Origin of the sequence: Pseudomonas paraeruginosa PA7 (genome assembly GCF_000017205.1) — a bacterium.
In the GTDB taxonomy this organism is placed as follows: domain Bacteria; phylum Pseudomonadota; class Gammaproteobacteria; order Pseudomonadales; family Pseudomonadaceae; genus Pseudomonas; species Pseudomonas paraeruginosa.
Genome location: NC_009656.1, coordinates 447925 through 559049 on the forward strand (window position 1 = coordinate 447925; position 111125 = coordinate 559049).

Genomic DNA, 111125 nt, shown 5'->3' on the forward strand with positions numbered 1-111125 from the left:
AGTGCCTGACGAACCGCCTCGCTGTCTTCCAGCGGGCCGGCCTGCTCCTCGCGCAGGCGAACGGCCTCGGTCAGCCAGAGGGCGTCGAGGCCGGGATGCGTGGTGTGACTCAAGTCACCTCCTGTGTCGATTTCCCTGCCGGGTGTGAATCCCGGTCGGACAAAGGCGTCTGATCAGCGCAAACATAGCAAAAAGCACCCATGCGGCTCATGCCGGCCTTCGCGACGGCGGGCGATGGGCGTGGTATTTCGACTGGCGCCGTGGCGAAAGCGTTCGGCGCCGGGGCAAGAGGAGCGCGAGATGAAGGTGGTACGCCGATGGCCTCTGGCGCTGTGGCTGGCAATGACCGGCACGCTGGCCGACGAGTTGCCCGACGGTTCGTTGCTGCAACGCTACGGCGTGGCGGCCGACCAGTTGCCGGCGCTGACGGCGGAGCCGCAGCCGCGCAAGGAGAAGGTGGAAGCGCCGGCGCGCTTCCGCCTGGCGCCGGAACAACCGTTGGTGACCTTTGGCGTCAAGGAGCCACAGGACGCGGAGCCCACCGGCAATCCGTCCATCGACGCCATGCATGAGCGTGATCGGCGGCTTTGCCGGAGGATCAGGCAGGAAGCGTTGGAAAAGGGCAAGGCGTCGCCGTTCGACAGCTATATCGGCTGCCCGTGAGGACGGCGCCGTGCCCGGGCGCCGTCCGCGACACCGTCAGCGCTGTTCGCGCAGGCGCACGGCGACGTCCGGCTGGTCGCTGAACAGGCCGTCGATGCCGGCGTCGAGGTAGGCCCTGATCTCGCCGGCCAGGTCGCCACGCGACTGCGGGTTGCCGTCGGCGCTGCGGAATTCCGCCGGAAGGAAGCTGTTTTCCGCGCGGAAGGTGTAGGGATGCACCTTCAGCCCGGCGGCGTGGGCGTCGCCGACGAAGCGGGTCGGCTGGCCGAGGTTGTCGTTGGCATCGCGGGGAATCACGTAGCTCTTGTCCGGACCGACCCCGTAGGCGTAGCGCGCCACTTGGCGCAGGCCCTTGGCGGTGGCCATCTCGGCGTAGGTCAAGCTGCCGCCGGTGGCCTGCTGGTCATAGGGCTGGCCGCTGCCGTAGAGCTGGATCAGGCGGATGCCGGTGAGGCGCTTGAGTTCCTTCAGGTTGTTCACCTCGAAGGACTGGATGAATACCGGCGCGCTCGGACCGAGGTAGCCGTTGCGGTGCAGGGTCTTCACCAGCGGACGCTCCATGGCCAGGCCGAGGCGCTGGAAGTGGGTGCCGTGCTTGATCTCCGGGTACAGGCCGATGCTGCGCTGCTGGCTGATTTGCAGGCTTTTCACCAGGTCGATGATCTCCTGCAGGGTGGGAATCTCGAAGGTGCCGTCCAGGCGCGCATTGCCCGGGCGGATCGTGGGGATGCGCTCGATGGCGCGCAGGGTCTTCAGTTCGGCGAGGGTGAAGTCTTCGCTGAACCAGCCGGTGAGTTCCACTCCGTCGACTTTCTGCGTGCGCTTGCGGTCGGCGAATTCGGGGTGCCGGGCGACATCGGTGGTCAGGCCCAGCTCGTTGTCGTGGCGCGCGACCATCTTGCCGTCGCGGGTCATCACCAGGTCCGGCTCGATGTAGTCGGCGCCCATCATCACCGCCAGGGCGTAGGCGCCCAGGGTGTGTTCCGGTACGTAACCACTGGCGCCCCGGTGGGCGATGACCAGCGGCGAGCGCTCCTGGCCGGCCGGGTGGCGGGCGGAGGCCTGGCCCTGGGCCCAGTCGATGGCGCGTTGCACATTGCCGGTGTCGGCGGAGGCGGAGGCGGCGCTGGCCAGGCCAGCGGCGAGCAGCAGGCAGGCGGCGCCGAGCTGGCGGCGCAGGAAGGCTGATTGCATGACGGGTCCTCGTCGGCGGTTCGGGAGTGTTCCAGTCCAGCAGAGTGACGCAGCCAGGTGATACTTCTTTGCCCGTTTCGCGACATTCCCGTGACAATCGCTGCCAGCGTGTCGACGTCGGCGTTTTCCCGGCCAATCCAACGAAAGGGGCGGCCGGCCGGGGCAGGGTATAGGGTGACGGGCGCTCGCATAACAATGAGAGGACCGGCCATGGCCTCCCCGCAACCTGCCTCCGCGTTTCCCTGCCTGTCGCTGCAACTGGCCTGCCTGTTGCTGGGCGCCTGGCTGGCCTTCGATGCCCATGGTGGCGGCCAGGCCGTGGCGCCGCCGGCCCGCGCCGAAGCGCGTGTGCCGACGGCCGCTACCGATGACTGGGGGCGCCAGCCGGACAGCCTGATGAGCGGCGTGCCGCCGCGCACGCTGGAGGCGAGCGTCGGAGCTCGCGGCTCGGGGTCGGCGAGTTCGCGGCTGTGGATCGCCGATACCGACTTCCGCCTGCACGACGACATCGGTTTCTTCATCCGGCGCATGCTGATCCGCATGGAACCGTCTCGTCCCGGCACGCCCTTGTTGCTCGACGATCCGACGGCGATGGTGGCGCGGATCCAGGCCGGCGAGATCTTCGTCAGCGACGCCACCCTGGCGACCCTGCTCAATCAGGACCTCGCCGCGTCCCGCGCCGCCGTGCGCAACCTCAGGATGAGCACCCGCAAGGACGGTCAGGAAGTGCGTGGCGAGTTGTTGCGCAAGGGCCGCTGGCGGCCGTTGCGGATGCTCACCGAGATCGAGCCGAGCGGTCCGCTGGAGGTGACCCTGATACCGCGGCGGATCTTCGTCGACGGGGTCGAGGTCACTTCGTCGCTGGCGGCCGCCTCGATCGAGATGTCCGAGGTGCTGAAGCTGAAGACCCGGCACATGGAACTGGTCGGCAACCGCATCCGCGTCGACCTCGACGGTTTGTTCCCGCCGCCGCGCCTGGACTTCCGCGTCAGCCGCCTGGCCCTGGCCGACGGCGGCCTGCAACTGGCCCTCGGCGATCCCCTGGACAGCCTGCAATGGCCGGCGCTGCGGGCGCCGGACAGCTACATGTTCATCGAGGGCGGCGACATCAAGATGGCGCGCACCGTGCTGGTCAAGGCCTACGCCCTGTTCACCAGCCTCAGCCCCGAGCGGCCGCTGCTGTTCAACCTCTACGACTACCGGCGGCAACTGCAGAATGGCGTGATCCGCCTGCGCGAGGACGGCATGGTGCAGATCGCCGTGTCGCCGGTGAAGGCGCCGGCGCCGCTGGAGGCACGGCTGTGAGCCGGCGTCCGTGGGGCGTGCCGCTGCTCGGCTGCTGCCTGTTGGCGGCCGGCGCGGCCCAGGCCGAAAGCGCCATCGACAGGCAGCAGCGCGAACTGGCCCTGCTGCGCGAGGGCTGGTACCGGCAGGTCCCGCCGGCGCCGCTGCCGCTGCCCATGCGTGCGGCCGGGCCGGCGGATTCCGGCCAGGATGGCGTCGGCATACTGCTGCGCAACGTGGACATGTACCTGCGCGGCAACATCGGTTTCCACGTGCCCGAGGTGAAGGGCTGGCTGGTGCCGAACCGGGCCGGCCAGCCGGTGGACTTCGACCGCCCGCAGGACATGCATTTCCAGGTGATGGAAGGCGAGGTGCTGCTCAGCCCGCGGCAACTGGCCAACCTGTTCAACGAGCACATCCTCGCCTATGACGGGACCATGCTGAAGGACTTTCGCATGAGCAGCGCGGCGGGACGCCTGGAGGTGGAGGGGCGGGTGCGTCCGTTCGGGGTAGGGCCGTGGCTGCCGTTGCGGCTGGGCGGCGGCGTGGAGGTGGACGCGGGCAGCGGCGCGCTGGTCTATCGTCCCGACCAGTTGAAGGTGATCGGCCTGCCGCTGTACGGGGCGATGAGCCTGGTCGGCCTGCCGATGTCGGCGCTGGTCAGCCTCGATCGGCCGGGGGCGAGCCTGGTCGGCAGCGCCATGCGCCTGGACTACCGCAAGGTCTTCCCGCTGCTCGGCATCGACGGCCAGGTGCAGGAGGCATGGCTCGACGACCAGGGCCTGCACCTGCGTTTCTCCCAGGCGCCCGGCCGGCCGTCGCCGGTGTTCAGCCCGCCGGCCGTGGCGGGCCCGTCCTTCCTCTGGCTACAGTCCGGCGACCTGAAGATCTTCGAAATCCTCATCACCTACGCCCAGGTGCTGCTGAAGACCGAAAAGCCGGAGCAGGTGCTGACCTTCAACCTGCGGGACTACCGCAAGGTCCTGGCGACCGGCACCACCCAGGTCAACGAGGATGGCACCTTCTTCATGCAGGTGCCGCCCTATGCCAATCCCTTGTAGGCCGGCCCGCACAGTTGGCCTGGAGTCCGCCGGCGCGAGTGTTTATCCTCGCGCCTTTGTCCTTCCACGATGAGGTAACCCCATGGCACGACCGCTGGCGATGATCGCCGCCCTTGGCGAGAACCGCGCGATCGGCATCGACAACCGCCTGCCCTGGCGCCTGCCGGCCGACCTCAAGCATTTCAAGGCGATGACCCTCGGCAAGCCGGTGATCATGGGGCGCAAGACCTGGGACTCGCTGGGTCGGCCGCTGCCGGGCCGGCTCAACCTGGTGGTCAGCCGCCAGGCCGGCCTGGCGCTGGAGGGCGCGGAAGTGTTCGCCAGCCTGGACGCCGCGCTGGTGCGCGCCGAAGAGTGGGCGCAGGCGGAGGACGCCGACGAGCTGATGCTGATCGGCGGTGCCCAGCTCTATGCCGAGGCCTTGCCGCGCGCCGAGCGTCTGTACCTGACCCGGGTGGGCCTGGCGCCGGAAGGCGACGCCTTTTTCCCCGAGATCGATGACGCGGGCTGGCGCCTGGCGTCGAGCATCGAGCACGCCGCGGCTGACGATGCGCCGGCCTACGCCTTCGAGGTGTGGGAGCGCCGCTGACGGTGCCAGGCGGGGTCAGAGGGTGATCAGCTGCGCCTCGACCTTCTTCCCCGCCACTTCCAGCACGCCGATCCCGATCGGCAAGCTGAAGCGCCGCGGCCCGGCGCTGCCCGGGTTGAGGTAGAGCACGCCGTCGCGCTCCTCCTTCAACGGTTTGTGCGAGTGGCCGGCGACCACCACGTCGATGCCTTCGGCGGCCGGGTCGAGGTCGAGTCGCTTGAGATCGTGCAGCACGTACAGGGTCAACCGGCCGATCTTCAGCAGCAGGCGCTCGGGAATGTCCGCCGCCCAGTCCTGGGTGTCGTTGTTGCCACGGACCACCGAGAGCGGCGCCAGGCGCTCCAGCTCGGCGAGGATTTCCGGCTTGCCGATGTCGCCGGCGTGGATCAGCTGGTCGCAGCCGCGCAACCGTTCCAGCGCCTCGGGCCGGAGCAGGCCATGGGTGTCGGCGATCAGGCCGATGCGCAACGGGCGGCGGGACTGGGGCATGGGCGCGGGTCCGGGTTGCGGGACGGAAGAGGGGCCGATGGACATGGCCCTGCCGTCGATCATACCCAACCATTGGCCGGGTAAGAAAACCCTGTCGGCGAAAACCGCGACGCCACCCGGAGGTGGCGCCGCGCGTATCACTGTTCGGCTCTCTGGGCCGGGCTTTCCGGCAGGAACCAGTTCAGCAGCAGGGCGCAGATGCCGCCGGTGGCGACCCCTGATTCCAGCACGTTGCGCAGCGCCGCCGGCATGTGCGCGAGGAACTCAGGCACCTGCGACACACCAAGGCCCAGGGCCAGGGACACGGCGATGATCAGCAGGGCGCGACGGTCCAGCTGGATACCGGCGAGGATGTTGATGCCCGAGGCGGCCACCGCGCCGAACATCACCATCGCCGCGCCGCCCAGCACCGGCTCCGGCACCGCCTGGATGACCCCGGCGACGCTCGGGAACAGGCCGAGCAGGACCAGCATGGCGGCGATCCACAGGCCGATGTAGCGGCTGGCCACGCCGGTGAGCTGGATCACTCCGTTGTTCTGGGCGAACACCGAGCTGGGGAAGGTATTGAAGATACCGGCAAGGAACGAGTTGGCGCCGTTCACCAGCACGCCGCCCTTGATCCGCTGCATCCACAGCGGGCCTTCCACCGGCTGCTTCGACACCTTGCTGGTGGCGGTGACGTCGCCGATGGCTTCCAGGGAGGTGACCAGGTAGATCACCAGCATCGGGATGAACAGCGGCCAGGAGAAGTCCAGGCCGAAGTGCAGCGGGGTCGGTACCTGGAACAGCTCGGCCTGGTGCATGCCGGTGAAGTCCAGGCGACCGAGGTAGCCGGCCAGCGCGTAGCCGACGGCCAGGGCGATAACGATGGCGCAGCTGCGCATCCATACCACCGGGATGCGGTTGAGCACCACGATGATGCCCAGCACCACGCCGGACAGCAGCAGGTTCTCGCCGTTGGCGAAGGTACCGTCGGACATCGCCGAGAAGCCGCCGCCCATGCTGATCAGACCGACCTTGATCAGGGTCAGGCCGATCATCAGCACGACGATGCCGGTCACCAGCGGCGTGATCAACCGCTTGACGAACGGCAGTATGCGCGAGATGCCCATCTCGACGAAGGAGCCGGCGATGACCACGCCGAAGATCGCCGCCATCACGCTTTCCACCGGCGTGCCCTGCTTGACCATCAGCGCCCCGCCGGCGATCAGCGGGCCGACGAAGTTGAAGCTGGTGCCCTGGACGATCAGCAGTCCGGCGCCGAACGGGCCGAAGCGCTTGCACTGGACGAAGGTGGCGATGCCGGAGATCACCAGCGACATCGACACGATCAGGTTGGTGTCGCGCGGCGATACGCCCAGCGCCTGGCAGATCAGCAGGCCGGGGGTGACGATCGGCACGATGATCGCCAGCAGATGCTGGAGGGCGGCGAGCAGGGCGATGGGAGCGCTGGGACGGTCGTCCAGGCCGTAGACCAGGTCGTTGCGGGGGCTGGCGTCCGACGGGCTTTGCAGGGAACTCATGGTGGCGGTCCGGGGAAAAAGAGCGCGATTTTACTGGGCGAACGCGGTCTCGCCCAGGCCTGGCTGGGCCGCATGTCGGTGGATAACGCGTCATGCGCCCTACGGCTGGAACGTGGGTGAGCGGTAGGGCGGATAACCGCTTGCGGTTATCCGCCATTCGGCGTGCGCACGGGCGGATGAAAAAGCCCGGCGCGGGACCGGGCTTTTTTCGTCGCGGGACGATTCAGCCGTCCAGCAGCGCCTTGTTGCGTACCGCGCCCTTGTCGGCGCTGGTGGCGAGCAGGGCGTAGGCCTTGAGCGCGGTGCTGACGCGACGGGCGCGCGGCGCGGCCGGCTTCCACCCCTTCCTGTCCTGTTCGGCGCGGCGGGCGGCGAGTTCTTCGTCGCTGACCAGCAGGTTGATCGAGCGATTGGGAATGTCGATCAGCACCTTGTCGCCGTCCTGCACCAGGCCGATGGCGCCGCCAGCGGCGGCTTCCGGGGAGGCATGGCCGATGGACAGGCCCGAAGTACCGCCGGAGAAGCGTCCGTCGGTGAGCAGGGCGCACTGCTTGCCCAGGCCCTTGGACTTCAGGTAGCTGGTCGGATAGAGCATTTCCTGCATGCCCGGCCCGCCCTTCGGCCCTTCGTAGCGGATGATCACGATGTCGCCGGCCTTCACCTCGTCGCCGAGGATGCCTTTCACCGCGGCGTCCTGGCTTTCGAAGATCTTCGCGCGGCCTTCGAACACGTGGATCGACTCGTCGACCCCGGCGGTCTTCACCACGCAGCCGTCGAGGGCGATGTTGCCGTAGAGCACGGCCAGCCCGCCTTCCTTGGAATAGGCATGCTCGACGCTGCGGATGCAGCCCTCGGCGCGGTCGTCGTCCAGGCTCGGCCAGCGGGTGTTCTGGCTGAACGCGGTCTGGGTCGGGATGCCCGCCGGACCGGCCTTGAAGAAGGTGTGCACGGCTTCGTCGCGGGTCTGGGTGATGTCCCACCGGGCGATGGCGTCGGCCATGCTCGGGCTGTGCACGGTGGCGACGTCGGTATGCAGCAGTCCGCCACGGGCCAGTTCGCCGAGGATGGAGAAGATGCCGCCGGCGCGATGCACGTCTTCCATGTGGTACTTCTGGATGTTCGGCGCCACCTTGCACAGTTGCGGCACCTTGCGCGACAGGCGGTCGATGTCGCGCAGGTCGAACGGCACCTCGGCCTCCTGGGCGGCGGCCAGCAGGTGCAGGATGGTGTTGGTCGAGCCGCCCATGGCGATGTCCAGGGTCATGGCGTTCTCGAAGGCCTTGAAGTTGGCGATATTGCGCGGCAGCACGCTGTCGTCGCCTTCGCCGTAGTAGCGCTGGCAGAGTTCCACGGCCAGGCGCCCGGCGCGCAGGAACAACTGCTCGCGGTCTGCGTGGGTGGCCAGGGTCGAGCCGTTGCCCGGGAGCGACAGGCCGAGGGCCTCGGTCAGGCAGTTCATCGAGTTGGCGGTGAACATGCCGGAGCAGGAGCCGCAGGTCGGGCAGGCGCTGCGCTCGTACTCGGCGACCTTTTCGTCGGAGCAGGAGTCGTCGGCGGCCACCACCATGGCGTCGACCAGGTCCAGGCCGTGGCTGGCCAGCTTGGTCTTGCCGGCCTCCATCGGCCCGCCGGAGACGAACACTACCGGGATGTTCAGGCGCAGCGCGGCCATCAGCATGCCGGGGGTGATCTTGTCGCAGTTGGAGATGCAGACGATGGCGTCGGCGCAGTGGGCGTTGACCATGTACTCCACGGAGTCGGCAATGATCTCCCGGCTCGGCAGCGAATAGAGCATGCCGTCGTGGCCCATGGCGATGCCGTCGTCGACGGCGATGGTGTTGAATTCCTTGGCCACGCCGCCGGCCTTCTCGATCTCGCGGGCGACCAGCTGGCCGAGGTCCTTCAGGTGCACGTGGCCGGGCACGAACTGGGTGAAGGAGTTGGCGATGGCGATGATCGGCTTCTTGAAGTCTTCGTCCTTCATCCCGGTGGCGCGCCAGAGGGCGCGGGCGCCGGCCATGTTGCGGCCGTGGGTGGAGGTTTTCGAACGGTAATCGGGCATGACGATTTCCTGCGGCTAATCAGGTTCGGGTTATGACTGTATCGTGAGCGTCGAGGGAACCGGATGCAAACGGGGAATAGCCGAGTGTACGGAGTTGGCCGGGGTCTGAATGGGGTCACCATTGGCGACGGCCTGGGCTCACTGCCCGCCGGGGGATGATTGGCGAGGAATGCCCGGATTCTAAGCCCAGAGCGGGCGAATGGGGAAGGCTGGCGGTCGGCGGAACGGCGCGTCGCGACCGGGCTGGCGTCTTGCGCCGCCCGTCGCGCCATGAGCTGCGCTGGCTGTAGGGCGGATGAGCGCAGGCGCACATCCGCCGGGACGGGCTCAGCCGTTGGGCAGCAAGCGGCAGGTCAGGCTCTTGATGTAGCGGGTTTCCGGGATCGCCAGGTGCACCGGGTGATCGGGGCCCTGGCCGCCGCGCTCGAGCAGCTGGATGTTGCGGTCGAGATGGCGGGCGCTGCCGATCAGGATGTCCTGCAGGTCGTTCTCGGGCAGGTGCATCGAGCAGGAGGCGCTGACCAGGATGCCGTCCTTGCTCAGCAGGCGCATGGCCTGTTCGTTGAGACGGCGGTAGGCGGCCTCGCCGTTCTTCAGGTCCTTCTTGCGCTTGATGAAGGCCGGCGGGTCGGCGATCACCACGTCGAAGCGCTCGTCGGCGGCCTTCAGCTCACGCAGCGCCTCGAACACGTCGCCCTCGACGCAGGCGACCTTCTCCGCCACGCCGTTCAGCGCCGCGTTGCGCTCGACGCCGTCGAGGGCGAAGGCGGACGCGTCCACGCACATCACTTCGCTGGCGCCGAAGGCGGCGGCCTGGATGCCCCAGCCTCCGATATAGCTGAACAGGTCGAGGACCCGCTTGCCCTGTACGTAGGGCGCCAGGCGCGCGCGGTTCATGCGGTGGTCGTAGAACCAGCCGGTCTTCTGCCCGGCCAGCACCGGCGCCTCGAACCTCACGCCGTTCTCTTCCAGGGCGACCCACTCCGGCACCTCGCCGTAGGCGTTGGCCACGTAGCGCTCCAGGCCCTCGGCGTCGCGCGCGCTGGAGTCGTTCTTCCAGAGCACGGCGGCAGGCTTGAGCACCTGCAGCAGGGCGGCGAGCACCTCGTCCTTGCGCAGTTCCATGGCGGCGGAAGCCAGTTGCACCACCAGCACGTCGCCGAAGCGGTCGACCACCAGGCCGGGCAGCAGGTCGGAATCACCGTAGACCAGCCGGTAGAACGGCTTGTCGAAAAGCCGCTCGCGCAGGCTGAGGGCGATGTTGATGCGATGAACCAGCAGCGACTTGTCCAGAACGTGCTTGGTATCGCGGGAAATGAGGCGGCCGCAGATGAGATTGTTCGGGCTCAGCGCGACGACTCCCAGCGGCTTGCCGTTGGCCATTTCCAGCACGGCCTGGTCGCCGGCGGCGAAGGCGTTCAGTGGCGTCGCGGCGACATCCACCTCGTTGCTGTAGACCCACAGGTGGCCGGCGCGCAGGCGGCGCTCGGCGTTGGCTTTGAGACGCAAGCTGGGCAGGGTCATGGGAAAGGCTCCGGCAAAAGAGCGCGATTATAGCGCAGCGACGGGGTTCGCCGCTGCGCGAACGCGAGCCGTTCAGCCGGCGAGGATGTCGATGAAGCGACGGCTGAAGGCGGGGATGTCGTCGGGTTTGCGGCTGCTGACCAGCTTGCCGTCCACCGCGACTTCCTGGTCCACCCAGTGGCCGCCGGCATTGTTGATGTCGTCCTTGAGCGACGGCCAACTGGTCAGGGTACGGCCCTGCACCAGGCCGGCGGAGATCAGCAGCCAGGCGCCGTGGCAGAACACCGCCACCGGCTTGCTCGCCTGCTCGGCGCGGATCACCAGTTCCTGGGCCTTGGCCAGGCTGCGGATCTGGTCGGAATTGACCACCCCTCCGGGCAGCAGCAGGGCGTCGTAGTCGTCCAGGCTGGCGTCTTCGAAGGTGCCGTCGACGCGGAAGGCGTCGGCTGGCTGGTGATGGTTCCAGCCGCGCACCTCGCCGCTCTTGTCGGAAAGAATCCTTACCGTGGCGCCGGCGTCTTCCAGGGCCTTTTTCGGACCGGTCAGTTCGACCTGTTCGAAACCGTCGGTCACCAGGGCGGCGACGACCTTGCCGTGCAGGGATTGGGTCATGGCGTGTCTCCCGATATCAGAAGGGGTATTCATTCCGACCCTGGCGGCTGCGGGAAAAGTTCCATGTCCGTTGCCTGGCGCCGCTTTTCCGGCAGAAGCCCGCCCCATGGCGGGGTTCTCCGGGTAAACTGCGCGCACCGTCAACTTTCGCCTTCGCCCCTCATGGTCCAAGAACTCACCGCCGAGCAGATCCGCCAGGCCCTGCAAGGCATCAGCGTGCCGCCGCAACCCCAGATCATGGTCGACCTGCAGATGGAGCAGGTCATGCCCAATCCGGACCTGAAGAACATCGCCAGGCTGATCAGCCAGGACCCGGGCCTTTCCGGCGCCCTGCTGAAGCTGGTGAACTCGCCGTTCTTCGGCCTGGCCAACCGCATCACTTCGATCCAGCGCGCGGTGAACCTGCTGGGCAGCCGCTCGGTGATCAACCTGATCAACGCCCAGTCGATCAAGGGCGAGATGAGCGACGACACCATCGTCACCCTCAACCGTTTCTGGGACACCGCCCAGGACGTGGCCATGAGCTGCCTGAGCCTGGCCAAGCGGATCGGCTACGAATCGGTGGACGAGGCCTACGCCCTCGGCCTGTTCCACAACTGCGGCATTCCGCTGATGCTCAAGCGCTTCCCGCACTACATGGCGGTGCTGGAAGAGGCCTACGCCGCGGCCAGCGACGAACGCCGGGTGGTGGACACCGAGAACCGCGTGCTGAACACCAACCACGCGGTGGTCGGCTACTACACGGCGCGCTCCTGGCGCCTGCCGGAGCACGTCTGCGAAGCGATTGCCAACCACCACAACGCGTTGTCGATCTTCGGCGACGAGTCGGCACGCGACACCCAGCTGAAGAACCTGCTGGCGATCCTGAAGATGGCCGAGCACATCTGCGGCTCGCACCGGATTCTCGGCAACCAGCCGGAAGACCACGAGTGGAACAGCATCGGCGCGCTGGTGCTGGACTACGTCGGTCTCACCGACTATGACTTCGAGAACCTCAAAAGCTCGATCCTCGAGCTGGGCGTCGGCCAGGGCAGCTACTGACTGGTCGCGCCGCGGCGCTTCCTGCTAAGGTGCGGCGGTCAACCGGATTGCTGCCGCCATGCCTGAACTACCCGAAGTCGAAACCACCCGCCGGGGCATCGCCCCCTACCTCGAAGGCCAGCGCGTCGAGCGCGTCATCGTGCGCGAGCGGCGCCTGCGCTGGCCGATCCCCGAAGACCTGGACGTGCGCCTGTCCGGACAACGCATCGTCAGCGTCGAGCGGCGCGCCAAGTACCTGCTGCTGGGCGCCGAGGCCGGCACCCTGATCAGCCACCTCGGCATGTCCGGCAGCCTGCGGCTGGTCGAGAGCGGCACCCCGGCCAGCCGCCACGAGCACGTCGACATCGAGCTGGCCTCCGGGATGTCCCTGCGCTACACCGACCCGCGGCGCTTCGGCGCGATGCTCTGGAGCCTGGCTCCGCTGGAGCACGAACTGCTGCGCAACCTCGGTCCGGAACCCTTGACCGATGCCTTCGCCGGCCAGCGCCTGTTCGAGCTGTCGCGTGGACGGAGCATGGCGGTCAAACCGTTCATCATGGACAACGCGGTGGTGGTCGGGGTCGGCAACATCTACGCCAGCGAAGCGCTGTTCGCCGCCGGCATCGACCCGCGCAAGCCCGCCGGGAGCATCTCCAAGGCGCGCTACCTGCGCCTGGCCGAGGAGATCAAGCGGATCCTGGCGATCGCCATCGAGCGCGGCGGCACCACCCTGCGCGATTTCGTCGGCGGCGACGGCCAGCCCGGTTACTTCCAGCAGGAATTGTTCGTCTACGGTCGTGGCGGGGAGTTCTGCAAGGTCTGCGGCAGCACCCTGCGCGAGATCCGGCTAGGCCAGCGCGCCAGCGTGTACTGCCCGCGCTGCCAACGCTGAAACGCCGCGCAGCGCGTACTCTACCGCCAGAAGAAGGGCCGCCATGGTGAGCGGCCTGCCATAAGAAAGGTGCACGATGTCCGGCAACTACCTGCCTCGCAATACCCTGGTCGAGTCGCTCGGCCATGCCATGCTGAAACTCTCCGGCTGGAAGATCGAGGGCCAATTGCCCGCGCTCGACAAGTTCGTGGTGATCGGCGCCCACCACACCTCGAACTGGGACTTCGTGGCCTTCCTCGCCGCCAAGTTCGTCCTGCGCCTGAACGCCCGCTGGTTCGGCAAGCACACCCTGTTCAACGGCCCGCTGGGCGGACTGATGCGGCGCTGGGGCGGCATCCCGATCCAGCGCCATCTGAAGCTGAATACCGTGGACCAGGCGATCCAGGCCTTCGGCGAGCACCGCGAGTTCATGCTGATCATCGCCCCGGAAGGCACGCGCAAGAAGGTCGACCGCTGGCGCATGGGCTTCTACCACATCGCCCGCGGCGCCGGCGTGCCGGTGGTGCCGGCGGCTCTGGACTACGAGAACCGGCGGATCGTCATCGGCGAACCCTTCTGGCCGACCGGCAACGAGGACGCCGACCTGCGCGGCCTGATCGGCTTCTACCGGCCGTTCATCCCGAAAAAGCCGCACTACGCATTCCTCGGCGATTGAAGGCGGTCACGCTGGCACTACCCGCAGCGCTGTTATAGTTAGGCGATATCTGCCCAACCAAAAAACCAGAAAGGACCGCCTCCATGAACCTGTTTCGCACCACCGCGCTCGTGCTGGCGCTGACCACCGGGCTGTCGTCGATGCCCGCGCTGGCGGATGCCGTACAGGAAAACGCCAGCGGCGACCCGATGTACACCGCCGACGCGCCACCCGCGTACGCCATGATCGGCGACCTGCTCATCGCCCGTCCGTTCCTGATCGCCGCCACGGCCATCGGCGCCGTGGCCTTCGTGGTCAGCCTGCCGTTCACCGCGGCCAGCGGCAGCGTTGGCAAGGCCGGGCAGGCGCTGGTGGTCGATCCGGGCAAGGAAGCCTTCGTCCGCTGCCTGGGCTGCACCACCAGCGGCTACAACCACGACGAAAGCTGAGTTTCCAGCGGGATGAAAAAAAGCCGGTCATCGACCGGCTTTTTGTTTTCTCGATGTATTGCAGGGGGCACGGAGATTGGGCTAAGTCTTTTCTTCCGCCACGGCAGGCGGCAGCTATAGCGCCGCATCGGCCGATGACAGATGTTCCGCACGGACCGTTCGCGGCACTTGATCGGACTCTCCGATGGTGACAGTGTCCTGCTGACCAGCAAGGTCACAAGGTCGACCAGGGGTGGCCGACCGGCTCAACCAAGATAAGGATTTCGCGTATGTTCAGTCAGTGGGTGTTCCTGTCCGTCCTTGCTCTTGCCGTACCCTCGTTCGCCTGGGCGGAGGATGCGGTGTCCGACCTCGCCAAGGAGCAGTCCAAGGCCGAGCAGGGCGACAAGCGCGGCGATGAACTGTTCGCCGAATTCACCCGCCTCCGCCAGGCCGCCGAGACGGGCGAGCCGCAGGCCCTGTTCGATTTCGGCGCCTACTTCTACCAGCAGCAGAACTACGTCAGCGCGCGCGAATGGTGGGGCAAGGCTGCCGGCGCGGGGATGGCCCGCGCGCAGATCCAGCTGGCCATGCTCTATCGCGATGGTGACGGCGGTCGCGAGGACAAGACCGAGGCGGCACGCTGGTTCCGGAAGGCCGCGGAGCAGGGGGATGCCGGCGCCCAGAATGAAATGGGCGTTCTCTACTGGAGAGGCGAGGGGGTCGACCAGGACCGGGTCAAGGCCGGGAGCTGGTTCGAACGCGCGGCGGCCAGCGGTAGCGAAGACGCCGAAACCAATCTGGGATGGTTCTACCTGGACGACTTGCAGAGCGATTCTGCCGTCCCTTCCTCCGACGAGGAAGCCGCCCTGCTGGACCGCTATGCCGCCAGCCGGGAAAAGGCCTTCCAGTGGTTCTGCAAGGCAGCGAGCCAAGGGGATGCCCGCGCCCAGTTCAAGGTGGGCGAGGCCTACTGGAACGGTTCCGGTGCCGGGATGAACAAGCTGCAAGCGCGGCTCTGGCTGGAAAAGGCCGCGCAGCAGCAGGATGCGGATGCCATCGCCTGGCTGGAGAGCGCCGACCAGGCTGCCTGGTATACCCGCCTGGAAAACTGGGTTCACGCTGCGCTGGATGGAGAGCTGTCCGGCATCGCCGACTGCTCCGGTGTCGCCGATCGCCGGCACTCCGGCCGTGGGGTGGAGAGTGCACCGTCCGAGCCGGAGGCGGTGGAAATCGGTGCGGAGGATGCGATACAGGCGGCCGAAGCGGCGAGCCAGTGAGGCCCGCCGCCTGGATTGCCCGCCGGACTCGTCGACGAGACTTCTACGCGAGGGCCGGGGCTCCATGTCGGTCGAGGAGGACCCGGCCGGTCAGCGACCGGCTTTTTCTTGTTCAGGGGGCGTAGCGGTATTTCGTTTCCACGTCCTGGCGCTTTCGCGCCAACGTGGCGCCGTCCAATGCGCCGTTGTCGGCCAGCCGTTGCAGTTCGTCGAAGTCGCGCTGGCGCAGCTTCTCCAGATGTACCCGGGTCGCGGTGTAGTTGATGCGCTGGGATGCGTCGTAGCCGCTCACCGGATCCCAGAGGATCGACAGCGGCCAGAACAGCAGGTTGACCACCCCGAGTCCGTAGGAACGGCCGTAGAAGGAGCCGCCGCCGGGGAGCAGGCCGAGGGCCGCGCCGGTGCCGGGGGATTTCTCGATGACCGCCAGGTTGCGGGCTTCGTAATACTCCAGCTCGGCTGTCTGCTGCGAGTTGAGGCCGCTGGCGCAACCGCTGGCGAGGGCGAGGGTGGAGGCGATCAGGAGGGGACGAAACAGCGACATCGGGTTTCCTTGCTTTTGATTATCCAGTATCCGTGTGAGCCGTCTGCGCGGCGGCGCGCAAGCTAGCATGGATGGATGTCAAAGGGCCATCATCGATCGCTGGTATCCGCGTTTTTGAGCGCTGTCTCTCGTTTCGCCGCTCTCCTGGGGTTCAGTGCGTCTGGGGCTGTGCCTGCATCTCGGGGGAAAACGCCGAATAACCAATCCCGCGTGGGTCGCTGGCGGCGTCGACGCGGCCGCTACGCTTGTCCCAATAAAGCACCTGCTGGTTGCCGTAGCTGCGCTCCAGACGCTTGAGCTGATAGCCGCGCCGACGCAGCTCGGCGGCCTCGGCATCGCTGAAGGCGCGCGGTTCGTACTCGACGACGTCCGGCTTGTACTGGTGGTGATAGCGCGGCGCGGCGACCCACTGCCCGACCGGGCGGCCGTCGAAGTACTGCAGCATCGAGATCAGCACCATGCTCGGGATGCGGCTGCCGCCCGGCGTGCCGAAGGCGGCGAAGTCCGTGGGGCTTTCCAGGAAGCTCGGGCTCATGCTCGACAGCGGCCGCTTGCCGGCCGCCACCGCGTTCGCCTGGCTGCCGGCCAGGCCGTAGCTGTTGGCACCCTGGGTGTCGGCGGCGAAGTCATCCATCTCGTTGTTCAGCACCACGCCGGTGCCGGGGACGGTGAAGGCGGCGCCGAACGGCAGGTTCACCGAGAGAGTGGCGGCCACCGCGTTGCCCTGGGCGTCGATCACCGCGAAGTGGGTGGTGTGGTCGCCTTCGCGCCAGGCCGGCGCCTCCGGCAGCGCCGCGCTGGGCGTGGCGCGGCGCGGGTCGATGCCGGCGGCGAGGCGCTTCAGGTAGTCCGGCGCCAGCAGCCGGGGCAGCGGATTGGCGACGAAATCCGGGTCGCCGAGCAGGCCGCGGTCGCGGTAGGCGCGCCGCAGCACTTCCAGCACGTAATGGGCGCGCTGCACCGGCTCGGCCTTCTGCCACGGCAGCTGTTCAAGCATCTGCAGGCTCTGCGCCAGGGCGACGCCGCCGGCCGAGGGCGGCGGTGCGCTGATCAGTTCGCGGCCGTTGGCCAGCTTCACCTCCAGCGGGCGGCGTTCGATCACCCGGTAGTCGCGCAGGTCGGCGGCGCTCCAGACGCCGCCGCCGGCGCGCACCCCGGCGAGCAGCTTGTCCGCTGTCTCGCCTTCGTAGAAGCCGATCCGCCCGTAGCGCCCGAGGCGTTCCAGGGTGCGTGCCAGCTGCGGTTGGCGCAGCAGGTTCCATTCGTCGGGAATCCCGCCCTTGTCGAGGAAGATCCGCGCGGTCTCCGGGTCCTTGCGCATCGCTTCCAGGCGCATGCTGGCGCGGTCGCGGTAGATCCGGTCGACGGACACGCCGTCCACCGCCAGGCGGATCGCCGGCACCAGGTTGTCGGCCAGTGGCTGGCGTCCGTAGCGGCCGTTCAGCTCGACCAGTGCCGCCGGCAGGCCGGGAATCGCCGCCGCCAGCGGGCCGTTGACGGACAGCCTGGGGTCGACCTTGCCGTTGCGCCGGTACATGTCGGCGTAGGCGGCCTTCGGCGCGCGCTCGCGGGCGTCGAGGAAACGGTAGGTCGGCTGCGCGCCGGCCTGGCGCAGGAGGAAGAATCCACCGCCGCCGAGGCCCGATCCATAGGGCTCGGCCACCGCCAGAGCGGCGGCGATGGCCACCGCCGCGTCGAAGGCGTTGCCGCCATTGGCCAGGGTTTCCAGGCCGGCGACGGTAGCGGCCGGGTGCGGCGTGGCGACCGCCGCCTGCTGTGGCGGCCGGGCGTCGCCACGAAGGCTGTCGGCTTGCGCCGCGAGGCTGAGCAGGGTCAGGCTGCAGGCGGCGACCAGGGTACGGACGGGCAGGTTCAGGAAGGACATGGCGGCTCACTGTTCAGCGGCGTTCGCGGGACGGGACCGCGAACGCCTCAGACTGGATTGCCAAGGATAGCCAAAAGCGCGTCGGACCGGGCGCGAACCGTCCCTGGAGGACAGGCGCCGGCGGGGATCAGGCCTTGCCGGTGATCTTGCGGTACTTCTCCATCAACTGGTCCTTGCTCTCGACATTGGCCTCGTCGAGGGGAATGCAGTCCACCGGACAGACCTGCTGGCACTGCGGCTCGTCGTAGTGGCCGACGCACTCGGTGCAGAGATTGGGATCGATCACATAGATTTCTTCGCCCTGCGAGATCGCGCCGTTCGGGCATTCGGGTTCGCAGACGTCGCAGTTGATGCAATCGTCAGTGATTTTCAGGGACATCTAACAACTCCAACCGCGACGGACAGCCACGGCATCGGTAACGGGAATGGCGGAATTGTGCCGCATCGGCGCCCGCAGTGCACGCGGGGCGCCGACGGGAGGCCGGCGAGAGGGACGGATCAGCGCTTGAAACGTTCCGCCAAGGCGTCTGCCACGGCCGGATGCACGAACTTGCTGATATCCCCGCCGAGGGCGGCGATTTCCCGGACCAGGGTCGAGGAAATGAAGGAATACTTCTCCGACGGGGTGAGGAACATGCTTTCCACGTCGGGGGCCAACTGGCGGTTCATGTTGGCCAGCTGGAACTCGTACTCGAAGTCGGAAACCGCGCGCAGGCCGCGGAGGAAGACATTCGCCTTCTGTTCCTTGACGAAGTGCGCCAGCAGGGTGGAGAAGCCCACCACCTCGACGTTCGGCAGGTGCTTGGTGACCTCCTGGGCCAGCGCCACCCGCTGTTCCAGGCTGAACAGGGGATTCTTCTTCGGGCTGGCGGCGACCGCGATGATCACATGGTCGAAAAGCCGTGAAGCACGTTCGATCAGATCGCCGTGACCCTTGGTGATGGGATCGAAGGTGCCTGGGTACAGCACTCGGTTCATCGCTACGTCCTGGCAGGGTTTCGTAAGGGAATCGGATGGTAGCGCAGGGATGCCCGTGCGGCCAAGACGCACGGGCCATCAGCCTTTAGCCCATAGGTCTGATGGCGCCGCGCCGGTAGCGCCGCCGGCTCAGGCCTTCAGGCGTTCGGCCAGCGCGCTGGCCAGTTGCGCGGTGAGGCCGTAGACCGAGAGCTGCGGGTTGGCGCCGATGCTGGTGGGGAACAGCGAGCCGTCGTGGATCGACAGGTTCTGCAGGTGGTGGTGGCGGCCGAGGCTGTCGGCCACCGCCACGGCCGGGTCTTCGCCCATGGCGCAGCCGCCCATGACGTGGGCGCTGCCCAGGCGCGTGCGGTAGATCTCCAGGCGCAGGCCGTCGATGATCTCCCGCGCTTCCTGCAGGTTCTTCGCGTTGTGCGCGTCGCTGTGCACCGGCCGCACTTCCCGGGCGCCGGCGGCGAACTGGATCTCCGCCATGGTATGGAAGGCACGGCGGATACCGTCCCAGGTGTAGTCGGTCATCCGGTAGTCGAGCACCGGGGTGTCGTCGCCGCGCAGGCCGACCGAGCCCTCCGCGCTGTCGGGGTGGAAGCCGTCGCGGAGCAGGGCGAGCATCATGTTGGTATGCGGTAGCTGTTCCATGCGCAGGGCGTTGTCGCTGCCGAAGCCGCCGAGCAGCACCGAGGCCAGCGACGGTTGCAGCGGCGGCACCTCCAGTTTGTAGGACATGCGTCCGGTGACGCCGTCGTCCCATTGGAAATGGTCGGAGTAGATCGACTGCGGTGCGCCGTAGAAGGGATTGATCACCCGGTCGAACAGCGCCGCGCTGAAATTCACCGTGTGCAGGAAGGTACGCTTGCCGACCCGTTGGCTCGGGTCAGGCGCCTTCGAGCGGAGGAGAATCGCCGGGGTGTTGATGCCGCCGCCGGAGAGCACGTAGTGCCTGGCCCGGACCTTGACCTTGCGGCCGTTGGGCGCCACGCAGCGCTCGTCCATGCCCAGGCATTCGAGGCCCGTCACCTTGTCGCCCTCCAGCAGCAGGCGGTTGGCGCGCGCCAGGTAGAGCAGCTCGCCGCCCTTGTCGAGAGTCGCCGGGATGGTGGTGACCAGCATCGACTGCTTGGCGTTGACCGGGCAGCCCATGCCGCAGTAGCCGAGGTTCCAGCAGCCGAGGACGTTGCGCGGGATGACCTTCCAGTGATAGCCGAGCTTCTCGCAGCCCAGGCGGATCACGTCGTTGTTGGCATTCGGCGGCAGCGCCCAGGGTGCCACGTGCAGGCGCTGCTCCATTTTCTCGAACCAGGGCGCCATGTCCTCCGCGCTGTGGCCCTTGACCCCGTAGACCTGGGCCCAGTGCTGCAGGGTCGGTTCCGGGGTGCGGAAGCTGCTGGTCCAGTTGATCAGGGTGGTGCCGCCCACGGCGCGGCCCTGGAGGATGGTGATGGCGCCGTCCTTGCTCATCCGGCCGATGCCTTCCTGGTACAGCTCGGGGTAGGCGTCGGCCTCCTGCATCCTGAAATCGCTGCTGGTCTTCAGCGGGCCTTCTTCCACCAGCAGCACCTTCAGGCCGGCGGCGCTGAGGATTTCCGCGGTGGTGCCGCCGCCGGCGCCGGTGCCGACCACGACCACGTCGGCCTCCAGCTCCAGGTCGTGGTCCAGGCGCGAACCGTTGTAGGTTTTCCAGCCGCGGGCGAGGCCCTCGGCGAACAGATCGGGTACAGGCATGAATGCACTCTCAGGCTAGGCGGCTTCGGGCTCTTCGTATTGTTCCGGGGCGGCTCAAGCGATCTTCGGCGGTCCGGGATAGCCGCAGTGGGCCCACGCCTCGGGGCGGGCGTACCAGGCCATCATCGCCAGTTGCATCAGCGAACTGTGGCCCATCCGCAACAGGCCGATGAAGCTGTTTTCCCAGCGCGAAAGGAATGCCCGCACGTCGTCGCCGCTGGCGTTCTCCCAACTGCCCCAGATACCGGTCAGCGGGCCGCGGGTGAGCGGCAGGGCCAGCACGTCGAAGAGTTGCCGGGTGAGCTTGAACATCTCCGGAGAGAGTCGCGCCAGGTTGTGGTCGAGGCTCTGGATCGCGCCCTCCACGGCTTTCGGCATCTGCTCGGCGGAAACCGCGCCGAGCAGCATCACCGGCAGCAGCGCACGGAGGAACGGCAGGTCGGATTCGCGGACCTTTTCCAGGCCGCTCGCCGGTTTCTCCGCCGAGCAGCCGGTGAGGCTGGCGGCGACGCCCGCGGTGGCGAGGAAGGCGCCGCCGATCAGGCCGACCTTCATCAGGCTGCGTCGGGACAGGCCGGCGCTTTCGAGAGTGGTGTCGCTCATTGTTGTTATGTCACCTGCAGCGTAGGAATGAGGGGGCGCCGCACACGCCCCGGTTCAGCGCACGAACAGCTTGTAGACGAGCTTCTGGATCGACTTGCCGTAGGGGGGGTAGATCATCCGCGCGGCGTTGAAGCGCGGCTTGCTGAACACGCCCTTGGCCTTGCTGAAGGTGAGGAAGCCTTCGTGGCCATGGTAGTGGCCCATGCCGGAGGGTCCGACGCCACCGAACGGGATGTCGTCCTGGGCGACGTGCAGCAGGGTGTCGTTCAGGCACACGCCGCCCGAGTGGGTCTCGTGCAGCACGCGCCGCTGCTGCGCCTTGTCGTAGCCGAAGTAGTACAGGGCCAGCGGCCGCGGGCGCTGGTTGACGTAGGCCAGGGCGTCTTCCAGGCGCTCGTAGGGGATCACCGGCAGCAGCGGGCCGAAGATTTCCTCCTGCATCACTTTCATGTCGTCGCTGACATTCAGCAACAGCGTCTGCGGCAGGCGCCGCTGCTGGCCCTCGGCGAACAGCGGGACGAGGGTCGCGCCCTTCTCGCGGGCGTCGTCGAGGTAGCCCTGGAGACGGCCGAGCTGGCGCTCGTTGATGATCGCGGTGTAGTCGGGGTTGTCCGAAAGACGCGGGAAGAAGCCCTGGACCACCTCCTTGTACCGGCTGACGAACTCCTCGACGCGCCGGCTCGGTACCAGCACGTAGTCGGGCGCGACGCAGGTCTGCCCGGCGTTGAGGCTCTTGCCGAAGGCGATACGCTCGGCGGCGTCCTTCATCGGCACGCTGTCGGAGACGATCGCCGGCGACTTGCCGCCCAGCTCCAGGGTCACCGGGGTCAGGTTCTCGGCGGCGGCGCGCATCACGTGCTTGCCGACGCTGGTGGCGCCGGTGAACAGCAGGTGGTCGAACGGCAGCTTGGAGAAGGCCACGCCGACGTCCACCTCGCCGAGCACCACGGCGACCTGGTCCTCGGGGAAGATTCGCGCCAGCAGGTCCTTGAGCAGGCGCCCGGTGGCCGGGGTCGATTCGCTCATCTTGATCATCACCCGGTTGCCGGCGGCGAGGGCACCGGTCAGCGGGCCGATGGAGAGGAACAGCGGATAGTTCCACGGCACGATCACCCCGACCACGCCCAGCGGCTGGTACACCACCTGGGCCGAGGCCGGCTGGAATTGCAGGCCGACCGCGCGGCGCGCCGGCTTCATCCATTTCTTCACGCGCTTGGCGGCGTAGTGGATGCCGTGCAGGCTGGGCATGATCTCGGCGAGCAGGGTCTCGTCGGCGGAGCGCGCGCTGAAGTCCCGGTCGATGGCTTCGATCAGTGCCTTCTGCTCCTTGAACAGCAGGTCGCGCAGGGCCTTCAGCCATTCCACGCGCTGCGTGGCGTCAGGCATCGGCTGCGCCAGGTAGGCGGCGCGCTGGCGGGCGAAGAGGGCTTCGAGCTGGTTGATTTCCTGCTGGCTCTGCTGCAGGTAGGCGATATCGGCGACCATGGGCTGGCTCCTCGGCGAAGCGTGGGCGGCTGCGTGGCCGCGCGTCTGTCGTTATGGCGGACCTGGCTCGGTCCGATGAATTTCGCTGCGTCGCTGGATTTCTAGAGTAAATACTCTAAAGTGTCAAACAGCATGCCTGCCGGCCCGGCGCTTGCGTACCCAACGAAAGGCGGGCCGGCCGTCGGCTGCCGCCCCGGGGGCTGACCCGGGCCGTCGGCTTTGTGTACCTTCTACGCTGTCACGGCGGGCCGCGCCCCGCACTGTTACCCGAACGAGCCCGTCGTCCCCATGGCCCCACGCATCAAGACCCGCGACCGCATCGCCCAGGCCAGCCTGGAACTGTTCAACGCCCAGGGCGAGCGCAGCGTCACCACCAACCATATCGCCACCCACCTGGGTATATCGCCTGGGAACCTCTACTACCACTACCCGAACAAGCAGGCGATCATCGCCGAGCTGTTCGCCGAGTACGAAAGCCACGTCGAGAGCTTCCTGCGCCTGCCCGAAGGGCGGGGGGTGACGGTGGACGACAAGACCTTCTATCTGGAAGCGCTACTGGCCGCGATGTGGCGCTACCGCTTCCTCCACCGCGACCTCGAGCACCTGCTGGAAAGCGACCCGGAGCTGGCGGCGCGCTACCGCGCCTTTGCCCAGCGCTGCCTGGTCAACGCCAAGGCGATCTACCGGGGCTTCACCGAGGCCGGGATCCTGCGGATGAACGAGACCCAGCTGGAGGCCCTGACCCTCAACGCCTGGATCATCCTCACCTCCTGGGTGCGCTTCCTCTGCACCACCCTCGATCTCGACGGCGACCTCAGCGAGGCGCAGCTGCGCCGTGGCATCTACCAGGTGCTGGCGCTGGAGAGCGGACACATCGAGGCGCAGGCCCAGGAGGCGGTGGACGGGATTTCCGAGCGGCTCTACGTACCGCTCTGATCGCGCGGGGTTTTCTCCAGCACCTGCTGGATGTGGATGCCATGGCGGCGGAAGAAGGCCTCGGTGCCGAGGGTGGCGTCGGTGAACAGGAAGGCTCCGCGGTGATCCTCGGCGAAGCGCCGCAGCAGGGCAGCGCCGACGCCGCTGCTCTGTGCGCCGGGCAGCACGGCGATTTCCGCCAGCCAGACGCGGATCGGGGTTTCTTCCTCGGCACGCAGCAGGCCGACCAGGCGGCCGTCGCGTTCGGCCAGCAGGTAGTAGCTGGAATGCTGGTAGAGCGTGCGCAGCTCGGCGGCCGGCATGCGCCGGTCCCAGCCGACCGCCGCGTGGATCGCCAGGATCGCCTCGCAGTCGATGTCGTCGAGTACCGGGTTGTGGCGCAGCTTCAGATCCATTCGCCCCTCGTTGTCCTCCAGCCAGCGGCCATTCTGCCGTCCATCGACTGGCGCAGGCCAGCTCAGCGCTGCCGCAGGCGTGCCTCCAGCCAGTCGGGGATGCGCCGTTCCAGGTAGTAGCTGGGCTGCCGCGGCGAGCCGCCGACGAAGCCGACATGGCCACCGCGGGCATGCAGTTCCAGTTCGGTACAGGGCGCCAGCTCGCTGCGTTCGGGCAGGCTGCGGGCGAACACGAAGGGATCGTCGCTGGAATGGATGATCAGGCTCGGCGTGCGGATGTCCGGCAGGTAGTAGCGGCTGGAAGCGCGCCGATAGTAATCCCTGGCGTCGGCGAAGCCGTGCAGCGGCGCGGTGACCCGGCCGTCGAAGTCCCAGAAGGTGCGCATGCCCTCCAGCGGACCGAGGCGTTGCAGGGCGGCCAGGCCTTCCGCCTGGCCCTGTTCGCCGAACAGCCGCTGCTTGTCCTGCACGTAGGCCAGCATGGCCTTCATGAAGTGCGCCTGGTAGACCCGGGAAAAGCCCAGGCCGATGCGGTCGGCGCACTCGTCCAGGCGGAACGGCACCGACACCGCGACGCCGCCGAGCAGCGGGCAGTCCCCAGCGGTTTCGCCCAGGTACTTGAGCAGCACGTTGCCGCCCAGCGAGTAGCCGACCGCGTACAGCGGCGCCTGTGGGCGCCTGGCGCGCAGGTGCGCGACCACCTCGGCGAGGTCGTCGCTGACCCCGGAATGGTAGCCGCGCGGCAGGCGGTTCGGCTCTCCCGAGCAACCGCGCCAGTTCAGCGCCACGCTGGCCCAGCCGCGTTCCAGCAGGGCGCGCTGGAGGCCGAGGATGTAGTGCGAGGAGGAGGAACCGGTAAGACCGTGCAGCGCCAGCACCAGTGGGGTATCGGCCTCGTGCGGGCCGGCCCAGTCGAGGTCGATGAAGTCGCCGTCGGCCAGCCACAGGCGCTCGCGCTGTCGCTCCAGCGCCGGGCCGCGGCGGAAGAACGGGCTCCAGAGGGTCTGCAGGTGCGGATTGGGCAGCCACCAGGCGGGTTGGAAGGTCGGAAGCGCGGACATGCGGCGGTCACGAAACGGGGGTGGGATACCCAGCTTACCAGCCGAATTCGTCGGCGAGGTCCTCGGCGCGCTGGCGCGAGCCGAGGATCGGCAGCAACTCGTCGATGAGTTGATGGCGGTAGCATGGCGCCACGCTGCAATCTTCCAGCAGGATGTCCTCACCGGCGTCGCTCCATACCTGGCCGAAGCAGGCCAGGCTGGCCGCCATCTGCCACAGGTCGTCGAAGCACGGCGCGGGGTCCCAGGCGCCGCCGTGCAGGTCGAACAGCACGCGCCCGCTACCGGTCTCGAGGATGAACGGATCGGCGCCCTGGTCGGCCACCACCAGCCAGTCGTCCTGCCAGCCCGCCAGCCGCTCGCCGCTGAGGCCGTGCCAGCGGTAGCCGGCCTGGCGCTGCCAGAGGCGGGCCAGCGACGGCAGGAAAAATGGATTGCCGGCAGTCTCCAGGGTGCAGTCGAGCGGCCCGACCTCGCGGTAGAAACGCTCCAGCTCGGCGGGCAGGGCGATGTCGCCCTGCCAGTCGCTGGCGGGTTGCGCGACGCTGCGTTCGCCGAGCGCCAGCAGGCGCTGGCGTATCGCATGCGAGGCCGGGTTCATGGCCGGTCGCTGCGCTGCCACAGCGCGTAGTGCACGTTGCCGGCCTTCTTCTCCCGGTGCAGCCGCCAGTTGCCGGGCAGGCCGAGGGAAGAGGGCGGGCTTTCGCTCTCGGTGTAGATCCAGGCTTCGGCGTTCAGCCAGCCGCGCGTCTCCAGCAGGCGACAGGCGTCCTGCAACAGGTTCTGGTGGAACGGTGGGTCGAGGAACACCAGGTCGAAGGCACTCGCTACCTGGTTTTCCAGGTAGCGCAGGGCGTCGCCGAGAATGAGTTGCGCGGTGCCGCACTTGAGGACGTCGAGATGGCTGCGCAGGGCCGCCACCGCCTCGCCGTTGGTGTCCAGGGCCAGGCCCTCGCGGGCGCCGCGCGACAGCGCCTCGAGGAACAGCGCGCCGCTGCCGGCGAACGGATCGAGCACCCGCGCGCCTTCGATATGGGGCGCGAGCCAGTTGAACAGGGTCTCGCGGACCCGGTCCGGGGTCGGTCGCAGGCCGGGGCCATCGGGAAAGGCGAAGCGCCGGCTGCGCCATTCGCCGCCGATGATCCGCAGCTGGCCCTGGCCGCCATGGCGGCCGGGGACTTTCGCAGTAGGTTTGCGCATCAATGCTCCGGAACGCCGCTGGGTTGCTGGGCCGGCTTGGCGGTGGGCGGCGGCAGGGGTTTCTGCGGCACGCTCGGGCCGGCGCTGACGATGACGAAGGCGTCGGCGTCCAGGTGCCTGGCCATGGCGGTCCTGACCTGTTCGACGCTGAGTCCCTCGACCTGCTTGAGGAAGCTTTCCAGGTAGTCCAGCGGCAGGCCGTAGAAACCGATGGCGCCGAGCTGGCCGACGATGTCGGCATTGCTCGCGGTGGACAGCGGGAAGCTGCCGGCCAGTTCGCGCTTGGCGTCGTCCAGCTCCTTCTGGGTCGGGCCGTTGGCCAGGTAGTCGCGGACGATGTCCTGGACCAGCTTCAATGCACCTTCGCTGAGTTCGGCGCGGGTCTGGAAGTTGATCATGAACGGACCGCGTGCCTGCATGGCGGTGAAGCCGGAATAGATGCCGTAGGTCAGGCCGCGTTTCTCCCGTACCTGGTCCATCAGGCGGGTGCCGAAGCCGCCGCCGCCGAGGATCTGGTTGCCCAGGTAGAGCGCCGCGTAGTCAGGGTCCTGGCGGTCGATGCCAAGCTGGGCGAGCATCAGGTGGGTCTGCTCGGAGGGAAACTCGATGTGCGTCAGGCCGGGCTTGGGTGCTTCCGGCTGGGCGGTCTTGGCCAGCGCCGGGCCCTGGGGCAAGGCCTTGGAGACTTCCGCGGCGATCGCCTCTGCGTCCTGTCGCGACAGGTCGCCGACCAGCGCGATGACCACGTTGCCGGCGGCGTAGGCCTTCTTGTGGAAGGCTTGCAACTGCTCGCGGGTGATCGGCGGAATGGATTTCTCGTCACCGTCGCTGGAGTGCGCGTAGGGATGTTCGCCATAGAGGCGCTTGAACAGTTCCAGGCCGGCCAGCTTGCCGGGGTTCTGCTTCTGGTACTCGAAACCGGCCAGGACCTGGTTCTTGATCCGCGCCAGGGCCTCCTCCGGGAAGGTCGGCTGGCCGATCACCTGTTCGAACAGCTTCAGCGCCTGGGTCCGCTTGTCGGCGTCGGACAGGCTGCGCAGGCCGGCCACCGCCATGTCGCGGTAGGAACCGTTGCTGAACGAGGCGCCGAGGTCCTCGAAGCCGGCGGCGATGGCGGTGGTGTCCTTGCCCGGCACGCCTTCGTTGAGCATGGCGTTGGTCAGCATCGACAGGCCGGGGCTGCCGGCGTCCTGGCTGCTGCCGGCGGCGAAGGTCAGGCGCAGGTCGAACATCGGCAGTTCATGGGCTTCGACGAACAGCACCTTGGCGCCTTCGGCGGTCTTCCATTCCTGGATGTCCAGCTTGCGATGGACCGGCGCCTGCTTGGCGACGTCCTTCAGCGACTGCAACTGGTTTTCCGCGACCGCCGCGGCATGGGCTGCCGCCGGGGTCTGGGTGGGACGCGCGACGAAATAGGCCAGCGCGGCCAGCAACGCGATGACGATCAGGCCGAGCAGGCCATAACGCAGCCCTGTGCGCTCACTCATGACGGGCCTCCTTTTCCTCGGCCTTCACAGGCAGCACTTGCGCCAGGGTCAGGCGCGACGGGGTGAAATAGGTGCGGGCGGCTTTCTGGATATCGTCCGGAGTCACTGCCTTGAGGGCCTCCAGGTCCTGGTCGATCAGCTTCCAGGACAGGCCGACGCTTTCCAGTTGGCCGATGCTGCTGGCCTGGGCGGCGATGGAGTCCTTCTCGTAGACCATCCCGGCGATCATCTGTGCGCGCACGCGCTCGATCTCAGCGGCGCTGGGCGGGTTCTGCTTGAGGTCGTCGAGCTGCTTCCACAGGCCGGCCTCGACCTGCTCGAGGGTCTTGCCCTTCTGCACGTTCGGCGTGGCCGAAAGGACGAACAGGCTGTCGCCGCGGTTGAACGCGTCGTAGTAAGTGGAGGCGCCGGCGACCAGTTCCTCGCCGCGCTCCAGGCGCGAGGCCAGGCGGGCGCTGTAGCCGCCATCGAGCAGCGCGCCGATCAGGCGCAGGGCGTTGACTTCGCGAGGGTTCTCGCTGCTGCCCAGGCTGGGCACGTTGAAGCCCATGATCAGGTTCGGCAACTGGGTGCGTACGTACAGCTTGAGCCGGCGCTCGCCGGGCTCGGCCAGCTCCAGCGGCTTGCGCGCCGGCGGCAGCTGGCGCCAGGGGATCTCGCCGAAGTAGCGCTTGGCGAGGGTCTTGACCTCGTCGGCGGTGACGTCGCCGACCACTACCAGGGTGGCATTGTTCGGCGCGTACCAGGATTCGTACCAGTGGCGCAGGTCGTCGATGGTCATGCGCTGCAGGTCGGCCATCCAGCCGATGGTCGGGGTGTGGTAGCCGCTGGCCGGGTAGGCGGCGGCCTTGAAACGCTCGAAGGCGAGGGCGTTGGGATTGTCGTCGGTGCGCAGGCGGCGTTCCTCCTTGATCACCTCGATCTCGCTCTTGAACTGGTCGGCCGGCAGGCTCAGGTGGGCCATGCGGTCGGCCTCCATCTCCAGCGCCACCGGCAGGCGGTCGCGGGCCAGGACCTGGTAGTAGGCGGTGTAGTCGTCGGTGGTGAAGGCGTTCTCTTCCGCACCCAGGTCGCGCAGCACCCGCGAGGCTTCGCCCGGGCCGAGCTTGCGGCTGCCCTTGAACATCATGTGTTCGAGGGCGTGGGACAGGCCGGTGAGCCCGGGTGTCTCGTAGCTGGAGCCGATCCTGTACCAGAGCTGGGAAACCACCACCGGGGCGCGATGGTCTTCTCGCACGATGACCTTCAGGCCGTTGTCGAGGCTGAACTCGTGGGTGGGCTGGGTTTCCGCCGCCTGGGCGAAAAGCGGGAGACAAAGGCTGGCTAGGAGCAGGCCGACGCGGCGGCGAGCTGGGGTTTTCATGGTGATCTGGACCTTTCGTGCCGCCACCGGGGTCTCAGGTCACTGCGGGGCAGGACCCTTAGCCCCGTCGGGCGAGGAGATGCTAGGATACCCATCCGTTTTCCGGGCGGCCACGTCCCGTGCCGCTCCCTTGAGATACAAGCATTCATGTTTGGTTCCAACGACGACAAGAAGGCCCCGCAGGGCGGGGAAAAGAAAGGCCTGTTCGGCTGGTGGCGGAAAAAGCCGCAAGCCGGCGAGCAGCCTGCCGATCAGCCTGTCGAGCCGGTTTCCGAGACAACGGCCGCCGAGCAGCGCACGCCTGCCGACGACGCGGCGCCGGCCCTGACAGAACAGCCAGTGCGGCAGGAGCCGCCCGCTGCCGTGCCGGCCATGCCGCCGGCGCCGGTTGCCGAAGCGCCGCTCGCCCATGGCGAGCCCGCGACGCCGGTCGAGGCGCCCGTCGCCCAGCCCGAGCCTATCCTGGCTGCCGAGCCCGAGCCCGAGCCCGAGCCCGAGCCCGAGCCCGAGCCCGCTGCGCCGGTGGCCGCCGCCCCGGCCGCCAGCGAGCCGGCGGCCAGGCCGGGCTTCTTCGCCCGCCTCCGCCAGGGACTGTCCAAGACCAGCGCCAGCATCGGCGAAGGCATGGCCAGCCTGTTCCTCGGCCGCAAGGAAATCGACGACGACCTGCTCGACGACATCGAGACGCGCCTGCTGACCGCTGACGTCGGCGTCGAGGCCACCACCCTGATCGTGCAGAATCTGACCAAGCGCGTGGCGCGCAAGGAGCTGGCCGACAGCGGCGCGCTGTACAAGGCGCTGCAGGAAGAGCTGGCCAGCCTGCTGCGCCCGGTGGAGCAGCCGTTGCAGGTCGACGTCGCGCGCGAGCCCTATGTGATCCTGGTGGTCGGGGTGAACGGCGTGGGCAAGACCACCACCATCGGCAAGCTGGCGAAGAAGCTGCAACTCGAGGGCAAGAAGGTCATGCTGGCCGCCGGCGACACCTTCCGCGCCGCCGCCGTGGAGCAGTTGCAGGTCTGGGGCGAGCGCAACCGCATCCCGGTGATCGCCCAGCACACCGGCGCCGACTCCGCCTCGGTGATCTTCGACGCGGTGCAGGCGGCCAAGGCCCGCGGCATCGACGTGCTGATCGCCGATACCGCCGGACGCCTGCATACCAAGGACAACCTGATGGAGGAGCTGAAGAAGGTGCGCCGGGTGATCGGCAAGCTGGACGAGACGGCGCCCCATGAGGTCCTGCTGGTGCTCGACGCCGGCACCGGGCAGAACGCCATCAACCAGGCCAGGCAGTTCAACCTCGCCGTGGAGCTGACCGGCCTGGCCCTGACCAAACTGGACGGCACCGCCAAGGGCGGGGTGATCTTCGCCCTGGCCAAGCAGTTCGGCCTGCCGATCCGCTATATCGGTGTCGGCGAGGGGATCGACGATCTCCGTACCTTCGAGGCCGACGCCTTCGTCCAGGCACTCTTCGCAGAGCGGGAGAACGCATGATCCGCTTCGAGCAGGTCGGCAAACGCTATCCCAACGGCCACGTGGGCCTGCACGAGGTGTCCTTCCGCGTGCACCGTGGCGAGATCCTCTTCGTCACCGGCCACTCCGGCGCCGGCAAGAGCACCCTGCTGCGCCTCATCCTGGCGATGGAGCGACCGACCAGCGGCAAGCTGCTGCTCGGCGGCCAGGACCTGGGGCGCATCACTACCGCGCAGATCCCTTTCCTGCGCCGGCAGATCGGCGTGGTGTTCCAGAACCACCAACTGCTCACCGATCGTACGGTGGCGGGGAACATCGCCCTGCCGCTGCAGATCCTCGGCATGCCCAAGCCGGAGATCGCCAAGCGCGTGGCCTCGGCCCTGGAGCGGGTGAACCTGAAGGAAAAGGGCGAGGCGTTGCCTTCCGACCTTTCCACCGGCCAGCAGCAGCGGGTCGGCATTGCCCGCGCCATCGTCCACCAGCCGGCCCTGCTGCTGGCGGACGAACCCACCGGCAACCTCGACCCGCGACTCGCGTCGGAAATCATGGGCGTGTTCGAGGATATCAATCGCCTGGGCACCACCGTACTGATCGCCAGCCACGACCTGGCCCTGATCGCCCGTATGCGCCATCGCATGCTGACCCTGCAGCGTGGCCGGATCATCGCTGACCGTGAGGACGAGGCCTGATGAGCGCCAACGATCTTCCCCGTGGCCCCGAGGAGGGCGCCCCGGAACGCAAGACCCGCGAGAAACCGAGCCAGGAACAGACCGACTGGAGCGGCTCGTTCGGCGCCTACCTGGAAAGCCATCGCGCCAGCCTGGTGGACAGCCTGCGCCGGTTGTTCGGCCACCCGTTCGGCAGCTTCTTCACCTGCCTGGTGATGGGTATCACCCTGAGCCTGCCGATGGGCCTCTCGCTGCTGCTGAACAATGTCGAACGGCTCGGCGGCTCCTGGCAGCGCGCGGCGCAGATCTCCTTGTTCCTCGACCTGAAGACCAGCGAAGACCAGGGCCAGGACCTGCGCGAGCGGATCGAACGCCTGCCGGACGTGATCGAGGCCCAATTGATCAGCCGCGAGCAGGCGCTCAGCGAATTGCAGGAACAGTCCGGCCTGGGCGAAGCGCTCAAGGAGCTGCCGGAGAACCCGCTGCCGCCGGTGATCTCGGTCACGCCCAAGCAGATCGACCGGGCCGGCCTGGAGGCGCTGCGCCAGCAACTCGCGGAGCTGCCTCATGTGCAGCAGGCGCAGCTCGACCTGGTCTGGGTCGAGCGCCTGAGCGCGATCCTCAAGCTCGGCGAACGCTTCGTCTTCGGCCTGACCATCCTGCTGGTGCTGACCCTCTTGCTGGTGGTGGGCAATACCATCCGCCTGCACATCGAAAATCGCCGTAACGAAATCGAGGTGATCAAGCTGGTCGGCGGGACGGACGGCTACGTGCGCCGGCCATTCCTGTACATGGGCGCGTTGTACGGCCTGGGCGCGGGCATCCTGTCCTGGGCGCTGCTGGCCTATTCGCTGAACTGGCTGAACGGTTCGGTGGTCAACCTTTCAGGGCTGTACGGCAGCGACTTCGGCCTGCAGGGCGTGCCGCTGGACGACGGCCTGTCGCTGACCGTCGGCGCGGTGCTGCTTGGCTGGGTCGGCGCCTGGCTGGCCGTGGCCCGCCACCTGCGCGAGTTGGCGCCGCGCTGAGGACTGGGGGATCACGACCGGCCAGCGGGTCGCTGTAAAGGAACTTATACACCCGCTTGCAGTCAGATATCCGAGTGCTACACTGCGCGAGTTTCGTGAATCGGAGGATTCGCATGACCACTTCTCTGCAACCTGTACATGCCTTGGTTCCAGGCGCAAACCTGGAAGCCTACGTGCATTCGGTGAACAGCATCCCGCTGTTGTCGCCGGAACAGGAGCGCGAACTGGCCGAACGCCTCTTCTATCAGCAAGACCTGGAAGCGGCGCGGCAGATGGTGTTGGCGCACCTGCGCTTCGTTGTTCATATCGCCAAGAGTTATTCGGGGTACGGCCTGGCCCAGGCCGACCTGATCCAGGAAGGCAACGTCGGCCTGATGAAGGCCGTGAAGCGTTTCAACCCGGAAATGGGCGTTCGCCTGGTGTCCTTCGCCGTGCACTGGATCAAGGCGGAGATCCACGAGTTCATCCTGCGCAACTGGCGGATCGTCAAGGTCGCCACCACCAAGGCGCAGCGCAAGCTGTTCTTCAACCTGCGCAGCCAGAAGAAGCGCCTGGCCTGGTTGAACAACGAGGAAGTCCATCGCGTCGCCGAGAGCCTGGGTGTCGAGCCCCGCGAAGTGCGCGAGATGGAAAGCCGCCTGACCGGCCAGGACATGGCGTTCGACCCGGCCGCCGACGCGGACGACGAGAGCGCCTACCAGTCGCCGGCGCACTACCTCGAAGACCACCGCTACGACCCGGCGCGCCAGTTGGAAGACGCCGACTGGAGCGACAGCTCCAGCGCCAACCTGCACGAGGCGCTGGAAGGCCTCGACGAGCGCAGCCGCGACATTCTCCAGCAGCGCTGGCTGTCCGAGGAGAAGGCCACGCTGCATGACCTGGCGGAAAAGTACAACGTCTCCGCCGAGCGTATCCGGCAACTGGAAAAGAACGCCATGAGCAAGCTGAAAGGGCGGATTCTCGCCTGATCGCCGCGCCTCGCGAAAACCGCACCCCGCAAGGGTGCGGTTTTTTTCTGCCCGGAGGAATCCCATGCCGCGCAATACCCGCTGGCTGTTCTACCTGTCGCTGGCGGTCCTGACCTTCGTCGTCGGCGCCTGGCTGGTCCGTACGCCGGAACCGGCGCGGCCGTTGCCGTGGCTGGCCGACTGGCGGGAGCAGGTACTGGCGCCGTTGGCGGACAACGCCCTGACCCTGCGCGAGCTGCATGACGCGGTGGATGGCGAGCTGTGGGTGGACCCGCGCCTGGATGGCGTGCGCCTGGCCTTCCGCGGCCGCCTGCTGGGCGATGGCGGCCCCTGGCAGGTGGAGGGCGAGCTGGGACTGAGCGCCGAGGAGCAACTGAGCCTGCAGCGGGCATCCGCGTTGAAGCCTGGCAGCGCGCCGCAGCCATTGAGCGCGGGGCTGGAAGGACAGTTGGGCGACAAGCCGATCGTAGCGCTGAGCATGATTCCAGACGGTCGGGTCGGCGCCGAGCGACTGCTGGCCAGCCTCGGCCAGCCGCGCCTGCGCCTGCAACTGGCCCAGGGCGAGGCCTGGGTCTATCCGCAACTGGGCCTGACCGCGCACCTGCCGGACGACGACTTGCGGTTGATGCTCGCGGTGCCGCGCCAGGCCCTGGAAAAGCCTCTCAAATAACGGAAGCTCAGCCTCCAAAACGCAAGAGGGTTCTACCCCGTTACCACGGACATTTTCGAGTAAGCTCACGCTGAGCTGAAGGAGTGTTCATGTCCAAGCGCAAGAGATACAGCCCCGAGTTCAAGCGGGAAGCCATCGAACTGGTTCGCCGTTCAGGGGCGAGCTGCCGACAGGTGGCTCTGGAGATTGGCGTTGCTCCGGACCTGCTCACGCGCTGGGTTCGAGAGGCTCAATCAGGTGTAGAAAAGGCCTTTCTCGGCACGGGAAGCCCGCGAGATGAGGAACTTGCTCGTCTCAAGCGTGAATTGGCCCGAGTGCTAAGGAGCGTGATTTTTAAGAGACGCGGCAGCGTACTTTGCCAAGGAGTCATCGAGCGGCACACGGTGATCCAGCGCTGCCGCAATGAGTACCCTGTGCGATTGATGTGCCGATGTCTGAAAGTGTCCGCCAATGGTTATTACGCTTGGCAGGATCGCGCGCCAAGCCCGCGTGCCCGCGCGAATGCGCGTCTGGTGAAGCGTATTCGTGAGATCCACGAGCACAGCCGTGGCATGATCGGAGCGCCACGTATGCATGAGGATCTGCTCGACGAAGGTGAAACCGTCAGCCCTGAACCGCGTTGCCCACCTGAAGGCAGCAGAGCGCATTCAAGGCTGGCCGCGCCGGAAGAAGTGTGCTTTGGTCGATCAGCCTCCAGCCTCCAGCCTCCAGCCTCCAGCCTCCAGCCTCCAGCCGGCGTGAGCAACTTGCTAGAGCGAGTCTTCACCGCCCTTGAGCCGGAGCGCAAATGGGTCACGGACATCACGGAGATTTCCACCTTGGAAGGCAAGCTGTTCCTGTGCGTGGTGCTCGATCTGTACAGCAAGTTGGTGATCGGTTGGTCGATGCATCATCGTCAGGATCGGCAGATGGTGATCCGAGCGGTGGAGATGGTGATCTGGCAACGCCGAGGGACTGGTCGGTAATTCTGCATTCCGATAGAGGCAGTCAGTTCACCAGTGCGGATTACCAACGCTTTCTTAATAGCAACACGCTGGTTTGCAGCATGAGTGCAGTCGGTCATTGCGGTGATAACGCGGCCTGTGAAGGCTTCTTCGGTCTGCTTAAGCGAGAGCGGGTTGCCTATCAATCGTATCGGACCCGTGATGAAGCACGGGGGATCTATTCGATTACATCGAGCGGTTTCATAACCCACGAATGCGTCGTAGAGTCGTCCGGCAAGATCTGAAGTTTTCAGCCCTTTTCAAACCGTCCGTGGAAACGGGGTAGAACCCGACTATCGCCTGAGATCCCGGCGGATAAACGCACCCTCAACCAGTTCCGCCGCATCACCGGCCGCGCCGAAGATCTGTCGATCAGCTTCGAGGCTCACCTGCTGGGGCTCCACGATCGACTTCGACGAGAATGCTGGCACGCTTACTATTCGCAGTCTGCCCACACAGTTGAGTGATTAACTCGAGCGCAGCTAGAAAATGCTCCGTCCATGTCAGGACGGGGCGACTCTTCTACGTTGGTTCAATCATTTAACTACATCCCACACATGCCGTCAGTTCATCAATTTTATGAGGAAATAAACCAAGGCAAGTATGTATTGAATAGACAGCGCACTCAATCGAATAGAATGTCCGAAAATATCCTGTATTTGTCCGAACGTACTCTAGCCAAGCAAGGGGCATACTGGTTCTATAAACATTTATACTAAAAAGTATCGTTTAAGTTAGTTAAAAATATTTAACAAGCCCTAGGTGTTATCGAAACAAAGATAGCTTATTAACTGACCATTTTGTTAACCAGTAGCCAACTTGAAAAGGATAAAAATAGCACTCGGATTTACTAGCCTAGAGAGAGGCTGCAGAGAATTTAACTTAACCCAGGTGCTGGAAATCTCCACGCTACCAGCAAGCCTAGAAAAGAAAGGACTAAATCGAATGATAAAAAAATATACAAATAAGAAAATTGTCATTGTTCTTTCGGCGGCTCTAGTAATTCTGACGGCTACCTACATTGGCAGCAAAGGCGTGAGGTTTTGGAAACTGCATACTTTGTTTAACTCGAATAAGATTAACGAAAACTTCCGATCCATGCCGGACATGTTCGAATCCTTGCCAGTCATAAAGGACAGCGAGACAAACCAATTTCAGACTGAATTAGCTAATATGCCTGTGTCATTTAGCTTTCAAGGCAGACAAATTTTATTTGACGACTGGATAAAGAGTAGCAATACCACAGGTATAATAGTATTCAGTAACGACCGTATAGCCTATGAGAGATACTTTCAAGGGAATAGCTCTCAAAGTCTTGCTATAGGATGGTCATTAAGCAAGTCCATAATGTCACTTTTAATAGGAATGGCAGTTGATGATGGATCAATTCATAGCTTGCTAGACCCTGTAAACCTCTACGCTCCACAGCTATCCACTAGCGGATACGCGGGTGTTTCTTTGAGAGATGTACTCGAGATGTCTTCAGGAATAGCTTTCAATGAAGACTACGGAGATCCGGACTCAGATATTAACCAACTGGGGAGGACCATCGCACTTGGTGGATCAGTAAACGAAACAGTCAGCTCATTGAGAAGAGGAGATGCACCAGGTAGAGTACACCACTATGTTAGCGCGGATACTCAGGTACTTGGCATGGTTCTGCTAGGTTCGACTGGTATGGGACCATCAAAGTTCATGAGTAAAAGACTGTGGTCTAAACTGGGGGCTGAGTGTAAAGGAGAATGGTTAACTGATGATAAAGGGACAGAGCTGGCTTTCGGCGGTGTAAATCTTTGCCTAAGGGACTTTGCACGTATTGGTCTACTTTATCTTCGGAACGGAAAAAGCTTGAACGGAAATCAGATCGTAAGCTCCGCGTGGGTAACAGCATCAACCAAGCCTCGAAGTGATCATTTGCGTCCTGGGCGTTTCAAAGAAAGCGGCGAGCCAAATCTTGGCTATGGGTACCAATGGTGGATTCCCGAAGGAATGGAAGGGGAGTTCTTGGCTATCGGAGTATACGGGCAATTCATATACGTCAATCCCAAAAGAGGCGTGGTCATTGCAAAGACCTCCGCCTATAGCAACTATAATGTTGACGGAATAAGCATGGAACATGAAGCCATTGCTGCATTTCGAGCCATATCTAGGACTGTTGGAGTAAAGTGAGCATGGACCTAACAACCGAACACATACTCGATTTTGAATGGAGACCACTACAGAACTATCTTCGTGACCGGGGTATACCGACACCACCCATAGAAACAAGCCAGCAACTAAGAAGTGATAGACTTTATAACTGGATAGTTAGCAAGGGGTATTCAGGCGAGGAAGGTCTGAATCTAGGCACCTACTATCATATATCTGATTACGGTGTTATTGGTTTGGCGTTGCAGTGTGCTGAGAATGTAGTGGACCTTTTGAAGGTCATTAGGGCATATGTAAAGTTGTTCAACCGTGATATAGCTGATGTTCGTGTCAATGCTGGAGAACATTACGAGGTAGAAGTCCATGTTTTGGTTAACTTTAAACCAGAGTGGACTGCCGCATCGCGTCAATTCCACGTAAACGTTATAGCTTCAGCGTCCTACAAACTTATGATGGACTTGTTGGGAACGGACTTCCCCATCAGCGCTTTGACAGTGCCGGTGTACATCTCAGATAAAACAAACTATGAACACTTTTTTTCTTTACCTGTAAGTCATGAATTGAGTGAGATAGTATTCAAATTTCCAGCTCAACAAATGAGTAAAACACTAGTAACTGCCAACCCAGCGGTGTTTCAGTCGGCTCTGGCTATGGCCAGTGAAACCTTCAATGCTTTGCTAGAAATAGAGATGGGAGGACTCCGTCAGCGAATTGAATTATTTCTTGAGTCCATACCTGATTGCTACCCTAGTTTGGTGACTACCGCAAAGCATCTACGGATGAATGAACGGACTATCAGACGGCGCCTTGCGGACGAAGGCTGTTCCTACCGCCAGATTGTAGATACGGCACGCAAATCTCGGGCAATTTCACTACTTTTGAATTCGTCAATTCCAGTAGAACGTATTAGCGATATTCTGGGATACTCAGAGCCAGCTTGCTTTAGGCACGCGTTTAGGCGTTGGACGGGGAAGTCTACTACGTCATTCAGAAACAAATCACACTAACTAGACTCTTCCCCCTGATCAAGGGCAACTTATGAACTATAATAATCGAAATAATCAGATCCAAGCCATGATAGCCGAGACACAGTTCGACGCTTACGTCTTAGGCTATATCGCAAAGGCTAGAACCAACTCAGCTCCAGATGAGTCCCTCCGTATTGAGGCCGAAGGCTCAGCAATGCTTGCTGGACTTATCAGCGACTCGTGCAGGAAGCGCCGAACCCCAACCCCCCCCTTCCCTTACTTGCTACTTCAGATCGCGCACGAAGCCTTAGATCGAACCAAGTCCAATTTGGCAAAGGCTCGTGATACATCAAGGGCTGATTCATCATGCCTAGAGATACTCAATCAGGCTGTGTGGGACACCGCTGTTGCTATGGACAACATATCTGAGTTCGTCGAGCCAGACCAAGGTAGCGTCAGTTTAATTAAAAAACTAGTTGAGTTCGCACAAAAGTCAGGCACTAAAGAAGGGCAAGCCCTTGCTTTGCAAGCACTTGCAGTTCTTGGCGTTAATTATTAAGATAATATTTAATTTTTTAATAAAATTGTCTACTGCCTCTCCGGCGATCACAGCTTTAGATGCTCCGAAATGTTGAGTTTGGCAGCCAGTCCCGTTCTTAAAGAAATTCAATCAAGACAAGAGGGTATAGACTATACTTAGTGCGTACCCCCCCCAGGGTATTCAAATACGGAATCTCGGCAACCACACAATACCTCCCTGAAAGTCTAAGTTTCTCGCCTTCGCGAGTTTGTATTACAATAATAAAAGTTCCGTCTTGATCGGTTTTTGGAGCAGATCGGTCTGATTGATCTGACATCAAGAGCTGACAATGCAGGCAGTCACTACAGTCATCAAATAGTAGTTTCCAAGATAGCTGCCCTCCAGCCTTTTTGCCACGGGCAGAGGCAGGCTGGATGGATCGAAGGGGAGGCCGATTAGCGGCTGGCTGTCCAGGACAGCGCATGGCCACTGCCACCAGGCTGCACCCTCATCGGCCCCTTCAGGGCGATGGCGATCCCCTCCAGTGTGATGCCTCCGTCGTGCAGCGTGATGGTTCCGCCGGGGCCGTACAGGCGGAAGACTTCACCAGCCTGTAGCTCGACAACGCGCGAGCGCTGGATAATTGACTTGCCCGCTTCCAACAGCGCATTGCCCTCCACCCGTTGCTCCAGGTGCCCGCCAATCTCCACCCATTGGTTGGCGGCGGTCTTGTCGCGGCGGTGGTTGCCCACCTGTTCGGTGCGGTCTTGCCGGTGGTAATGGTGTGGTTACGCTCGATGGTCAGGTAGTCGTCGCGGTCGATGTCGTGGCGCCGGTCCTGGCCAATGGTCACCTGCTCGTCGTTGCCTACCGTTTCGGTGCGGTCGTGGCCGATGTCGATGATTTCGTCGTGCTCGACCTGTTCTTTGCGGTCGTGGCCGACAAAGGTGGTCTCGTCATGGTTGACGATGTTGTTCTGGTCCTCCTGGGCGTGGATGAGGATTTCCTCCTGCCCGGCCTCGTCCTCGAAGCGCAGCTCGTTGAAGCCCTCGCCCTTGTGGGTCTGGCTCTTGAGGGGCATGCGCGTCTTGTGCCGGGGTAGCTCGTAGGGCGGGCGCTGGTTGGCATTGAAGCTCCTGCCGGTGATGACCGGTTGGTCCGGGTCGCCATCGAAGTTGGAGATGATGACTTCCTGGCCGATGCGCGGGATGGCCATGTGGCCCCAGAGCGCGCCGGCGATTTTCTGCGACACCCGTATCCAGCAGGAGCTGTGCTCGTCGTGGCGGCCTTCCCGGTCCCAGGGGAACTGCACCTTCACTCGGCCAAATTCGTCGCAGTAGATTTCCTCGCCCTCGCCCTCGCCCTCGCCCTCGCCCGCGCGCTTGGTCTGCTGGTTGTACAGCGGGTTCTTGAAGTTGTAGTCGCGCTGGGTCTGGCGCGCGGTGCGCACGTTCTCGCCGTAAGTGAAGCTGCGCAGCGCCGGGCCCGGGCGGTCGCCGCCGGCCTGCGGGTTGTACTCCACCGGCAGGCCAGGCTGTTTGCCGAAAATCCACAGGCGGTCGCAGTGGATGAGGCGGTGGCCTTCGGCGTTGTGCAGGAAGCCGTAGAAAAAGCCTTCCTCGCGCATGATGCGCTCGACGAAGTGGTAGTCGGTGCCGCCGGCCTGCACGCAGTACTCGCGCGGAGCGTGGGGGTTGGTGACCTTCTGCTCGTAGTCCAGGGTGATGGCGTGCTTCTTCAGTACGGCGGTGGCGATGTCGGGCACGGACAGGGCCTGGAAGATGCGCCAGTCCGAGGCCAGCTGCAGGCGGGCCAGGCGCGGCTCGACGATGGCGCGGTAGCGAGTGCGGCGAAAGCCGGTGTTGCCCTGCTGGAACGAGGTCACCGAGCCATGCACGTAGCGCACGGGCTGGCCGCCCTGCCAGATAGTGAGGAGCGCCGGACGGTCGAGGATCTGGCCGAAGTCGACGGCGGGGTTGGCGCAGCTGAGCTGGACATCGAGGTGGAAGGTCTCGGAGAGGCTTTCGACGAGGTGGAACTCGACGACCTCGAACGCGTCGGCGCCGGCGCCGGCGCCGGCGGTGAAGGTGAAGCGCAAATCGCATCGGATGGACATGCGGTGCTCCCTGCTGGTCCTGCTCCGCGCATGCTGGAGCGGGAACCGGGCCGTGATCCTTTCATCCTGAAACGCTCAGCGGTAACGAAGGCAGGTGCCCATAGGCATCCAAAGCCCTGATCCTGCAGCTCGGTTCAATGTTGGAATATCAGAGGAATCCTTATTTCGCAGAAGAATGGTCCGATGGCGACTATCGTGCAGGCCTTCGACGCGCCACCAAGTCCTCATCCAGGAGCGAGAGGCTGGGTCGCCGGTTAGCTAGCGCTCCAGGCGCAACAGGTAGTCTTCGCCGCCCAGCTGCCACATCTGCTGGCGAATCCAGGCCGCGCGCTGGCGCACGTAGGGTCCCGGCCTGGCCGCGCTCCATTTCAGCGGGCTGGGCAGCACCGCGGCGAGCTGGCTGGCCTGGGCGCGGCTCAGGCGTTCGGCGTCGAGGCCGAAGTGATAGCGTGCCGCAGCCTGCGCGCCGAAGACGCCCGGGCCCCATTCGGCGCTGTTCAGGTAGACCTCGAGAATCCTCTGCTTGGTCCAGAGCGTCTCGATCAGCAGGGTGAACCAGGCCTCCAGGCCCTTGCGCAACCAACTGCGCCCGGACCAGAGGAAGACATTCTTCGCTACCTGCTGGCTGAGCGTACTGGCGCCGCGAATACTGCCGCCGCGCTCGTTGTGCGCGAGCGCCTGCTGGATGGCCGGCAGGTCGAAGCCGTGGTGCTCGGCGAAGTGCTGGTCCTCGCCGGCGATCACCGCGACCTTCAGGCTGTCCGGCAACTGCTCCCAGGAGCGCCAGTCGCGTTGCAGATCGATGGGCTGGCCGTCGACCCAGGAGCCGACCTTGCGTTCGAGCATGACCATGGTCCCCGGTGGCGGCACCCAGCGTAGGACCGCGACCAGCACGACGCTGGCGGCCATGAACCAGAGCAGGTACTTGAACAGGCGACGGAGCAGGGATCGCAACATGCGTGGCTTGGCTTGGAAGAAGGGGGCGGCCATTATAACGGGCTGGATGCTATCACCGGAGTCTTGTCCATGCTTCGTCCCTTCCTGTTGTTGGCGGCATTTTTCGGTTTCACCGGCGTGGCCCTCGGGGCGTTCGCCGCCCACGGCCTGAAGAAGCAGCTCAGCGCCGAGCACCTGGCGGTATTCCAGACCGGCGTGCACTACCAGTTGATCCACGCCCTGGCGCTGTTCGGCGTGGCGCTGCTCGCCACCCGCCTGGACGGCCGCCTGGTGAGCGCGGCGGGTGGCCTGTTCACCCTGGGCATCCTGCTGTTCTCCGGCAGTCTCTACCTGCTGACCCTCAGTGGCATCGGCAAGCTCGGCATCATCACCCCGTTCGGCGGCGTCTCCTTCCTCGCCGGCTGGCTGTGCCTGGGGCTGGCCGCCTGGCGCCTGGGCAACGCCTGAGACCGGTTGCCTCGGGCGGCGCACTTGTCGACAAGGCGCCTTGGTCATCGGGGTGGATCGGGCTAGAATGCCGCTCCCTTTCACTTTCGTGACCGTTCAGCCATGCAGATTCAACTGAACGGCGAGGCCTTCGAGCTCCCCGACGCGCAGAGCGTCGCGGACCTGCTGGCCCGCCTGGAGCTTGGCGGCCGCCGCGTGGCCGTCGAGCTGAACCTGGATATCGTGCCGCGCAGCCAGCACGCCAGCACCGCGCTCAAGGATGGCGACCGCGTGGAGATCGTCCACGCCATCGGCGGCGGCTAGGCCCCGAATTTCTTCCATCGGCCCCGCAAGCCTTTCCATCCAGGAGTCATCCGATGAGCCAAGCATCCAGCACCGATACCCCCTTCGTCATCGCCGGCCGTACCTATGGCTCGCGCCTGCTGGTGGGGACCGGCAAGTACAAGGACCTCGACGAGACCCGCCGGGCCATCGAGGCCTCCGGAGCGGAGATCGTCACGGTGGCGGTGCGCCGCACCAACATCGGCCAGAACCCCGGCGAGCCGAACCTGCTGGATGTGATCCCGCCGGATCGCTACACCATCCTGCCGAACACCGCCGGCTGCTATGACGCGGTCGAGGCCGTGCGCACCTGCCGCCTGGCCCGCGAGCTGCTGGACGGGCACAACCTGGTCAAGCTGGAAGTCCTGGCCGACCAGAAGACCCTGTTCCCCAACGTCGTCGAGACCCTCAAGGCCGCCGAGCAACTGGTGAAGGACGGCTTCGACGTGATGGTGTACACCAGCGACGACCCGATCATCGCCCGCCAGCTGGCCGAGATCGGCTGCATCGCGGTGATGCCGCTGGCCGGCCTGATCGGCTCCGGCCTGGGCATCTGCAACCCCTACAACCTGCGCATCATCCTCGAGGAAGCCAAGGTCCCGGTGCTGGTCGACGCCGGCGTGGGCACCGCTTCCGATGCAGCGATCGCCATGGAGCTGGGTTGCGAGGCGGTGCTGATGAACACCGCCATCGCCCATGCCAGGGACCCGGTGATGATGGCCGAGGCCATGAAGCACGCGATCGTCGCCGGTCGTCTCGCCTACCTGGCCGGACGCATGCCGCGCAAGCTGTATGCCAGCGCCTCGTCGCCGCTGGACGGCCTGATCGACTGATACCGACTACCTGGGGCGGGCTGTCCGCCGGATGCGGGAAGCGTCCGGCAGGCAGCCCGCCCTTCTGTCTCTAGCAAGGTTTTCTTTTCCATGAGCGATACCCCGCAATCCCCGGCCCAGGACTCCCTGGCGGAACACGACGAAGCACGGCCGATGCGCACCGTGAAGAGCTTCGTGATGCGCGCCGGGCGCATGACCGAAGGCCAGCAGCGTGGCCTCGACCTGGGCTGGCCGAAGTTCGGCCTGGAACTGAGCGATGAGGTCCAGGACTTCGACGCGATCTTCGGTCGCCAGGCGCCGCGGACTTTCGAGATCGGTTTCGGCATGGGCCATTCCACCCTGGAAATGGCCGCCGCTGCGCCTGACCTCGACTTCATCGGCGTCGAGGTGCACAAGCCGGGCGTCGGCGCGCTGCTCAACGGCCTGCTGACCCAGGGCCTGGGCAACGTGCGGGTGTATAGCTGCGACGCGCTGGAAGTGCTGCGCCACTGCGTGGCCGACGCCAGCCTCGATCGGCTGCTGCTGTTCTTCCCCGATCCCTGGCACAAGAAGCGCCACCACAAGCGGCGGATCGTCCAGCCGGAATTCGCCGAACTGGTGCGGCGCAAGCTGAAGGTCGGCGGCGTGCTGCACATGGCCACCGACTGGGAGCCCTATGCCGAGCACATGCTGGACGTCATGAGCGCGGCGCCGGGCTACCGCAACCAGGCCGAAGACGGCCGCTTCGTGCCGCGCCCGCAAGAGCGTCCGGTGACCAAGTTCGAGCGGCGCGGGGAGCGCCTGGGACATGGCGTCTGGGACCTCAAGTTCGAGCGCGTCGACTGATCCACCGCACCAGCGACGTACCCCTGGCGCCGAACCGGCGCCGGGACTCCAAGCAGACCGGGAACACCCGGCGGACCTCACCTTCAAGCTGCACGTTTCCCGGCTTCGGCCGGATCCAATAATAAGAGCGGCACGGCTCGGCCGGCTGCAAAGGAGACTGCTGTGTTGAAGAAACTGGGCATCCTGTTGCTCGGCGCCGGTTGCGCCTGGGCGGCGCAGGCCAAGGTAGACGAAGTCCAGGCCGCACGCCTGGACCAGGACCTGACCCCGCTGGGGGCGGAGCGGGCCGGCAACGCCGATGGCAGCATCCCGCCCTGGACCGGCGGCATCACCCAGGCGCCGGCCGGCTACCGGCCCGGCATGCATCACCTCGACCCGTTCGCCGCCGATCGTCCGCGCCTGGTCCTCGACAGCCGCAACATGGCCGCCTACCAGGCGCTGCTGACGCCGGGCACCCAGGCCTTGCTGCAGGCCAACCCGGACTACCACCTGCGGGTCTTCCCCACCCGCCGCAGCGCATCCCTGCCGCAGCGCCTGTACGACGCTACCCGCGCCAACGCCAGCCGCGCCGAGCTGATCGCCGACGGCAACGGCGTGCAGGGCGCTGCCGCCGGCGTGCCCTTCCCCCTGCCGCAGAGCGGCCAGGAAGCGATCTGGAACCACATCATGCGCTACCGCGGCGAGCAACTGCACCTGCAGACCAACCAGGCGGCGGTGCTGGCCAACGGCAGCTACAACCTGCTCAAGCTCGACCGCTACCTGTACTTCGTCTATGGCCGCGAGGGGATGATCCCGGAGAACCTCGACAACACGTTGTTCTACTACAAGTACAAGGTGGTCGCGCCGGCGCGCCTGGCCGGTTCGGCGCTGGTGGTGCAGGAAACCCTCGACCAGGTGCTGTCGATCCGCAAGGCCTGGCGCTTCAACCGTGGCGAGCGGCGCGTGCGGCGCTTGCCGACCCTGGCCTACGACAGCCTGCAGCCGGATACCAACGGCATGGCCACGGCGGACACCGTGGATGTCTACAACGGTGCACCGGACCACTACGAGTGGGCGTTGCTCGGCAAGCGCGAGATGCTGGTGCCTTACAACAGCTACGCGGTGCACCAGAAGGGCCTCGCCTATGGCGACATCCTCAAGAGCCGCTTCATCAATCCCGACCTGCTGCGCTACGAGCTGCATCGCGTCTGGGTGGTCGAGGCGACCCTGCGCAAGGGCTTCAGCCATCCCTACGCCAAGCGCCGCTTCTACCTCGACGAAGACAGCTGGCAGATCCTCGCCGCCGACATCTACGACAAGGATGGCGTGCTGACCCGGGCCCAGGAGGTCCATCCGATCAACTACTACGATGTGCCGCTGGTCTCCAGCACCCTGGAAGCGATCTACGACTTCAAGGGCGGCCGCTACTTCGTCGATGGGCTGGACAACAACGAGCCGATGTACGACTTCGGCGTGCAGGTCGGGCCGCGCGACTTCACCCCGCAGGCGCTGCGCCGGGAGGGGAACTGAGGCGGATGGCCCTCAGACGATCAGCTCGGCGCCGCGTAGCGTGCCGTCGTCGTCCAGGCGCGCCGGCGCCGGGCTGATCTGCAGGTACTTGATGCTGTCCCGCGGAATCAGCAGCAGGTCGCCGTCGACCTCGACGCTGAGATAGGGCGTGTCCAGTTGCTGGCGGATGCTGCGGGCAACCTCGGCCGGGTCGTCCTGCTGGCGCGGGAAGCGCAGCGACAGGCGCTGGCCGTCGGTGAAATGCAGGTAGAGGTGCTTGATCGGTTTCATGCGGGCTCCCGGAGGCCATGACGCTCTTGGGGACGGCGCTGGCCGCCGGGAGACCGGGGGCTCAGCTGCGATCGGCGATCATGCCGATCACGAAGAACACTAGCAGGAGCACGGGCGCCAGGGTGTAGTTGTTGAAGTAGCCGAGGCCCTTGGCCAGCCAGGGGGTGACGAAGACCATCGCCAGGCCGTAGCCGACCGCGCAGATCAACACGAACAGCAGGGTGCGGAAGACGAAGTTGAGGCTGCCGATGCGCTGCTGTACCCAGGCGTTGATCGCCGGACCGAACAGCACCAGCAGGGTGGCCATGATGGCCAGGGAAATGTCCGACAGGTGGCTGCGGCTCCAGCGCGACAGGGTGGCGATCAGGTCCAGCGCGTAATCCATCGAGGGTTCCTTGTAACGAATCGGCGTGTCGGTCGGCGGAGTTTACCTGCCTGCCGGCACGGATGGGCGTGCATCCGTCGTCACGGCAGGAAATGTTGCAGCAGGTCGTTGAGGAACAGCTGGCCGCGTTCGCTGGGGCGCAGGCGCTGCGGGTCCTCGGCGAGCAGCCCGGCGTCGCGCGCGGCGGCGCAGGCATCGGCGAGCGCCGCCAGTGGCTGGCCGGTGCGCTGCGGGTAGAGCGCGGCGGGGACGCCGTCGACCAGGCGCAGCACGTTCATCATGAACTCGAATGGCAGGTCGGCCGCTTCCAGCGGGCGCTCGCCGGCCTGGAAGGCCTTTTGCGGGTTGAGGTAGTCCTTCGGCAGGCGGGTCTTCCAGGTCCGCACGATGCGTCCGTCCGGCGCGCTCAGCTTGGCGTGGGCGCCGGCGCCGATGCCGAGGAAGTCGCCGAAGCTCCAGTAGTTCAGGTTGTGCCGGGCGCGCAGGCCGTCGCGGGCGTAGGCGGAGGTCTCGTACTGGCGGTAGCCGTGTTCGTCGAGCAGGGCCTGGCCGGCTTCCTGGATGTCCCAGAGGATGTCGTCCTCGGGCAGCTCCGGTGGCTGGCTCCAGAACACCGTGTTCGGCTCCATGGTCAATTGGTACCAGGAGAGGTGCGTGGGGGCCAGGGCGAGAGCCTGGCGCAGGTCGGCCAGGGCGTCGTCGAGGCTTTGCCCGGGCAGGCCGTGCATCAGGTCGAGGTTGAAGTTGTCGAAGCCGGCCTGGCGCGCCATGTCGGCGGCGCGCACGGCCTCGTCGCCGTCGTGGATGCGGCCCAGGGCCTGCAGCTTGTCGGCCTGGAAGCTCTGCACGCCGATGGACAGGCGGTTGATGCCGAGGCGCCGGTAGTCGGCGAACTTGGCCTGTTCGAAGGTGCCGGGGTTGGCTTCCAGGGTGATCTCGATGCCGTCGGCGAAGCCGACCCTGCGCTCGACGCCTTCCAGTAGCCGGCCCAGGGCCTTGGCCGAGAACAGGCTGGGCGTGCCGCCGCCAAAGAAGATCGAACCCAGGCGCCGACCATGGACATGGCGCAGGTCCTGCTCCAGGTCGGCGAGCAGGGCGTCGACATAGGCCTCTTCGGGTAGCTCCGGGCCAGCGGCGTGGGAGTTGAAGTCGCAATACGGGCACTTGCGCACGCACCAGGGGATATGCACGTACAGGGCCAGGGGCGGGAGCTGGAACGGGGCGGCTTGGGTCACGGCGGGGCGGTGTGGGGGCGGTTTCGGGGCGCTATCGTGGCATGAGTTCGGCCAACCTCCAAGGCGGCCGGACGAAACGCCGTGCCGACGCCGCCCGGGGGCGGCAGCCGGCGGCTGCGGCTCAGAGGCCCAGGCGCTGCTTGAGCAGGGCCATGGCGCGAGCGCGGTGGCTGAGGCGGTTCTTCTCCTCGGGCGCCAGCTCGGCGCTGGAGCAGTCGCGTTCCGGCACCCAGAACAGCGGGTCGTAGCCGAAGCCATGGGCGCCACGGGCTTCGCGGAGGATGCGGCCTTCCCAGATGCCCTCGCAGAGGATCGGCAGCGGGTCGTCGGCGTGGCGCACCAGCGCCAGCACGCTGACGAACTGCGCGCCGCGCCCGGCGTCCGGGACGTCCTTCAGGGCCTCCAGCAGCTTGGCGTTGTTCGCCGCGTCGCCCCGGCCGTCGGCGTAGCGCGCCGAGTAGATGCCCGGCGCGCCGCCGAGGAAGTCCACCGCCAGCCCGGAGTCGTCGGCCAGCGCCGGCAGGCCGGAGATGCGCGCGGCGTTGCGCGCCTTGAGGATGGCGTTCTCGACGAAGGAAAGACCGGTTTCCTCCGGTTCCACCTGGCTGAACTCGCCGATCGAGCGCACCTTCACGCTGGCGCCGAGCATGGCCTGGAGTTCCTTGAGTTTGCCGGCATTGTGACTGGCCAGCACCAGCTGTTCGAGCTTGATCATTCGTCCGGGAAGATTTCCTTGTTGAAGCTGAAGGTCTGCGCAGGTTCGCCCTTGGCCTCGACCTTGATGGTGAAGACCAGGGTCTCGCGCTGGCTGATCGGGAACTGCGCCAGGTTGTAGATGGCGCCTTCCTCGCTGACGCGGCGGAATTCCAGGGGAATGACCTTGCCGGTCAGGTCCCTGGCCGAGCCGGTCACGCTGGCCTCCACCGGCTTGCCTTTCTCCATCGGCACCACGTTGATCACGCCCTGCGCCTTGCTGCGCACCAGGCCGACCGCGCTGGCCACGTTGGGCTGGAGGAAGCTGGAGTTGAACACGTTGTAGTGGACGTCCAGGTCGCCGAAGCGCTGCACCTGCTCGGCGAGGACCGGCAGGCTCAGGCAGAGGCCGAGGACGAAAGCGGTGAAGCGGCGCATGTGGTTCTCCTGAAAGGTGGCATGGAGGTTGTCCATGGTCTGCTGCCGGCGGCCTTGGCCGGCTTCGGCAGCGCTCTCCCGAGGACGAGCGGAGGGGCGCCCGGCCCTGGCCCGCAGCCCGGCGCGTTCCTAGACGGCGAGGCTGCGGGTCTGTACTCCGGGCCCGGTGACCCGGTAGATACCGATCTCTCCCAATAGATTAGGCCACAGCCGGCTGGCCCAGCCATGCCGGTGGTCACGGTCCACGGCGAGGCGGTCGAGCACGCGCATGCGCAACTGGCGGCACAGGCGCTCGAAGTCCTGGAAGGTGCAGAAATGGATGTTCGGCGTGTTGTACCAGGTATACGGCAGGAACTCGGAGACCGGCATCCGCCCGTTGCGCGCCAGGTACCAGCGGCAGCGCCAGTGGCCGAAGTTGGGGAAGGTGATGATGCAGGTCTTGCCGACCCGCAGCATCTCTTCGAGGATCTTGTCCGGGTAGTGCACGGCCTGTAGCGCCTGGGTCATCACCACCACGTCGAAGCTGTCGCTGGCGAAGTTGCCCAGGCCCTTGTCGAGGTCCTGCTCGATCACGTTCACCCCGTTTTCGATGCAACGGGCGATGTTGTCGGGGTCGATCTCCAGGCCGTAGCCGCTGACCTGCTTGTGGTCGCGCAGCCAGGCCAGGAGTTCGCCGTCGCCGCAGCCGAGGTCGAGGACGCGGCTGCCGGCGGGAATCCATTCCTGGATGATTTCGAGATCGGCGCGCATCGGATCCTCACACGCTGATGCGGTTCATGTAACCGCTGAAGGCTTGCAGGTACCGGGGGATCGGCATGAGGAAGGCGTCGTGGCCTTGCGGGGCGTCGATCTCCAGGTAGCTGACGTTCTTTTTCGCCGCGATCAGGGCGTCGACGATTTCCCGCGAGCGGGCCGGCGAGAAACGCCAGTCGGTGGTGAAGGACATCAGGCAGAAGTCCGCCTCGACGCCCTCCAGGGTGCGCACCAGGTCGTCGCCGTGGGCGGCGGCGGGGTCGAAGTAGTCCAGCGCCTTGGTCATCAAAAGGTAGGTATTGGCATCGAAGCGCGTGGAGAACTCCTCGCCCTGGTAGCGCAGGTAGCTCTCGACCTGGAACTCGACGCTGTGCAGGTCGTAGTTGAGCTTCTCGGTCTTCAGTACGCGGCCGAACTTGGCGCCCATGGCGTCGTCGGACAGGTAGGTGATATGGCCGACCATCCGCGCCAGCTTGAGGCCACGCTTGGGAATCACGCCCTGTTCCTGGAAGTAGCCGCCGAGGAACTCCGGGTCGGAAAGAATCGCCTGCCGGGCGACTTCGTTGAAGGCGATGTTCTGCGCCGACAGCTTCGGCGCGCTGGCGATGCACAGGCAGTGACGGACGCGCTCGGGATAGCTGATGGTCCATTGCAGCGCCTGCATGCCGCCGAGGCTGCCGCCGACCACCGCGGCCCACTGGCGGATGCCGAGGCGGTCTGCCAGGCGCGCCTGGCTGTGCACCCAGTCCTCCACCGTGACCATCGGGAAGTCCGCGCCGTAGACCTTGCCGGTCGCCGGATTGATGCTGGCGGGGCCGCTGGATCCGTTGCAACCGCCGAGGTTGTTGAGGGCGACGACGAAGAACCTGCGGGTGTCGATCGGCTTGCCCGGACCGATGCAACTGTCCCACCAGCCCGGCTTGCGATCTTCGGCGCTGTGGTAGCCGGCGGCGTGGTGGTGGCCGGAGAGGGCGTGGCAGATCAGCACCGCGTTGCTCTGCGTGGCGTTCAGCTCGCCGTAGGTTTCGATCACCAGGTCGTACTCGGCCAGGGACTTGCCGCTGGTCAGCTCGAGCGGTTCGTTGAAGTGCAGCGTCTGGGGGGAGACCAGACCGACGGAGTCGTCGGGGAAGACTGTGGGCATCGACCCTGCTCTCGAACAAAGGAGGGCGCCAGTCTAAAGAGCGTCGCCCCCAGCGGCAAGCGCGCAGGCGCGCGGCGCGGGAGCGGGGTTCAGGCGCGCTGCGAGCCGGGCAGGTTGACCACCTTGGCCTGGCGCTGCAGGGGCGAGGGCCGGCGCAACTGGCGGAGGATGTCGCCGGCTTCGCGCATCTGTTCCTGCAGTTCCTCGGCGAACCCGGCGAAGGCCTGGCTGCGCTGGCGCACCTGCTGGGTTTCCTGGGCCAGGCCCTTGAGGCGGAGCATGTGGCTTTCGAGCAACTGCTTGTTCTCCAGGGTGTGCTGCATCAGCGGCAGCAGCGCGTCGCCGGCCCAGCGCTCGGTTTCCTCGCGCAGGCGCTGGTACAGGCCGACCACTTCCTGCACCAGGGTGGCGAAGAAGCGCCGGGTCAGCAGGCGCTGCTCGGTGAGCACGGTCTTCAGTTGCAGGCGGAACTGGTCGCCCTTCTTCTTCAGCTGCAACAGTTCGTGCTGGTAGCGCTGGACCCGCAGCTGCGGCGCGTCGAGGGCGTAGAGCGGGTTCTCCTCGTTGTGCCGGCGGTAGATGGCGGCGACCATGCGGTTGGCCATGCCGGCCTCGTGCTCGAGGTTGTCGAGGTCGTGTTCCACCGCGCGGAAGAACGCCAGGATCGCCTGGTTGATGCCGACCGTGGTCAGGCTGCCGTTGAGGTTGCGCCGCACCTTCTGCAGGTGCTGTTCCATGCGCTCGCTGCGGATCGTCTCGCGCAGCGTCGCACCCTGGTGCTGCAACAGGCGCTGGTTGGTCTTCAGGTTGAGCAGGCGGCGGTGGTGGCGGCCGTGGTCGTCCTTGGTCTTCGCGGTCAGTTCGAACAGCAGCTGGCCGCTGTCGCGTTGCTTGTCGTCGAGCAGCGCGCGCTGTTCCTCGACCTTTTCCAGGCGCAGGCGCAGCAGGTGCTGGCTGTTGTGCAGCAGGCCGAGGACCTGGCCGAGCACGGCGTTCTCCAGCAGCGCCTCCTTCTGCGCGACGATGCGCTCGCAGAGCAGCGCTTCCAGGCGGTCCAGGCGGCTGCGCTCGAGCAGCGCCGGTTCGCCGCGGACCTTGGCCAGCAGCGCCTGCTTCGCCGACAGCGGCAGCACGTCGCCGCGCTGCAGGCCGAGCTGGCGGGCGGTGCCGTCCTGGATCAGGCGGATGGCGTTCTGTACGAAGCGCTCGCCGGAGAGATCGTCCCAGAGCACGTCGATCTTGTTCAGCACGGCGAACAGGCTGCTGTGGCCGTCCTCGCGCAGTGGCTGGATGTATTTCTGCCAGATTTCCATGTCCGAGGCGGTGACGCCGGCGTCGGCGGAGAGCAGGAACAGGATCGCCTGGGCGTTGGGCAGCATCGACAGGGTCAGCTCCGGCTCGCTGCCGAGGGCGTTCAGGCCAGGGGTGTCGAGGATCCGCAGGCCCTGGCGCAGCAGCGGGTGGTCGAAGTTGACCAGGGCGTGGCGCCAGGCCGGGACGCGCACCTGGTCGGGCTCGTCGGCGGCTTCCAGGGCGTCCGGATGGAAGCCGAGCTGGATCGCCTGTTCCACCGGCAGCGCCTTGGTCTTGGCGACCTGGGCGAAGGCCTGGGCCATGCCCTCCGGGTCGCTGGTGTCCAGCGGAATGTTCACCCAGTGCCGTGGCACGCGCTTGAACTGGGCGACGCTGGCGTCGGCCAGGCGCGTCTCGATCGGCAGCAGGCGGATATAGCTGCGCTCGGCGCGCGGATCGTGGAACAGCTCGGTCGGGCACATGGTGGTGCGCCCGGCGTGGGACGGCAGCATGCGCTGGCCGTAGCCGGCGAAGAACAGGCTGTTGATCAGTTCGGTCTTGCCACGCGAGAACTCACCGACGAAGGCCAGGGTGATGTGGTCCGCGCGCAACTGGCGCAAGGCGCGCTCGAGCTTGGCCTCGACCGCCGGGCTGTTCAGCCGGCTGCGCTCCAGCCAGCCGCGATAGCGGGTGATCTCCCGCATCAGCTCGCGCTTCCAGGCGACGTAGGCGTCGATTTGATGGCTGAGTCTTTCCATGCTCATCCAGGGGCTCCAGGGCGCGGGACCGGCGGGGGAAGGATGGCGTGGATTATGCGGGGGCGCGGAGGAGCGTCAATTGGCCTGCTTCACATTCCTGCACGTAAGGTCGGTCAAGCGGGTCGAGCGGCGATTCCCAGCTCCTCCGGCAGCCGGGTCGGGCGGCGGATGCGTACCCGTTTCTGCCGGTTCAGCTCGCCGCTCTCCAGACTGACCAGGCTCTTGGCCACGCCGAAGGCCTTGCCGAGGAAGGCCAGCAGATGGGCATTGGCCTTGCCTTCCACCGGCGGTGCGGTAAGGCGGATCTTCAGGCGTTCTCCATGCAGCCCGGCGAACTCGTCGCGGCTCGCCTTGGGCTGCAGGTGGCAATCGAGGAGCAGGTCCTCGCCGTCCCAGCGATAGAAGCTCAGAGGAAGATGCTCAGTTGCTGGGGCATGCCGGTCATGGCCGCCAGGTTGTTGATCACCAGCATGTCGATCAGCTTCAGCGCGAGGAACGCGAAGATCGGCGAGATATCCAGTCCGCCGAGGTTCGGCAGGAGCTTGCGGAACGGCATCAGCAACGGCTCGCAGATCTGGTTCACCAGTTGCGCGCCGGGGTTGTAGCTGCCCGGGGCGACCCAGGAAAGGATCACGCTGATGATCAGGGCGAAGAAGAACACCTTCAGGAACAGCGAGGTGACGGCGATGATCGACCAGATCAGCAGTTGCATGATGAAGCCGCCGACGCCGTAGCCCATCAGCATCAGGATCAGGATCATCAGCACCAGCTGGATCAGGATCGCCAGCACCAGCGAGGCCAGGTCGATCCCGCCGAAACCGGGGATGATCCGCCGCAGCGGGTTCAGCAGCGGCTTGGTGGCGCGCACGATGAACTGGCTGAGGGGGTTGTAGAAGTCCGCGCGGACCAGTTGCAGGATGAAGCGCAGCAGCACGATCAGCAGGTACAGGCTGCCGAGGGTCTGGAGGATATAGATAGCAGCGGTATTGAGGCCGATCATCGACTACTCCTTATTGGCCAAGCTGTTCGGCCAGCTCGGCGGAGCGCTGGCTGGCGGCGTTCAGGGCCTGCTCCACCAGTGCTTCGAAGCCGTTGGCCTGGAAGGATTTGATCGCCGCTTCGGTGGTGCCGTTCGGCGAAGTCACCCGGCGCCGCAGTTCGGCCGGCCCGGCGTCGCTGGACAGCGCCATCTGCGCCGCGCCGAGGGCGGTCTGCAGGGTCAGGCGCGAGGCCGTCTCGCGGGACAGGCCGAGCTTCTCGCCGGCGTCGGTCATGGCCTGCATCAGCAGGAAGAAATACGCCGGGCCGCTGCCCGACACCGCGGTCACCGCGTCGATCTGCGCTTCGTCGTCCAGCCACAGGGCGATGCCCACCGCGGACAGCAACTGCCCGGCCTGCTCGCGTTGCACGGCGCTGACCTGCGCGTTGGCGTACAGCCCGCTGGCGCCCTGGCGCAGCAGTGCCGGGGTGTTGGGCATGCAGCGGACCACCGGGCGCGGCTGGCCGAGCCAGGCTTCGAGGCTGGCGCAGGGGATGCCGGCGGCGATGGAGACGATCAGTTGTTCCGCCTGCAGCGCCGGCGCCAAGGCCTGGCACACGGCCTTCATGGCCTGGGGCTTGACCGCCAGGACCACGACGTCGGCGCCGGTCACCGCCTCGGCGTTGGACTCGACCACGTCGATGGCGAATTCGCCGGCGATCTTCGCACGCTGTTCGGCGCCCGGATCGCTGGCGCGGATGCGTTCCGCCGGCACGCCCTGGGCGCGCAGGCCGCCGATCAGGCTGGCGGCCATGTTGCCGGCGCCGATGAACGCTATGCGGGGTGTGCTCATAGAGGATTCCTTCAAGAAGTCGGCGCGCCGTAGTCGCGCGCGCCGAACAGGGCGGTACCGATGCGGACCCAGGTCGCGCCTTCGGCGATGGCCGCCTCGAGGTCGTCGCTCATGCCCATGGACAGGGTGTCCAGGCCAAGGTTCAGACCCAGCAGCAGCTCGCGCAGGCGGGCGAACGCGGCGTGTTGCGCGGCGCGTTCGACGGTGGGCTCGGGGATGGCCATCAGGCCACGCAGTCGGAGGTTGGGCAGGAGTTTCACGGCCTCGGCCAGGGCCGGCAGGTCCTCTGGGGCGCAGCCGGACTTGCTGGCTTCGCCGCTGACGTTGACCTGCAGGCAGATATTCAGGGGCGGCAGGCCGGCCGGGCGTTGCTCCGACAGGCGCTGCGCGATCTTCAACCGGTCCACCGAGTGCACCCACTGGAAATGCTCGGCGATGGGGCGGGTCTTGTTCGACTGGATGGGGCCGATGAAGTGCCAGTTCAAGGACAAGTCGGCCAGTTCGGCCTGCTTGCCGAGGGCCTCCTGCAGGTAGTTCTCGCCGAAGTCGCGGAGGCCGGCCGCGTGCGCCTCGCGCACCGCGGCGGCGGGCTTGGTCTTGCTCACCGCGAGCAGCCCGACCGTGGCCGGATCGCGCCCCGCAGCTTGCGCTGCCTCACGGATGCGCGCGGCAACCTTTGCAATATTCTCTGCTATCGTGGACATTACCTGCGCCCTATGGAAGTGCGGTCGGCGTCGGCTCGACGCCCTCGAGACCGCCGGCCCCGATGGCCATCTTCCTGTTCCAGTGTCGAGGTTTCGCCTCCGGCGCAGGACACCACGCGTGTCCTGGAAGCACCCTGGGTCATCCGGTGTTTTCCTTGTCCGAGACGGCGGCTTTGGCGGCATTCTACCTGCTTGCTTGTAATTGGGGAGTCCCATGGATATTACCGAGCTGCTCGCCTTCAGTGCCAAACAGGGCGCTTCGGACCTGCATCTCTCCGCCGGCCTGCCGCCCATGATCCGGGTGGATGGCGATGTGCGCCGGATCAACCTGCCGCCGCTGGAGCACAAGCAGGTGCACGCGCTGATCTACGACATCATGAACGACAAGCAGCGCAAGGATTTCGAGGAATTCCTCGAGACCGACTTCTCCTTCGAGGTGCCGGGCGTCGCGCGTTTCCGGGTCAACGCCTTCAACCAGAACCGGGGCGCCGGCGCGGTATTCCGGACCATTCCCTCCAAGGTACTGACCATGGAGGAGCTTGGCATGGGAGAAGTGTTCAAACGTGTTTCAGACGTGCCGCGCGGGCTGGTGCTGGTCACCGGGCCGACCGGCTCGGGCAAGTCCACCACCCTGGCGGCGATGCTCGACTACCTGAACAACACCAAGTACCACCATATCCTCACCATCGAGGACCCGATCGAATTCGTCCACGAGTCGAAGAAATGCCTGGTCAACCAGCGCGAGGTGCATCGCGACACCCTCGGCTTCAGCGAGGCGCTGCGCTCGGCGCTGCGGGAGGACCCGGACATCATCCTGGTCGGCGAGATGCGCGACCTGGAGACCATCCGCCTGGCCCTGACCGCGGCGGAGACCGGCCACCTGGTATTCGGCACCCTGCATACCACCTCGGCGGCGAAGACCATCGACCGGGTGGTCGACGTGTTCCCGGCCGAGGAAAAGGCCATGGTCCGCTCGATGCTCTCCGAGTCGCTGCAATCAGTGATCTCGCAGACCCTGATCAAGAAGATCGGCGGCGGCCGGGTGGCGGCCCACGAGATCATGATCGGCACCCCGGCGATCCGCAACCTGATCCGCGAGGACAAGGTCGCGCAGATGTATTCGGCGATCCAGACCGGCGGCTCGCTGGGCATGCAGACCCTCGACATGTGCCTCAAGGGCCTGGTCGCCAAGGGCCTGATCAGCCGCGAGAACGCCCGCGAGAAGGCGAAGATCCCGGAAAACTTCTGATCCCGGCGCCGTTCCGCCGCGCTTCGCCCGAATCCCGGAACTGCGTCTAGGATTCAAGGACGGGAGAACGGTACCGTAGCGCATTCCCAGCCAAATCCTTGCCGGCGAGCGCCTCCCCGAGGACGCCCGCCGGCATCCGGTTCGCCGTCGCGGCGCGCCCCTGAGTGAGCGAGAACATCATGGAATTCGAAAAGCTGCTGCGCCTGATGGTGGAGAAAGGCGGCTCCGACCTGTTCATCACCGCCGGCGTGCCGCCGTCGATGAAGGTCAACGGTCGGGTGATGCCGGTGACCAAGACCCCGCTGTCGCCGGAGCAGACCCGCGAGACCGTGCTCGGCGTGATGAACGAGCAGCAGCGCCGCGATTTCGCCGAGAACCACGAGTGCAACTTCGCCATCAGCGCCCGCGGCATCGGCCGCTTCCGGGTCAGCGCCTTTTACCAGCGCAACCTGGTGGGCATGGTGCTGCGCCGGATCGAGACCAACATTCCCACCCTGGACGAGCTGAAGCTCCCGGAAATCCTCAAGAAGCTGGCGCTGACCAAGCGCGGCCTGGTGATCTTCGTCGGCGCCACCGGCACCGGCAAGTCCACTTCGCTGGCGGCGATGATCGGCTACCGCAACAAGAACTCCACCGGGCACATCATCTCCATCGAGGACCCGATCGAATACATCCACCAGCACCAGGGCTGCATCGTCACCCAGCGCGAGGTGGGGCTGGATACCGACTCCTTCGAGGTGGCGCTGAAGAACACCCTGCGCCAGGCACCGGACGTGATCATGATCGGCGAGGTGCGCTCGCGGGAGACCATGGACCACGCCGTGGCCTTCGCCGAGACCGGCCACCTGTGCCTGGCGACGTTGCACGCGAACAACGCCAACCAGGCGCTGGAGCGGATCATCCACTTCTTCCCGGCCGACCGTCATGGCCAGGTGTGGATGGACCTGTCGCTGAACCTCAAGGCGATCGTCGCCCAGCAACTGGTGCCGACCCCCGACGGCAAGGGGCGGCGGGCGGTGATCGAGGTGCTGCTGAACACCCCGCTGGCCGCCGACCTGATCCGCAAGGGCGAGGTGCACGAGCTCAAGCCGCTGATGAAGCGCTCCACCGAGCAAGGCATGCAGACCTTCGACCAGGCGCTGTACCAGCTCTACACCCAGGGCGAGATCACCTACGAGGACGCCCTGGCCCACGCCGACTCGGCCAACGACCTGCGGCTGATGATCAAGCTCGGTTCGGAAAGCGACGCCGACCATCTGTCGAGCATGACCCAGGGCCTGAGCCTGGAGATCACCGACGACGACCCGGCCGGTCGGCGCTTCCGCTGAGCCGCGCTCAGTAGGCCAGTGGTTCCTCGGCCTGGGCGCAGGCCGAGGTTTCCAGTTGCAGGGTGCTGTGTTCGATCTCGTAGCGGTCGTGCAGCAGCGCCTTCACCGTTCCCAGCAGCGCCTCGGCGTCGACCTGGTTGGGATCGTAGACCAGGTGGCTGGTCAGGCTGATCTTGCCGCTGGTGATCGACCACACGTGGAGGTCGTGCAGCCCGGTCACGCCGGGAATCCCCAGCAGCGCCTCGCGCAGCTCGGCCAGTTGGATTTCCTTCGGCACCCCTTCGAGCAGCACGTGCAGGCTTTCACGCAGCAGAATCCAGGTGCGTGGCAGGACCCAGAAGCCGATCAGCACCGCCACCAGCGAGTCGACCCAGGCCCAGCCGGTGACGCGGATGACGATCGCCGCGACGATCACCCCCAGCGAGCCGAGCATGTCGCTCCAGACTTCCAGGTAGGCGCCCTTGACGTTCAGGCTGTTACCCTGGGCCGGTGCCAGCAGGCGCATGCTGGCCAGGTTCACCAGCAGGCCGAGGACGGCGATCACCAGCATGCCGACGGACTGGATCTCCGCCGGCTGGCTGAGCCGCTCGTAGGCCGCGTAGAGAATATAGAAGGCCACGCCGAACAGCAGGATCGCATTGAACGCCGCGGCGAGTATCTCGAAGCGGTGGTAGCCGTAGGTCAGGCGATCGTTGGTCGGGCGCTTGGCGATGTTGATCGCGGCCAGGGCGATGACCAGGGCCATGGCGTCGGTGAGCATGTGCGCGGCGTCGGAGATCAGCGCCAGGCTGCCGGTGAGGATGCCGCCGACGACCTCGGCGACGAGGAAGCTGCCGGTCAGCAAAAGGGCCCATTTCAGGCGGGTTTCGTTGGTCTGGGCGAAACTGTGCTCGTGTCCGGCGCTCATGGCGGCTCCTGGGGCGGTTGCGGCAGAACCAGCCTACAGGATAGGCAATTGCAAAACTGTCATGCGCCGGCACGCTCTGGCGCGGCGTCCGCCGCTCCGCTACCCTGCGGCTCAGACGCGGCCGCAGGCGCCGCATGGAACAAGGGGGACGCATGACGCAGCAGCACGACACCCACAGCAAGGCCATTGGCTACCTGCTGTGGATCTTCGGTTTCACCGGTTCGCACCGCTTCTATTACGGCAAGCCGATCACCGGGACCATCTGGTTCTTCACCTTCGGCCTGTTCTTCATCGGCTGGATCGTCGACCTGTTCCTCATTCCATCGATGGACCGCGAGGCCGACCGCCGTTTCCAGGGCGGTAACCTGGACTACAATGTGGCCTGGATCCTGCTCACCTTCCTCGGCGCACTGGGTGTGCACCGGATGTACATGGGCAAGTGGATCACCGGGATCATCTACCTGTTCACTGGCGGCCTGTTCTTCCTCGGCGTGCTCTACGATTTCTGGACCCTCAACGGACAGGTGTCCGAGCGCAACGGGCCGCAGCGCATCTGAGGTCCGTCGCCAGTCGCGAGAAAGCCCGCCATCCGGCGGGCTTTTTCATGGGCCTCGTGGCGGTCGGCGGGAATCCTTCCGGCGGCCGCAAGGAACCAAAGGTTCTAACGTTCTACCTGTAGGTTATTGGCGCCCGCGCGCGCCAGCCCCTATGGTCTGCAGGCCCCAGAACGGATAGGTGCAATGGCTCACGAGGCCGCGCACCGTATCGCTCCGTACGGAAACACCGATAGGAGAAGAGATGACTTCCGACTCACGCCCCGCCGTGCTCGACCTGATCGGCAATACCCCGCTGGTTCGCGTGACGCGCTTCGATACCGGCCCCTGCACCCTGTTCCTCAAGCTCGAATCGCAGAACCCCGGCGGCTCCATCAAGGACCGCATCGGCGTCGCCATGATCGAGGCCGCCGAACGCGACGGTCGCCTGCGGCCCGGTGGCACCATCGTCGAGGCCACCGCCGGCAACACCGGCCTCGGCCTGGCCCTGGTCGGCCGCGCCAAGGGCTACCGGGTGGTGCTGGTGGTGCCGGACAAGATGTCCACCGAGAAGGTCCTGCACCTGCGCGCCATGGGCGCCGAGGTGCACATCACCCGCTCGGACGTCGGCAAGGGCCATCCGGAGTACTACCAGGACGTTGCCGCGCGTCTGGCGCAGGACATTCCCGGCGCCTTCTTCGCCGACCAGTTCAACAACCCGGCCAACCCGCTGGCCCACGAGTGCGGCACCGGCCCGGAGCTCTGGGCGCAGACCGGCCACGACCTCGACGCCGTCGTCGTCGGCGTCGGCTCTTCCGGCACCCTGACCGGGCTGACGCGGTTCTTCCAGAAGGTCCAGCCGGATCTGGAGATGGTCCTCGCCGATCCGCAGGGCTCGATCATGGCCGAGTACTCGCGCTCCGGGACCTTGGGAACGCCCGGCTCCTGGGCGGTGGAAGGCATCGGTGAAGACTTCGTGCCGGCCATCGCCGATCTTTCCAGCGTGCGCCACGCCTATTCCATCGGTGACGAGGAAAGCTTCGCCATGGCCCGCGAGCTGCTGCGGGTCGAGGGCATCCCCGGCGGCTCCTCCACCGGCACCCTGCTGGCCGCGGCGCTGCGCTACTGCCGCGAGCAGACGGAGCCGAAGCGGGTGGTCAGCTTCGTCTGCGATACCGGTACCCGCTACCTGTCGAAGATCTACAACGACCAGTGGATGACCGATCAGGGCCTGCTCCAGCGCAAGCATTATGGCGACCTGCGCGACATCATCGCGCGGCGCTTCGAGGAGGGCCGGGTGATCAGCGTCGGCCCGGACGACACCTTGCTCACCGCCTTCCAGCGCATGCGCCTGGCCGACGTTTCGCAATTGCCGGTGCTGGACAACGGAAAACTGGTCGGCGTGATCGACGAGTCGGATATCCTGCTCGGCGTGCACGCCGATGCGCCGCGCTTCCGCGATGCGGTAAGCAGCGCGATGAACGCCGCGCCGGAGACCCTGGCTCCCGGCGCCAGCCTGGGCGAGTTGCAGGCGGTCCTCGACCGCGGTCTGGTGGCGATCGTCGCAGACGCCAGCGGCTTCCACGGCCTGATCACCCGTTTCGACCTGTTGAACCATTTGCGGAGAAAGCTCACATGAGCCAGCACGACCAGAACCCCGACGCCCCGGCCCAGGCCTTCGCGACCCGGGTCATCCACGCCGGGCAGGCCCCCGATCCCTCGACCGGCGCGATCATGCCGCCGATCTACGCCAATTCCACCTACATCCAGGAAAGCCCCGGGGTGCACAAGGGGCTCGACTATGGCCGCTCGCACAACCCGACGCGCTGGGCCCTGGAGCGCTGCGTCGCCGACCTCGAAGGCGGCGCCCAGGCGTTCGCCTTCGCCTCCGGCCTGGCGGCGATCTCCTCGGTGCTGGAACTGCTCGACGCCGGCTCCCACATCGTTTCCGGCAATGACCTCTACGGCGGTACCTTCCGCCTGTTCGAGCGGGTCCGCCGGCGCAGCGCCGGGCATCGCTTCAGCTTCGTCGATCCGACCGACCTGTCGGCCTTCGAGGCCGCGCTGACCCCGGAAACCCGCATGATCTGGGTGGAAACCCCGAGCAATCCGCTGCTGCGCCTCACCGACCTGCGCGCCATCGCCCAGCTCTGCCGCGCCCGCGGCATCATCAGCGTGGCCGACAACACCTTCGCCAGTCCCTATATCCAGCGTCCCCTGGAGCTGGGCTTCGACGTGGTGGTGCACTCCACCACCAAGTACCTGAACGGCCACTCCGATGTGATCGGCGGCATCGCCATCGTTGGCGACAACCCGGACCTGCGCGAACGCCTGGGCTTCCTGCAGAACTCGGTGGGCGCCATCTCCGGGCCGTTCGACGCCTTCCTCACCCTGCGCGGGGTGAAGACCCTGGCGCTGCGCATGGAGCGCCACTGCAGCAATGCCCTGGCCCTGGCCCAGTGGCTGGAGCGTCAGCCGCAGGTGGCGCGGGTGTACTATCCCGGGCTGGCTTCGCACCCGCAGCATGAGCTGGCGAAACGGCAGATGCGTGGTTTCGGCGGGATGATCTCCCTCGACCTGCGCTGCGACCTGGCCGGCGCCCGGCGGTTCCTGGAGAACGTACGGATCTTCTCCCTGGCGGAGAGCCTGGGCGGGGTGGAAAGCCTGATCGAGCATCCGGCGATCATGACCCACGCCAGCATCCCGGCGGAAACCCGTGCCGAACTGGGCATCGGTGACTCGCTGATCCGCCTGTCGGTGGGCGTCGAGGCGCTGGAGGACCTGCAGGCCGACCTGGCGCAGGCGCTGGCGAAGATCTGAGGCTCCGCAGGGAGCGGCGCCGACCGGCGCGGCTGCCGGCCATCGGGTGTTTCCGGCGAGCATGCCTCGGCGGATAACGCTCCGCGTTATTCGCCCTGCCGTTGAGGCGGGTTGGTGGCAGAGGCTTCCCGTCTCCCCTCCTTTCCGGGAGAGGCCGCCCGCCCCGGCAACGGATAGGCCCCCGCAATCGCGAACGCGAAGATGAAAAAGCCCGCCGGATGGCGGGCTTTTTCATGCTGGCAGGGATCAACCCTCGTGGGTCAGGTGTCCGTCCACCAGGGTGTAGCGCACCCGCCCCGGCAGGCAGTGACCGATGAACGGGCTGTTCTGTCCCTTCGAGTACCAGCTTTCGCCGGCCAGGGTCGAGCCCTGCGGGTCGAACAACACAAGGTCGGCCGTCTGGCCGACCGCCAGGCGCCCGGCGGGCAGGCGCAGCGCCTGGGCCGGGCCGTGGGCGAGGCGGGCGAGCAGGGTCGGCAGGTCGAGCAGGCCGTCCTGCACCAGCGTCAACGCCAGCGGCAGCAGCAGTTCGGCGCCGCTGATGCCCGGCTCGGTGGCGGCGAACGGCGCATTCTTGGCGTCCGCCTCGTGGGGCTGGTGGTGGCTGGCGATGGCTTGTACCACGCCGCTCTTCACCGCCTCGCGCAGGGCTTCGCGGTCGGCCCTGGTGCGCAGCGGCGGTTGCACGTGGTAGAGGCTGGAGAAACCCACCAGCGCTTCGTCGGTGAGGATCAACTGGTACAGCGCCACGTCGCAGGTCACCGGCAGGCCGCGGGCCTGGGCCTGGGCGACGAGCTCGATGCCGCGGGCGCTGGTCAGCTGGCTGAAGTGCGCGCGCACGCCGCTCTGTTCCACCAGCAGCAGGTTGCGGGCCAGGGCCACGGTCTCGGCGGTTTCCGGGATCCCGGCGAGGCCGAGGAAACTGGCGGTCGGACCTTCGTGGGCGAGCCCGCCTTCGGCGAGATCGGGATCCTGCGAGGTGAAGATCACCGTCAGGTCGAAGGTCGCCGCGTACTCCAGCGCGCGGCGCAGGATGCGGTTGCTGGCGAAGCCATGCAGGCCATTGGTGAAGGCCACGCAACCGGTGTCGCGCAGCGCCACCAGTTCCGACAGCTGCTCGCCGCCGAAGCCGCGGGTCAGTGCGCCGATGGGGTAGACCTTGGCGTTGCCGGCCTCGCGGGCGCGGTCGAGGATCAGTTCGGCCACCGCCGGGGTGTCCAGCACCGGCCGGGTGTAGGGCGGGCAGCACAGGCTGGTGGTGCCGCCGGCGGCGGCGGCGCGGGTCTCGCTTTCGACGTTGCCCTTGCGTCCGTAGCCCGGCTCGCGCAGGGCGACGCTGAGGTCGACCAGTCCAGGCGCAGCCACCAGGCCGGCGCCGTCGAGGGTCTTCTGGGCGCTGAAGCCGGCTGGCGCGGCGCCGATGGCGACGATCCTGCCGGCCTCGATGTGGAGATCGCCGACCTGGTCCAGGCCGCTGGCCGGGTCGATGACGCGGGCGCCTCGGATACTGATGGTCATTCGGCGTCCTCCTGTTCCAGCTGGCGTTGGGTGTTCTGGCCGCTCATGGCCATGGACAGCACCGCCATGCGGATGGCGATGCCATAGGTGACCTGGTTGAGGATCACCGACTGGGCCCCGTCGGCCACCGCCGATTCGATCTCCACGCCACGGTTGATCGGCCCCGGGTGCATGACGATGGCATCCGGCCTGGCCAGCTTCAGGCGCTTCTCGGTCAGGCCGTAGAGCCTGAAGAACTCGCCCTCGCTGGGCAGCAGGCCACCCTGCATGCGCTCGCGTTGCAGGCGCAGCATGATCACCACGTCGACGTCCTTCAGGCCTTCGTCGGCGTTGGTGAAGACGCGCACGCCGTACTGTTCTTCCAGGCCGACCGGCAGCAGGGTGCGCGGAGCGATCACGCGGATGTCCGGACAACCCAGGGTCTTGAGCGCCAGCATATTCGAGCGGGCCACACGTGAATGCAGGATATCGCCGACGATCGCCACCGATAGCTGCTCGAAGTTCCCTTTGTGCCGGCGGATGGTCAGCATGTCGAGCATCCCCTGGGTGGGGTGCGCGTGGCGGCCGTCGCCGCCGTTGATCACCGCCACGTTGGGGCTGACGTGCTCGGCGATGAAGTGCGCCGCGCCCGAGTCGCTGTGGCGCACCACGAACATGTCGGCGGCCATCGCCTCCAGGTTGCGCAGGGTGTCGGTGAGCGTCTCGCCCTTGCTGGTGGAGGAGGTCGATACGTTGAGGCTGATCACGTCGGCCGACAGCCGCTGGGCGGCCAGCTCGAAGGTGGTGCGGGTGCGCGTGGAGTTCTCGAAGAACACGTTGCAGACGGTCTTGCCGCGCAGCAGCGGGACCTTCTTCACCGCGCGGGCGCCGACTTCCAGGAAGGAGTCGGCGGTGTCGAGGATTTCGGTGAGCAGCTCGCGGGGCAAACCGTCGAGCGAGATGAAGTGGCGCAGCTGGCCCTGGTCGTTGAGCTGCAGCGGGCGCTTGGCGTCTGTCGGCATGGGGCAGGCCCTAGTGAAGAGGATCAGGAAGCGGGGGAGAGGACCTTGCGCTCGAGGGCGAGCGGTGCGGGACCGACCAATTTTACCCGTTCATCGCGGCCCAGGGACAGGGTCTGGCCGACCACGTCGGGGCGGATCGGCAGTTCGCGGGCATTCAGGTCGAGCAGGCAGACCAGGGTCACGCTGGCCGGGCGTCCGTAGTCGAACAGTTCGTTGAGCGCGGCGCGGATGGTCCGGCCGCTCATCAGCACGTCGTCCACCAGGACCAGGTGCTGGCCGTCGATCTCGAACGGCAGCGCCGACGGTCGGACCTGCGGGTGCAGGCCGTTCCGGGTGAAGTCGTCGCGGTAGAAGGAGACGTCGAGGGTGCCCAGCGGTTCTTCGTTGCCCAGCGCCTTCAGCAGGGCTTCGGCGACCCAGATACCGCCGGTGTGGATGCCGACGTAGCGTGGCCGCTCGATGCCACGCTCGGCGAGATGGGCGCGCAGGTCGCTGGCCATGCGCGGCAGCAGTTCGGCGGGGTTGGGTAGGCTCATGGTGGCTCCTCGCTGACATCGATGGGATGGCCGCCGGGGCGGAGGGCGCCCGCGGTGGCGCAAGCTTAGCGGCGGTCGGCGCGGCGCCGGCTGCCGTGGGTCAATTCGGGTGTTCGGCCAGCCAGCCTTCCAGCAGCAGGGCGGCGGCCAGGGCGTCGACCGGACGCTCGCGGTAGCCGTCGCGCTGGCCCTGGGCCAGGCGTTCGCCTTTGGCGGCGTAGGTGGTCAGGCGCTCGTCGTGGGTAAACACCGGCAGGTTGAAGCGGCCGTTGAGGCGGCGGCCGAACTTCTCGGCGCGCTCGCTCATTTCACTGGGGCTGCCGTCCATGTTCAGCGGCAGGCCGACGACGATGGCGTCCGGCTGCCATTCCTTGATCAGGGCTTCCACGCGGTTCCAGTCCGGTACCCCGTTCTGCGCCTTCAGCACGCACAGCTCGCGAGCCTGGCCGGTGACCGCCTGGCCGACGGCGACACCGATCTGCCGGGTGCCGTAGTCGAAGCCCAGCAGCAGGCGCAGCGGCTTGTCGGCGGCCATCAGGCGTGTCCGGCCTGGGCGGTGAGCAGGCTGAGGTTGACCCCCAGGCACGCGGCGGCGGCGCTGAGGCGTTCCTCGGCGGGCAGGTCGAAGAGGATCGCCGGGTCCGCCGGGCAGGTCAGCCAGGCGTTGTCGCTGAGTTCCGCCTCCAGCTGGCCGGCTTCCCAGCCGGCGTAGCCGAGGCTGATCAGGCTCTTCTCCGGGCCGGTGCCGGCGGCGATGGCGAACAGCACGTCCTGCGAGGTGGACATCGCCAGCTCACCCAGTTCCAGGGTCGACTGGTACGCCAGGCCGCTGGGGTGGAGGACGAACCCCCGGTCGGTCTGCACCGGGCCGCCGTTGTAGATCTCGATGTGCTGGCAGCGCGCCGGCGGCAGGACGTCCGGCTTGAGCTGCTCGAGGACTTCGGCCAGGTTGAGGCCGCTGGGGCGGTTGATCACCAGGCCCATGGCGCCCTGATCGTTGTGTTCGACCAGGTAGGTCACGGTCTGGGCGAAATTGGGGTCGGCCATGTGCGGCATGGCGATCAGGAAATGATGCTTGAGATAGGTTGGGCTGCTCTGTTTCATGGCCGCTAGTGTCCTGCTTCGGACGCGAGAAAGCCAGTCTTGCCCGCGCTACTTGCTGGACAGCCGGTCGCCGCGCTCGAAACGCCAGGTACGGATGATTTCCAGCCGGTCGATGTCGGCCAGGTCGCCGCTGAATGGCGCGTAGGGCGCGGCCAGGCGGACGATGCGCTGGGCGGCCTGGTCGAGGATCGGTTCGCCGGAGGACTCCAGCACCTGCACCTCGTAGATGGTCCCGTCGCGGTTGATCGACACCAGCAGCCGCAGGCTGCCGTAGAGCTTCTGCCGGCGCGCCTCGTCGGGGTAGTTGAGATTGCCGATGCGCTCGATCTTCTTGCGCCAGTCCTCCTTGTACCAGGCACCCTTGTCGCGCATGGTCGAGGCGGCGCTCAGGCGATGGATGCGCGGGCGCTTGGCATAGGCCTGCTGTTCCTTGGCCAGGTCGGCCTCGAGGCTGGCGATTTCCGCCGACAGCTGGGACGAGTCGAACTGCGGCGCCGGCTTGGCGACCTGCTCGGCCTTCTGTGCCTGGGTCTTGCTCGGGGCCTTCTGCTGGCGCTGGCGGGTGGTGGTCACCGCGGCCTTGGGCGCCTCTTCGCTCCTGGCCTGCTTCGGCGTGGCCGGCGGCGCCACCTTCTTCACCTGGTTGTCCTGGAACGGCGCGACCTCGGTGGTCTTCGGCGCGGCCTTGTGCTCCAGGGTGCCGCTGCCCTGCTGGTTCATCTGCGCGAGATAGTCGGCCTTCTCCGGCGTCTTGTCGCTCTTGAAGGTGGCCAGGGTGATCTCCAGGGTCTTGCTGATCTGGCTCGGCGCGGGCATGGAGAAGCCCACCCCGAGGATCAGGGCGACGTGCAGGATGGCGGCGATGAACAGGGTGAAGCCCAAACGGTCCGCCGGGCGGACGCCGGCAACGGCGGAGGGGGACTTGAGGACGGCGGCGTTCATTGCGGATCGTGGTGGCTGGCGTGGGGCGAAGTCTGCCGATGGGGGGCGCAAAAGTCTATGACGCACTCCGCGCCTTGGACACGCGGTCGCTCGCCGTGGCGCATCGAGCGGGCGGGCCGGGGCCCGCCCACCGGCTCAGCGGGCAGCCAGCTGGGCGGCGATGGCATCCATCAGCTTGTCGCCGATGCGGGTGTCGAAGGCCTGGTCGATTTCGCGGATGCAGGTCGGGCTGGTGACGTTGATTTCCGTCAGATAGTCGCCGATCACGTCGAGGCCGACGAACAGCAGGCCGCGCTCGCGCAGGTGCGGACCGACCTCGGCGGCGATCCAGCGGTCGCGCTCGCTCAGCGGCTGGGCCACGCCGCGGCCGCCGGCGGCGAGGTTGCCGCGGGTCTCGCCCTGGGCCGGGATGCGTGCCAGGCAGTAGGGCACCGCTTCGCCGTCGATCATCAGGATGCGCTTGTCGCCATCCTTGATTTCCGGCAGGTAGCGCTGCGCCATGATCTGCTGGCTGCCATGCCGGGTGAGGGTCTCGAGGATCACCGAGAGGTTCGGGTCGCCCTCGCGATGCCGAAATATCGACGAACCGCCCATTCCGTCCAGGGGTTTGAGAATGATGTCACGATGCTCCGCGGCAAACTCGCGCAGAATATCGGATCGACGGCTGACCATCGTCGGCGGGGTGCACTGGGTGAACTGCGTGGCGAAGAACTTCTCGTTGCAGTCGCGCAGGCTCTGCGGACGGTTCACCACCAGGGCGCCGGCGCGCTCGGCCTGCTCCAGCAGGTAGGTCGAATAGACGAATTCGTTATCGAAGGGCGGGTCCTTGCGCATCAGGATCACGTCCAGTTCGTGCAGCGGCTGGTCGCTTTCCGCTTCCAGTTCGAACCAGCGGGAGGCATCGTTGAAGACCTTCAGCGGGCGCATGCGGCCACGGGCGACACCGGCCTTCTGGTAGAGGTCCTGCTGTTCCATGTAGAACAGCGACCAGCCGCGGGCCTGGGCCGCCAGCAGCATGGCGAGCGAGCTGTCCTTCTTGAAGTTGATGCGCGCGATGGGGTCCATGACGATCCCGAGGCGTACGCTCATGGGGGTTCCTCCGAAAGGGGGTGAGTTGTCCGGTCGCGGCGGGGAGGCCGCGTGGCAAGCGGGTTTGACGCTCAGGTTGGCGCCCCGTTTGCGCTTGGTCAAGGAAAAAGCCGGCCTGTTCTGGGCATTATGGCTAGAGTTGCGTCGAGTGTGCTAAAAAGGCCCGCGATTGGGTCGCAGCCCGTCGGTGACAGGGCGTTAGCGCACTGAAGAAAACACAGAAGAATGATTCACCGAGTCGATATAGGGCGAACATGGAACAGCAATCCGACGGTTTGAAAGTGATGGTGATCGACGATTCGAAAACGATTCGTCGCACCGCCGAAACGCTGCTTAAGAAGGTCGGTTGCGACGTGATCACGGCGATCGACGGCTTCGATGCCCTGGCGAAGATCGCCGATACCCACCCGAACATCATCTTCGTCGACATCATGATGCCGCGCCTGGATGGCTACCAGACCTGCGCCCTGATCAAGAACAACAGTGCGTTCAAGTCCACCCCGGTGATCATGCTGTCCTCCAAGGACGGCCTGTTCGACAAGGCCAAGGGGCGCATCGTCGGCTCCGACCAGTACCTCACCAAGCCGTTCAGCAAGGAAGAACTGCTGGGCGCGATCAAGGCACACGTACCCAGCTTCACTCCGCTGGACGCCGCTTCCTGATATCCGGCCGCATGGCCGTTGATGCTTATTTCGTGATGGGGATCCCATGGCTCGTATTTTGATTGTTGATGACTCTCCGACCGAGATGTACAAGCTGACCGCCATGCTGGAAAAGCATGGCCACCAGGTACTCAAGGCCGAGAACGGCGGCGACGGCGTCGCCCTGGCGCGCCAGGAAAAGCCCGACGTGGTCCTGATGGATATCGTCATGCCCGGCCTCAACGGGTTCCAGGCGACCCGCCAGCTGACCAAGGACGCCGAGACCAGCGCCATCCCGGTGATCATCGTCACCACCAAGGACCAGGAGACCGACAAGGTCTGGGGCAAGCGCCAGGGCGCGCGCGACTACCTGACCAAGCCGGTGGACGAAGAGACGCTGCTGAAAACCATCAATGCGGTGCTGGCGGGCTGAGCCCGCCGCAGCGCATCGCTCATCCTGACCCGGAAAGACCAGGCCCCGCATGTCGGACGTTCAGACCCCCTTCCAACTCCTCGTCGACATCGACCAGCGCTGCCGACGCCTGGCCGCCGGCCTGCCGGCGCAGCAGGAGGCGGTGCAGAGCTGGAGCGGGATCGGCTTCCGCATGGGCGGCCGGTTCTTCGTCGCGCCGATGGGCGAGGTCGGCGAAGTCCTGCACGAGCCGCGCTACACCCAGCTGCCGGGCGTGAAGACCTGGGTCAGGGGAGTGGCCAACGTGCGTGGCCGCCTGTTGCCGATCATGGACCTCTGCGGGTTCCTCGGTACCGAACTGTCGCCCTTGCGCAAGCAGCGGCGGGTGCTGGTGGTGGAGCACCTGGACGTGTTCGCCGGCCTCATCGTCGATGAGGTGTTCGGCATGCAGCACTTCCCGGTGGACACCTTCAGTGAACAGCTGCCGCCGCTAGAAGCGGCACTGCAACCCTTCATTCATGGCGTCTTCCATCGAGAGCAGCCGTGGCTGGTGTTCAGCCCGCACGCGCTGGCGCAACACCAGGGCTTCCTCGACGTCGCCATATAAACAGCTTCACCGGTTGGGCCGGTTCTGCCGGCCCGTGTCGTGACATGGAAATCGTAATCGTGGTCGGTCCGGGCGGGGGCCAAATATGAAGAAAATCAACGCAGGCAATCTTTTCGCGGGCATGCGCAGCAGCTCGGTGATCGCGGGGCTGTTCATCGTCCTCATCGTCTCGATCGTGTTGCTGTTCGCCAACTTTGCCTACCTCAACACCCAGTCGAACCATGACAAGCAGTACATCGGCCATGCCGGCGAACTGCGCGTCCTGTCGCAGCGGATCGCGAAGAACGCCACCGAAGCGGCGGCGGGCAAGGGCGAGGCGTTCAAGCTCCTGAAGGACGCGCGCAACGACTTCGAGAAACGCTGGAACATCCTGGTCAACGGCGACGAGAGCACATCCCTGCCGCCCAGTCCGGAAGCGGTGAAGCCGCAGATGGACGTGGTGCAGCAGGACTGGGACGGCCTGCGCAAGAACGCCGACTCGATCCTCGCCAGCGAACAGACCGTACTGTCCCTGCACCAGGTGGCCTCGACCCTCGCCGAAACCATCCCGCAGCTGCAGGTGGAGTACGAGGAGGTGGTCGACATCCTGCTGGAGAACGGCGCCCCGGCCGACCAGGTCGCGGTCGCCCAGCGCCAGTCGCTGCTGGCCGAACGTATCCTCGGCTCGGTGAACAAGGTGCTGGCCGGCGACGAGAACTCGGTGCAGGCCGCCGACAGCTTCGGCCGTGACGCCAGCCTGTTCGGCCGCGTACTGAAGGGCATGCAGGAAGGCAATGCGGCGATGAGCATCTCCAAGGTGACCAACGCCGAGGCGGTGGACCGCCTGAACGAGATCGCCGAGCTGTTCGAGTTCGTCTCCGGCTCGGTGGACGAGATCCTCGAGACCTCGCCCGACCTGTTCCAGGTCCGGGAAGCGGCGAACCACATCTTCAGCGTTTCGCAGACCCTGCTGGACAAGGCCTCGCGACTGGCCGACGGCTTCGAGAACCTGGCCGGCGGACGCAGCATCAACCTGTTCGCCGGTTACGTGCTGGGTGCCCTGGCCCTGGCCTCGATCATCCTGATCGGTCTGGTGATGGTACGCGAGACCAACCGCCGGCTGGCCGAGACCGCCGAGAAGAACGACCGCAACCAGGCCGCGATCCTGCGTCTGCTCGATGAGATCGCCGACCTCGCCGATGGTGACCTGACCGTGGCCGCGACCGTGACCGAGGACTTCACCGGCGCCATCGCCGACTCGATCAACTACTCCATCGACCAGCTTCGCGAGCTGGTGGAAACCATCAACCAGACCGCCGTGCAGGTGGCCGCCGCGGCCCAGGAAACCCAGTCCACCGCGATGCACCTGGCCGAAGCTTCCGAGCACCAGGCGCAGGAAATCGCCGGCGCCTCGGCGGCGATCAACGAAATGGCGGTGTCGATCGACCAGGTATCGGCGAACGCCTCGGAATCCTCGGCGGTAGCGGAGCGTTCGGTAGCCATCGCCAACAAGGGCAACGAGGTGGTGCACAACACCATCACCGGGATGGACAACATCCGCGAGCAGATCCAGGACACCTCGAAGCGGATCAAGCGCCTCGGCGAATCGTCCCAGGAGATCGGCGACATCGTCAGCCTGATCAACGACATTGCCGACCAGACCAACATCCTCGCCCTGAACGCCGCGATCCAGGCGTCGATGGCGGGGGACGCGGGCCGCGGCTTCGCCGTGGTGGCGGACGAGGTACAGCGTCTGGCGGAACGTTCCTCGGCGGCGACCAAGCAGATCGAGGCGCTGGTGAAGACCATCCAGACCGACACCAACGAAGCGGTGATCTCGATGGAGCAGACCACCTCCGAGGTGGTCCGCGGCGCGCGCCTGGCCCAGGACGCCGGTGTGGCCCTGGAGGAGATCGAGAAGGTATCCAAGACCCTCGCGGCGCTGATCCAGAACATCTCCAACGCCGCCCGTCAGCAGGCATCGTCGGCCGGCCACATTTCCAACACCATGAACGTCATTCAGGAGATCACCTCGCAGACCTCCGCCGGTACCACCGCCACCGCGCGGAGCATCGGCAACCTGGCGAAGATGGCGAGCGAGATGCGCAACTCGGTATCCGGCTTCAAGCTGCCGGAGGGCGTGGAGCAGGCCTGAGCATAGGCGTGGCGGCCGCCTGGCGGGCGCCGCGTCGACACCTTGGACGAGGGACACGGCATGCAGGCGAACGGCGTCTGGTCACTGCAGCCGCTGGCCGACATGTCGGCAGCGGAGTTCCGCGACTGGCAGGTGCTGCTGGAGAACCGCACCGGCGTGGTGCTCAACGAGCAGCGCCGGACGTTCCTGCAGACCAGCCTGACCGCGCGCATGCGTGAACTGGGCATCGGCGACTACCACAGCTACTACCGCCAGGTGACCGACGGTCCGCGTGGCGCGGTGGAGTGGGCGATCCTGCTGGATCGCCTGACCGTCCAGGAAACCCGTTTCTTCCGCCATCCCCCGTCTTTCGAGCTGCTCGAGCGCTACCTGGGCGAGCGCCTGGGCCGCGAGGGCATGCCCAGGCCCTGGGCGTTGTGGAGCGTCGGCTGCTCCAGCGGCGAGGAACCTTACTCGATGGCGATGTGCGCGGCGCAGGCGCTGCGCGGGTGGCAACGGGGCGATTTTTTCGGCGTCACCGGGACGGATATCAGCCTGCATGCCCTGCAACGGGCGCGCGCGGCGAACTATCCGGCCCGCAAGCTGGAGCAACTGCCGGCGGAAATGGTCGAGCGCTATTGCGAACGCCAGGCCGATGGCAGCTTCAGCGTGAAAACGATACTGACCGGGCGCGTCTGCTGTGCCCGGTTGAATGTGCTGGACCTGGCGAAGGCGCCATGGTCCGGCATGGACGTGATTTTTTGTCAGAACCTGCTGATCTACTTCCGTCGCTGGCGACGGCGCGAGATCCTCAACCGCCTGGCCGAACGGCTGGCGCCGGGGGGCTTGCTGGTGATCGGGGTCGGCGAAGTGGTCGACTGGAGCCATCCGGAGCTCGAGCCGGTCGCCGACGAGCGGGTCCTGGCCTTTACCCGTAAGGGGTACTCAGGCACATGAATGGAGTGGCTATGGGTGACCGGCACGACTACGTCGCTCTGGAATGGGTGAAAGGCGAGATCGCCGAAACCCTGAAGCAGGCGCGCCAGGCGCTGGAAGCGTTCGTCGAGAACCCGCAGGACCCGACCCGCATGCGGTTCTGCCTGACCTACGTGCACCAGGGGCAGGGCACCCTGCAGATGGTCGAGTTCTATGGCGCGGCGCTGCTCGCCGAGGAAATGGAACAACTGGTCCAGGCGTTGCTGGACGGCCGCGTGCCGAACCAGGGCGAGGCCCTGGAAGTGCTGATGCAGGCGATCCTGCAACTGCCGGTCTACCTCGACCGGATCCAGACCGCCCGGCGCGACCTGCCGATGGTGGTCCTGCCGCTGCTCAACGACCTGCGCGCCGCGCGCGGCGAGAAGCTGCTCTCGGAAACCAGCCTGTTCGCGCCCGACCTGTCGCGGCGCCAGCCGCAACTGGACGGCGAGGCCATCGCGCAACTGCGCACCGACGAACTCGGCGGCCTGCTGCGCAAGCTGCGCCAGACCCAGCAGATGGCCCTGGTCGGCCTGCTGCGCAACCAGGACGTGGCTACCAGTCTCGGCTACCTGGCGCGCGTCTACGCGCGCCTCGAAGGACTGTGCCGCGAGGCGCCGCTGGGGCCGCTGTGGAGCATCGCCTCCGGCCTGGTCGAGGGCCTGGCCAACGGCAGCGTGGTCAACAGCGCCTCGGTGCGCACCCTGCTGCGCCAGCTCGACCGCGAACTCAAGCGCCTGGTCGAGCAGGGCGCCGACGGGCTGAACCAGGCCGCGCCGGACGAACTGATCAAGAACCTGCTGTTCTACGTGGCCAAGGCGCCGTCGCAGTCGCCGCGGATCCGTGCGCTGAAGGAGCAGTACCGCCTCGACGAGGCGCTGCCCGACCACGAGACGGTGGACGCCGAGCGCGCCCGCCTGGCCGGACCCGACCGCGACGCCATGCGGTCGGTGGTCGGCGCGCTGTGCGAGGAGCTGGTGCGGATCAAGGACAGCCTCGACCTGTTCGTGCGCAGCGACCGCGCCCATCCCGCCGAGCTGGACGCCCTGCTGGCGCCGCTCAAGCAGATCGCCGACACCCTGGCGGTGCTCGGCTTCGGCCAGCCGCGCAAGGTCATCCTCGACCAGCTCGACGTCGTCCATGCCCTGGCCCAGGGCCGCCGCGAGCCGAGCGACGCGACCCTGATGGACGTCGCCGGCGCACTGCTCTACGTCGAAGCGACCCTGGCCGGCATGGCCGGTCCCGGCGACGAGCGCAACAGCGAGGAAAGCCGGCTGCCGACCACCGACGTGGCGCAGATCCACCAGTTGGTCATCAAGGAAGCGCGCAATGGCCTGGAGCAGGCCAAGGACGCGATCATCGAGTTCATCGCCTCGCAGTGGAACCACGAACACCTGGCCCGCGTGCCCGAACTGCTGACCCAGGTCCGTGGCGGCCTGGCGATGATCCCGCTGGAGCGCGCCGCGAGCCTGCTGGAAACCTGCAACCGCTACATCCAGGAACAGCTTCTGGCGCGCAGGGCGGTGCCGGACTGGCAGAGCCTGGATACCCTGGCCGACGCCATCACCAGCGTCGAGTACTATCTCGAGCGTCTGAGCGAGGACCACGAGAGCCAGAGCGACCTGATCCTCGACGTTGCCGAGGACAGCCTGGCGAACCTCGGCTATACGCTGAAACCGCATTCGTCGGCCCCGGCCGAACCCAGCCTGTCCGAGCCCGGTGCCGTCGAGTCACCGATTGCCGAGCCGGAGATGCCGGAGGTGATTGCCGAGGCCGCCGAAGCGCCGCTACAGCCGCCCGCCGACACGGCTTCTGCCGAGGCGACGAGGGAAGATGCCCCGCAGCTGGCCAGCGACGACAACCGGACCCTGGGCGAAGTCGCGCCCGACGCCGGCGAGGCTTCCCTCGACCTGGCCCTGGACCTGTCGCTGGACGGCTCCAGCGACGTACCGCCGGCGTTGCCGGAGGTGGTCGAGGAGAGCGGCCAGTCGCAGTCGACCCCGGCGCCTGCCCGCAGCCTGGAAGACTTCAACCTCGACGAGATCGACCTCTCCGGCCTCGACCTGCCCGCCGATGCGGCCCCGGCCTCCGAGCCGGCGCCCTTGGCGGACTGGTCGCTGCCGGAGCAGTGGGGCCTCGGCGATGACCTGGCACAGCCGGCGCTGGTCTTCGACGCGCCGCTGGAAAGCCTGGAACCGTTGCCGGCGCCGGAGCCTTTCGACGGGCCCGCTGAACAGGAGCTGGCTCTCGATTCGTTCGATCCGTTGCCGCTGGATGTAGCCTTGCCGGAGGCAGAGGTCGAAGTGTCCGCCTGGGAAGGCTCGAGCCTGGAGGAGCTGGACCTTTCCGACCTCGATCTCCCCGAGGTGCAACTGCCCGAGGTCGAGACTCCGCCTGCTGCCGAGGCGCTCGCCAGCGAAGCGCCGGCGCTGTCGCTGGCCGAGGTGATGGCCGCGCCGGTGCAGCCGATCAACCCGCCGGCGCAGAACGTGCCGGTCAGCCTGCTGCCGCCGCCGGCCGACGAGGAACCGGTGGACGAGGAGCTGCGCGAGGTCTTCATCGAGGAGGCCGGCGAGGTCCTGGAGACCATCGGCCAGTACCTGCCGGCCTGGAAGGCCGACCAGGACGACCGCGAGGCGCTGACCGAAGTGCGCCGTGCCTTCCATACCCTCAAGGGCAGCGGACGGATGGTCCGCGCCCTGGTGATCGGCGAACTGGCCTGGTCGATCGAGAACCTGTTCAATCGCGTGCTCGACCGCAGCATCGCCGCCAGCGAGCCGGTGCGGAGCGTGGTCGACCAGGTGGTGGCGCTGTTGCCGGAGCTGGTCGAGGAGTTCGCCGCCAACGCCCAGCGCCAGCGCGACGACGTCGATCTGCTGGCGGCCACCGCGCATGCCCTGGCCAGGGGCGAGCCGCTGCCGGAACCGCCGGCGCCGGACGACCGTGGCGTACCGCCGGAAGTCGAGGCGCAGCAGCCGGTGGCCCCGGAGGATGGCGCCCCGGCACTGCCGTTGGCCGACGCGCCGCAGGCCGCCGCCGAGGCGGAGAGCGACGTCGAGCTGCTCGATCCGCAACTCCTGGAAATCTTCACCAACGAGGCGGAGACCCACCTGGAGGCCCTGGTCGGCTTCCTCGCCGACTGCGCCCGCGAACTGCCGCAGCCGGTCACCGACGCCTTGCAGCGCGCCCTGCATACCCTCAAGGGCAGCGCGCACATGGCCGGCATCCTGCCGATCGCCGAGATCGCCACGCCGCTGGAAAAACTGGTCAAGGAATACAAGTCCAACCTGCTCGCCTTCGACCTGCGCGAAGCCGAGCTGCTGCACGACGCCGAGCAGCTGTTCCGCATCGGCCTGGAGCAGGTCGGCGAGCGCCGTCCGCTGAATCCGATTCCCGGCAGCGTCGCGTTGCTGGAGCGGATCGAGGCGCTGCATCAGGAGCGCATCGCCTCGCTCGAGGCCGATCGCTACAGCGATGCCGGAGAGCGCCGCGATCCGCTGCTGATCGAAGCCTTCCTCGCCGAAGGCATGGACATCCTGCTGGACGCCGAGGACCTGCTCGAGCGCTGGCACGAGCATCCGCAGGAGCGCCAGGAACTGAGTGCGCTGCGCGAGGAACTCAGCGCCCTGGGCCGCGGCGCCCAGCACGCCGAGTTGCCGCAGGTGGAAGAACTCTGCCAGGCCTTGCTGACGCTGTATGAGGCCGTCGAGCAGGGCCGCCTGGCGGTCAGCCCGGCGTTCTTCGAGGAAGCCCGCCAGGCCCACGAAGCATTGATCGGGATGATGGACCAGGTCGCCGCCGGCCTGCAGGTGACGCCTCGTCCCGAGCGGGTCGCGGCCCTGCAGGAACTGCTGGAAACGCCCGCCGCCGAAACCGTTCCGTTCATCGATCCGGAGAGCCTCGACGCCGACGATTTCCCCCCGGAAGACCAAGAGTCGACCCTCCCCGGGGCGGTCTTCGAAGAGACCGGGGTGCCTGTCGAGGAGACCGTGTCGGCGGCGCCTGCGCCGGCTCCCGGCCGCGAGCTGGACGAGGAAATGGTGTCGATCTTCCTCGAAGAGGCGGTGGATATCCTCGAAAGCGCCGGCCAGGCCCTGGCCCAATGGCAAGCCGAGCCGGGCGCGCTGTCTTCGCTCAACGCCCTGCAGCGCGACCTGCACACCCTCAAGGGTGGCGCGCGGATGGCCCAGATCGCCGAGATCGGCGACCTCGCCCACGAACTGGAGTCTCTCTACGAGGGCCTGGTCGACCGCCGCTACCAGCATTCCCCGCGACTCTCCGAGCTGTTGCAGGCGTGTCACGACCGCCTGGCCGAGCAACTCGAGCAGTTGAGCGCCGGCCGGGCGCTGGCCGACCCGGAAGACCTGATCCTGGCGATCCGCCAATTCCGCCAGGGCCCGCTGGCCGAGGCGGCGCAGGGCGAGGCGCAGAGTCCCGCCGAGGAACCCGTCGCGCCTGCCGGCGAGGAGCCTGCCGAGACGCCGCAGCCCGCTGCGGAGGCTTTCGAGGAGCGCGATCCCGAGCTGGTGGAGATCTTCCTCGAAGAAGGCTTCGATATCCTCGACAGCGCCGCCGCCGCGCTGCAACGCTGGATCGACGACGTCGACAACACCATCGAGCTGGAAGCCCTGCAGCGCGACCTGCATACCCTCAAGGGCGGTGCGCGGATGGCCGAGATCGCTGAGATCGGCGACCTCGCCCACGAGCTCGAATTCCTCTACGAGGGTCTCTGCGGCGGACGCCTGCGCGCCAGCCCGCCCTTGTTCGGCCTGCTGCAGCGCTGCCACGACGAGCTGGCCGAGATGCTCGAGGCGGTACGTGGCCAGCGCGAGCTGCCCGACGGCCAGGCGCTGATCGCGGAGATCAGGCGCCTGCGCAGCGATCCCGAGGAGCAACTGAGCGTACCCACCAGCGTCAGCCTCAAGCCGCTGGCGGGGAAGGGCGCGGCGGCCGATGAGAGCGAGATCCTCGATATCTTCCTCGAGGAAGCCGACGACCTGCTGGAGAATCTCGAACTGGCGCTCGGCCGCTGGGACGGCGGCAGCGGCGACGCCCAGCCGCTGGACGACCTGCTGCGGATCCTGCACACCCTCAAGGGCGGCGCGCGACTGGCCGGCCAGACCGAGCTGGGCAACCTGGCCCACGACCTCGAGCAGCATCTTACCGACGCGCAGCAACAGGGCGCGCCGTGGCCGGACAGCCTGCTGCTGGATGCGCAGTCGGGACTGGAAGGCCTGCAGCGGCAGGTCGACCTGCTGCGCGAGCGGCTGGCCGAGGACGACGAGGCCGGTGAGCGCCCCGAGGCTGCCCAGGCGCCGGTCCAGGCCGACGATACCGATCGCGCGGTGGCCTCCGCGCTGGCCGAGCTGACCCGCCTGGCCCCGGCGGCCGGCGCGATCATGGCGGCCGAGGCGGCGCCTCCGGCTGCCCCGGCCACCACCCTGCCGTTCGTGCGCAAGGCCCGGGAAGCCGCCCAGGAAGCCGCTTCCCGGCGTGCCCCGCAGGAACTGGTGAAGGTGCCGGCGGAACTGCTGGAGAACCTGGTCAACCTGGCGGGCGAGACTTCGATTTTCCGCGGCCGGGTCGAGCAGCAGGTGAGCGACGTCGGCTTCACCCTCGGCGAGATGGAGTCCACCATCGAGCGGGTGCGCGACCAGTTGCGCCGCCTCGACACCGAGACCCAGGCGCAGATCCTCTCGCGCCACCAGGCCGACGCCGAACGCGCCGGCTACGAGGAATTCGACCCGCTGGAAATGGACCGCTATTCGCAGTTGCAGCAGCTCTCGCGCGCGCTGTTCGAATCGGCTTCCGACCTTCTCGACCTGAAGGAAACCCTGGCGGCGAAGAACCGCGACGCGGAGACCCTGCTGCTGCAACAGGCGCGGGTCAACACCGAACTCCAGGAAGGCCTGATGCGCACCCGCATGGTGCCGTTCGACCGCCTGGTGCCGCGCTTGCGGCGGATCGTCCGGCAGGTCGCCGGCGAGCTTGGCAAGCAGGTCGAGTTCGTGGTCGGCAACGCCGACGGCGAGATGGACCGTACCGTCCTCGAGCGCATCGTCGCGCCGCTGGAGCACATGCTGCGCAACGCCGTGGACCACGGCATCGAGTCCGGCGAGACGCGCCGCGCGGCCGGCAAGCCGGAGCACGGGACGATCCGCCTGAACATCGGCCGCGAGGGCGGCGACATCCTCCTCACCCTTTCCGACGACGGCGCCGGCATCCGCCTCGACGCGGTGCGGCGCAAGGCCATCGAGCGTGGCCTGATGAGCGCCGACAGCGACCTGAGCGATCATGAGGTGTTGCAGTTCGTGCTCGAGTCCGGCTTCTCCACCGCCGAGAAGGTCACCCAGATCTCCGGACGCGGCGTCGGCCTCGACGTGGCCAACTCCGAGGTCAAGCAGCTCGGCGGCTCGGTGAGCATCCAGACCGAGCCGGGCCAGGGCACCCGCTTCAACGTGCGGCTGCCGTTCACCGTGTCGGTGAACCGGGCGCTGATGGTGCTCTCCGGCGAGGATCTCTACGCGGTGCCGCTGAACACCATCGAGGGCATCGTGCGGGTTTCCCCCTACGAACTGGAGGCGCTCTACGAACAGCGCGGCGAGGCGGGGCTGGATACGCCCAGCTTCGAATACGCCGGGCAGTCCTACGAGCTGAAATACCTCGGCGAACTGCTGAACAACGGCCAGGAGCCCAAGCTGGTCGGCCAGTCGCTGCCGCTGCCGGTGATCCTGGTGCGCTCCTCGGAACACGCGGTGGCGGTGCAGGTCGACTCGCTGGCCGGTTCCCGCGAGATCGTGGTGAAGAGCCTCGGGCCGCAATTCGCCGGGGTTGCCGGGATTTCCGGGGCGACCCTGCTCGGCGATGGCCGGGTGGTGGTGATCCTCGACCTGCTGGCGACCATCCGTTCCCGACACGCGCTGCTCGGCCAGGAAAGCCGCCGCGAACGCCTGGCGTTGCGCCAGGAAACGGCGGCGAGCGAGAGCGAGCAGCAGCGGCCGCCACTGGTGATGGTGGTGGACGACTCGGTCACCGTGCGCAAGGTCACCACGCGCCTGCTGGAGCGCAACGGCATGAACGTGCTCACCGCGAAGGATGGCGTGGACGCCATCGCCCAGCTCCAGGAGCACCGTCCGGATATCCTCCTGCTGGACATCGAGATGCCGCGCATGGACGGTTTCGAGGTCGCCACCCTGGTGCGCCACGACGAGCGCCTGGGCAACCTGCCGATCATCATGATCACCTCGCGGACCGGCGAGAAGCACCGCGAGCGCGCGCTGGGCATCGGCGTCAACCAGTACCTCGGCAAGCCTTACCAGGAAACCGAGCTGCTGGAAGCCATCCAGTCCCTGGTCGGCCAGCATGACTGAGCGTGCCACGCCGCGGGTCGCGGTGATCGCCGACACCTCGCTGCAGCGCCACGTGCTGCAGCAGGCGCTGCTCGGCCATGGCTACGAGGTGGTGCTCAACGCCGACCCGGCCAGGGTCGACGACGCCGCGCTGGAGTGCGCGCCCGACCTGTGGCTGGTGGACCTGACCCAGCAGGACGACTCGCCGCTGCTGGACAGCCTGCTGGAGCAGGACCGCGCGCCGGTGCTGTTCGGCGAGGGCCACGCGCCGGAGCGGCATACCGAACATTACCCGCGCTGGGAGCGGCGGCTGATCGCCAAGCTGAAGCGCTTGATCGGCGACCCCAGCGATGGCGTTGGCGATAGCCTCGGCGCATTGCTCGACGAAGAGCGTCCAGCGCGCCTGGAGATTCCCGGCGATCTCGCGGCGATGCCGCTGCAGGCCGGTGAGCCGGCCCGCGAGGTATGGCTGCTGGCGGCCTCGCTCGGCGGGCCGGCGGCGGTCAAGGCGTTCCTCGACGCCCTGCCCGGCGGCCTGCCGATCGCCTTCCTCTATGCCCAGCACATCGATGCCAGCTTCGAGCAGAGCCTGCCGCAGGCCGTCGGCCGGCACAGCCAGTGGCACGTGAAGAACGTCCGCGATGGCGAAGCGCTGCGCTGCGGCGAAGTCCAGGTGGTGCCGGTGCTCCATGAGCTCGGTTTTCACCATGACGGGCGGCTGAAATGCAGCCAGCGTCCCTGGCCCGAGCCCTACACGCCGTCCATCGACCAGATGATGCTCAACCTGGCCCAGCAGTTCGGCCCGGACTGCGGGGTGATCGTGTTCAGCGGCATGGGGAGCGACGGCAGCGCCGCCGCCGCCTATGTGCGGCGCCAGGGCGGCGAGGTGTGGACCCAGCGCGCCGACAGTTGCGTCTGTTCGAGCATGCCGGACAGCTTGCGCGAGGCCGGTTACAGCAGTTTCAATGCCAGCCCACGCGAACTGGCCGAGGCATTGGTCAAGCATCTGGCCGCACGCTGCGCGCCGACAGGAGTCGAAACATGAACCAGGCCGTGATCGAGCAGGATGGCATGAGCCGCAAACCCCTCGCCGCCCCGACCCCGGACAGCCTCACCGGGCTGCTCCTGCCGCTGAGCGACCGCACCCTGCTGTTGCCCAACGTCGCCGTGGCCGAGCTGATCGCCTATCGCAACCCGCAGGTCGCCGCCGGCCTGCCGCAGTGGTACCTCGGCCAGGTCGCCTGGCGCGACCTGCGCCTGCCGCTGCTGTCCTTCGAAACGGCTTCCAGCGGCGAGCGGCAGCCGGTCCTCGGCAGCAGCGCGCGGGTGGTGGTGATCAACGCCCTCGGCGGTCGTCCCCATGTGAAATTCCTCGCCCTGCTGGTGCAGGGCATCCCCCGCTCGGTGCGGCTGGACGCCAATCTTGCGGCCACTGCCGCGCCGCTGGCGGCGCTGGAACTGGCGGCGGTGGACATCGGCGGCGAAACCGCGCGGATTCCGGACCTGGCCGGACTGGAAGAGAAGCTCGCCGACGCCGGCCTGATCTGAGCCGCCCATGGCCGGCCTGCAGCATGCGCGGATCGGCGCCTCCCTCGAGGTAGCCTGCGCCAGCCTGGCCGGGCATCGCTTCGAGAAGCACAGCCATGACGAGTTCGTCATCAGCGCCAACCTGTGCGGGCTGGAGGAGATCTGGCTGGACGGTCGCACCTTCCAGGCCGACAGCGGCGACCTGACCCTCTACAACCCGGGGCAGATCCAGGGCGGCGGCGTCCGCGACGGCCAGCCCTGGCGCTTCGCCAGCCTCTATCTGCCTGCCGCCGAGCTGGCGAACAGCCTGGATCTTTCCTCCGTCGAGTTCGACCGCCCGCTGCTGCGCAGTCCGGCGCTGGGCCGCGAGTTGGCCGCCAGCATCGAAGCCTTGCTGGCCAGCGACCGTTTCGCCCGCGAACGGGGCGAGGAGCGCCTGCTGGAATTCCTCGGTCGCCTGCTGGCGGCGAGCGGAACCCGCCTGCCACGCAGGGCCGACCCGGGGCGCCCGGCTGTCGTCCGTCTGCAGGCGCTGCTCGCCGAGCACCTGGCCGAACCGCCGGACCTGGATGGCATGGCGGAGCAGGTGGGCCTGTCGAAGTACCACCTGCTGCGGGCCTTCAAGAAGGCCACCGGGCTTAGCCCGCGACAGTGGAGCATGCAATTGCGCACCCGCCGCGCCCTCGGCCTGTTGCGCCGTGGCCTGGCGGTGGGCGAGGTGGCCCACGCCCTGGGCTTCGCCGACCAGAGCCACCTGACCCGTTACTTCAGCAGCGCCTACGGTATCTCGCCGGGCCGCTACCAGCGCGCCGTGCGCGGCTGACCTGCGCAATCCGGTTCAAGTTTCCAGCGCCGCCGACGGGGATAATCCGGCGACCCACCCGCGGAGACGCCGTTCCATGCTCGCCATCTTTCTCGCTGCCCTGCTGTTCGGTTTTGCCTTCAATATCTCCCCTGGAGCGGTGTTCAGCGAAACGCTGCGCCGCGGTTTGACCGGTGGCTTCCGCCCGGCGTTGCTGGTGCAGTTGGGCTCGTTGATCGGCGATGCGGTCTGGGCCCTGCTCGGCCTTACCGGACTGGCGCTGCTGCTGGGCTACGAGCAGGTGCGGATGCCCCTGACCCTGGTTTGCGCCGTCTACCTGGCCTGGCTCGGCGTGCAGGGCCTGCGCGACGCCTGGAATCCACCGCTGGCGGCGGAAAACGTCGGCGAGCAGGGACGCAACGCCTTCGGCGCCGGCGCGGCGATCTCCCTGTCCAACCCGAAGAACCTGGTCTATTGGGGGGCCCTCGGCAGCGCCCTGGCGGGGATCGTCGACGGCACGCCGAACCAGGCGCAGTCGCTGGTGTTCTTCGCCGGCTTCATGCTCTCGTCGCTGATCTGGTGCTTCTGCTGCGCAGCGCTGGTGGACTGGCTGCGGCGCAACACCTCGCTGTTCTGGCACCGCGTCAGCTACGCCGGCTGCGGCGTGCTCCTGCTCGGCCTGGCGGGATTGGCGCTGCGCGGCCTGTAGCGTCTCAGGCCAGCGCCGGGCGCCGCCGCAGCAGGCGCTGGCGCAGGCTTTCGAACGTGCCGAGGTCGACATGCCGGGCATGGTCGCCGACGACGATCCGCCCGTCGGGCAACTTCGCCCAGTGCTGTAGTCCGCCCTCCAGGTCCAGTTCGCCGTAGCGGATGCGCAGCGCCCGGCCGGATTCGGGGTGCCAGAGCTGGGCGAGGTCGCGCGAGCGATGCGGTTCCAGCCACGGCGCCAGGAGCAGCCAGCCTCCGTCCAGGGCCTGGAGCTTCAGGTAGGGTCCCTCGGCCAGGCCGTCCAGCGAGTGGCTGCGGATCTCGCCGCTGTCGAGCCGGCCTTCGCAGAGCGTCTCCCGCTCCAGCCAGACTATGCTCCCGGGCGCCACCGAGGTCGGTTGCGCCGGATCGGCGGGCAGATCCTTGCCGACGGGGAACGGCAGGGGCTGGATGCGTGCCTCGCGCCATTCGAAGAACTGCCCGCGGGAGAGCAGGCAGACGCGCTCGTCCGGAGTGGTGAAGACCGCCGGCGGATTCTCGATGGAGCGCCGCGCTTGCGGCACCTCGAAGAGCAACCGCGGTTCGCCGTTGCCCCGGGCGAAGCCGGGATAGAGGAAGACCAGGCCACGGTCGACCAGCAGCAGGTCCTCTCCGGCCAGGCCGATGGCAAGTTCCGGGGTGCGGCGTTGGCGCAACGATTGCGCCGGCGGCAGCGGCAAGGGCGGTAGTTCGGGCGTCAACGAGGCGAGATCGCGGGAGCGTTGCAGCCAGGCGTAGGGGCTTCCCGAACCGGTCATCCTGACCCAGGCGTGCAGGCCGTCCGCCGAACTGGCCCGGCAGAGCAGCGCGCCCCGGGTTTCCTCTGCACCATCGGGCAGGCGCCGTAGCCTGGGCCACTGGCGCAGGTCCAGCAGGTCGCTGCTGTCTTCACCCGGCAGGCGGCCGGTGGCCAGGCCGGGCGCCAGGTGCTCGGTGCGTTCGAGGCAGATGTAGGCCGAAGCCGCCGCCAGGCCGGCCGGCGTGGCGGCGGGGAGCGTCGCCGGGGCGCCTTCGGCGGCGTCTTCCTGGCGCAGCGTGCGGGCGTTGTGGCCCTGCGCTGCGAGCGCATCGAGGAGGCGCTGGCTGTGGGGGGCGCCGATCACGTACAGGTTCAGGCTGTCGTCTTCGTCCAGGCGTTCCACCAACGCCAGTCCCAGGGATTCCAGCTCCTGGCCGAGGGCCGGCAGGAAATCCTCGGGAAGGTCGTCGCGCAGGCGCTCCAGCAGCGTCTCCAGCGCGGCGGAGGCCAGTTGCGGGAAGCGTCCGGCATAGTCTCGGCGGAGTACGCCGAGCACATCGGGCAGGCGGATCTTCCAATCGAAGGTAACGGGCGTGTCCATGCGTGCGATCCGTTGCGAAGTGGGCTGCGCAACGGTATTCACTGGCTGCCGCCGTTGTAAAGCGGCGGGAGGGATATCAGGCGAAGTCGCCCCAGAGTTGCTGGGCCACCGCCAGCGCCACCACCGGCGCGGTCTCGGTACGCAGCACGCGCGGGCCGAGGCGCGCGGAGTGGAAGCCGGCCGCCTGCGCCTGCTCCACCTCGGCATCGCCCAGGCCGCCCTCGGGGCCGACCAGGAACGCCAGGCTGGCGGGGCGGGCATGGCTGGCCAGGGGCGCGGCGACCGGGTGCAGGACCAGGCGCAGTTCGTCGTCGCGTTGCCGCAGCCAGTCCTCCAGGGCCAGCGGCGGATGGATCCGCGGCAGGCTCGAACGGCCGCACTGCTCGCAGGCGCTGATCGCCACCTGGCGCCAGTGTTGCAGGCGCTTGTCGGCGCGCTCGTCCTTCAGGCGCACTTCGCAACGCTCGCTGACGATCGGAGTGATTTCCGCCACCCCCAGCTCGGTGGCCTTCTGGATCGCCCAGTCCATCCGCTCGCCGCGCGACAGGCCTTGCCCCAGGTGGATACGCAGGGGCGAGTCGGGCTGGCCGGCGAACTGCTCGCGGAGTTCGACGCGGACATTCTTCTTGCCGACCTCGATCAGCTCGCCGAGGTATTCCCGGCCGCTGCCGTCGAACAGCTGCACGGCGTCGCCCGTGGCGTGCCGCAGCACGCGACCGATGTAGTGGGCCTGGGCCTCGGGCAGGTCGTGCTGGCCGAGGGCGAGGGGCTGGTCGACGAAGAAGCGGGACAGGCGCATGGCGATTCGAGGGTAGTGGCGACAGGCGCGCAGTGTACTGCCTGCCGCGGGGCGCTGGAACCGGCCCCCTCGGGACGAAGGGGCGGCGACGTTCAGCCCGGGTCGCGGTGGTCCGGGTGAAAGTCGCTGACCGCCACGCTGACTGCGTCGCGGGTGGCGATGTCGATGCCTTCGCTGGCCACCTCGGCGAGGAAGTCGATCTGCTCCGGGGTGATCACGTAGGGCGGCAGGAAATACACCACGCTGCCCAGCGGGCGCAGCAGCGCGCCGCGCTCCAGGCCATGCTGGAAGACCTTCAGGCCGCGGCGCTCCTGCCAGGGGTAGGGTGTCCTGGATGCCTTGTCCTGGACCATTTCGATGGCCAGAACCATCCCGGTCTGGCGCACCTCGGCCACGTGCGGGTGGTCGGCCAGGTGCGCGGTGGCCCTGGCCATGCGGGTGGACAGCGCGCGGTTGGCCTCGATCACCTTGTCTTCCTCGAAGATGTCCAGGGTCGCCAGGGCGGCGGCGCAGGCCAGCGGGTTGCCGGTATAGGTGTGCGAGTGGAGGAAGGCGCGCAGGGTCTGGTAGTCGTCGTAGAAGCCCCGGTAGACGGTCTCGGTGGTCAGCACCGCGGACATCGGCAGGTAGCCGCCGGTGAGGGCCTTGGACAGGCAGAGGAAATCCGGGGCGATGCCGGCCTGCTCGCAGGCGAACATCGTCCCGGTGCGGCCGAAGCCCACCGCGATCTCGTCGTGGATCAGGTGCACGCCATAGCGGTCGCAGGCTTCGCGCAGCAGCTTGAGGTAGACCGGGTGGTACATGCGCATGCCGCCGGCGCCCTGGATCAGCGGTTCGACGATGACCGCGGCGATCTCGTCGTGCCCTTCGGCCAGGGTGCGCTCCATGTGGGCGAACATGTTCCGCGAGTGTTCTTCCCAGCACATGCCGTCCGGACGCAGGAAGCAGTCCGGGCTGGGCACCTTGATGGTGTCCAGCAGCAGCGACTTGTAGGTCTCGGTGAACAGCGCCACGTCGCCCACCGACATCGCCGCGATGGTTTCGCCGTGGTAGCTGTTGGTCAGGGTGACGAAGCGCTTCTTGCGCGGCCTGCCGCTATTGAGCCAGAAGTGGTAGCTCATCTTCAGCGCCACCTCGATGCCCGCCGAGCCGCTGTCGGCATAGAACACGCGGTCCAGCCCCGGCGGGGTGATCTTCACCAGCCGCTCCGACAGCTCGATCACCGGCTGGTGGCTGAAACCGGCGAGGATCACGTGCTCCAGCTGGTCGACCTGGTCCTTGATGCGCTGGTTGATCCGCGGGTTGGCGTGGCCGAAGACGTTGACCCACCAGGAGCTGACCGCGTCGATGTAGCGCTTGCCCTCGAAGTCTTCCAGCCAGACGCCTTCGCCACGGCGGATCGGGATCACCGGCAGGCGTTCGTGGTCTTTCATCTGGGTGCAGGGATGCCAGAGCACGTTCAGGTCGCGCTGCATCCAGTCGGCGTTAAGGCCCATGGGCTGTCTCCTCGGATCGGTCGGCAAAGCCTATGCAATGGGGGTGAGATGAACAACCCGGCAGGTTGGGACACATCCGACAGCAGTCGCCGACGGACTCCTATGGTGGCCCAAACGGCTCTGGCGTATGCTGCGCGCCGTTGTGTCTTCGCTTCTTTTCCTGGGGAGTCCGGTATGTCGTTAAGGTGGCTGCGCGCCGCGGCGTTTCTCGTGTTGGGGGTGTTCAGCGCGGTCGCGCTGGGCAAGGACAAACAACCGACGGCGATCGTCGTCGGAGCGGGCCTTGCGGGCCTGAGCGCGGCCTACGAACTGCAGAAGGACGGCTGGCAAGTCACTGTCCTCGAGGCACGGCCGCAAGTCGGCGGGCGTTCCGGGCTGGCCACCAGCGAATGGGTCGGCAACCAGAAGGTCCAGCCCAACCTCAACGGCTACCTGGACACCTTCAAGCTGAAATCGGTACCGGCGCCGGACTTCGTGCGGACCCCCAGCTACCTGATCGACGGCCTGTACTACAGCAGCAGCGACCTCGCCCTCAAGCAGCCGAACGTCGCCGCCGACCTCAAGCGCTTCGAGCAGACCCTCGACGACCTCTCGGCGTCGATCTCCGATCCGCTCAACCCGGCCTCGAACAACACCCTGTTCGCCCTCGACCAGATGAATGCCGCGCGTTGGCTGGACAAGCTGAACCTGTCGCCGACCGCGCGCCTGCTGGTCAACCAGCGCATCCGTTCGCGCTACGACGAACCGTCGCGCCTGTCGCTGCTCTACCTGGCCCAGCAGGGCCGCGCCTACCGCGGCGTCGACGACCGCGACCTGCGTGCGGCGCGCCTGCCCGGCGGCAGCCAGGTGCTGGCCGAGGCCTTCGTCAAGCAGCTCAAGACGATCAAGACCAAGGCCAAGGTATCGAGCATCGTCCAGGCCAGGGACGGCGTCACCGTCAAGGCCGGCAGCCAAACCTACAAGGCCGACTACGTGGTCCTCGCGGTGCCGCTGAAGGCGCTGGCGCAGATCCAGATGACCCCGGCCCTGAGCGGCACCCAGATGTCCGCCCTGAAAGGCACCAACTACGGCTGGCGCGACCAGATCCTGCTGAAGTTCAAGCGCCCGGTGTGGGACGACAAGTCGCGCCTCTCCGGCGAGATTTTCAGCGACCAGGGTCTGGGCATGATCTGGGTCGAGCCGGCGCTGAAGGGCGGCGCCAACGTGCTGATCAACCTGTCCGGCGACAACGCCCGCGTGCTGCAGGCTTTCGGCGACCGGCAGATGGTCGACCAGGTGCTGATCCGCATGAACAAGTTCTATCCGAAGATGCGTGGCGCCTTCGCCGGCTACGAGATCCGCCGCTATAGCGCCGATCCGGGCACCGGCGGGTCCTACCTGGCCTATGGTCCGGGCCAGGTCACGCGCTTCTGGCGGATCTGGGAACAGCCGCTGGCGCGGGTGGCCTTCGCCGGCGAGCATACCGACGCGCTGTATCCCGGTACCATCGAAGGCGCGCTGCGCAGCGGCAAGCGCGCCGCCAGCCAGGTGCGCGACCTGTACGCCGGCAAGACCCCGGTCATCGAAGGCGCGCCGATGGTGGCCAAGGCCGAGAAGGTCGCCGCGCCGAAGGCCGATGGCGAGAAGAAGAATCCGTTCGCCTGGTTCACCCGCCTGTTCGATTGATTCCCCTCGCGGGCGCCGGACCCTCCGGCGCCCTGCGCAGCCGCTGGCGCGGGCGTCCAGGGAATTTTCCTTAGCCTGCGAACCTATCTTGTGAGTCGATGTTTCAAAGCAGGATTTTCTTGCTTTAATTCGATCGGTTTGCCGCTAGTCTTGATGCTTCGCTTTTCAAGGAAGTTTTTTCATGCAGTGGCGCAATACCTCTTCTCGTTACGGCGTGTTCAGCCTGTTCCTGCACTGGGGCAGCGCGCTGGTGGTCTTCGGCCTGTTCGGCCTGGGCCTGTGGATGCGCGAGCTGAGCTATTACGACCCCTGGTACCACCCCGCTCCGGCGCTGCACAAGAGCATCGGCATTCTGCTGGCGATCGCCCTGCTGGTGCGGATCGTCTGGCGTTTCGTCAGCCCGCCGCCGCCGGCGCCGGCCAATCACGGCCCCGCCACCCGGGTGGCGAGCAAGCTCGGCCACCTGGCGCTGTACGCCCTGCTGGTCGCGGTGATCGTCGCCGGCTACCTGATTTCCACCGCCGACGGCGAGCCGATCAGCGTATTCGGCTGGTTCTCCGTGCCGGCCACCCTCAGCGGCCTGCCCGACCAGGCGGACGTCGCCGGGGAAATCCATCTCTACCTGGCCTGGGCGCTGGTGGTCTTCGCCGTCCTCCATGCCTTCGCCGCCCTCAAGCACCACTTCGTCGACCGCGATCCGACCCTAAAGCGCATGCTCGGTCGCTCGTCGAATGAACAACAACCACGTTAAGGAGAATGTCCATGCTGAAGAAGACCCTTGCCGCGCTGGCGCTCGGCTCCGCCCTGTTCACCGCCGGCCAGGCAATGGCCGCGGACTACAAGATCGACAAGGAAGGCCAGCACGCCTTCATCGAGTTCCGCATCAAGCACCTGGGCTATAGCTGGCTGTATGGCCGCTTCAACGACTTCGACGGCAGCTTCACCTTCGACGAGAAGAACCCGTCGGCCGACAAGGTCAAGGTGACCATCAACACCAACAGCGTGGACACCAACCATGCCGAGCGTGACAAGCACCTGCGCAGCGGCGATTTCCTCAACGTCGGCAAGAACCCGACCGCGACCTTCGAGTCCACCGAGGTGAAGGCCAATGGCGACAGCGCCGACATCACCGGCAACCTGACCCTGAACGGCGTGACCAAGCCGGTCACCATCAAGGCCAAGCTGCTTGGCCAGGGCAACGACCCGTGGGGCGGCTACCGCGCCGGCTTCGAAGGCAGCGCCACCCTGAAGCTGAAGGACTTCGGCATCAAGATGGACCTCGGCCCGGCATCCCAGGAAGTCGAGCTGCTGCTCTCCGTCGAAGGCATTCGCCAGTAAGCGGATACCTGAAAATGAAAAACGCCGGCGATCGCCGGCGTTTTTCATTGTGCTTCGAAAAGAATGTTCTTAAATATCCTCAAGCGGTTGCGCGGCCAGGCACTGGTCGAGGAGATGCACCAGGGTGGCCTGCTCCTCCGGGGTGAGCGGGGCAAACAACTCGTCATGCACGCATGACATGATGGCTTCCGCGTGACGGTGGATAGCCAGGCCCTCGTCGGTGAGGAACAACTGGAAGCTGCGCTGGTCGCTGGGGTTGCGTTCGCGGCGGACCAGGCTGCGGCCTTCCAGCTCGCGGATTTTCCGGGTGATCAGCGCCTTGTCGCGGCACATCTGCCGCCCCAGGTCCTGCAGGTTCAGCCCGCGCTGTTCGTCGATGAGCTTCAGGACATGGACGTCGGGCGGAGTGAGGTCGAGCCGCTGGCGATCGAGCTCGCTCTGGATGCGCGTCCGTACATGCTGGAAGACCGCCATCAGCGCGGGCATCAGGTCGGGGTTGACGGGGTAGTTCATTGGTCTGGCCGAGTAAACCTAATGTAAATGTGGTTGATCCAGTCAACCATTTTGCTTATTTTAGTTGACCTTATCAACCTTGTTTCAGGTTCTGAATATGGGCCATGGCGCCGGGTGGATAACCGGCCATCGAGCTAAAACGTTTCAGGTGTTTTCACGCGAGGCTTCCGGACGTTTACAAACACCTATGAATGTAAGTATTTTGCCTGCCTTCTTCGAGCCGGTGCAGCGCCTTCACGCTGCATCGGCCGCTTTCGCTCATGAGGACAACGCTATGCAACGAACGCCAGCCATGCGTGTACTGGTTCCGGCCCTGCTGGTCGCGATTTCGGCCCTTTCCGGGTGCGGAAAAAGCGAGGCGCCGCCGCCGGCGCAGACGCCGGAGGTCGGGATCGTGACCCTGGAAGCGCAGACGGTGACGCTGAATACCGAGCTGCCGGGCCGGACCAACGCGTTCCGCATCGCCGAGGTGCGTCCCCAGGTGAACGGCATCATCCTCAAGCGCCTGTTCAAGGAAGGCAGCGACGTCAAGGCCGGGCAGCAGCTCTACCAGATCGACCCCGCCACCTACGAGGCCGACTACCAGAGCGCCCAGGCCAACCTGGCCTCGACCCAGGAGCAGGCCCAGCGCTTCAAGCTGCTGGTCGCCGACCAGGCCGTGAGCAAGCAGCAGTACGCCGACGCCAACGCCGCCTACCTGCAGTCCAAGGCCGCGGTGGAGCAGGCGCGGATCAACCTGCGCTACACCAAGGTACTGTCGCCGATCTCCGGCCGCATCGGTCGTTCCGCGGTGACCGAAGGCGCCCTGGTGACCAACGGCCAGGCCAACGCGATGGCCACCGTGCAGCAGCTCGACCCGATCTACGTCGACGTCACCCAGCCGTCCACCGCCCTGCTGCGCCTGCGTCGCGAGCTGGCCAGCGGCCAGTTGGAACGCGCCGGCGACAACGCGGCGAAGGTTTCCCTGAAGCTGGAAGACGGTAGCCAATACCCGCTGGAAGGCCGTCTCGAGTTCTCCGAGGTCTCGGTCGACGAGGGCACCGGTTCGGTGACCATCCGCGCCGTGTTCCCCAACCCGAACAACGAGCTGCTGCCCGGCATGTTCGTCCATGCGCAGTTGCAGGAAGGCGTCAAGCAGAAGGCCATCCTCGCCCCGCAGCAGGGCGTGACCCGCGACCTCAAGGGCCAGGCCACCGCGCTGGTGGTGAACGCGCAGAACAAGGTCGAGCTGCGGGTGATCAAGGCCGACCGGGTGATCGGCGACAAGTGGCTGGTCACCGAAGGCCTGAACGCCGGCGACAAGATCATTACCGAAGGCCTGCAGTTCGTGCAGCCGGGTGTCGAGGTGAAGACCGTGCCGGCGAAGAATGTCGCGTCCGCGCAGAAGGCCGACGCCGCTCCGGCGAAAACCGACAGCAAGGGCTGATCAAGGGGATTCGTAATGTCGAAGTTTTTCATTGATAGGCCCATTTTCGCGTGGGTGATCGCCTTGGTGATCATGCTCGCGGGCGGCCTGTCGATCCTCAGTCTGCCGGTCAACCAGTACCCGGCCATCGCCCCGCCGGCCATCGCCGTGCAGGTGAGCTACCCGGGCGCCTCGGCCGAGACGGTGCAGGACACCGTGGTCCAGGTGATCGAGCAGCAGATGAACGGGATCGACAATCTGCGCTACATCTCCTCGGAGAGTAACTCCGACGGCAGCATGACCATCACCGTGACCTTCGAGCAGGGCACCGACCCCGACATCGCCCAGGTCCAGGTGCAGAACAAGCTGCAACTGGCGACCCCGCTGCTGCCGCAGGAAGTTCAGCGCCAAGGCATCCGGGTGACCAAGGCGGTGAAGAACTTCCTCATGGTGGTCGGTGTGGTTTCCACCGACGGCAGCATGACCAAGGAAGACCTGTCGAACTACATCGTCTCCAACATCCAGGACCCGCTGTCGCGGACCAAGGGCGTCGGTGACTTCCAGGTGTTCGGTTCGCAGTACTCGATGCGCATCTGGCTCGACCCGGCCAAGCTGAACAGCTACCAGCTGACCCCCGGCGACGTGAGTGCGGCGATCCAGGCGCAGAACGTGCAGATTTCCTCCGGCCAGCTCGGCGGCCTGCCGGCGGTCAAGGGCCAGCAGCTCAACGCCACCATCATCGGCAAGACCCGCCTGCAGACCGCGGAGCAGTTCGAGAAGATCCTGCTCAAGGTCAATCCCGACGGTTCCCAGGTGCGTCTGAAGGACGTCGCCGACGTCGGCCTGGGCGGCCAGGACTACAGCATCAACGCGCAGTTCAACGGCAGCCCGGCGTCCGGTATCGCGATCAAGCTGGCCACCGGCGCCAACGCGCTGGATACCGCCAAGGCGATCCGCCAGACCATCGCCAACCTGGAACCGTTCATGCCGCAGGGCATGAAGGTGGTCTACCCGTACGACACCACCCCGGTGGTCTCGGCCTCGATCCATGAGGTAGTGAAGACCCTCGGCGAGGCGATCCTCCTCGTGTTCCTGGTGATGTACCTGTTCCTGCAGAACTTCCGCGCCACGCTGATCCCGACCATCGCCGTGCCGGTGGTACTGCTGGGGACCTTCGGCGTGCTCGCCGCGTTCGGCTTCTCGATCAACACCCTGACCATGTTCGGCATGGTGCTGGCCATCGGCCTGCTGGTGGACGACGCCATCGTGGTGGTGGAGAACGTCGAGCGGGTGATGGCCGAGGAAGGCCTGTCGCCAAGGGAGGCGGCGCGCAAGTCCATGGGCCAGATCCAGGGCGCGCTGGTCGGCATCGCCATGGTGCTCTCGGCGGTATTCCTGCCGATGGCGTTCTTCGGCGGTTCCACCGGGGTGATCTACCGGCAGTTCTCCATCACCATCGTGTCGGCCATGGCCCTCTCGGTGATCGTGGCGCTGATCCTCACCCCGGCGCTGTGCGCGACCATGCTCAAGCCGATCGAGAAAGGCGATCACGGCGAGCACAAGGGCGGCTTCTTCGGCTGGTTCAACCGGATGTTCCTGTCCACCACCCACGGCTACGAGCGTGGCGTGGCGTCGATCCTCAAGCATCGCGCGCCGTACCTGCTGATCTACGTGGTGATCGTGGCCGGGATGATCTGGATGTTCACCCGCATTCCCACCGCGTTCCTCCCCGACGAAGACCAGGGCGTACTCTTCGCCCAGGTACAGACCCCGCCGGGCTCCACCGCCGAGCGTACCCAGGTGGTGGTGGACTCGATGCGCGAATACCTGCTGGAGAAGGAAAGCTCTTCGGTCAGCTCGGTGTTCACCGTCACCGGCTTCAACTTCGCCGGCCGCGGCCAGAGTTCGGGCATGGCCTTCATCATGCTCAAGCCCTGGGAAGAGCGTCCCGGTGGCGAGAACAGCGTGTTCGAACTGGCCAAGCGCGCGCAGATGCACTTCTTCAGCTTCAAGGACGCGATGGTGTTCGCCTTCGCTCCGCCGTCGGTACTGGAACTGGGTAACGCCACCGGTTTCGACCTGTTCCTCCAGGACCAGGCGGGCGTCGGCCACGAAGTCCTGCTCCAGGCGCGCAACAAGTTCCTCATGCTCGCCTCGCAGAACCCTGCGCTGCAGCGTGTGCGCCCCAACGGCATGAGCGACGAACCGCAATACAAGCTGGAGATCGACGACGAGAAGGCCAGCGCCCTCGGCGTGTCCCTGGCCGACATCAACAGCACGATATCGATCGCCTGGGGTTCCAGCTACGTCAACGACTTCATCGACCGTGGCCGGGTCAAGCGGGTCTACCTGCAGGGCAGGCCGGACGCGCGGATGAATCCGGACGACCTGAGCAAGTGGTACGTGCGCAACGACAAGGGCGAGATGGTGCCGTTCAACGCCTTCGCCACCGGCAAGTGGGAGTACGGCTCGCCGAAGCTGGAGCGCTACAACGGCGTGCCGGCCATGGAAATCCTCGGCGAGCCGGCGCCCGGCCTGAGTTCCGGTGACGCGATGGCGGCGGTCGAGGAGATCGTCAAGCAACTGCCGAAAGGCGTGGGCTACTCCTGGACCGGCCTGTCCTACGAGGAACGTCTGTCCGGCTCGCAGGCGCCGGCGCTGTACGCGCTGTCCCTGCTGGTGGTGTTCCTCTGCCTGGCGGCGCTCTATGAAAGCTGGTCGATTCCGTTCTCGGTGATGCTGGTGGTGCCGTTGGGCGTGATCGGCGCGCTGCTGGCGACCTCCATGCGCGGACTGTCCAACGACGTGTTCTTCCAGGTGGGCCTGTTGACGACCATCGGCCTGTCGGCGAAGAACGCCATCCTCATCGTGGAGTTCGCCAAGGAGCTGCACGAGCAGGGCAAGGGTATCGTCGAGGCGGCCATCGAGGCCTGCCGCATGCGTCTGCGGCCGATCGTGATGACCTCCCTGGCGTTCATCCTCGGCGTGGTGCCGCTGGCCATCTCCACCGGCGCCGGCTCCGGCAGCCAGCATGCGATCGGTACCGGCGTGATCGGCGGCATGGTCACCGCGACCGTCCTGGCGATCTTCTGGGTACCGCTGTTCTACGTGGCGGTCAGCACGCTGTTCAAGGACGAGGCGTCCAAGCAGCAGGCTGAGGCCGAAAAGGGGCAATGATATGAAAAGGTCCTTCCTTTCCCTGGCGGTAGCCGCTGTCGTTCTGTCCGGCTGCTCGCTGATTCCCGACTACCAGCGCCCCGAGGCGCCGGTAGCCGCGGCCTACCCGCAAGGGCAGGCCTACGGGCAGAACACCGGCGCGGCGGCCGTTCCGGCCGCCGACATCGGCTGGCGCGAGTTCTTCCGCGACCCGCAGTTGCAGCAGCTGATCGGCGTGGCGCTGGAAAACAACCGCGACCTGCGCGTCGCCGCGCTGAACGTCGAGGCCTTCCGCGCGCAGTACCGCATCCAGCGGGCCGACCTGTTCCCGCGGATCGGCGTGGATGGCAGCGGTACCCGCCAGCGCCTGCCCGGTGACCTGTCGACCACCGGCAACCCGGCGATCTCCAGCCAGTACGGGGTGACCCTGGGCACTACCGCCTGGGAGCTCGATCTCTTCGGCCGCCTGCGCAGCCTGCGCGACCAGGCCCTGGAGCAGTACCTGGCGACCGAACAGGCGCAGCGCAGCGCGCAGACCACCCTGGTGGCCAGCGTGGCGACCGCCTACCTGACGCTGAAAGCCGACCAGGCGCAGCTGCAACTGACCAGGGACACCCTGGGCACTTACCAGAAGAGTTTCGACCTGACCCAGCGCAGCTATGACGTCGGCGTCGCCTCCGCGCTCGACCTGCGCCAGGCGCAGACCGCCGTGGAAGGCGCCCGGGCGACCCTGGCGCAGTACACCCGCCTGGTGGCCCAGGACCAGAACGCGCTGGTCCTGCTGCTGGGTTCCGGGATCCCGGCGAACCTGCCGCAAGGCCTGGGCCTGGACCAGACCCTGCTGACCGAAGTGCCGGCGGGCCTGCCGTCTGACCTGCTGCAGCGGCGTCCGGACATCCTCGAGGCCGAGCACCAGCTCATGGCCGCCAACGCCAGCATCGGCGCCGCGCGCGCGGCGTTCTTCCCGAGCATCAGCCTGACCGCCAACGCCGGCACCATGAGCCGCCAGTTGTCCGGCCTGTTCGACGCCGGTTCGGGGTCCTGGCTGTTCCAGCCGTCGATCAACCTGCCGATCTTCACCGCCGGCAGCCTGCGCGCCAGCCTGGACTACGCGAAGATCCAGAAGGACATCAACGTCGCGCAGTACGAGAAGGCGATCCAGACGGCGTTCCAGGAAGTCGCCGACGGCCTGGCCGCGCGCGGCACCTTCACCGAGCAGTTGCAGGCACAGCGCGACCTGGTCAAGGCCAGCGACGAGTACTACCAGCTCGCCGACAAGCGCTATCGCACGGGTGTGGACAACTACCTGACCCTGCTCGACGCGCAACGCTCGCTGTTCACCGCGCAGCAGCAACTGATCACCGACCGCCTCAACCAGCTGACCAGCGAGGTCAACCTGTACAAGGCCCTCGGCGGCGGCTGGAACCAGCAGACCGTGACCCAGCAGCAGACCGCGAAGAAGGAAGATCCGCAGGCCTGATCCGCCTTCCGCGCCATGCAAGAACGCCGACCCTTGGGTCGGCGTTCTTTTATCCCTCGCGGAAGTTGGCGGGCCCAGGGGCCCGCCGTGCTTCAGCGGTTGCGGGTCAGCAGCGCGGGGCGCTCACCCTTGCGCCGTGGTTCCAGCTCGTCGAGCTGCTCGGCGGTGGGGAAGCGATCCATGCGCACCAGGTCGCGCTTGTTGATCACCACCGGCTGACGGCTCGGCTGCTTGCCGACGCCATACTCGGACGGCTCGCGCAGCGGCGCGTCGCTCATCCGCGAAGGATTGTCACGGCCCTGGCCGCGCGGCTTGCCGGCGCGCGGTTTCTTCGCCTTGCCCTGGCCGGCACCCTGGCCGCGAGCGCCGCCTTGAGCGCTGCCCTGGCTCTTGCCGCGCCCCTGGCCCTGGCCACGACCCTGCTGGCCAGCGCCGCCCTGCGACTTCTGCTGGCCGCCGCGGCGGCCGCGACCTTTGTTTTCCTGGCCCTGGTAAGGGCTGACGTAGTCGGCGCGGTTGCCGAAATTGTCGAAGTCGTCGTCGAGGAACTCTTCCGGATCGCGATTACCGTCGATTTCCGGCGGCCGATTGGGCTTGGCGGGACGCGCTTCACGGCTCTGCCGCGGTTGCTGCGCCTGGCCGGCCTCGCGGTTTTCCTTGTTCTTGCCGCCACGGCGGCGGCGCTTGCCGGCAGGCTTCTCGGCGCCGTCCTGGCCGGCGACGGCAGCGTTTTCCGCGGGCGCCTGGGCCTCTTTCGGCTTGCGCTCACGACTGCGCCGTTCCTTGTCGCGGCGCGGCTGCTTCTGCGGCGCCTCGCGGGGTTCCGGCTGGGCCACCTCGGGCAGCACGGCTTCCGGGTCGAAGCCCTGGGGATCACCGTCGGGAATGCGCTGCCTGGTCATCTTCTCGATGGCCTTGAGCAGTTTCTCCTCGTCCGGCGCCACCAGCGAGATCGCCTCGCCGCTGCGGCCGGCGCGGCCGGTACGGCCGATACGGTGGACGTAGTCTTCCTCGACGTTGGGCAGTTCGTAGTTGACCACATGGGGCAACTGGTCGATGTCCAGGCCGCGGGCGGCGATATCGGTCGCCACCAGGATCCGCACGTCGTTGGCCTTGAAGTCGGCCAGCGCCTTGGTCCGCGCATTCTGGCTCTTGTTGCCGTGGATCGCGGCGGCCGGCAGGCCGTGCTTGGTCAGGTACTCGGCGAGGCGGTTGGCGCCGTGCTTGGTACGGGTGAAGACCAGCACCTGTTCCCAGGCGCCGACGGTCACCAGGTGCGCCAGCAGGGCGCGCTTCTGCGGCGCCGGCAGGCGGAACACGCGCTGCTCGATGCGCTCGACCGTGGTGTTCGGCGGCGTCACCTCGATGCGCTCCGGGTTGTGCAGGAGCTTGTTGGCGAGGTCGACGATGTCCTTCGAGAAGGTCGCCGAGAACAGCAGGTTCTGGCGCTTGGGCGGCAGCTTGGCGAGGACCTTCTTCACATCGTGGATGAAGCCCATGTCGAGCATGCGGTCGGCTTCGTCGAGGACGAGGATTTCCACGTGGGACAGGTCGACCTTGTTCTGCCCGGCCAGGTCGAGCAGGCGGCCGGGGCAGGCGACGAGCACGTCGACGCCCTTGGCCAGGGCCTGGATCTGCGGGTTCATGCCAACCCCGCCGAAGATGCAGGTGCTGTTCAGCGGCAGGTCGCGGGCGTAGACCTTGAAGCTGTCATGCACCTGGGCGGCCAGCTCGCGGGTCGGGGTCAGTACCAGCACCCGCGCCTGGCGCGGGCCGTGGCGGTGTTCGCGGTCGGGATGACCGGCGGGGAACAGGCGCTCCAGTACCGGCAGGGCGAAACCACCGGTCTTGCCGGTGCCGGTCTGTGCCGCGACCATCAGGTCGCGACCTTGCAACACGGCGGGAATCGCCCGCTGTTGCACGGGAGTGGGCTGGCTGTAGCCCGCAGCCTCCACAGCGCGGGCAAGCGCCTCGGAGAGTCCGAGGGAAGAAAAGGACATGCGGGTTTTCCTATATGGGCCGGGGCGAGGCCGGCTGCTGTGAAATCACCAAGTTCTGCGAACTCCTGTCTACCTTCGGGCTCTGTCGGCCAGGGCGGAAGGTCTGGCCGCGGCGCTGCGTATGCGCTCGGAGGCCGGTGTCGAACGGGTGCCCTCGCGGGCATGGCCGCGCACCGGGTATGGGGCGCTGGCCGGTTCGCTCCCGGCCCTGGGTGGGGGGGCCGGGGGCAGCGTCAACGGAGGGCTGCGGTCAGAGCAGGTCACGCTGGCGCAAATGCTGGCGGATCTCGTTGGCCCGGGAGCCAAGGAGGTTGCGCAGCAAGCTGTGATTCAGCCAATCCTCGATTTGTTCCGCAATCGGTTCCCGCGGATAGCGTTCGATGGCATTGGTCGCGGCTTTCTCCCACCAGACGGGGCCGCAGGCCCGGTCGAACTCGTTACTGTATTCGTGGCAACCGTAGAGCAGCTCGATACTGAACTGGCGCATCGGTGCCGGCAACGGCAGGGTTCCCAGCTTGTACAGCAGACGCTTGGCACGCGGTGGGCGTGGCAGTCGATCGGTCACCTTCAGGGTGTCGTCGAGGGCTGCAGCGCTGAGAAGGGAGGAACCGTGCTTGCACAACCAGGCCTGGATCTTCGCGCGGAACAGCTGTTTCCGGCTCCAGTAATGGTGGATCAGGTCGGTACAACCCACCAGCTCCAGCCGCTTGTGGGCGGCGACGGCCAGGACGAATTCCTCAAGAGTATAGGCACCGTTGGCAATTGGATAGAGTTCATCCATTAATTCCAACGAACGGTCGAGTATTTTCGCCTCTTCCCGGGGCAGGCCGATGACGCCGGAGTTGAGCTGGTGCATCTCGTCGTCGGCCCAGCCGCGCTCGAACAGGTAGGCCGAGAGGTCGCGGTAGAGCGGGAAGTTGCGATGTTCGCCATAGCGCGCGCCGATCGCGTTGCACAGCAGGCGGCCGGGCTGGATGCGCTCGAACAGGCGCAGGGGCGAACTGTGGAAGAAGGTGTCGGTGTCGATCAGCAATGCCTGGTCGGCGTCCTCCAGGGCCTCGCGCAGGGCCACGTGCTTGGCGCGGAAGTGATAGCCGTGCGGTTGGCACCAGGCGACCAGTTCCTCGGCGGTCAGTGGGCGGACCTGCACCGGCAGGCCGGCGTAGGGGCTGGGGTCGTCGGTATAGACCCTGACGGTCAGGCCATGCGCCGGTTCGTCTCGCAGGTGAGCGAAGGCGCTGGCGATGCTGAACAGGGCTTCCTGGTGGTAGGTCTGTCGCCCGTAGACCAGGTAGATCAGATGCTTGCGTGAGTTGGCCATGGTGTCGTGGATCGCGTGAGAGGCTTCCCTGCCGATGTACGCTGCGGCGTCGATCCGGGTTTCCCCGGTATCAGCGCGGCAGCTGGAGATTCTTCCAGATCGCCAGGCTCGGATCGGCCTGGTTCAGAGTATAGAAATGCAGTCCCGGTGCGCCGCCTTGCAGCAGGCGTTCGCACATTTCGCTGATCACCTGCTCGCCGAAGGCCTGGATGCTGCGGCTGTCGTCGCCGTAGGCCTCCAGCTGCTTGCGGATCCAGCGCGGCAGCTCGGCGCCGCAGGCGTCGGAGAAGCGCGCCAGCTTGGAGTAGTTGGTGATCGGCATGATGCCGGGGACCACCGGGATGTCCACGCCCAGCTTGGCGACCCGCTCGACGAAGTAGAAATAGGCGTCGGCGTTGAAGAAGTACTGGGTGATGGCGCTGCTGGCGCCGGCCTTCACCTTGCGCACGAAGTTCGCCAGGTCGTCCTCGAAGCTGCGTGCCTGGGGATGGACTTCCGGATAGGCGGCGACCTCGATGTGGAAGTGGTCGCCGGTCTCGGCGCGGATGAACTCCACCAGCTCGTTGGCGTAGCGCAGCTCGCCGCTGGCCATGCCCATGCCCGACGGCAGGTCGCCGCGCAGGGCGACGATGCGGCGGATGCCGGCGGCACGGTACTGGCCGAGCAGCTCGCGCAGCTCGGCTTTCGAGTCGCCGACACAGGACAGGTGCGGCGCGGTCGGTACCTTCACCTCGCCGTCCAGTTGCAGCACGGTGTGCAGCGTGCGGTCGCGGGTGGAGCCGCCGGCGCCGTAGGTGCAGGAGAAGAAGTCGGGCTTGTAGCCCGCCAGGTTGCGGGCGGTGGCCAACAGCTTTTCATGGCCGGCCTCGGTCTTCGCCGGGAAGAACTCGAAGCTGAAACGGCGTTCGCTCTGACTCATGATCGGTTCCTTGGACGCGGCCGTGGCCGCGCCTCTTCTTGTTGATTCTGTCTAGCGCCGTACCTCAGTAGTACTGGCGGTAGTGCTCGATTTTTTCCCGCAGGCGCCGGGCCGTCGCGGCATGCGCATGGCCGAGGCGGGCGAGGATCAATCGCGACTCCTGGTGGTAGTCCGCGATCTTGTCCGGGTTCCAGGTCTGCGGTGGTGGCTGCAGGTTGGTGATGCGGTCGCACAGCTTGACCAGGGCATACTGCGCCGGTCCTTCGGCCAGAGCCTGGAAGTAGTCGTCGGGCGAGCGCTTCGGGCCGTCGCCGACGCGCTTGCTCAGGGCCAGCACGCCGTCGTGGACGAACTCACCGAACTGTTGCCGCAGCTCCTCGGGCGAGGTCGCCGTGTCTTCCAGGGTGTCGTGCAGGACCGCGATCTGCAGGGTTTCCGCCAGCCGTTCGACGGCGCCCTGGCGATCGGCGGCCAGCAGTTCGTTGGCGACCATGCCCAGGTGCACCAGGTAGGGCAGCGGCGAGCCGCTGAGGGTCTGGTTGCGGTGGGCGCGGGCGGCGAACAGCCAGGCCTGGTTGTAGCGATCGGCGAGGTGCGTGGACATCGAGGGGCGCTCATGCGAACGGGGCAGGCGCATGGTGCCTGCCCCGTGGTTCGCTTAGTAGCGGTAGGCGTCCGGCTTGAACGGGCCTTCCACGCTGACGCCGATGTACTCGGCCTGTTTGGGGGTCAGCTGGGTGACCACGCCGCCGAAGCCCTTGACCATCTCCAAGGCCACTTCCTCGTCGAGCTTCTTCGGCAGCACTTCGACGGTCAGGCGCTTGGCCTTCTCGGCGGCCGGCAGGTCGGCGTACTTCTGCTCGAACAGGTGGATCTGCGCCAGCACCTGGTTGGCGAAGGAACCGTCCATGATCCGGCTCGGGTGGCCGGTGGCGTTGCCCAGGTTGACCAGGCGGCCTTCGGCGAGAAGGATCAGGTAGTCGTCGTTGTGCGCGTCGAAACCGTCCTTGCCGGTGCGGTGGATCTTGTGCACCTGCGGCTTGACCTCTTCCCAGGCCCAGTTCTTGCGCATGAAGGCGGTGTCGATCTCGTTGTCGAAGTGGCCGATGTTGCAGACCACCGCGCGCTTCTTCAGCGCCTTGAGCATGTTGGCGTCGCAGACGTTGACGTTGCCGGTGGTGGTCACGATCAGGTCGATCTTGCCCAGCAGCGCGGCGTCGATGCTGGCCTCGGTGCCGTCGTTGATGCCGTTCTTGTACGGCGAGACGACTTCGAAGCCGTCCATGCAGGCCTGCATGGCACAGATCGGATCGACTTCGGAAACCTTGACGATCATGCCTTCCTGGCGCAGCGACTGCGAGGAGCCCTTGCCCACGTCGCCGTAGCCGATCACCAGGGCCTGCTTGCCCGACAGCAGGTGGTCGGTGCCGCGCTTGATGGCGTCGTTGAGGCTATGGCGGCAGCCGTACTTGTTGTCGTTCTTGCTCTTGGTCACCGAGTCGTTGACGTTGATCGCCGGGACTTTCAGGGTGCCGTTCTTGAGCATGTCGAGCAGGCGGTGGACCCCGGTGGTGGTCTCTTCGGTGATGCCGTGGATGCGCTCGAGCATCTGCGGGTATTTCTTGTGCAGGATCTCGGTCAGGTCACCGCCGTCGTCCAGCACCATGTTGGCGTCCCACGGCTGGCCGTCCTTGAGGATGGTCTGCTCGATGCACCATTCGTACTCTTCCTCGGTCTCGCCCTTCCAGGCGAACACCGGGATGCCGGCGGCGGCGATGGCGGCGGCGGCCTGGTCCTGGGTGGAGAAGATGTTGCAGCTCGACCAGCGGACTTCGGCGCCCAGCGCGACCAGGGTCTCGATCAGCACGCCGGTCTGGATGGTCATGTGGATGCAACCGAGGATCTTCGCGCCTTTCAGCGGCTGCTGGCCGGCATACTTGCGGCGCAGGCCCATCAGTGCGGGCATTTCCGATTCGGCGATGATCAGCTCGCGGCGGCCCCAGGCGGCCAGGGTGATGTCGGCGACCTTGTAGTCGGTGAAACCGGCGGGCGTCATGACAGCGCTCATGCGTAACTCTCCATTCGTTGTCTGCGAATGGGCGCCGTTGGTGCGTTGACAGACCGGCGAGGCCGGCCTGAGAGCGCGCTCCGTTCGAGCCTGACAGGCCTAGGCCTGCTGCAGCGCCCCTCGAACGGAAGGCGGGAGCGACCCGGAGGGCCGCCTGAGCGGGCGATTATAGCGGCGCCACATGAAACTCCCAAGTCACCCCTGCTACGCCGCTCGTCGCCGTGCGTGGCACCCTCGGCCTGCGGCGATGCACCGCAGCGCAGAAGCGCGAGGAATTTGCGGGTCAGGATGCTAGAGTGCGCGGTCATGAGAATCGCTCCCATCTCCCGCTCACCGCTGCTGCAGTGGCTGAGCTTCGCCCTCTGTGCCTGCGTGCTGGTCAACGCGCTGGCTTGCGGCGTCCTGCACCTGCAGGCGCTGGGAGTGGGCAGCGACAAGGGGCAGAAGGCCAGCGTCGGGCTGTTCTGCGTCGCCGGTGCCAGCCAATGGCTATCCCTGGATCCCGACGACGGGTCCGCCGGCGATCCGGTACCGGTCAATCCCCAGTTGCCGGTGAGCTGCCCGATGTGCAGCGCCCTGGTGCTGTTCGTCGCGCTCGGGGTGATCTGGTCCTGGCGCTTGCAACGGCAACGCCAGGCGCGTTTCCGCCCGCCCGCCACGCGCGAGCCGGTGCCGCCCCGGTACGTCTGGCCGCCGGCCAACCCGCGCGCTTCCCCCGCCTGATCCTGAACGCCCGCCGCGCCGGGCATTTGCATCCGTCGCCCGTCCTGCCTCGTCCGCGCAGCGCTCGCCGCTGTCCATCCGGGCGAGGCGGGCGTGCCCACCATGCCTTGCTTCAGGATCGCTCGATGAAAAAGCACTCCACGGCCCGCCGCGTCCTCGCGCTGGGTCTCAACCTCACCCTGGCCGGCGTTCCGGCCTTGCTCTGGGCCGATGAGGAACCCACCGAACTGCCCGCCCTCACCGTCAGCGCCGGCGCCGCCGGGGAAACCCCGCCGGCCCTCGATCTCGACGACAGCGCCGGCGGCGGCTCGCGCCTGGGCCTGAGCCTGCGCGAGACTCCCGGCTCGGTAAGCGTGGCCAACCGTGCCAGCTTCGAGCGGCGCGGCCTGCGCAGCACCCAGGACATCGCCAACAGCCTGCCCGGCGTGAACGCCTCGGCGCCGCCCGGCTTCGGCGGCTTCGTCACCTACCGCGGCTTCAGCTCGAACCAGGTCAACCAGTTGTTCAACGGCATTCCGGTGCAATACAGCAGCGCCATGCGTCCGCTGGACGACTGGATCGTCGACCGCGTCGAGCTGGTCGGCGGTCCGTCCTCCTTCCTCAACGGCGCCGGTGCCGTCGGCGGCTCGCTGGACTACATCAGCAAGCTCGCCGACCGCTACGGCGATTTCATGGAAGGCCGGGTGCGCTACGGCAGCTACGACGATTCGGAAGTCGCCTTCGGCTTCAACCAGGCCCTGGGCATCGGCCCCGAGCCGAAGCACTTCGTGCGCCTGGACGTCAGCCGCAGCGGCGGCAACGGCTACGTCGACCGCAATTCGCGCGAATCGTGGAACGTCGCTTTCTCCCTGCTCAGCGACCTGACCCCGGACCTTTCCCACACCCTGGCCCTGGAGTACCAGGACGAGCAGGAAGACAGCCCCTACTGGGGCACGCCGGTGCTCAATCCCTACGCCGGCGAGCTGAAGATCGACAAGAGCCGTCGCCGCGAGAACTACAACGTCGCCGATGGCCGCTACGAACAGCGCGTGCGCTGGCTGCGTTCGATCCTCGAGTACCGGGTCAGCGATAGCACGCGCTGGCGCAACACCTTCTACCACTACGACGCCGAGCGCGATTACCGCAACCTCGAGACCTATCGCTACAACGCCGACAACAGCGGGGTGGTGCGCTCCAACGCATTCCTCCAGCGCCACGACCAGCAGCTCGACGGCAACCGCTTCGAGCTGCAGCACAGCCAGCCGCTGTTCGGACTGGCCAGCGACTGGGCGCTGGGCTTCGACTACAGCATCAACAAGCAGACGCGCTTCCCGAGTACCGCCTCCGGGCCGTTCGGTACGGTCGATCCGGCCAGTTTCGAGCCGGGCCACTTCTACGACCTGCCGGGCATGCGTCCCGGCCACCGGAAGGACCGCAGCAACGAGGTGCGCACCAGCGCGTTGTTTGCCGAGAACCGCCTGGGCCTGACCGACGAGCTGTCGCTGGTCACCGGGCTGCGCTACGACCACCTCGACCTCGACGTGCGCAACCATCGGGTGCCCGACAAGGACAATCCCGCACACTTCGAACGGCGCTGGGACGTGCTCACCGGGCGCGCCGGGCTGGTCTACCAGTTCACTCCGCACGCCAACGTCTACCTGCAATACAGTACCGCCGCCGACCCGCCGGGCGGGGTGCTGACCAGCGCCAGCTTCGCCCAGGTCCGTGACTACGACCTGTCCACCGGCGACCAGTGGGAGCTGGGCAGCAAGTTCGATTTCCTCGACGGTCGCGGCAGCGCCACCCTGGCCGCCTACCGCATCGTCCGCCGGGATTTCTCGGTGGCCGACCCGAACGACCCCAACCTCAGCGTGCCGGTGGGCCAGCAGACCTCCAGGGGCATCGAGGCCGCCGCCTCCCTGCGGATCACTCCGAAGCTGCTGGTCGAGGGCAACTTCGCCTGGGTCGACGCGCAGTACGACGAGTTCACCGAGAACGTCGGCGGCGTCGCCGTCTCGCGCAAGGGCAAGACGCCGCCGAACGTGCCGGAGCGGGTCGGCAACCTGTGGCTGACCTACGACTTCGACCCGGCCTGGCAGGGCGGGGTGGACGCGCGCTACGTGTCCTCGGTGTACGCCAACAACGCCAACACCTGGCACGTGCCGTCCTATACGGTCTACGGGACTTTCCTCAGCTACCGGCTGGACGAGCGCACGCGCATCACCGGGCGCGTGCGCAACCTCACCGACGAGGTCTACGCACGTTTCGTGCAGAGCACGCCGCTGTACTACGTCGGCGACCCGCGGACCTTCGAACTGAGCGTGCAGACGCGTTTCTGAGGAGCCGCCGATGAAACGCTACTTGTACCTCTGGCACCGCTGGCTGGGCATCGGCTGCTGCCTGCTGATGGTGCTGTGGTTCGTCTCCGGGATGGTCATGCTCTACGTTGGCTATCCCAAGCTGACTCCGCTGGAGCGCCTGGCCCACCTGCCCGGGCTGGAAGGCTGCGAGGCCTGCATGCCGCTGCGGACGGCCCTCGCCGACGGCGCTGGAAAGGCCCCGCGAAGCATCCGGCTGGCCAGCGTAGGCGGCCTGCCGACCTACCTGCTGGATGACGCCGACGGACGCACGCGTGCGCTGGCGGCGCGCAACGGCCGGCCGCTGGCGGTGGACGCGGACAGGGTGCTGGCTTCGGCCCGTGCCTTCAGCGGCGAAGTACCGATGCAGTTGCAAGGGCGGATCGAGGAAGACGCCTGGACCCATACCCGCAACCTCGATCCGCACCGGCCGCTATGGCGGGTGCAGACCGCGGACGCGGAGGGCCGGCTGCTCTACCTGTCCTCGCAGACCGGCGAGGTGGTACGCGACGCCAGTCGCCGGGAGCGCGCCTGGAACTGGCTCGGCGCCTGGCTGCACTGGCTCTATCCGCTGCGCGGCGGCTGGTTCGACGGACAATGGGCGAACCTGGTGATCGGCCTGTCGCTGCTGGCGACCCTGGCGACCGTCCTCGGCATCCTCGTCGGCCTGCTCCGCTGGCGCTTCCGCAAGCCTTACCGCAGCGGTTCGCGCTCGCCCTATGCGGGCGGCTTCCAGCGCTGGCACCACCTCGCCGGCCTGCTCTTCGGCGCGCTGGTGCTGAGCTGGATCTTCAGCGGGCTGATGTCGATGAATCCGTGGAACCTGTTCGGTCGCGGCACGCCGCTCGACCTCGCGGCCTACCAGGGCGCAAGCTGGGACCAGGCGCTGCCCGCCGGCCTGGAAGCGGACGCCGCCCTGCGGCGTTTTCGCGGCGCCGGGCTGCGGGTGCGCGAACTGGAGTGGCGGATGCTCGGTGGCGCGCCCTATGTGGTCGGGCGCAGCGGCAGCGGCGCCAGCCTGCTGCTCACGGCGGACGGCGAAACCCTCCGCGAGTTGCCCGAGGAGCGCCTGCTGGCGTCGGCTCGCGCGCTGCTGCCGGGGGTGCCGATGCAGGCCGAACGCTTGGATCGCTACGACTTCCATTACTACCCGCGCGAAGAGCACAGCATGATGGGCTACCTGGAACGGCGCCTGCCGGTCTGGCGCCTGCGTTTCGACGATTCCCGGCATACCTGGGTGCACCTGGATCCCTACAGCGGCGCGGTGGTTGGCGTGCTCGACGACGCTCGGCGCGGCAGCCGCTGGCTGTTTTCCCTGCTGCACAGCTGGGATTGGCTGCCGCTGCTGACCCGGCGTCCGCTGTGGGACCTGTGGATGCTCGGTGGCAGCCTCGGCGGCCTGGTGGTCTGCGCCAGCGGCTGCTGGATCGGCTGGCGTCGCCTGCGCGGCCGCCGTCCGAAGCGCCGCTGAGAGGGCTACCTGGCAAGACTGGGCGTCGCCGCACGCCCGGATTTGCTGGTAGCCTTGGTTGAATTCGCAGTAATGGATCGCACATGGGCACACACAAGATCGAGATCCGCCGCCGCAACGTCGAGAAGATTCTCCTGGCCGCCGAAAAAGTCTTCGCCGAAAAAGGCTACGCCGGCACCTCCATGGGCAACATCGCCGAAGAAGCCGAACTGCCGCGCTCCAATCTGCACTACTACTTCAGCACCAAGGACGAGTTGTACCGCGACGTCCTCCTCGGCCTGCTCGAGGTCTGGAAGCAGGACGCCCTCTGCTTCGAGATGTTCGATGACCCAAGGGTGGTATTGACCAGCTATATCCGCGCGAAGATGAACCACTCGCGCACCCGTCCGCATGGCTCCAAGGTCTGGGCCAACGAAATCATGCATGGCGCGCCGCTGCTCGGCGCCACCCTCGACGACAGCCTCTACGAATGGGCCAAGATGAAGGAGGCGAAGATCCGCCAGTGGGTCGAGGAAAAGCGCATCCTGCCGATCGAACCGAGCAGCCTGCTCTACCTGATCTGGGCCTCCACCCAGCACTACGCCGACTTCGGCTACCAGGTCGAGGTGCTCAACGGCCACCAGCCGCTCAGCGACATGCAGTTCGAAAGGGCGGTACAGACGGTGACCAGCGTGGTCTTGCGCGGAATCGGCCTGGAGCCCTGAGCAATCGGAGCCTTCGCGCGAAGGCTCCGGCGAAGGCTCAGCTGGCGCGGGTGAAGTCCACCGCTTCCGCCTGTTCGAGGAACACCGTGGTCTGCGCCGGGAGCGTCTCGGCGAGCAGCCGTCCGCCGCGGATCGAGTAGCGCACCGGGACCTGCCGGCGTACCGCGTCGAAGCCGTCGCGGGCCGGCAGCACCAGCAGGTTGGCCGGATGGCCGACCTCGATGCCGTATTCCCGCAGGCCGAGGGTGCGGGCGCTGTTGCGGGTGATCAGGTCGAGGCCCCCGTCGATCTCGTCGTAGCCCATCATCTGCGTCACGTGCAGGCCCATGTGCAGCACCTGCAGCATGTTCGCGGTGCCCAGCGGGTACCAGGGGTCGAACACGTCGTCGTGGCCGAAGCAGGTGTTGATCCCGGCACCGAGCAGTTCCTTGACCCGGGTGATGCCGCGGCGTTTCGGATAGTCGTCGAAGCGCCCCTGCAGGTGGATGTTCACCAGCGGGTTGGCGACGAAGTTGATTCCCGACAGTTTCAGCAGGCGGAACAGCCGCGAGGTGTAGGCGCCGTTGTAGGAGTGCATCGCCGTGGTATGGCTGGCGGTGACCCGTGCGCCGAGGCCGTCGCGATGGGCGAGCATGGCCAGGGTCTCGAGGAAGCGCGACTGCTCGTCGTCGATCTCGTCGCAATGCACGTCCACCGGCAGGTCGTAGCGCCTGGCCAGGTCGATGGCCTTGTGCAGCGACTCGACGCCCAGCTCGCGGGTGAATTCGAAATGCGGGATCGCCCCCACCACGTCGGCGCCCAGGCGTAGCGACTCCTCCAGCAGTTCCAGGCCGTTGGGGTAGGAGAGGATGCCCTCCTGGGGGAAGGCGACGATCTGCAGGTCGACCCAGGGCGCTACTTCGCCGCGCACCTCGAGCATAGCCTTGAGCGCGGTGAGGGTCGGGTCGGAGACGTCGACGTGGCTGCGCACGTGCTGCACGCCGTTGGCGATCTGCCACTTCAGGGTCTGCCAGGCGCGCTGCTTGACGTCCTCGTGGCTGAGCAGCGCCTTGCGCTGGGCCCAGCGTTCGATGCCTTCGAACAGCGTGCCGGAGCGGTTCCACTCCGGCTGGCCGGCGGTCTGGGTGGTGTCGAGATGGATGTGCGGCTCGATGAACGGCGGCACGGCGAGACCGCCGGCGCCGTCCAGGCGCTCGCCGGCGTCGTCGGCGGCCTGTTCCATCGGCACCAGGGCGGCGATGCGGCCATCGGCGACGCGCAGCTGCCAGAGACCTTCGCGGCCGCGCAGGCGCAGGTTGTCAATCAGCATGGAGGACCTCTTCTGGTTTGTTCGGGCTGCGGCTCAGCAGGGGATTGAGCAGCAGGTAGGCGATGGCGGCGCCGAGCACCGCGTTGACCGGCACGATCCCCGGCAGCCAGTGGCCGGCGGCGGTGCCGCAGGCGACGGCGAGGATCGCCGCCCAGTTGATCGCCTGGATGTCCGCGCAGGGGTGCTGGCGGTAGCGCCGGCGGCGACTCAGGTAGTCGGCGATGATCACCCCGCCGATGGGCGGTATGGCGGCGGAGAGGAAAGTCAGCCAGCCGACGAAGTGGTTGTACAGCCAGAGCGCGGCGAGGGTGCCGAGGGCGCCGTTGAGCATCGCCAGGAAGCGGCTGGAGAGCCCGGTGATGTTGGCGAAGCCGAGGCCGGAGGCATACAGCGCGTTGTCGTTGGTGGTCCAGATGTTCAGGCCGAGGACCAGGATCGCCGGGATCAGCAGGCCCTGCGCGATCATCACGTCGGAGATATCCGACTTGCCCACCGCCGCCGCGCCGGCCGCGCCGAAGATGAACATCAGCGAGTTGCCGAGGAAGAACGCCACCAGGCACACCACCACGGCGGTGCGCGCGCTGCGACCGAAGCGGACGAAGTCGGCGGTGAGGGTGCCGGCGCTGACGAACGAGCCGACCACCAGGGCGATCGCCGCCGAGAGGCTCAGCGGCGCGCTCGGCGTCACCTGCTGCAAAGCCGCCAGGCCGCCGGCGTCGCGCACCGCGAGCCACACCGAGTAGCTGCCGAGGACGACGATCGCCGGTACCGCGATGGCCGACAGCAGCGTCAGCCCGGCGATGCCGAAGAACACCGTGAGGGTCATCAGCGCCCCGGAGACCAGGATCAGCAGGTTGACGTCGAGTCCGCTGGCCTTGGCCACCGGGATGGCGAACATCGCTACGCCGACGCCGAACCAGCCGACCTGGGTGCCGCCGAGCAGCGCCGAGGGCAGCCAGGAGCCCTTGCTGCCGAACGAGTAGTGCGCCAGCAGGTGGGTGGAAAGGCCGGTGCGCGCGCCGATGAAGCCGAGGATCGCGGTGTACAGGCCGAGCATCAGGTTGCCCAGCAGTACGGCGAGGAAGAAGTCGTCGTAGCTCAGGCCGGTGCCGAGGGTGCCGCCGGTCCACATGCTGGCGGAAAAGAAGGTCAGGCCGAGCATCACCACGCTCAGGGCCAGCGCGCTCTTGCGCGCCGCCAGCGGGACCGGTTGCTGGCTGTAGTTGCTGTCTGCGGACATGCGCGAGTCTCCATGGGGCGCCGGCCGTCCGGGAGCGTCGGCCGGGCCGCGGCGAATGGTAGTCGAAGGCGGGTCGATCCGACAGACGCCGTTGCGCGTCGCCGGACCGCAGCGGCACGCAGGAAGCGTGCCGGCGCGCGGCAGGGCGGCGTCCGCCGGGGATGCGGGCGCCGCCCTGCGTTCAGGAGGCTTCGCGGTAGGGGTTGCGCGGATCCTGGGTCCAGTTGAGATAGGGCTTGCCGGTATCCTGCGGCACCATTTCGATGCAGTTCTCCACCGGACAGGTGATCTGGCACAGGTTGCAGCCCACGCACTCGGCGTCGATCACTTCGTAGCGGTGCGTGCCGTCGGCCCGGGGCAGGCTGGCGATGGCCTGGTGCGAGGTGTCCTCGCAGGCGATATGGCAGCGGCCGCAACCGATGCAGGCGTCCTGGTCGATGCGGGCGATCACCTGGTAGTTGATGTCCAGGTACTTCCAGTCGGTGGTATTGCCCACCGCGGCGCCGCTGAAATCGGCCAGCCGCTGGTAGCCTTGGCTGTCCATCCAGCGCGCGAGACCGTCCTGCATGTCCTCGACGATACGGAAGCCGTGCAGCATCGCCGCCGTGCACACCTGCACCGCGCCGCAGCCGAGCGCGACGAATTCCGCTGCGTCGCGCCAGCTGCCGATCCCACCGATGCCGCAGATCGGCAGGCCGCGGGTCTGCGGGTCGCGGGCAATCTCGGCGACCATGTTCAGGGCGATCGGCTTCACCGCCGAGCCGCAGTAGCCGCCGTGGGTGCTCTGGGTGCCGA

102 protein-coding genes, 2 pseudogenes and 1 riboswitch (2 of these 105 only partly in view) are annotated in these 111125 nt (G+C 66.7%); of the genes and pseudogenes, 50 read left to right on the plus strand and 54 right to left on the minus strand.

What is annotated here, in order from left to right; genetic code table 11:
- Positions 1 to 113, minus strand: partial view of a DUF2868 domain-containing protein gene (locus tag PSPA7_RS02065; RefSeq protein WP_012073958.1) — the start only. The gene continues 1267 nt to the left of window position 1, outside the view; only the first 113 of its 1380 coding nucleotides appear in the window; the start codon lies at positions 111 to 113; the stop codon falls past the left edge of the window.
- A gap of 187 nt (positions 114 to 300) precedes the next feature.
- On the opposite strand from PSPA7_RS02065, the gene PSPA7_RS02070 reads away from it, so the two are divergent.
- Positions 301 to 663: a hypothetical protein gene (locus tag PSPA7_RS02070; protein WP_012073959.1), complete on the plus strand. Its 363-nt coding sequence runs from the start codon at positions 301 to 303 to the stop codon at positions 661 to 663.
- A 36-nt stretch (positions 664 to 699) separates the two neighbouring features.
- Here the strand turns inward: PSPA7_RS02070 and PSPA7_RS02075 are convergent, their stop codons facing one another.
- A complete protein-coding gene (locus PSPA7_RS02075; protein ID WP_012073960.1) occupies positions 700 to 1857 on the minus strand; it encodes a glycerophosphodiester phosphodiesterase in 1158 nt (385 codons plus the stop codon).
- A 210-nt stretch (positions 1858 to 2067) separates the two neighbouring features.
- Between PSPA7_RS02075 and PSPA7_RS02080 the strand changes: the two genes are divergently transcribed.
- The 3 genes from PSPA7_RS02080 (at position 2068) to PSPA7_RS02090 (ending at position 4791) form a co-directional block, all read left to right on the plus strand.
- The gene (locus PSPA7_RS02080) at positions 2068 to 3162 is read left to right on the plus strand and encodes a hypothetical protein (RefSeq protein ID WP_012073961.1); all 1095 of its coding nucleotides are present in this window, start codon (positions 2068 to 2070) and stop codon (positions 3160 to 3162) included.
- The gene (locus PSPA7_RS02085) at positions 3159 to 4202 is read left to right on the plus strand and encodes a hypothetical protein (protein WP_012073962.1); all 1044 of its coding nucleotides are present in this window, start codon (positions 3159 to 3161) and stop codon (positions 4200 to 4202) included. Before PSPA7_RS02080 ends, PSPA7_RS02085 begins: the two co-directional genes overlap by 4 nt.
- Positions 4203 to 4284: 82 nt before the next feature.
- Positions 4285 to 4791, plus strand: a complete 507-nt coding sequence (locus PSPA7_RS02090; RefSeq protein WP_012073963.1) for a dihydrofolate reductase — start codon at positions 4285 to 4287, stop codon at positions 4789 to 4791.
- 15 nt (positions 4792 to 4806) lie between these two features.
- On the opposite strand, the gene PSPA7_RS02095 is transcribed toward PSPA7_RS02090, so the two are convergent.
- The 5 genes from PSPA7_RS02095 to pfpI all read right to left on the minus strand — a co-directional run bounded on the left by PSPA7_RS02095 (position 4807) and on the right by pfpI (position 11001).
- Positions 4807 to 5280, minus strand: coding sequence for a metallophosphoesterase family protein (locus PSPA7_RS02095; protein ID WP_004368471.1), 474 nt, complete (start codon positions 5278 to 5280; stop codon positions 4807 to 4809).
- Positions 5281 to 5417: 137 nt separating this feature from the next.
- On the minus strand, positions 5418 to 6803 hold the full coding sequence (locus PSPA7_RS02100) for a nucleobase:cation symporter-2 family protein (protein WP_004368469.1): 1386 nt from the start codon (positions 6801 to 6803) through the stop codon (positions 5418 to 5420).
- 223 nt (positions 6804 to 7026) lie between these two features.
- A complete protein-coding gene (gene ilvD, locus PSPA7_RS02105; RefSeq protein ID WP_012073964.1) occupies positions 7027 to 8865 on the minus strand; it encodes a dihydroxy-acid dehydratase in 1839 nt (612 codons plus the stop codon).
- A 327-nt stretch (positions 8866 to 9192) separates the two neighbouring features.
- Complete coding sequence (locus PSPA7_RS02110; protein WP_012073965.1) at positions 9193 to 10389, minus strand: class I SAM-dependent rRNA methyltransferase; 1197 nt, start codon at positions 10387 to 10389, stop codon at positions 9193 to 9195.
- Positions 10390 to 10461: 72 nt separating this feature from the next.
- Positions 10462 to 11001 (minus strand): protease PfpI, encoded by a 540-nt coding sequence (gene pfpI / locus PSPA7_RS02115; RefSeq protein WP_012073966.1) that lies wholly within the window; start codon positions 10999 to 11001, stop codon positions 10462 to 10464.
- Between the two features lie 216 nt (positions 11002 to 11217).
- Between pfpI and PSPA7_RS02120 the strand changes: the two genes are divergently transcribed.
- The 5 genes from PSPA7_RS02120 to PSPA7_RS02140 all read left to right on the plus strand — a co-directional run bounded on the left by PSPA7_RS02120 (position 11218) and on the right by PSPA7_RS02140 (position 15255).
- The gene (locus PSPA7_RS02120; RefSeq protein ID WP_074197250.1) at positions 11218 to 12042 is read left to right on the plus strand and encodes an HDOD domain-containing protein; all 825 of its coding nucleotides are present in this window, start codon (positions 11218 to 11220) and stop codon (positions 12040 to 12042) included.
- A gap of 58 nt (positions 12043 to 12100) precedes the next feature.
- Positions 12101 to 12913 (plus strand): bifunctional DNA-formamidopyrimidine glycosylase/DNA-(apurinic or apyrimidinic site) lyase, encoded by an 813-nt coding sequence (mutM, locus tag PSPA7_RS02125; RefSeq protein ID WP_004368457.1) that lies wholly within the window; start codon positions 12101 to 12103, stop codon positions 12911 to 12913.
- 76 nt (positions 12914 to 12989) lie between these two features.
- On the plus strand, positions 12990 to 13568 hold the full coding sequence (locus tag PSPA7_RS02130) for a lysophospholipid acyltransferase family protein (protein WP_012073968.1): 579 nt from the start codon (positions 12990 to 12992) through the stop codon (positions 13566 to 13568).
- A gap of 83 nt (positions 13569 to 13651) precedes the next feature.
- Complete coding sequence (locus PSPA7_RS02135) at positions 13652 to 13996, plus strand: hypothetical protein (RefSeq protein WP_012073969.1); 345 nt, start codon at positions 13652 to 13654, stop codon at positions 13994 to 13996.
- A 269-nt stretch (positions 13997 to 14265) separates the two neighbouring features.
- Positions 14266 to 15255 carry a tetratricopeptide repeat protein gene (locus PSPA7_RS02140; protein WP_012073970.1) on the plus strand — a complete coding sequence of 330 codons (990 nt, stop codon included), beginning with the start codon at positions 14266 to 14268 and terminating at the stop codon, positions 15253 to 15255.
- Between the two features lie 112 nt (positions 15256 to 15367).
- Here the strand turns inward: PSPA7_RS02140 and PSPA7_RS02145 are convergent, their stop codons facing one another.
- The 7 genes from PSPA7_RS02145 to PSPA7_RS02175 form a co-directional block, all read right to left on the minus strand.
- Positions 15368 to 15799, minus strand: coding sequence for a hypothetical protein (locus PSPA7_RS02145; RefSeq protein WP_003157430.1), 432 nt, complete (start codon positions 15797 to 15799; stop codon positions 15368 to 15370).
- Between the two features lie 151 nt (positions 15800 to 15950).
- Positions 15951 to 17684, minus strand: a complete 1734-nt coding sequence (ggt, locus tag PSPA7_RS02150) for a gamma-glutamyltransferase (protein WP_012073971.1) — start codon at positions 17682 to 17684, stop codon at positions 15951 to 15953.
- A 127-nt stretch (positions 17685 to 17811) separates the two neighbouring features.
- A complete protein-coding gene (locus PSPA7_RS02155) occupies positions 17812 to 18063 on the minus strand; it encodes a YfhL family 4Fe-4S dicluster ferredoxin (RefSeq protein WP_012073972.1) in 252 nt (83 codons plus the stop codon).
- Between the two features lie 119 nt (positions 18064 to 18182).
- Positions 18183 to 18662: a pantetheine-phosphate adenylyltransferase gene (gene coaD, locus PSPA7_RS02160; protein ID WP_003084466.1), complete on the minus strand. Its 480-nt coding sequence runs from the start codon at positions 18660 to 18662 to the stop codon at positions 18183 to 18185.
- Positions 18663 to 18791: 129 nt separating this feature from the next.
- Positions 18792 to 20384: a GMC family oxidoreductase gene (locus PSPA7_RS02165; protein ID WP_003154458.1), complete on the minus strand. Its 1593-nt coding sequence runs from the start codon at positions 20382 to 20384 to the stop codon at positions 18792 to 18794.
- 54 nt (positions 20385 to 20438) lie between these two features.
- On the minus strand, positions 20439 to 20987 hold the full coding sequence (locus PSPA7_RS02170) for a hypothetical protein (protein WP_012073974.1): 549 nt from the start codon (positions 20985 to 20987) through the stop codon (positions 20439 to 20441).
- Between the two features lie 54 nt (positions 20988 to 21041).
- Entirely contained in the window at positions 21042 to 22472 is a 1431-nt protein-coding gene (locus PSPA7_RS02175) for a coniferyl aldehyde dehydrogenase (RefSeq protein ID WP_012073975.1), read from the minus strand.
- Positions 22473 to 22760: 288 nt separating this feature from the next.
- Between PSPA7_RS02175 and PSPA7_RS02180 the strand changes: the two genes are divergently transcribed.
- The gene (locus tag PSPA7_RS02180) at positions 22761 to 23408 is read left to right on the plus strand and encodes a TetR/AcrR family transcriptional regulator (protein WP_012073976.1); all 648 of its coding nucleotides are present in this window, start codon (positions 22761 to 22763) and stop codon (positions 23406 to 23408) included.
- Here the strand turns inward: PSPA7_RS02180 and PSPA7_RS02185 are convergent.
- From PSPA7_RS02185 to PSPA7_RS02210, 6 genes are all read right to left on the minus strand, one after another.
- Entirely contained in the window at positions 23393 to 23803 is a 411-nt protein-coding gene (locus tag PSPA7_RS02185; protein ID WP_012073977.1) for a GNAT family N-acetyltransferase, read from the minus strand. The genes PSPA7_RS02180 and PSPA7_RS02185 overlap by 16 nt on opposite strands.
- Before the next feature lie 62 nt (positions 23804 to 23865).
- Complete coding sequence (locus tag PSPA7_RS02190) at positions 23866 to 24864, minus strand: hydrolase (protein ID WP_012073978.1); 999 nt, start codon at positions 24862 to 24864, stop codon at positions 23866 to 23868.
- Positions 24865 to 24898: 34 nt separating this feature from the next.
- Complete coding sequence (locus PSPA7_RS02195; RefSeq protein WP_012073979.1) at positions 24899 to 25462, minus strand: hypothetical protein; 564 nt, start codon at positions 25460 to 25462, stop codon at positions 24899 to 24901.
- Complete coding sequence (gene rsmD, locus PSPA7_RS02200) at positions 25459 to 26061, minus strand: 16S rRNA (guanine(966)-N(2))-methyltransferase RsmD (protein WP_003154452.1); 603 nt, start codon at positions 26059 to 26061, stop codon at positions 25459 to 25461. Before rsmD ends, PSPA7_RS02195 begins: the two co-directional genes overlap by 4 nt.
- Positions 26061 to 27548 (minus strand): M16 family metallopeptidase, encoded by a 1488-nt coding sequence (locus PSPA7_RS02205; protein ID WP_012073980.1) that lies wholly within the window; start codon positions 27546 to 27548, stop codon positions 26061 to 26063. The genes rsmD and PSPA7_RS02205 overlap by 1 nt, the downstream gene beginning before the upstream one ends.
- A complete protein-coding gene (locus tag PSPA7_RS02210) occupies positions 27541 to 28938 on the minus strand; it encodes a M16 family metallopeptidase (protein WP_003084498.1) in 1398 nt (465 codons plus the stop codon). Before PSPA7_RS02210 ends, PSPA7_RS02205 begins: the two co-directional genes overlap by 8 nt.
- 120 nt (positions 28939 to 29058) lie before the next feature.
- Between PSPA7_RS02210 and ftsY the strand changes: the two genes are divergently transcribed.
- The 10 genes and pseudogenes from ftsY (at position 29059) to PSPA7_RS02255 (ending at position 38373) form a co-directional block, all read left to right on the plus strand.
- Complete coding sequence (gene ftsY, locus PSPA7_RS02215; protein WP_012073981.1) at positions 29059 to 30402, plus strand: signal recognition particle-docking protein FtsY; 1344 nt, start codon at positions 29059 to 29061, stop codon at positions 30400 to 30402.
- The gene (gene ftsE / locus PSPA7_RS02220) at positions 30399 to 31070 is read left to right on the plus strand and encodes a cell division ATP-binding protein FtsE (RefSeq protein ID WP_012073982.1); all 672 of its coding nucleotides are present in this window, start codon (positions 30399 to 30401) and stop codon (positions 31068 to 31070) included. Before ftsY ends, ftsE begins: the two co-directional genes overlap by 4 nt.
- Complete coding sequence (gene ftsX / locus PSPA7_RS02225) at positions 31070 to 32077, plus strand: permease-like cell division protein FtsX (RefSeq protein WP_003156186.1); 1008 nt, start codon at positions 31070 to 31072, stop codon at positions 32075 to 32077. Before ftsE ends, ftsX begins: the two co-directional genes overlap by 1 nt.
- A 113-nt stretch (positions 32078 to 32190) precedes the next feature.
- The gene (gene rpoH / locus PSPA7_RS02230; RefSeq protein ID WP_003084510.1) at positions 32191 to 33045 is read left to right on the plus strand and encodes an RNA polymerase sigma factor RpoH; all 855 of its coding nucleotides are present in this window, start codon (positions 32191 to 32193) and stop codon (positions 33043 to 33045) included.
- Between the two features lie 64 nt (positions 33046 to 33109).
- Positions 33110 to 33715, plus strand: a complete 606-nt coding sequence (locus tag PSPA7_RS02235; RefSeq protein ID WP_003156185.1) for a hypothetical protein — start codon at positions 33110 to 33112, stop codon at positions 33713 to 33715.
- 89 nt (positions 33716 to 33804) lie between these two features.
- Complete coding sequence (locus PSPA7_RS02240) at positions 33805 to 34680, plus strand: IS3 family transposase (protein WP_228380086.1); 876 nt, start codon at positions 33805 to 33807, stop codon at positions 34678 to 34680.
- A 311-nt stretch (positions 34681 to 34991) separates the two neighbouring features.
- Positions 34992 to 35169 (plus strand): annotated as a pseudogene (locus tag PSPA7_RS30670) (nucleoid-associated protein); the annotation flags it as partial.
- A gap of 348 nt (positions 35170 to 35517) precedes the next feature.
- On the plus strand, positions 35518 to 36867 hold the full coding sequence (locus PSPA7_RS02245) for a serine hydrolase domain-containing protein (RefSeq protein ID WP_012073984.1): 1350 nt from the start codon (positions 35518 to 35520) through the stop codon (positions 36865 to 36867).
- Between the two features lie 2 nt (positions 36868 to 36869).
- Positions 36870 to 37853 (plus strand): helix-turn-helix domain-containing protein, encoded by a 984-nt coding sequence (locus PSPA7_RS02250; protein WP_003156166.1) that lies wholly within the window; start codon positions 36870 to 36872, stop codon positions 37851 to 37853.
- Between the two features lie 31 nt (positions 37854 to 37884).
- Positions 37885 to 38373: a hypothetical protein gene (locus PSPA7_RS02255; RefSeq protein WP_041025275.1), complete on the plus strand. Its 489-nt coding sequence runs from the start codon at positions 37885 to 37887 to the stop codon at positions 38371 to 38373.
- Between the two features lie 416 nt (positions 38374 to 38789).
- On the opposite strand, the pseudogene PSPA7_RS02260 reads toward PSPA7_RS02255, so the two are convergent.
- A pseudogene (locus PSPA7_RS02260) lies at positions 38790 to 40450 on the minus strand (type VI secretion system Vgr family protein).
- 258 nt (positions 40451 to 40708) lie between these two features.
- A complete protein-coding gene (gene mtgA / locus PSPA7_RS02265; RefSeq protein ID WP_012073987.1) occupies positions 40709 to 41440 on the minus strand; it encodes a monofunctional biosynthetic peptidoglycan transglycosylase in 732 nt (243 codons plus the stop codon).
- A 36-nt stretch (positions 41441 to 41476) separates the two neighbouring features.
- On the opposite strand from mtgA, the gene PSPA7_RS02270 reads away from it, so the two are divergent.
- The 5 genes from PSPA7_RS02270 (at position 41477) to PSPA7_RS02290 (ending at position 45342) form a co-directional block, all read left to right on the plus strand.
- Entirely contained in the window at positions 41477 to 41854 is a 378-nt protein-coding gene (locus PSPA7_RS02270; protein WP_012073988.1) for a DUF423 domain-containing protein, read from the plus strand.
- A 102-nt stretch (positions 41855 to 41956) separates the two neighbouring features.
- A complete protein-coding gene (thiS, locus tag PSPA7_RS02275; RefSeq protein ID WP_003156175.1) occupies positions 41957 to 42157 on the plus strand; it encodes a sulfur carrier protein ThiS in 201 nt (66 codons plus the stop codon).
- Positions 42158 to 42210: 53 nt separating this feature from the next.
- The gene (locus tag PSPA7_RS02280; RefSeq protein WP_012073989.1) at positions 42211 to 43008 is read left to right on the plus strand and encodes a thiazole synthase; all 798 of its coding nucleotides are present in this window, start codon (positions 42211 to 42213) and stop codon (positions 43006 to 43008) included.
- A 153-nt stretch (positions 43009 to 43161) separates the two neighbouring features.
- Positions 43162 to 43833 (plus strand): tRNA (guanosine(46)-N7)-methyltransferase TrmB, encoded by a 672-nt coding sequence (gene trmB / locus PSPA7_RS02285; protein ID WP_218035394.1) that lies wholly within the window; start codon positions 43162 to 43164, stop codon positions 43831 to 43833.
- Positions 43834 to 43995: 162 nt separating this feature from the next.
- The gene (locus PSPA7_RS02290; protein ID WP_003114884.1) at positions 43996 to 45342 is read left to right on the plus strand and encodes a DUF1329 domain-containing protein; all 1347 of its coding nucleotides are present in this window, start codon (positions 43996 to 43998) and stop codon (positions 45340 to 45342) included.
- A gap of 12 nt (positions 45343 to 45354) precedes the next feature.
- Here the strand turns inward: PSPA7_RS02290 and PSPA7_RS02295 are convergent, their stop codons facing one another.
- From PSPA7_RS02295 to PSPA7_RS02350, 12 genes are all read right to left on the minus strand, one after another.
- Positions 45355 to 45612 (minus strand): hypothetical protein, encoded by a 258-nt coding sequence (locus PSPA7_RS02295; RefSeq protein ID WP_003084524.1) that lies wholly within the window; start codon positions 45610 to 45612, stop codon positions 45355 to 45357.
- A 61-nt stretch (positions 45613 to 45673) separates the two neighbouring features.
- Positions 45674 to 45997, minus strand: a complete 324-nt coding sequence (locus PSPA7_RS02300; RefSeq protein WP_003084525.1) for a DUF3392 domain-containing protein — start codon at positions 45995 to 45997, stop codon at positions 45674 to 45676.
- Between the two features lie 80 nt (positions 45998 to 46077).
- Positions 46078 to 47232: a radical SAM family heme chaperone HemW gene (hemW, locus tag PSPA7_RS02305; protein ID WP_012073990.1), complete on the minus strand. Its 1155-nt coding sequence runs from the start codon at positions 47230 to 47232 to the stop codon at positions 46078 to 46080.
- 121 nt (positions 47233 to 47353) lie between these two features.
- Positions 47354 to 47947, minus strand: a complete 594-nt coding sequence (gene rdgB / locus PSPA7_RS02310; protein ID WP_012073991.1) for an RdgB/HAM1 family non-canonical purine NTP pyrophosphatase — start codon at positions 47945 to 47947, stop codon at positions 47354 to 47356.
- A complete protein-coding gene (locus PSPA7_RS02315) occupies positions 47944 to 48363 on the minus strand; it encodes a DUF4426 domain-containing protein (protein WP_012073992.1) in 420 nt (139 codons plus the stop codon). The genes rdgB and PSPA7_RS02315 overlap by 4 nt, the downstream gene beginning before the upstream one ends.
- A 129-nt stretch (positions 48364 to 48492) precedes the next feature.
- Positions 48493 to 49113: a methionine biosynthesis protein MetW gene (metW, locus tag PSPA7_RS02320; RefSeq protein WP_003155370.1), complete on the minus strand. Its 621-nt coding sequence runs from the start codon at positions 49111 to 49113 to the stop codon at positions 48493 to 48495.
- A gap of 7 nt (positions 49114 to 49120) precedes the next feature.
- Positions 49121 to 50260, minus strand: coding sequence for a homoserine O-succinyltransferase MetX (metX, locus tag PSPA7_RS02325; RefSeq protein ID WP_003155371.1), 1140 nt, complete (start codon positions 50258 to 50260; stop codon positions 49121 to 49123).
- A gap of 89 nt (positions 50261 to 50349) precedes the next feature.
- A complete protein-coding gene (locus PSPA7_RS02330; protein ID WP_003155372.1) occupies positions 50350 to 52317 on the minus strand; it encodes a dynamin-like GTPase family protein in 1968 nt (655 codons plus the stop codon).
- Between the two features lie 107 nt (positions 52318 to 52424).
- Entirely contained in the window at positions 52425 to 52721 is a 297-nt protein-coding gene (locus tag PSPA7_RS02335) for a DUF167 domain-containing protein (RefSeq protein ID WP_031628111.1), read from the minus strand.
- Complete coding sequence (locus tag PSPA7_RS02340; RefSeq protein WP_003155373.1) at positions 52718 to 53311, minus strand: YggT family protein; 594 nt, start codon at positions 53309 to 53311, stop codon at positions 52718 to 52720. Before PSPA7_RS02340 ends, PSPA7_RS02335 begins: the two co-directional genes overlap by 4 nt.
- Positions 53312 to 53321: 10 nt before the next feature.
- Positions 53322 to 54143 carry a pyrroline-5-carboxylate reductase gene (gene proC / locus PSPA7_RS02345; protein ID WP_012073993.1) on the minus strand — a complete coding sequence of 274 codons (822 nt, stop codon included), beginning with the start codon at positions 54141 to 54143 and terminating at the stop codon, positions 53322 to 53324.
- A gap of 11 nt (positions 54144 to 54154) precedes the next feature.
- Positions 54155 to 54847, minus strand: coding sequence for a YggS family pyridoxal phosphate-dependent enzyme (locus PSPA7_RS02350; RefSeq protein ID WP_003155374.1), 693 nt, complete (start codon positions 54845 to 54847; stop codon positions 54155 to 54157).
- Positions 54848 to 55061: 214 nt separating this feature from the next.
- Between PSPA7_RS02350 and pilT the strand changes: the two genes are divergently transcribed.
- Positions 55062 to 56096 carry a type IV pilus twitching motility protein PilT gene (gene pilT, locus PSPA7_RS02355; protein ID WP_003084552.1) on the plus strand — a complete coding sequence of 345 codons (1035 nt, stop codon included), beginning with the start codon at positions 55062 to 55064 and terminating at the stop codon, positions 56094 to 56096.
- Between the two features lie 179 nt (positions 56097 to 56275).
- The gene (gene pilU, locus PSPA7_RS02360) at positions 56276 to 57424 is read left to right on the plus strand and encodes a type IV pilus ATPase PilU (protein ID WP_033999672.1); all 1149 of its coding nucleotides are present in this window, start codon (positions 56276 to 56278) and stop codon (positions 57422 to 57424) included.
- Between the two features lie 7 nt (positions 57425 to 57431).
- On the opposite strand, the gene czcD is transcribed toward pilU, so the two are convergent.
- Positions 57432 to 58331 (minus strand): CDF family zinc transporter CzcD, encoded by a 900-nt coding sequence (gene czcD, locus PSPA7_RS02365; protein WP_012073995.1) that lies wholly within the window; start codon positions 58329 to 58331, stop codon positions 57432 to 57434.
- 152 nt (positions 58332 to 58483) lie between these two features.
- Between czcD and PSPA7_RS02370 the strand changes: the two genes are divergently transcribed.
- From PSPA7_RS02370 to PSPA7_RS02380, 3 genes are all read left to right on the plus strand, one after another.
- The gene (locus PSPA7_RS02370) at positions 58484 to 58888 is read left to right on the plus strand and encodes an NINE protein (RefSeq protein WP_003155375.1); all 405 of its coding nucleotides are present in this window, start codon (positions 58484 to 58486) and stop codon (positions 58886 to 58888) included.
- Positions 58889 to 59129: 241 nt separating this feature from the next.
- The gene (locus tag PSPA7_RS02375) at positions 59130 to 60503 is read left to right on the plus strand and encodes a pyridoxal-phosphate dependent enzyme (RefSeq protein WP_003157911.1); all 1374 of its coding nucleotides are present in this window, start codon (positions 59130 to 59132) and stop codon (positions 60501 to 60503) included.
- Positions 60500 to 61684, plus strand: coding sequence for a cystathionine gamma-synthase (locus tag PSPA7_RS02380; protein WP_012073996.1), 1185 nt, complete (start codon positions 60500 to 60502; stop codon positions 61682 to 61684). Before PSPA7_RS02375 ends, PSPA7_RS02380 begins: the two co-directional genes overlap by 4 nt.
- A gap of 246 nt (positions 61685 to 61930) precedes the next feature.
- Here the strand turns inward: PSPA7_RS02380 and PSPA7_RS02385 are convergent, their stop codons facing one another.
- From PSPA7_RS02385 to gshB, 7 genes are all read right to left on the minus strand, one after another.
- Complete coding sequence (locus PSPA7_RS02385; protein WP_012073997.1) at positions 61931 to 63202, minus strand: dihydroorotase; 1272 nt, start codon at positions 63200 to 63202, stop codon at positions 61931 to 61933.
- Positions 63199 to 64203 (minus strand): aspartate carbamoyltransferase catalytic subunit, encoded by a 1005-nt coding sequence (locus PSPA7_RS02390; protein WP_003157750.1) that lies wholly within the window; start codon positions 64201 to 64203, stop codon positions 63199 to 63201. The genes PSPA7_RS02385 and PSPA7_RS02390 overlap by 4 nt, the downstream gene beginning before the upstream one ends.
- A gap of 23 nt (positions 64204 to 64226) precedes the next feature.
- Positions 64227 to 64739 (minus strand): bifunctional pyr operon transcriptional regulator/uracil phosphoribosyltransferase PyrR, encoded by a 513-nt coding sequence (gene pyrR / locus PSPA7_RS02395; RefSeq protein ID WP_003157749.1) that lies wholly within the window; start codon positions 64737 to 64739, stop codon positions 64227 to 64229.
- Between the two features lie 100 nt (positions 64740 to 64839).
- Positions 64840 to 65274, minus strand: coding sequence for a Holliday junction resolvase RuvX (gene ruvX / locus PSPA7_RS02400; protein ID WP_003157748.1), 435 nt, complete (start codon positions 65272 to 65274; stop codon positions 64840 to 64842).
- A complete protein-coding gene (locus PSPA7_RS02405) occupies positions 65274 to 65843 on the minus strand; it encodes a YqgE/AlgH family protein (RefSeq protein WP_012073998.1) in 570 nt (189 codons plus the stop codon). Before PSPA7_RS02405 ends, ruvX begins: the two co-directional genes overlap by 1 nt.
- Positions 65844 to 65891: 48 nt before the next feature.
- The gene (locus tag PSPA7_RS02410; protein WP_003157746.1) at positions 65892 to 66785 is read right to left on the minus strand and encodes an energy transducer TonB; all 894 of its coding nucleotides are present in this window, start codon (positions 66783 to 66785) and stop codon (positions 65892 to 65894) included.
- A 135-nt stretch (positions 66786 to 66920) separates the two neighbouring features.
- Complete coding sequence (gshB, locus tag PSPA7_RS02415) at positions 66921 to 67874, minus strand: glutathione synthase (RefSeq protein ID WP_012073999.1); 954 nt, start codon at positions 67872 to 67874, stop codon at positions 66921 to 66923.
- Positions 67875 to 68128: 254 nt separating this feature from the next.
- On the opposite strand from gshB, the gene pilG reads away from it, so the two are divergent.
- The 10 genes from pilG (at position 68129) to PSPA7_RS02465 (ending at position 83009) form a co-directional block, all read left to right on the plus strand.
- A complete protein-coding gene (gene pilG / locus PSPA7_RS02420) occupies positions 68129 to 68536 on the plus strand; it encodes a twitching motility response regulator PilG (protein ID WP_003148848.1) in 408 nt (135 codons plus the stop codon).
- A gap of 46 nt (positions 68537 to 68582) precedes the next feature.
- A complete protein-coding gene (gene pilH, locus PSPA7_RS02425; protein ID WP_003084587.1) occupies positions 68583 to 68948 on the plus strand; it encodes a twitching motility response regulator PilH in 366 nt (121 codons plus the stop codon).
- Between the two features lie 49 nt (positions 68949 to 68997).
- Positions 68998 to 69534 (plus strand): chemotaxis protein CheW, encoded by a 537-nt coding sequence (locus PSPA7_RS02430; protein WP_003148849.1) that lies wholly within the window; start codon positions 68998 to 69000, stop codon positions 69532 to 69534.
- An 85-nt stretch (positions 69535 to 69619) separates the two neighbouring features.
- Positions 69620 to 71668, plus strand: coding sequence for a chemotaxis chemoreceptor PilJ (gene pilJ, locus PSPA7_RS02435; protein ID WP_012074000.1), 2049 nt, complete (start codon positions 69620 to 69622; stop codon positions 71666 to 71668).
- Positions 71669 to 71728: 60 nt separating this feature from the next.
- Entirely contained in the window at positions 71729 to 72604 is an 876-nt protein-coding gene (gene pilK / locus PSPA7_RS02440) for a type 4 fimbrial methyltransferase PilK (protein WP_003148852.1), read from the plus strand.
- 11 nt (positions 72605 to 72615) lie between these two features.
- Entirely contained in the window at positions 72616 to 79992 is a 7377-nt protein-coding gene (chpA, locus tag PSPA7_RS02445) for a chemotaxis signal transduction system protein ChpA (RefSeq protein ID WP_012074001.1), read from the plus strand.
- A complete protein-coding gene (locus PSPA7_RS02450; protein WP_012074002.1) occupies positions 79985 to 81016 on the plus strand; it encodes a chemotaxis protein CheB in 1032 nt (343 codons plus the stop codon). The genes chpA and PSPA7_RS02450 overlap by 8 nt, the downstream gene beginning before the upstream one ends.
- Positions 81013 to 81519: a chemotaxis protein CheW gene (locus PSPA7_RS02455; RefSeq protein WP_012074003.1), complete on the plus strand. Its 507-nt coding sequence runs from the start codon at positions 81013 to 81015 to the stop codon at positions 81517 to 81519. The genes PSPA7_RS02450 and PSPA7_RS02455 overlap by 4 nt, the downstream gene beginning before the upstream one ends.
- Before the next feature lie 7 nt (positions 81520 to 81526).
- On the plus strand, positions 81527 to 82321 hold the full coding sequence (locus PSPA7_RS02460) for an AraC family transcriptional regulator (protein WP_012074004.1): 795 nt from the start codon (positions 81527 to 81529) through the stop codon (positions 82319 to 82321).
- A 76-nt stretch (positions 82322 to 82397) separates the two neighbouring features.
- The gene (locus PSPA7_RS02465) at positions 82398 to 83009 is read left to right on the plus strand and encodes a LysE family translocator (protein ID WP_012074005.1); all 612 of its coding nucleotides are present in this window, start codon (positions 82398 to 82400) and stop codon (positions 83007 to 83009) included.
- Between the two features lie 4 nt (positions 83010 to 83013).
- Here PSPA7_RS02465 and PSPA7_RS02470 read toward each other — a convergent pair whose 3' ends face one another.
- The 3 genes from PSPA7_RS02470 to PSPA7_RS02480 all read right to left on the minus strand — a co-directional run bounded on the left by PSPA7_RS02470 (position 83014) and on the right by PSPA7_RS02480 (position 86682).
- Entirely contained in the window at positions 83014 to 84429 is a 1416-nt protein-coding gene (locus PSPA7_RS02470) for a hypothetical protein (protein WP_041025276.1), read from the minus strand.
- 34 nt (positions 84430 to 84463) lie between these two features.
- A complete protein-coding gene (locus PSPA7_RS02475; RefSeq protein ID WP_012074007.1) occupies positions 84464 to 85186 on the minus strand; it encodes a 16S rRNA (uracil(1498)-N(3))-methyltransferase in 723 nt (240 codons plus the stop codon).
- 92 nt (positions 85187 to 85278) lie between these two features.
- Complete coding sequence (locus tag PSPA7_RS02480) at positions 85279 to 86682, minus strand: adenosylmethionine--8-amino-7-oxononanoate transaminase (protein ID WP_012074008.1); 1404 nt, start codon at positions 86680 to 86682, stop codon at positions 85279 to 85281.
- 174 nt (positions 86683 to 86856) lie between these two features.
- On the opposite strand from PSPA7_RS02480, the gene PSPA7_RS02485 reads away from it, so the two are divergent.
- From PSPA7_RS02485 to PSPA7_RS02495, 3 genes are all read left to right on the plus strand, one after another.
- Complete coding sequence (locus PSPA7_RS02485) at positions 86857 to 88347, plus strand: flavin monoamine oxidase family protein (RefSeq protein WP_012074009.1); 1491 nt, start codon at positions 86857 to 86859, stop codon at positions 88345 to 88347.
- 181 nt (positions 88348 to 88528) lie between these two features.
- Positions 88529 to 89098 carry a cytochrome b gene (locus PSPA7_RS02490; RefSeq protein WP_012074010.1) on the plus strand — a complete coding sequence of 190 codons (570 nt, stop codon included), beginning with the start codon at positions 88529 to 88531 and terminating at the stop codon, positions 89096 to 89098.
- Positions 89099 to 89109: 11 nt separating this feature from the next.
- Positions 89110 to 89685 (plus strand): YceI family protein, encoded by a 576-nt coding sequence (locus PSPA7_RS02495; protein WP_003155469.1) that lies wholly within the window; start codon positions 89110 to 89112, stop codon positions 89683 to 89685.
- A 69-nt stretch (positions 89686 to 89754) separates the two neighbouring features.
- Here the strand turns inward: PSPA7_RS02495 and mexR are convergent, their stop codons facing one another.
- On the minus strand, positions 89755 to 90198 hold the full coding sequence (gene mexR / locus PSPA7_RS02500) for an effux pump transcriptional repressor MexR (RefSeq protein ID WP_003153084.1): 444 nt from the start codon (positions 90196 to 90198) through the stop codon (positions 89755 to 89757).
- 274 nt (positions 90199 to 90472) lie between these two features.
- Between mexR and mexA the strand changes: the two genes are divergently transcribed.
- Genes mexA through oprM form a run of 3 tightly spaced genes read left to right on the plus strand, consistent with a single transcriptional unit; the run spans position 90473 to position 96239 of the window.
- Positions 90473 to 91624 (plus strand): multidrug efflux RND transporter periplasmic adaptor subunit MexA, encoded by a 1152-nt coding sequence (mexA, locus tag PSPA7_RS02505; RefSeq protein ID WP_033999646.1) that lies wholly within the window; start codon positions 90473 to 90475, stop codon positions 91622 to 91624.
- 15 nt (positions 91625 to 91639) lie between these two features.
- Complete coding sequence (gene mexB / locus PSPA7_RS02510; RefSeq protein WP_003153085.1) at positions 91640 to 94780, plus strand: multidrug efflux RND transporter permease subunit MexB; 3141 nt, start codon at positions 91640 to 91642, stop codon at positions 94778 to 94780.
- 1 nt (position 94781) lies between these two features.
- Positions 94782 to 96239 (plus strand): multidrug efflux RND transporter outer membrane channel subunit OprM, encoded by a 1458-nt coding sequence (gene oprM / locus PSPA7_RS02515; protein WP_012074012.1) that lies wholly within the window; start codon positions 94782 to 94784, stop codon positions 96237 to 96239.
- Between the two features lie 92 nt (positions 96240 to 96331).
- Here the strand turns inward: oprM and rhlE2 are convergent, their stop codons facing one another.
- From rhlE2 to ahcY, 5 genes are all read right to left on the minus strand, one after another.
- Positions 96332 to 98239, minus strand: a complete 1908-nt coding sequence (gene rhlE2 / locus PSPA7_RS02520; RefSeq protein ID WP_012074013.1) for an RNA helicase RhlE2 — start codon at positions 98237 to 98239, stop codon at positions 96332 to 96334.
- Positions 98240 to 98489: 250 nt separating this feature from the next.
- On the minus strand, positions 98490 to 99560 hold the full coding sequence (locus tag PSPA7_RS02525) for a hypothetical protein (protein WP_012074014.1): 1071 nt from the start codon (positions 99558 to 99560) through the stop codon (positions 98490 to 98492).
- 70 nt (positions 99561 to 99630) lie between these two features.
- The gene (metF, locus tag PSPA7_RS02530; RefSeq protein ID WP_003151226.1) at positions 99631 to 100479 is read right to left on the minus strand and encodes a methylenetetrahydrofolate reductase [NAD(P)H]; all 849 of its coding nucleotides are present in this window, start codon (positions 100477 to 100479) and stop codon (positions 99631 to 99633) included.
- Positions 100480 to 100543: 64 nt separating this feature from the next.
- Positions 100544 to 101116, minus strand: a complete 573-nt coding sequence (locus PSPA7_RS02535) for an HD domain-containing protein (protein ID WP_074197204.1) — start codon at positions 101114 to 101116, stop codon at positions 100544 to 100546.
- A gap of 21 nt (positions 101117 to 101137) precedes the next feature.
- Positions 101138 to 102547 carry an adenosylhomocysteinase gene (gene ahcY / locus PSPA7_RS02540; protein WP_041025277.1) on the minus strand — a complete coding sequence of 470 codons (1410 nt, stop codon included), beginning with the start codon at positions 102545 to 102547 and terminating at the stop codon, positions 101138 to 101140.
- Between the two features lie 22 nt (positions 102548 to 102569).
- A riboswitch (S-adenosyl-L-homocysteine riboswitch) is annotated at positions 102570 to 102675 on the minus strand.
- A gap of 178 nt (positions 102676 to 102853) precedes the next feature.
- On the opposite strand from ahcY, the gene PSPA7_RS02545 reads away from it, so the two are divergent.
- The 4 genes from PSPA7_RS02545 to PSPA7_RS02560 all read left to right on the plus strand — a co-directional run bounded on the left by PSPA7_RS02545 (position 102854) and on the right by PSPA7_RS02560 (position 107781).
- A complete protein-coding gene (locus tag PSPA7_RS02545) occupies positions 102854 to 103270 on the plus strand; it encodes a DUF2946 domain-containing protein (protein ID WP_012074018.1) in 417 nt (138 codons plus the stop codon).
- A gap of 125 nt (positions 103271 to 103395) precedes the next feature.
- On the plus strand, positions 103396 to 105588 hold the full coding sequence (locus PSPA7_RS02550) for a TonB-dependent receptor (protein WP_012074019.1): 2193 nt from the start codon (positions 103396 to 103398) through the stop codon (positions 105586 to 105588).
- A 10-nt stretch (positions 105589 to 105598) separates the two neighbouring features.
- Positions 105599 to 107077 carry a PepSY domain-containing protein gene (locus PSPA7_RS02555; protein ID WP_012074020.1) on the plus strand — a complete coding sequence of 493 codons (1479 nt, stop codon included), beginning with the start codon at positions 105599 to 105601 and terminating at the stop codon, positions 107075 to 107077.
- 83 nt (positions 107078 to 107160) lie between these two features.
- Positions 107161 to 107781: a TetR/AcrR family transcriptional regulator gene (locus tag PSPA7_RS02560; RefSeq protein WP_003157297.1), complete on the plus strand. Its 621-nt coding sequence runs from the start codon at positions 107161 to 107163 to the stop codon at positions 107779 to 107781.
- Positions 107782 to 107818: 37 nt separating this feature from the next.
- On the opposite strand, the gene PSPA7_RS02565 is transcribed toward PSPA7_RS02560, so the two are convergent.
- The 3 genes from PSPA7_RS02565 to preA form a co-directional block, all read right to left on the minus strand.
- Complete coding sequence (locus PSPA7_RS02565) at positions 107819 to 109090, minus strand: cytosine deaminase (RefSeq protein WP_012074021.1); 1272 nt, start codon at positions 109088 to 109090, stop codon at positions 107819 to 107821.
- Entirely contained in the window at positions 109080 to 110330 is a 1251-nt protein-coding gene (codB, locus tag PSPA7_RS02570) for a cytosine permease (RefSeq protein ID WP_012074022.1), read from the minus strand. Before codB ends, PSPA7_RS02565 begins: the two co-directional genes overlap by 11 nt.
- A 181-nt stretch (positions 110331 to 110511) precedes the next feature.
- Positions 110512 to 111125: the 3' portion of an NAD-dependent dihydropyrimidine dehydrogenase subunit PreA gene (gene preA / locus PSPA7_RS02575; RefSeq protein ID WP_023443368.1), read on the minus strand. 664 nt of this gene lie beyond the right edge of the window; 614 of the gene's 1278 nt are visible here — the last part of the coding sequence; its start codon lies off the right edge, out of view; it ends in the stop codon at positions 110512 to 110514.

What these genes read in the sequence shown, in the direction of transcription:
- PSPA7_RS02205 (WP_012073980.1), bottom strand. Translation starts at nt 27,548, where the DNA reads ATGAGTGAGCGCACAGGGCTGCGTTATGGCCTGCTCGGCCTGATCGTC.
- PSPA7_RS02455 (WP_012074003.1), top strand. Translation starts at nt 81,013, where the DNA reads ATGAACCAGGCCGTGATCGAGCAGGATGGCATGAGCCGCAAACCCCTC.
- PSPA7_RS02090 (WP_012073963.1), top strand. Translation starts at nt 4,285, where the DNA reads ATGGCACGACCGCTGGCGATGATCGCCGCCCTTGGCGAGAACCGCGCG.
- PSPA7_RS02135 (WP_012073969.1), top strand. Translation starts at nt 13,652, where the DNA reads ATGAACCTGTTTCGCACCACCGCGCTCGTGCTGGCGCTGACCACCGGG.
- PSPA7_RS02175 (WP_012073975.1), bottom strand. Translation starts at nt 22,472, where the DNA reads ATGGTCGCCGATATCGCCTACCTGCAGCAGAGCCAGCAGGAAATCAAC.
- rdgB (WP_012073991.1), bottom strand. Translation starts at nt 47,947, where the DNA reads ATGATCAAGCTCGAACAGCTGGTGCTGGCCAGTCACAATGCCGGCAAA.
- PSPA7_RS02295 (WP_003084524.1), bottom strand. Translation starts at nt 45,612, where the DNA reads ATGAAACCGATCAAGCACCTCTACCTGCATTTCACCGACGGCCAGCGC.
- oprM (WP_012074012.1), top strand. Translation starts at nt 94,782, where the DNA reads ATGAAAAGGTCCTTCCTTTCCCTGGCGGTAGCCGCTGTCGTTCTGTCC.
- PSPA7_RS02525 (WP_012074014.1), bottom strand. Translation starts at nt 99,560, where the DNA reads ATGGCCAACTCACGCAAGCATCTGATCTACCTGGTCTACGGGCGACAG.
- PSPA7_RS02385 (WP_012073997.1), bottom strand. Translation starts at nt 63,202, where the DNA reads ATGACCATCAGTATCCGAGGCGCCCGCGTCATCGACCCGGCCAGCGGC.
- rhlE2 (WP_012074013.1), bottom strand. Translation starts at nt 98,239, where the DNA reads ATGTCCTTTTCTTCCCTCGGACTCTCCGAGGCGCTTGCCCGCGCTGTG.
- rpoH (WP_003084510.1), top strand. Translation starts at nt 32,191, where the DNA reads ATGACCACTTCTCTGCAACCTGTACATGCCTTGGTTCCAGGCGCAAAC.
- PSPA7_RS02075 (WP_012073960.1), bottom strand. Translation starts at nt 1,857, where the DNA reads ATGCAATCAGCCTTCCTGCGCCGCCAGCTCGGCGCCGCCTGCCTGCTG.
- PSPA7_RS02170 (WP_012073974.1), bottom strand. Translation starts at nt 20,987, where the DNA reads ATGAGCGACACCACTCTCGAAAGCGCCGGCCTGTCCCGACGCAGCCTG.
- pyrR (WP_003157749.1), bottom strand. Translation starts at nt 64,739, where the DNA reads ATGAGCCTACCCAACCCCGCCGAACTGCTGCCGCGCATGGCCAGCGAC.
- PSPA7_RS02485 (WP_012074009.1), top strand. Translation starts at nt 86,857, where the DNA reads ATGTCGTTAAGGTGGCTGCGCGCCGCGGCGTTTCTCGTGTTGGGGGTG.
- PSPA7_RS02550 (WP_012074019.1), top strand. Translation starts at nt 103,396, where the DNA reads ATGAAAAAGCACTCCACGGCCCGCCGCGTCCTCGCGCTGGGTCTCAAC.
- PSPA7_RS02405 (WP_012073998.1), bottom strand. Translation starts at nt 65,843, where the DNA reads ATGAAACAGAGCAGCCCAACCTATCTCAAGCATCATTTCCTGATCGCC.
- PSPA7_RS02250 (WP_003156166.1), top strand. Translation starts at nt 36,870, where the DNA reads ATGGACCTAACAACCGAACACATACTCGATTTTGAATGGAGACCACTA.
- PSPA7_RS02340 (WP_003155373.1), bottom strand. Translation starts at nt 53,311, where the DNA reads ATGATCGGCCTCAATACCGCTGCTATCTATATCCTCCAGACCCTCGGC.
- rsmD (WP_003154452.1), bottom strand. Translation starts at nt 26,061, where the DNA reads ATGCGCAAACCTACTGCGAAAGTCCCCGGCCGCCATGGCGGCCAGGGC.
- PSPA7_RS02460 (WP_012074004.1), top strand. Translation starts at nt 81,527, where the DNA reads ATGGCCGGCCTGCAGCATGCGCGGATCGGCGCCTCCCTCGAGGTAGCC.
- ftsY (WP_012073981.1), top strand. Translation starts at nt 29,059, where the DNA reads ATGTTTGGTTCCAACGACGACAAGAAGGCCCCGCAGGGCGGGGAAAAG.
- PSPA7_RS02235 (WP_003156185.1), top strand. Translation starts at nt 33,110, where the DNA reads ATGCCGCGCAATACCCGCTGGCTGTTCTACCTGTCGCTGGCGGTCCTG.
- PSPA7_RS02535 (WP_074197204.1), bottom strand. Translation starts at nt 101,116, where the DNA reads ATGCGCCTGCCCCGTTCGCATGAGCGCCCCTCGATGTCCACGCACCTC.
- czcD (WP_012073995.1), bottom strand. Translation starts at nt 58,331, where the DNA reads ATGAGCGCCGGACACGAGCACAGTTTCGCCCAGACCAACGAAACCCGC.
- PSPA7_RS02180 (WP_012073976.1), top strand. Translation starts at nt 22,761, where the DNA reads ATGGCCCCACGCATCAAGACCCGCGACCGCATCGCCCAGGCCAGCCTG.
- pilT (WP_003084552.1), top strand. Translation starts at nt 55,062, where the DNA reads ATGGATATTACCGAGCTGCTCGCCTTCAGTGCCAAACAGGGCGCTTCG.
- coaD (WP_003084466.1), bottom strand. Translation starts at nt 18,662, where the DNA reads ATGAACCGAGTGCTGTACCCAGGCACCTTCGATCCCATCACCAAGGGT.
- mexR (WP_003153084.1), bottom strand. Translation starts at nt 90,198, where the DNA reads ATGAACTACCCCGTCAACCCCGACCTGATGCCCGCGCTGATGGCGGTC.
- chpA (WP_012074001.1), top strand. Translation starts at nt 72,616, where the DNA reads ATGGGTGACCGGCACGACTACGTCGCTCTGGAATGGGTGAAAGGCGAG.
- mexB (WP_003153085.1), top strand. Translation starts at nt 91,640, where the DNA reads ATGTCGAAGTTTTTCATTGATAGGCCCATTTTCGCGTGGGTGATCGCC.
- gshB (WP_012073999.1), bottom strand. Translation starts at nt 67,874, where the DNA reads ATGAGCGTACGCCTCGGGATCGTCATGGACCCCATCGCGCGCATCAAC.
- codB (WP_012074022.1), bottom strand. Translation starts at nt 110,330, where the DNA reads ATGTCCGCAGACAGCAACTACAGCCAGCAACCGGTCCCGCTGGCGGCG.
- PSPA7_RS02240 (WP_228380086.1), top strand. Translation starts at nt 33,805, where the DNA reads ATGTCCAAGCGCAAGAGATACAGCCCCGAGTTCAAGCGGGAAGCCATC.
- PSPA7_RS02145 (WP_003157430.1), bottom strand. Translation starts at nt 15,799, where the DNA reads ATGTCGCTGTTTCGTCCCCTCCTGATCGCCTCCACCCTCGCCCTCGCC.
- PSPA7_RS02300 (WP_003084525.1), bottom strand. Translation starts at nt 45,997, where the DNA reads ATGGATTACGCGCTGGACCTGATCGCCACCCTGTCGCGCTGGAGCCGC.
- PSPA7_RS02380 (WP_012073996.1), top strand. Translation starts at nt 60,500, where the DNA reads ATGAGCCAGCACGACCAGAACCCCGACGCCCCGGCCCAGGCCTTCGCG.
- pilJ (WP_012074000.1), top strand. Translation starts at nt 69,620, where the DNA reads ATGAAGAAAATCAACGCAGGCAATCTTTTCGCGGGCATGCGCAGCAGC.
- ahcY (WP_041025277.1), bottom strand. Translation starts at nt 102,547, where the DNA reads ATGAGCGCTGTCATGACGCCCGCCGGTTTCACCGACTACAAGGTCGCC.
- PSPA7_RS02565 (WP_012074021.1), bottom strand. Translation starts at nt 109,090, where the DNA reads ATGCTGATTGACAACCTGCGCCTGCGCGGCCGCGAAGGTCTCTGGCAG.
- ftsX (WP_003156186.1), top strand. Translation starts at nt 31,070, where the DNA reads ATGAGCGCCAACGATCTTCCCCGTGGCCCCGAGGAGGGCGCCCCGGAA.
- PSPA7_RS02475 (WP_012074007.1), bottom strand. Translation starts at nt 85,186, where the DNA reads ATGCGCCTGTCCCGCTTCTTCGTCGACCAGCCCCTCGCCCTCGGCCAG.
- PSPA7_RS02390 (WP_003157750.1), bottom strand. Translation starts at nt 64,203, where the DNA reads ATGCCGACAGACGCCAAGCGCCCGCTGCAGCTCAACGACCAGGGCCAG.
- PSPA7_RS02155 (WP_012073972.1), bottom strand. Translation starts at nt 18,063, where the DNA reads ATGTCCCTGAAAATCACTGACGATTGCATCAACTGCGACGTCTGCGAA.
- PSPA7_RS02110 (WP_012073965.1), bottom strand. Translation starts at nt 10,389, where the DNA reads ATGACCCTGCCCAGCTTGCGTCTCAAAGCCAACGCCGAGCGCCGCCTG.
- ilvD (WP_012073964.1), bottom strand. Translation starts at nt 8,865, where the DNA reads ATGCCCGATTACCGTTCGAAAACCTCCACCCACGGCCGCAACATGGCC.
- PSPA7_RS02490 (WP_012074010.1), top strand. Translation starts at nt 88,529, where the DNA reads ATGCAGTGGCGCAATACCTCTTCTCGTTACGGCGTGTTCAGCCTGTTC.
- PSPA7_RS02545 (WP_012074018.1), top strand. Translation starts at nt 102,854, where the DNA reads ATGAGAATCGCTCCCATCTCCCGCTCACCGCTGCTGCAGTGGCTGAGC.
- PSPA7_RS02350 (WP_003155374.1), bottom strand. Translation starts at nt 54,847, where the DNA reads ATGTCCACGATAGCAGAGAATATTGCAAAGGTTGCCGCGCGCATCCGT.
- proC (WP_012073993.1), bottom strand. Translation starts at nt 54,143, where the DNA reads ATGAGCACACCCCGCATAGCGTTCATCGGCGCCGGCAACATGGCCGCC.
- PSPA7_RS02375 (WP_003157911.1), top strand. Translation starts at nt 59,130, where the DNA reads ATGACTTCCGACTCACGCCCCGCCGTGCTCGACCTGATCGGCAATACC.
- PSPA7_RS02410 (WP_003157746.1), bottom strand. Translation starts at nt 66,785, where the DNA reads ATGAACGCCGCCGTCCTCAAGTCCCCCTCCGCCGTTGCCGGCGTCCGC.
- PSPA7_RS02495 (WP_003155469.1), top strand. Translation starts at nt 89,110, where the DNA reads ATGCTGAAGAAGACCCTTGCCGCGCTGGCGCTCGGCTCCGCCCTGTTC.
- PSPA7_RS02095 (WP_004368471.1), bottom strand. Translation starts at nt 5,280, where the DNA reads ATGCCCCAGTCCCGCCGCCCGTTGCGCATCGGCCTGATCGCCGACACC.
- metF (WP_003151226.1), bottom strand. Translation starts at nt 100,479, where the DNA reads ATGAGTCAGAGCGAACGCCGTTTCAGCTTCGAGTTCTTCCCGGCGAAG.
- mtgA (WP_012073987.1), bottom strand. Translation starts at nt 41,440, where the DNA reads ATGGCCGCCCCCTTCTTCCAAGCCAAGCCACGCATGTTGCGATCCCTG.
- PSPA7_RS02450 (WP_012074002.1), top strand. Translation starts at nt 79,985, where the DNA reads ATGACTGAGCGTGCCACGCCGCGGGTCGCGGTGATCGCCGACACCTCG.
- PSPA7_RS02280 (WP_012073989.1), top strand. Translation starts at nt 42,211, where the DNA reads ATGAGCCAAGCATCCAGCACCGATACCCCCTTCGTCATCGCCGGCCGT.
- ggt (WP_012073971.1), bottom strand. Translation starts at nt 17,684, where the DNA reads ATGTCCTTCCTGAACCTGCCCGTCCGTACCCTGGTCGCCGCCTGCAGC.
- PSPA7_RS02430 (WP_003148849.1), top strand. Translation starts at nt 68,998, where the DNA reads ATGTCGGACGTTCAGACCCCCTTCCAACTCCTCGTCGACATCGACCAG.
- PSPA7_RS02480 (WP_012074008.1), bottom strand. Translation starts at nt 86,682, where the DNA reads ATGGGCCTTAACGCCGACTGGATGCAGCGCGACCTGAACGTGCTCTGG.
- PSPA7_RS02560 (WP_003157297.1), top strand. Translation starts at nt 107,161, where the DNA reads ATGGGCACACACAAGATCGAGATCCGCCGCCGCAACGTCGAGAAGATT.
- PSPA7_RS02100 (WP_004368469.1), bottom strand. Translation starts at nt 6,803, where the DNA reads ATGAGTTCCCTGCAAAGCCCGTCGGACGCCAGCCCCCGCAACGACCTG.
- trmB (WP_218035394.1), top strand. Translation starts at nt 43,162, where the DNA reads ATGCGCACCGTGAAGAGCTTCGTGATGCGCGCCGGGCGCATGACCGAA.
- pfpI (WP_012073966.1), bottom strand. Translation starts at nt 11,001, where the DNA reads ATGACCCAATCCCTGCACGGCAAGGTCGTCGCCGCCCTGGTGACCGAC.
- PSPA7_RS02255 (WP_041025275.1), top strand. Translation starts at nt 37,885, where the DNA reads ATGAACTATAATAATCGAAATAATCAGATCCAAGCCATGATAGCCGAG.
- PSPA7_RS02315 (WP_012073992.1), bottom strand. Translation starts at nt 48,363, where the DNA reads ATGCGCCGCTTCACCGCTTTCGTCCTCGGCCTCTGCCTGAGCCTGCCG.
- PSPA7_RS02070 (WP_012073959.1), top strand. Translation starts at nt 301, where the DNA reads ATGAAGGTGGTACGCCGATGGCCTCTGGCGCTGTGGCTGGCAATGACC.
- PSPA7_RS02465 (WP_012074005.1), top strand. Translation starts at nt 82,398, where the DNA reads ATGCTCGCCATCTTTCTCGCTGCCCTGCTGTTCGGTTTTGCCTTCAAT.
- pilK (WP_003148852.1), top strand. Translation starts at nt 71,729, where the DNA reads ATGCAGGCGAACGGCGTCTGGTCACTGCAGCCGCTGGCCGACATGTCG.
- PSPA7_RS02190 (WP_012073978.1), bottom strand. Translation starts at nt 24,864, where the DNA reads ATGTCCGCGCTTCCGACCTTCCAACCCGCCTGGTGGCTGCCCAATCCG.
- pilG (WP_003148848.1), top strand. Translation starts at nt 68,129, where the DNA reads ATGGAACAGCAATCCGACGGTTTGAAAGTGATGGTGATCGACGATTCG.
- metX (WP_003155371.1), bottom strand. Translation starts at nt 50,260, where the DNA reads ATGCCCACAGTCTTCCCCGACGACTCCGTCGGTCTGGTCTCCCCCCAG.
- PSPA7_RS02130 (WP_012073968.1), top strand. Translation starts at nt 12,990, where the DNA reads ATGTCCGGCAACTACCTGCCTCGCAATACCCTGGTCGAGTCGCTCGGC.
- PSPA7_RS02370 (WP_003155375.1), top strand. Translation starts at nt 58,484, where the DNA reads ATGACGCAGCAGCACGACACCCACAGCAAGGCCATTGGCTACCTGCTG.
- metW (WP_003155370.1), bottom strand. Translation starts at nt 49,113, where the DNA reads ATGCGCGCCGATCTCGAAATCATCCAGGAATGGATTCCCGCCGGCAGC.
- PSPA7_RS02140 (WP_012073970.1), top strand. Translation starts at nt 14,266, where the DNA reads ATGTTCAGTCAGTGGGTGTTCCTGTCCGTCCTTGCTCTTGCCGTACCC.
- PSPA7_RS02165 (WP_003154458.1), bottom strand. Translation starts at nt 20,384, where the DNA reads ATGCCTGTACCCGATCTGTTCGCCGAGGGCCTCGCCCGCGGCTGGAAA.
- mutM (WP_004368457.1), top strand. Translation starts at nt 12,101, where the DNA reads ATGCCTGAACTACCCGAAGTCGAAACCACCCGCCGGGGCATCGCCCCC.
- ftsE (WP_012073982.1), top strand. Translation starts at nt 30,399, where the DNA reads ATGATCCGCTTCGAGCAGGTCGGCAAACGCTATCCCAACGGCCACGTG.
- PSPA7_RS02195 (WP_012073979.1), bottom strand. Translation starts at nt 25,462, where the DNA reads ATGAACCCGGCCTCGCATGCGATACGCCAGCGCCTGCTGGCGCTCGGC.
- PSPA7_RS02555 (WP_012074020.1), top strand. Translation starts at nt 105,599, where the DNA reads ATGAAACGCTACTTGTACCTCTGGCACCGCTGGCTGGGCATCGGCTGC.
- PSPA7_RS02270 (WP_012073988.1), top strand. Translation starts at nt 41,477, where the DNA reads ATGCTTCGTCCCTTCCTGTTGTTGGCGGCATTTTTCGGTTTCACCGGC.
- PSPA7_RS02185 (WP_012073977.1), bottom strand. Translation starts at nt 23,803, where the DNA reads ATGGATCTGAAGCTGCGCCACAACCCGGTACTCGACGACATCGACTGC.
- ruvX (WP_003157748.1), bottom strand. Translation starts at nt 65,274, where the DNA reads ATGGCCGCCGACAAGCCGCTGCGCCTGCTGCTGGGCTTCGACTACGGC.
- mexA (WP_033999646.1), top strand. Translation starts at nt 90,473, where the DNA reads ATGCAACGAACGCCAGCCATGCGTGTACTGGTTCCGGCCCTGCTGGTC.
- pilH (WP_003084587.1), top strand. Translation starts at nt 68,583, where the DNA reads ATGGCTCGTATTTTGATTGTTGATGACTCTCCGACCGAGATGTACAAG.
- PSPA7_RS02080 (WP_012073961.1), top strand. Translation starts at nt 2,068, where the DNA reads ATGGCCTCCCCGCAACCTGCCTCCGCGTTTCCCTGCCTGTCGCTGCAA.
- pilU (WP_033999672.1), top strand. Translation starts at nt 56,276, where the DNA reads ATGGAATTCGAAAAGCTGCTGCGCCTGATGGTGGAGAAAGGCGGCTCC.
- thiS (WP_003156175.1), top strand. Translation starts at nt 41,957, where the DNA reads ATGCAGATTCAACTGAACGGCGAGGCCTTCGAGCTCCCCGACGCGCAG.
- PSPA7_RS02330 (WP_003155372.1), bottom strand. Translation starts at nt 52,317, where the DNA reads ATGAGCATGGAAAGACTCAGCCATCAAATCGACGCCTACGTCGCCTGG.